Source organism: Pseudomonas sp. GD04091 (genome assembly GCF_029836165.1).
Classification (GTDB): domain Bacteria; phylum Pseudomonadota; class Gammaproteobacteria; order Pseudomonadales; family Pseudomonadaceae; genus Aquipseudomonas.
Genome location: NZ_JAOEBG010000003.1, coordinates 223687 through 339029, shown reverse-complemented (window position 1 = coordinate 339029; position 115343 = coordinate 223687). Strand labels below are relative to the sequence as shown.

Annotated in this window: 98 protein-coding genes, 1 tRNA gene and 1 pseudogene (2 of these 100 only partly in view); 58 read left to right on the top strand and 42 right to left on the bottom strand. The window is 64.8% G+C overall.

Annotated features, from left to right (window positions below; translation table 11 throughout):
* The 7 genes from rpe to N7422_RS06525 form a co-directional block, all read right to left on the bottom strand.
* Positions 1–537, bottom strand: partial view of a ribulose-phosphate 3-epimerase gene (gene rpe, locus N7422_RS06555; protein WP_279805739.1) — the 5' portion only. The gene continues 138 nt to the left of window position 1, outside the view; the window shows 537 of its 675 coding nt (coding positions 1–537); the start codon lies at positions 535–537; its stop codon lies beyond the left edge, outside the window.
* A gap of 234 nt (positions 538–771) precedes the next feature.
* Positions 772–1599, bottom strand: coding sequence for an ABC transporter permease (locus N7422_RS06550; RefSeq protein WP_279805738.1), 828 nt, complete (start codon positions 1597–1599; stop codon positions 772–774).
* A gap of 11 nt (positions 1600–1610) precedes the next feature.
* A complete protein-coding gene (locus N7422_RS06545; RefSeq protein WP_279805737.1) occupies positions 1611–2858 on the bottom strand; it encodes an ABC transporter permease in 1248 nt (415 codons plus the stop codon).
* Positions 2859–3011: 153 nt separating this feature from the next.
* Positions 3012–4046: an ABC transporter substrate-binding protein gene (locus tag N7422_RS06540; RefSeq protein WP_279805736.1), complete on the bottom strand. Its 1035-nt coding sequence runs from the start codon at positions 4044–4046 to the stop codon at positions 3012–3014.
* A gap of 40 nt (positions 4047–4086) precedes the next feature.
* On the bottom strand, positions 4087–5199 hold the full coding sequence (locus N7422_RS06535; RefSeq protein WP_279805735.1) for an ABC transporter ATP-binding protein: 1113 nt from the start codon (positions 5197–5199) through the stop codon (positions 4087–4089).
* Between the two features lie 294 nt (positions 5200–5493).
* A complete protein-coding gene (locus N7422_RS06530) occupies positions 5494–6123 on the bottom strand; it encodes a response regulator transcription factor (protein ID WP_279805734.1) in 630 nt (209 codons plus the stop codon).
* Positions 6120–8522, bottom strand: coding sequence for a transporter substrate-binding domain-containing protein (locus N7422_RS06525; protein ID WP_279805733.1), 2403 nt, complete (start codon positions 8520–8522; stop codon positions 6120–6122). Before N7422_RS06525 ends, N7422_RS06530 begins: the two co-directional genes overlap by 4 nt.
* A 94-nt stretch (positions 8523–8616) precedes the next feature.
* Here N7422_RS06525 and N7422_RS06520 point away from each other — a divergent pair, with 94 nt between their 5' ends.
* Positions 8617–9612, top strand: coding sequence for an alpha/beta hydrolase family protein (locus tag N7422_RS06520; RefSeq protein ID WP_279805732.1), 996 nt, complete (start codon positions 8617–8619; stop codon positions 9610–9612).
* Between the two features lie 62 nt (positions 9613–9674).
* Here N7422_RS06520 and N7422_RS06515 read toward each other — a convergent pair whose 3' ends face one another.
* Genes N7422_RS06515 through N7422_RS06505 form a run of 3 tightly spaced genes read right to left on the bottom strand, consistent with a single transcriptional unit; the run spans position 9675 to position 12128 of the window.
* Positions 9675–10439, bottom strand: a complete 765-nt coding sequence (locus N7422_RS06515) for a TerB family tellurite resistance protein (RefSeq protein ID WP_279805731.1) — start codon at positions 10437–10439, stop codon at positions 9675–9677.
* A 1-nt stretch (position 10440) separates the two neighbouring features.
* Positions 10441–11112: an N-acetylmuramate alpha-1-phosphate uridylyltransferase MurU gene (gene murU / locus N7422_RS06510; protein WP_279805730.1), complete on the bottom strand. Its 672-nt coding sequence runs from the start codon at positions 11110–11112 to the stop codon at positions 10441–10443.
* Entirely contained in the window at positions 11109–12128 is a 1020-nt protein-coding gene (locus N7422_RS06505; RefSeq protein ID WP_279805729.1) for a phosphotransferase, read from the bottom strand. The genes murU and N7422_RS06505 overlap by 4 nt, the downstream gene beginning before the upstream one ends.
* A 132-nt stretch (positions 12129–12260) precedes the next feature.
* On the opposite strand from N7422_RS06505, the gene N7422_RS06500 reads away from it, so the two are divergent.
* The 11 genes from N7422_RS06500 to N7422_RS06450 all read left to right on the top strand — a co-directional run bounded on the left by N7422_RS06500 (position 12261) and on the right by N7422_RS06450 (position 26402).
* Positions 12261–15101 (top strand): LPS-assembly protein LptD, encoded by a 2841-nt coding sequence (locus tag N7422_RS06500; RefSeq protein WP_279805728.1) that lies wholly within the window; start codon positions 12261–12263, stop codon positions 15099–15101.
* The gene (surA, locus tag N7422_RS06495) at positions 15082–16401 is read left to right on the top strand and encodes a peptidylprolyl isomerase SurA (protein WP_279805727.1); all 1320 of its coding nucleotides are present in this window, start codon (positions 15082–15084) and stop codon (positions 16399–16401) included. The genes N7422_RS06500 and surA overlap by 20 nt, the downstream gene beginning before the upstream one ends.
* The gene (pdxA, locus tag N7422_RS06490; RefSeq protein WP_279805726.1) at positions 16398–17387 is read left to right on the top strand and encodes a 4-hydroxythreonine-4-phosphate dehydrogenase PdxA; all 990 of its coding nucleotides are present in this window, start codon (positions 16398–16400) and stop codon (positions 17385–17387) included. The genes surA and pdxA overlap by 4 nt, the downstream gene beginning before the upstream one ends.
* Entirely contained in the window at positions 17384–18184 is an 801-nt protein-coding gene (rsmA, locus tag N7422_RS06485; RefSeq protein ID WP_279805725.1) for a 16S rRNA (adenine(1518)-N(6)/adenine(1519)-N(6))-dimethyltransferase RsmA, read from the top strand. Before pdxA ends, rsmA begins: the two co-directional genes overlap by 4 nt.
* 181 nt (positions 18185–18365) lie before the next feature.
* A complete protein-coding gene (apaG, locus tag N7422_RS06480; protein WP_279805724.1) occupies positions 18366–18746 on the top strand; it encodes a Co2+/Mg2+ efflux protein ApaG in 381 nt (126 codons plus the stop codon).
* Positions 18746–19612 carry a symmetrical bis(5'-nucleosyl)-tetraphosphatase gene (locus tag N7422_RS06475; protein ID WP_279805723.1) on the top strand — a complete coding sequence of 289 codons (867 nt, stop codon included), beginning with the start codon at positions 18746–18748 and terminating at the stop codon, positions 19610–19612. Before apaG ends, N7422_RS06475 begins: the two co-directional genes overlap by 1 nt.
* Positions 19613–19625: 13 nt before the next feature.
* Entirely contained in the window at positions 19626–19955 is a 330-nt protein-coding gene (gene glpE, locus N7422_RS06470) for a thiosulfate sulfurtransferase GlpE (protein ID WP_279805722.1), read from the top strand.
* 281 nt (positions 19956–20236) lie between these two features.
* The gene (locus N7422_RS06465) at positions 20237–22159 is read left to right on the top strand and encodes a PrkA family serine protein kinase (protein ID WP_279805721.1); all 1923 of its coding nucleotides are present in this window, start codon (positions 20237–20239) and stop codon (positions 22157–22159) included.
* Positions 22160–22284: 125 nt separating this feature from the next.
* Positions 22285–23556, top strand: coding sequence for a YeaH/YhbH family protein (locus tag N7422_RS06460; protein ID WP_279805720.1), 1272 nt, complete (start codon positions 22285–22287; stop codon positions 23554–23556).
* Positions 23553–25121: a SpoVR family protein gene (locus N7422_RS06455; protein WP_279805719.1), complete on the top strand. Its 1569-nt coding sequence runs from the start codon at positions 23553–23555 to the stop codon at positions 25119–25121. Before N7422_RS06460 ends, N7422_RS06455 begins: the two co-directional genes overlap by 4 nt.
* A 60-nt stretch (positions 25122–25181) precedes the next feature.
* The gene (locus N7422_RS06450) at positions 25182–26402 is read left to right on the top strand and encodes a multifunctional CCA addition/repair protein (protein WP_279805718.1); all 1221 of its coding nucleotides are present in this window, start codon (positions 25182–25184) and stop codon (positions 26400–26402) included.
* Between the two features lie 61 nt (positions 26403–26463).
* Here N7422_RS06450 and folK read toward each other — a convergent pair whose 3' ends face one another.
* Together folK and folB are read right to left on the bottom strand one after the other, a co-directional pair.
* Positions 26464–26973 (bottom strand): 2-amino-4-hydroxy-6-hydroxymethyldihydropteridine diphosphokinase, encoded by a 510-nt coding sequence (gene folK, locus N7422_RS06445; RefSeq protein WP_279805717.1) that lies wholly within the window; start codon positions 26971–26973, stop codon positions 26464–26466.
* Complete coding sequence (gene folB, locus N7422_RS06440; protein ID WP_279805716.1) at positions 26964–27320, bottom strand: dihydroneopterin aldolase; 357 nt, start codon at positions 27318–27320, stop codon at positions 26964–26966. The genes folK and folB overlap by 10 nt, the downstream gene beginning before the upstream one ends.
* A gap of 74 nt (positions 27321–27394) precedes the next feature.
* On the opposite strand from folB, the gene plsY reads away from it, so the two are divergent.
* Positions 27395–27964, top strand: a complete 570-nt coding sequence (plsY, locus tag N7422_RS06435) for a glycerol-3-phosphate 1-O-acyltransferase PlsY (protein WP_279805715.1) — start codon at positions 27395–27397, stop codon at positions 27962–27964.
* Between the two features lie 25 nt (positions 27965–27989).
* Here plsY and tsaD read toward each other — a convergent pair whose 3' ends face one another.
* Positions 27990–29015 (bottom strand): tRNA (adenosine(37)-N6)-threonylcarbamoyltransferase complex transferase subunit TsaD, encoded by a 1026-nt coding sequence (tsaD, locus tag N7422_RS06430; RefSeq protein ID WP_279805714.1) that lies wholly within the window; start codon positions 29013–29015, stop codon positions 27990–27992.
* Between the two features lie 205 nt (positions 29016–29220).
* Here tsaD and rpsU point away from each other — a divergent pair, with 205 nt between their 5' ends.
* The 9 genes from rpsU (at position 29221) to N7422_RS06385 (ending at position 40200) form a co-directional block, all read left to right on the top strand.
* Positions 29221–29436, top strand: coding sequence for a 30S ribosomal protein S21 (gene rpsU / locus N7422_RS06425; protein WP_003255575.1), 216 nt, complete (start codon positions 29221–29223; stop codon positions 29434–29436).
* Positions 29437–29716: 280 nt separating this feature from the next.
* Complete coding sequence (dnaG, locus tag N7422_RS06420; RefSeq protein ID WP_279805713.1) at positions 29717–31705, top strand: DNA primase; 1989 nt, start codon at positions 29717–29719, stop codon at positions 31703–31705.
* Positions 31706–31772: 67 nt separating this feature from the next.
* Positions 31773–33623, top strand: coding sequence for an RNA polymerase sigma factor RpoD (gene rpoD, locus N7422_RS06415; protein WP_279805712.1), 1851 nt, complete (start codon positions 31773–31775; stop codon positions 33621–33623).
* 120 nt (positions 33624–33743) lie between these two features.
* Positions 33744–37487, top strand: a complete 3744-nt coding sequence (locus N7422_RS06410) for an EAL domain-containing protein (RefSeq protein ID WP_279805711.1) — start codon at positions 33744–33746, stop codon at positions 37485–37487.
* A gap of 17 nt (positions 37488–37504) precedes the next feature.
* Positions 37505–37581: transfer RNA gene (locus N7422_RS06405), tRNA-Ile, on the top strand.
* Between the two features lie 129 nt (positions 37582–37710).
* Positions 37711–38415 carry an F-box domain-containing protein gene (locus N7422_RS06400; protein WP_279805710.1) on the top strand — a complete coding sequence of 235 codons (705 nt, stop codon included), beginning with the start codon at positions 37711–37713 and terminating at the stop codon, positions 38413–38415.
* Complete coding sequence (locus N7422_RS06395) at positions 38412–39047, top strand: hypothetical protein (RefSeq protein WP_279805709.1); 636 nt, start codon at positions 38412–38414, stop codon at positions 39045–39047. The genes N7422_RS06400 and N7422_RS06395 overlap by 4 nt, the downstream gene beginning before the upstream one ends.
* 15 nt (positions 39048–39062) lie before the next feature.
* Positions 39063–39668 carry a hypothetical protein gene (locus N7422_RS06390; RefSeq protein ID WP_279805708.1) on the top strand — a complete coding sequence of 202 codons (606 nt, stop codon included), beginning with the start codon at positions 39063–39065 and terminating at the stop codon, positions 39666–39668.
* A gap of 157 nt (positions 39669–39825) precedes the next feature.
* Complete coding sequence (locus N7422_RS06385) at positions 39826–40200, top strand: hypothetical protein (protein WP_279805707.1); 375 nt, start codon at positions 39826–39828, stop codon at positions 40198–40200.
* Positions 40201–40290: 90 nt separating this feature from the next.
* Here N7422_RS06385 and N7422_RS06380 read toward each other — a convergent pair whose 3' ends face one another.
* Positions 40291–40986, bottom strand: coding sequence for a CatB-related O-acetyltransferase (locus tag N7422_RS06380; protein ID WP_279805706.1), 696 nt, complete (start codon positions 40984–40986; stop codon positions 40291–40293).
* A gap of 146 nt (positions 40987–41132) precedes the next feature.
* Here N7422_RS06380 and N7422_RS06375 point away from each other — a divergent pair, with 146 nt between their 5' ends.
* From N7422_RS06375 to N7422_RS06320, 12 genes and pseudogenes are all read left to right on the top strand, one after another.
* Positions 41133–41594, top strand: a complete 462-nt coding sequence (locus N7422_RS06375; protein ID WP_279805705.1) for an Lrp/AsnC family transcriptional regulator — start codon at positions 41133–41135, stop codon at positions 41592–41594.
* 369 nt (positions 41595–41963) lie between these two features.
* A pseudogene (locus N7422_RS06370) lies at positions 41964–42324 on the top strand (toxin).
* The gene (locus N7422_RS06365; RefSeq protein WP_279805704.1) at positions 42302–42616 is read left to right on the top strand and encodes a transcriptional regulator; all 315 of its coding nucleotides are present in this window, start codon (positions 42302–42304) and stop codon (positions 42614–42616) included. The pseudogene N7422_RS06370 and the gene N7422_RS06365 overlap by 23 nt, the downstream one beginning before the upstream one ends.
* 160 nt (positions 42617–42776) lie before the next feature.
* Positions 42777–44459 carry an NAD(P)/FAD-dependent oxidoreductase gene (locus N7422_RS06360; protein ID WP_279805703.1) on the top strand — a complete coding sequence of 561 codons (1683 nt, stop codon included), beginning with the start codon at positions 42777–42779 and terminating at the stop codon, positions 44457–44459.
* Between the two features lie 16 nt (positions 44460–44475).
* Positions 44476–45258 (top strand): carbon-nitrogen hydrolase family protein, encoded by a 783-nt coding sequence (locus N7422_RS06355; protein ID WP_279805702.1) that lies wholly within the window; start codon positions 44476–44478, stop codon positions 45256–45258.
* A gap of 110 nt (positions 45259–45368) precedes the next feature.
* Entirely contained in the window at positions 45369–47675 is a 2307-nt protein-coding gene (gene pqqF / locus N7422_RS06350) for a pyrroloquinoline quinone biosynthesis protein PqqF (protein ID WP_279805701.1), read from the top strand.
* Positions 47676–47844: 169 nt separating this feature from the next.
* A complete protein-coding gene (pqqA, locus tag N7422_RS06345) occupies positions 47845–47916 on the top strand; it encodes a pyrroloquinoline quinone precursor peptide PqqA (protein ID WP_003243383.1) in 72 nt (23 codons plus the stop codon).
* Positions 47917–47993: 77 nt separating this feature from the next.
* Positions 47994–48905, top strand: coding sequence for a pyrroloquinoline quinone biosynthesis protein PqqB (gene pqqB / locus N7422_RS06340; protein WP_279805700.1), 912 nt, complete (start codon positions 47994–47996; stop codon positions 48903–48905).
* Positions 48906–48932: 27 nt separating this feature from the next.
* Positions 48933–49670 carry a pyrroloquinoline-quinone synthase PqqC gene (pqqC, locus tag N7422_RS06335; RefSeq protein ID WP_279805766.1) on the top strand — a complete coding sequence of 246 codons (738 nt, stop codon included), beginning with the start codon at positions 48933–48935 and terminating at the stop codon, positions 49668–49670.
* Positions 49667–49942: a pyrroloquinoline quinone biosynthesis peptide chaperone PqqD gene (gene pqqD, locus N7422_RS06330; RefSeq protein ID WP_050703489.1), complete on the top strand. Its 276-nt coding sequence runs from the start codon at positions 49667–49669 to the stop codon at positions 49940–49942. The genes pqqC and pqqD overlap by 4 nt, the downstream gene beginning before the upstream one ends.
* Before the next feature lie 7 nt (positions 49943–49949).
* Positions 49950–51104: a pyrroloquinoline quinone biosynthesis protein PqqE gene (gene pqqE, locus N7422_RS06325; RefSeq protein ID WP_279805699.1), complete on the top strand. Its 1155-nt coding sequence runs from the start codon at positions 49950–49952 to the stop codon at positions 51102–51104.
* Positions 51097–52893, top strand: coding sequence for a S9 family peptidase (locus N7422_RS06320; protein ID WP_279805698.1), 1797 nt, complete (start codon positions 51097–51099; stop codon positions 52891–52893). The genes pqqE and N7422_RS06320 overlap by 8 nt, the downstream gene beginning before the upstream one ends.
* A 115-nt stretch (positions 52894–53008) precedes the next feature.
* Here the strand turns inward: N7422_RS06320 and N7422_RS06315 are convergent, their stop codons facing one another.
* Together N7422_RS06315 and N7422_RS06310 are read right to left on the bottom strand one after the other, a co-directional pair.
* Positions 53009–53167, bottom strand: a complete 159-nt coding sequence (locus tag N7422_RS06315) for a YqaE/Pmp3 family membrane protein (RefSeq protein ID WP_009681539.1) — start codon at positions 53165–53167, stop codon at positions 53009–53011.
* A gap of 157 nt (positions 53168–53324) precedes the next feature.
* Entirely contained in the window at positions 53325–54602 is a 1278-nt protein-coding gene (locus tag N7422_RS06310) for an aminotransferase class III-fold pyridoxal phosphate-dependent enzyme (RefSeq protein WP_279805697.1), read from the bottom strand.
* Between the two features lie 209 nt (positions 54603–54811).
* Between N7422_RS06310 and N7422_RS06305 the strand changes: the two genes are divergently transcribed.
* Positions 54812–55735 carry a LysR family transcriptional regulator gene (locus N7422_RS06305; RefSeq protein ID WP_279805696.1) on the top strand — a complete coding sequence of 308 codons (924 nt, stop codon included), beginning with the start codon at positions 54812–54814 and terminating at the stop codon, positions 55733–55735.
* Positions 55736–56090: 355 nt separating this feature from the next.
* On the opposite strand, the gene N7422_RS06300 is transcribed toward N7422_RS06305, so the two are convergent.
* From N7422_RS06300 to bioB, 9 genes are all read right to left on the bottom strand, one after another.
* Entirely contained in the window at positions 56091–57869 is a 1779-nt protein-coding gene (locus N7422_RS06300) for an acyl-CoA dehydrogenase C-terminal domain-containing protein (protein WP_279805695.1), read from the bottom strand.
* Between the two features lie 123 nt (positions 57870–57992).
* On the bottom strand, positions 57993–59276 hold the full coding sequence (locus N7422_RS06295) for a GGDEF domain-containing protein (RefSeq protein ID WP_279805694.1): 1284 nt from the start codon (positions 59274–59276) through the stop codon (positions 57993–57995).
* Positions 59277–59631: 355 nt separating this feature from the next.
* A complete protein-coding gene (locus tag N7422_RS06290) occupies positions 59632–61437 on the bottom strand; it encodes a phenylacyl-CoA dehydrogenase (RefSeq protein ID WP_279805693.1) in 1806 nt (601 codons plus the stop codon).
* A gap of 268 nt (positions 61438–61705) precedes the next feature.
* Complete coding sequence (locus N7422_RS06285; RefSeq protein WP_279805692.1) at positions 61706–62002, bottom strand: pyrroloquinoline quinone biosynthesis protein PqqE; 297 nt, start codon at positions 62000–62002, stop codon at positions 61706–61708.
* A 109-nt stretch (positions 62003–62111) separates the two neighbouring features.
* A complete protein-coding gene (gene bioD / locus N7422_RS06280; protein WP_279805691.1) occupies positions 62112–62792 on the bottom strand; it encodes a dethiobiotin synthase in 681 nt (226 codons plus the stop codon).
* A 1-nt stretch (position 62793) separates the two neighbouring features.
* Complete coding sequence (gene bioC / locus N7422_RS06275) at positions 62794–63618, bottom strand: malonyl-ACP O-methyltransferase BioC (RefSeq protein ID WP_279805690.1); 825 nt, start codon at positions 63616–63618, stop codon at positions 62794–62796.
* On the bottom strand, positions 63611–64342 hold the full coding sequence (locus N7422_RS06270) for an alpha/beta fold hydrolase (protein WP_279805689.1): 732 nt from the start codon (positions 64340–64342) through the stop codon (positions 63611–63613). Before N7422_RS06270 ends, bioC begins: the two co-directional genes overlap by 8 nt.
* Positions 64335–65507, bottom strand: coding sequence for an 8-amino-7-oxononanoate synthase (gene bioF, locus N7422_RS06265; protein ID WP_279805688.1), 1173 nt, complete (start codon positions 65505–65507; stop codon positions 64335–64337). The genes N7422_RS06270 and bioF overlap by 8 nt, the downstream gene beginning before the upstream one ends.
* A gap of 2 nt (positions 65508–65509) precedes the next feature.
* On the bottom strand, positions 65510–66568 hold the full coding sequence (bioB, locus tag N7422_RS06260) for a biotin synthase BioB (RefSeq protein ID WP_279805687.1): 1059 nt from the start codon (positions 66566–66568) through the stop codon (positions 65510–65512).
* Between the two features lie 89 nt (positions 66569–66657).
* On the opposite strand from bioB, the gene N7422_RS06255 reads away from it, so the two are divergent.
* From N7422_RS06255 to rarD, 4 genes are all read left to right on the top strand, one after another.
* Positions 66658–67395: a ComF family protein gene (locus tag N7422_RS06255; RefSeq protein ID WP_279805686.1), complete on the top strand. Its 738-nt coding sequence runs from the start codon at positions 66658–66660 to the stop codon at positions 67393–67395.
* Between the two features lie 58 nt (positions 67396–67453).
* The gene (locus N7422_RS06250; RefSeq protein ID WP_279805685.1) at positions 67454–68218 is read left to right on the top strand and encodes a TOBE domain-containing protein; all 765 of its coding nucleotides are present in this window, start codon (positions 67454–67456) and stop codon (positions 68216–68218) included.
* Positions 68219–68331: 113 nt separating this feature from the next.
* Positions 68332–69306, top strand: a complete 975-nt coding sequence (locus tag N7422_RS06245) for a serine/threonine protein kinase (protein WP_279805684.1) — start codon at positions 68332–68334, stop codon at positions 69304–69306.
* 64 nt (positions 69307–69370) lie between these two features.
* Positions 69371–70258 carry an EamA family transporter RarD gene (rarD, locus tag N7422_RS06240; protein ID WP_279805683.1) on the top strand — a complete coding sequence of 296 codons (888 nt, stop codon included), beginning with the start codon at positions 69371–69373 and terminating at the stop codon, positions 70256–70258.
* A 252-nt stretch (positions 70259–70510) separates the two neighbouring features.
* Here the strand turns inward: rarD and N7422_RS06235 are convergent, their stop codons facing one another.
* Positions 70511–71029, bottom strand: a complete 519-nt coding sequence (locus tag N7422_RS06235) for an ACT domain-containing protein (RefSeq protein ID WP_279805682.1) — start codon at positions 71027–71029, stop codon at positions 70511–70513.
* Between the two features lie 457 nt (positions 71030–71486).
* On the opposite strand from N7422_RS06235, the gene N7422_RS06230 reads away from it, so the two are divergent.
* A complete protein-coding gene (locus tag N7422_RS06230; RefSeq protein WP_279805681.1) occupies positions 71487–73664 on the top strand; it encodes a malate synthase G in 2178 nt (725 codons plus the stop codon).
* 84 nt (positions 73665–73748) lie between these two features.
* Here N7422_RS06230 and N7422_RS06225 read toward each other — a convergent pair whose 3' ends face one another.
* A complete protein-coding gene (locus N7422_RS06225) occupies positions 73749–74204 on the bottom strand; it encodes a response regulator (RefSeq protein ID WP_279805680.1) in 456 nt (151 codons plus the stop codon).
* 204 nt (positions 74205–74408) lie between these two features.
* Between N7422_RS06225 and N7422_RS06220 the strand changes: the two genes are divergently transcribed.
* From N7422_RS06220 to N7422_RS06190, 7 genes are all read left to right on the top strand, one after another.
* Complete coding sequence (locus N7422_RS06220; protein WP_279805679.1) at positions 74409–76346, top strand: putative nucleotidyltransferase substrate binding domain-containing protein; 1938 nt, start codon at positions 74409–74411, stop codon at positions 76344–76346.
* The gene (locus tag N7422_RS06215; protein ID WP_279805678.1) at positions 76343–77053 is read left to right on the top strand and encodes a 3'-5' exonuclease; all 711 of its coding nucleotides are present in this window, start codon (positions 76343–76345) and stop codon (positions 77051–77053) included. The genes N7422_RS06220 and N7422_RS06215 overlap by 4 nt, the downstream gene beginning before the upstream one ends.
* Before the next feature lie 115 nt (positions 77054–77168).
* A complete protein-coding gene (locus tag N7422_RS06210) occupies positions 77169–77687 on the top strand; it encodes an RNA polymerase sigma factor (RefSeq protein WP_279805677.1) in 519 nt (172 codons plus the stop codon).
* Complete coding sequence (locus tag N7422_RS06205; protein WP_279805676.1) at positions 77684–78640, top strand: FecR family protein; 957 nt, start codon at positions 77684–77686, stop codon at positions 78638–78640. Before N7422_RS06210 ends, N7422_RS06205 begins: the two co-directional genes overlap by 4 nt.
* Positions 78641–78843: 203 nt before the next feature.
* Positions 78844–81276 carry a TonB-dependent siderophore receptor gene (locus N7422_RS06200; RefSeq protein WP_279805675.1) on the top strand — a complete coding sequence of 811 codons (2433 nt, stop codon included), beginning with the start codon at positions 78844–78846 and terminating at the stop codon, positions 81274–81276.
* Positions 81277–81430: 154 nt separating this feature from the next.
* Complete coding sequence (locus N7422_RS06195) at positions 81431–82543, top strand: PepSY-associated TM helix domain-containing protein (RefSeq protein WP_279805674.1); 1113 nt, start codon at positions 81431–81433, stop codon at positions 82541–82543.
* On the top strand, positions 82540–82716 hold the full coding sequence (locus tag N7422_RS06190; protein WP_279805673.1) for a hypothetical protein: 177 nt from the start codon (positions 82540–82542) through the stop codon (positions 82714–82716). Before N7422_RS06195 ends, N7422_RS06190 begins: the two co-directional genes overlap by 4 nt.
* Positions 82717–82771: 55 nt before the next feature.
* Here N7422_RS06190 and N7422_RS06185 read toward each other — a convergent pair whose 3' ends face one another.
* The 8 genes from N7422_RS06185 to glnE form a co-directional block, all read right to left on the bottom strand.
* Complete coding sequence (locus N7422_RS06185) at positions 82772–84214, bottom strand: lipopolysaccharide kinase InaA family protein (protein WP_279805672.1); 1443 nt, start codon at positions 84212–84214, stop codon at positions 82772–82774.
* Positions 84214–84966: a lipopolysaccharide kinase InaA family protein gene (locus tag N7422_RS06180; protein WP_279805671.1), complete on the bottom strand. Its 753-nt coding sequence runs from the start codon at positions 84964–84966 to the stop codon at positions 84214–84216. Before N7422_RS06180 ends, N7422_RS06185 begins: the two co-directional genes overlap by 1 nt.
* Positions 84963–85697 (bottom strand): lipopolysaccharide kinase InaA family protein, encoded by a 735-nt coding sequence (locus N7422_RS06175; RefSeq protein WP_279805670.1) that lies wholly within the window; start codon positions 85695–85697, stop codon positions 84963–84965. The genes N7422_RS06180 and N7422_RS06175 overlap by 4 nt, the downstream gene beginning before the upstream one ends.
* Complete coding sequence (gene rfaP, locus N7422_RS06170) at positions 85697–86503, bottom strand: lipopolysaccharide core heptose(I) kinase RfaP (protein WP_279805669.1); 807 nt, start codon at positions 86501–86503, stop codon at positions 85697–85699. Before rfaP ends, N7422_RS06175 begins: the two co-directional genes overlap by 1 nt.
* Positions 86500–87624, bottom strand: coding sequence for a glycosyltransferase family 4 protein (locus N7422_RS06165; protein WP_279805668.1), 1125 nt, complete (start codon positions 87622–87624; stop codon positions 86500–86502). The genes rfaP and N7422_RS06165 overlap by 4 nt, the downstream gene beginning before the upstream one ends.
* Positions 87624–88682 (bottom strand): lipopolysaccharide heptosyltransferase I, encoded by a 1059-nt coding sequence (waaC, locus tag N7422_RS06160; RefSeq protein WP_279805667.1) that lies wholly within the window; start codon positions 88680–88682, stop codon positions 87624–87626. Before waaC ends, N7422_RS06165 begins: the two co-directional genes overlap by 1 nt.
* Positions 88683–89732 (bottom strand): lipopolysaccharide heptosyltransferase II, encoded by a 1050-nt coding sequence (gene waaF / locus N7422_RS06155; protein ID WP_279805666.1) that lies wholly within the window; start codon positions 89730–89732, stop codon positions 88683–88685.
* 234 nt (positions 89733–89966) lie between these two features.
* Positions 89967–92900: a bifunctional [glutamate--ammonia ligase]-adenylyl-L-tyrosine phosphorylase/[glutamate--ammonia-ligase] adenylyltransferase gene (gene glnE, locus N7422_RS06150; RefSeq protein WP_279805665.1), complete on the bottom strand. Its 2934-nt coding sequence runs from the start codon at positions 92898–92900 to the stop codon at positions 89967–89969.
* Between the two features lie 383 nt (positions 92901–93283).
* Here glnE and aceE point away from each other — a divergent pair, with 383 nt between their 5' ends.
* The 5 genes from aceE to N7422_RS06125 all read left to right on the top strand — a co-directional run bounded on the left by aceE (position 93284) and on the right by N7422_RS06125 (position 102059).
* Complete coding sequence (aceE, locus tag N7422_RS06145; protein ID WP_279805664.1) at positions 93284–95929, top strand: pyruvate dehydrogenase (acetyl-transferring), homodimeric type; 2646 nt, start codon at positions 93284–93286, stop codon at positions 95927–95929.
* A gap of 13 nt (positions 95930–95942) precedes the next feature.
* The gene (gene aceF / locus N7422_RS06140; RefSeq protein WP_279805663.1) at positions 95943–97577 is read left to right on the top strand and encodes a dihydrolipoyllysine-residue acetyltransferase; all 1635 of its coding nucleotides are present in this window, start codon (positions 95943–95945) and stop codon (positions 97575–97577) included.
* A 333-nt stretch (positions 97578–97910) separates the two neighbouring features.
* The gene (locus N7422_RS06135) at positions 97911–100604 is read left to right on the top strand and encodes a GGDEF and EAL domain-containing protein (protein ID WP_279805662.1); all 2694 of its coding nucleotides are present in this window, start codon (positions 97911–97913) and stop codon (positions 100602–100604) included.
* Positions 100605–100772: 168 nt separating this feature from the next.
* Positions 100773–101441 carry a peptide-methionine (S)-S-oxide reductase MsrA gene (gene msrA, locus N7422_RS06130; protein WP_279805661.1) on the top strand — a complete coding sequence of 223 codons (669 nt, stop codon included), beginning with the start codon at positions 100773–100775 and terminating at the stop codon, positions 101439–101441.
* 3 nt (positions 101442–101444) lie between these two features.
* The gene (locus N7422_RS06125; protein ID WP_279805660.1) at positions 101445–102059 is read left to right on the top strand and encodes a glutathione S-transferase; all 615 of its coding nucleotides are present in this window, start codon (positions 101445–101447) and stop codon (positions 102057–102059) included.
* Positions 102060–102168: 109 nt separating this feature from the next.
* On the opposite strand, the gene creD is transcribed toward N7422_RS06125, so the two are convergent.
* The 3 genes from creD to hemE form a co-directional block, all read right to left on the bottom strand.
* Positions 102169–103497, bottom strand: a complete 1329-nt coding sequence (gene creD / locus N7422_RS06120) for a cell envelope integrity protein CreD (RefSeq protein WP_279805659.1) — start codon at positions 103495–103497, stop codon at positions 102169–102171.
* 125 nt (positions 103498–103622) lie between these two features.
* On the bottom strand, positions 103623–103970 hold the full coding sequence (locus N7422_RS06115) for a NirD/YgiW/YdeI family stress tolerance protein (RefSeq protein ID WP_279805658.1): 348 nt from the start codon (positions 103968–103970) through the stop codon (positions 103623–103625).
* Positions 103971–104110: 140 nt separating this feature from the next.
* Positions 104111–105175: a uroporphyrinogen decarboxylase gene (gene hemE, locus N7422_RS06110; RefSeq protein WP_279805657.1), complete on the bottom strand. Its 1065-nt coding sequence runs from the start codon at positions 105173–105175 to the stop codon at positions 104111–104113.
* Positions 105176–105500: 325 nt separating this feature from the next.
* Between hemE and ssuE the strand changes: the two genes are divergently transcribed.
* The 6 genes from ssuE to N7422_RS06080 all read left to right on the top strand — a co-directional run bounded on the left by ssuE (position 105501) and on the right by N7422_RS06080 (position 110232).
* Positions 105501–106094 (top strand): NADPH-dependent FMN reductase, encoded by a 594-nt coding sequence (gene ssuE, locus N7422_RS06105; protein ID WP_279805656.1) that lies wholly within the window; start codon positions 105501–105503, stop codon positions 106092–106094.
* Between the two features lie 96 nt (positions 106095–106190).
* Positions 106191–107156, top strand: a complete 966-nt coding sequence (locus N7422_RS06100; RefSeq protein WP_279805655.1) for a sulfonate ABC transporter substrate-binding protein — start codon at positions 106191–106193, stop codon at positions 107154–107156.
* A 60-nt stretch (positions 107157–107216) separates the two neighbouring features.
* Positions 107217–108365, top strand: a complete 1149-nt coding sequence (ssuD, locus tag N7422_RS06095; protein ID WP_279805654.1) for an FMNH2-dependent alkanesulfonate monooxygenase — start codon at positions 107217–107219, stop codon at positions 108363–108365.
* A 10-nt stretch (positions 108366–108375) separates the two neighbouring features.
* Positions 108376–109173 carry an aliphatic sulfonate ABC transporter permease SsuC gene (gene ssuC, locus N7422_RS06090; RefSeq protein ID WP_279805653.1) on the top strand — a complete coding sequence of 266 codons (798 nt, stop codon included), beginning with the start codon at positions 108376–108378 and terminating at the stop codon, positions 109171–109173.
* Positions 109173–109985, top strand: coding sequence for an aliphatic sulfonates ABC transporter ATP-binding protein (gene ssuB / locus N7422_RS06085; protein WP_279805652.1), 813 nt, complete (start codon positions 109173–109175; stop codon positions 109983–109985). The genes ssuC and ssuB overlap by 1 nt, the downstream gene beginning before the upstream one ends.
* A gap of 31 nt (positions 109986–110016) precedes the next feature.
* The gene (locus N7422_RS06080; RefSeq protein ID WP_008095172.1) at positions 110017–110232 is read left to right on the top strand and encodes a molybdopterin-binding protein; all 216 of its coding nucleotides are present in this window, start codon (positions 110017–110019) and stop codon (positions 110230–110232) included.
* A 118-nt stretch (positions 110233–110350) separates the two neighbouring features.
* On the opposite strand, the gene N7422_RS06075 is transcribed toward N7422_RS06080, so the two are convergent.
* From N7422_RS06075 to N7422_RS06060, 4 genes are all read right to left on the bottom strand, one after another.
* A complete protein-coding gene (locus N7422_RS06075; RefSeq protein WP_279805651.1) occupies positions 110351–110983 on the bottom strand; it encodes a TetR/AcrR family transcriptional regulator in 633 nt (210 codons plus the stop codon).
* Positions 110983–112560: a glutamate--cysteine ligase gene (gene gshA / locus N7422_RS06070; protein ID WP_279805650.1), complete on the bottom strand. Its 1578-nt coding sequence runs from the start codon at positions 112558–112560 to the stop codon at positions 110983–110985. The genes N7422_RS06075 and gshA overlap by 1 nt, the downstream gene beginning before the upstream one ends.
* Before the next feature lie 232 nt (positions 112561–112792).
* Entirely contained in the window at positions 112793–113176 is a 384-nt protein-coding gene (locus N7422_RS06065) for a PaaI family thioesterase (protein WP_279805649.1), read from the bottom strand.
* Positions 113176–115343, bottom strand: the 3' portion of a protein-coding gene (locus N7422_RS06060; protein ID WP_279805648.1) for a Tex family protein. 157 nt of this gene lie beyond the right edge of the window; only the last 2168 of its 2325 coding nucleotides appear in the window; the start codon falls outside the window, past its right edge — the gene reads right to left on this strand; its stop codon occupies positions 113176–113178. Before N7422_RS06060 ends, N7422_RS06065 begins: the two co-directional genes overlap by 1 nt.

Here is a 115343-nt window from a genome sequence, read left to right as displayed (position 1 = left end):
GCCGCCGTCGATCTCCAGGCGGATGTCACGGCCGCTGGCGTCGATCAGCGCGCGGGCCTCGCGCAGCTTGTCGAGGGTGCCGGGAATGAACTTCTGCCCGCCGAAGCCTGGGTTTACGCTCATCAGCAGGACCATGTCGATCTTGTCCATCACGTACTTCAGGGCGTCCAGGCCGGTGGCCGGATTGAACACCAGGCCGGCCTTGCAACCCCCGTCACGGATCAACTGCAGCGAACGGTCGATGTGCTGCGAGGCTTCCGGGTGGAAGGTGATGTAGGTGGCGCCGGCCTCGATGAAGTCGCCGATGATACGGTCGACCGGGCTGACCATCAGGTGCACGTCGATCGGCGCGGTCACGCCGTACTTGCGCAGCGCGCTGCAGACCATCGGGCCGATGGTCAGATTGGGCACGTAATGGTTGTCCATGACATCGAAGTGGACGATGTCGGCCCCGGCGGCCAGGACCTTGTCGACGTCCTCGCCCAGGCGGGCGAAATCGGCGGACAGAATGGAGGGGGCAATAGCGTAGGGCTGCATGGCGCACCTGTTGGGCAGAATCACGGTGGCGCGCATTGTAACTCAGGGAAGCGGATCGGGGCTGATTGGTATCAAGGGTGTGAAACGGCCAGTAGGGCAAACAGCCTGGGAGCGGCGATGCGGCGACCCGACTTGCCCCGCGATTGCGACGAGACTTCCACTACCGCTATCGCGAGGCAAGCCCGCGCCCACGCCACCCGCGCCTACCCATTGCCGATCCCGCATGCACTCGGATCAGGCCGGTTGCTGCGTTCTGAGCTTCTCGCTACGCCCGCGCAACCACTCCAGGGTCAGCAACAGAACCACCGAGAACGCGATCAGCAAGGTGGCCGCCGCCGCAATGGTCGGGCTCAGGTTCTCGCGAATGCCGCTGAACATCTGCCGTGGCAGGGTCGCCTGCTCCGGCCCGGCGAGGAACAGCGTCACCACCACCTCGTCGAACGACGTGGCAAAGGCGAACAACGCCCCGGAAATCACCCCGGGGGCGATCAGCGGCAGGGTCACCCGACGGAAGGCCAGCAATGGCGAGGCGCCCAGGCTGGCCGCCGCCCGCACCAGGTTGTAGTTGAACCCCTGCAACGTGGCCGACACGGTGATGATCACGAACGGCACCCCCAGCACCGCATGCACCAGTATCAGCGAGACGAAGCTGTTGCCCATGCCCAGCGGGGCGAAGAACAGATAGCTGGCCACACCGATGATCACCACCGGCACCACCATCGGCGAGATCACCAGCGCCATCACCAGCGACTTGCCGGGGAAATCGCCGCGAGTCAGGCCAATGGCCGCCAGGGTGCCGAAGACCATGGCCAGCACCGTGGCCGCCGGGGCGACGATGATGCTGTTCTTCAAGGCGCGCATCCATTCGGCGGAGGCGAAGAAGTCCTGGTACCAGTGCAGCGAAAAGCCCTGCAGCGGATAGACCAGGAAACTCCCGCTGTTGAACGACAACGGCACGATCACCAGCACTGGCAGCACCAGGAACAGCAGGATCAGGCCGCAGAGGATACGCAGGCTGTAGAACCACACCCGCTCCACGGGCGACATGTAAGGGTTCGGCATGACGAGGCTCCTCAGCTCAGGCGCAGGCGGCTGGCGCCGACCAGCCAGCTATAGATCAGGTACAGCAGCACGGTCGCCAGCAGCAACAGCCCGCCCAGCGCGGTGGCCATGCCCCAGTTGATGCTGGTGTTGGTGTAGAAGGCGACGAAGTAGCTGACCATCTGGTCGTTCGGGCTGCCCAGCAGCGCCGGGGTGATGTAGTAGCCGATCGAAATGATGAACACCAGCAGGCAGCCGGCGCCGACACCGGCATAGGTCTGTGGGAAATACACCCGCCAGAAGCTGGCGAACGGGTGGCAGCCCAGCGAGATCGCCGCACGCATGTAGCTGGGCGAGATGCCCTTCATCACGCTGTACAACGGCAGGATCATGAACGGCAGCAGGATGTGCACCATGGCGATGTACACACCGGTGCGGTTGAACACCAGTTCCAGCGGCTGGTCGATGATGCCCGTGGCCATCAGCGCGCTGTTGATCAGGCCGCCCGACTGCAGTAGCACGATCCACGCCGCCACCCGCACCAGGATCGAAGTCCAGAACGGCAACAGCACCAGGATCATCAGCAGGTTGCTCTGGCGGGTCGGCAGGTTGGCCAGCAGATACGCCAACGGATAGGCCAGCACCAGGCAGATCACGGTGATCACCACGCCCATCCACAGGGTACGGGCGAAGATATCCAGGTAGATGGCCTGGTCCGGCGTGGCCTTGGCCAGTTCACCGAGGTCGTCGATACGGTGGTCAAGGGCCGCCAGCAGGTAGAACGGCGTGACACTGCTGGTGTTGCGGCGAATCGCCTGCCAGTAGGCCGGGTCGCCCCAGCGCTCGTCGAGAGTCTGCAGCGCATCTTTATAGGAAGCGGGCTGCGCCTTGAACGGCAACGCCCGCGCAGTCTTGGCCAGCAGGCTGCGGTAACCGGCCAGCTCCATGTTCAGGCGTTTGGAGAGATCGCCCAGGGTCTGGTTCTTGCGCGACTCGGCCAGGTCCTGGCTCAGGGCCTTGTACACCGCCTCGCCTGGCAGGCTCTTGCCATCCCACTGCGCCACCGCCTCGACGGTGCGCGGCAGCCCGGCGACCACCTCGGGGTTGCCGACGCTCTTGTACAGCAGCGCCGCGATGGGTACCAGGAACACCAGCAACAGGAACAGCACCAGCGGTGCGATCAGCGCCTGGGCCCTCCAGCGGTTGACCCGCTCGGCATGCTTGAGGCGCTGCTTGAGGCTTTTACCCGCGCCTTCGTTGAGGGGCACTGCAATGGCCATGGCGAACTCCGCGATACAGGCTGAAATTAGGGCTGCTGCGCAGCCCATCGCCGGCAAGCCGGCTCCCACAAGTACTGCACTGGTTTCAGGGAGTGTGCGATCCCTGTGGGAACCGGCTTGCCGGCGATGAGCCGCGTAGCGGCTCCAGGTGGTTTACTTCTTCGCCGCCCAGGCGTTGAAGCGTTGCTCCAGCTGTTCGCTGTTGTCGGCCCAGAACGCCACGTCGATCTGCACCTGGTTGGCGATGTTCTCAGGCGTGGTCGGCATGTCCTTCTTCACCGCATCGGCCAGCAGCGGGACAGCCTTGGAGTTGGCCGGGCCGTAGGCGATGTTCTCGGAGTAGGTCTTCTGCTGCTCGGGCTGGACGGTATAGGCGATGAACTTCTTCGCCTCCTCCACATTCTTGGCGCCTTTCGGAATCGCCCAGGCGTCGAAGTCGTAGATGCCGCCGTTCCACACCACCTTGAGATTGCTCTCTTTCTGCACCGCGGCGATGCGGCCGTTGTAGGCCGAGCTCATGACTACATCACCCGAGGCCAGGTACTGCGGCGGCTGGGCGCCGGCTTCCCACCACTGGATGCTCGGCTTGAGCTGGTCGAGTTTCTTGAAGGCGCGGTCCTGGCCTTCCTTGGTGCCGAGCACCTTGTACACCTCTTTCGGCGCGACGCCGTCGGCCATCAGGGCGAATTCGAGGGTGTACTTGGCGCCCTTGCGCAGGCCACGCTTGCCCGGGAATTGCTTGGTGTCCCAGAAGTCGGCCCAGCTGGTGGGAGCGGTCTTGAGCTTGTCGGCGTTGTAGGCCAGCACCGTGGACCAGACGAAGAAACCTACACCACATGGCTGGATGGCACCCGGCACATAGTCGGCCTCGTTGCCGAACAACGCGGGGTCGAGCTCTTCGAACATGCCTTCATCGCAGCCGCGGGCCAGCTCCGGAGACTCCACCTCCACCAGGTTCCAGCTCACGCTCTTGGTATCGACCATGGCTTTGACCTTGGCCATCTCACCGTTGTACTCCCCAGCGACGATCTTGCCCTTGCCGGCCTTCTCCCATGGCTCGTAGAACGCCTTGACCTGGGCGGCCTTGTTGGCACCACCGAAGGAAATCACGGTCAGGTCAGCCGCCATGGCCTGGCCGGCGACGAACAGCCCCAGTGCCAGTGCGGTCAGTTTCAACTGCTTGTGCATTATTGTTCTCTCCACAGTACAGGGTTGGTGCAGCATTCCATCAGTGAGCCTGGGCAATCGGATCGAGCGCGCGGGCGTGCTCCACCGCCCACCCCAGCGGTACCACATCGCCCACGGCCAGGGCCGGGTCGAGCTCGGCGATCGGCTGTTTCACGAAGAAGTCGGCCTTGCCGCAAACCTCCAGGCGAACACGCACGTGATCGCCCAGGTAGATGAACTCGGCCACACGGCCGGAGAAGCGGTTGACGCAGTTCTCGCCATGGCCGTTGAGGCGCACCCGCTCGGGGCGAATCGACAATGTCACCGGCTCGCCAGCCTGGCCGACGTTCACCGCCAGTGCCTCGACCCGCTCGCCACGCGCCAGTTGCACCTGGCAACGCTTGCCGTCCGTGGCCAGCAGGGTGCCGTTGATCCGGTTGTTCTCGCCGATGAAGTTGGCGACGAAGGTGTTGCAGGGCTCCTCGTAGAGCGTGCGCGGATCGGCGATCTGCTGGATCTCGCCCTGGTGGAACACCGCCACGCGGTCGGACATGGTCAACGCCTCGCCCTGGTCGTGGGTCACGTACACCACCGTCACGCCCAGGCGCTGGTGGATGTGCTTGATTTCCATCTGCATGTGTTCGCGCAGTTGCTTGTCCAGCGCACCAAGCGGCTCGTCCATCAGCACCAGCTGCGGTTCGAACACCAGGGCGCGTGCCAAGGCCACGCGCTGCTGCTGGCCGCCGGACAACTGGCCGGGGTAGCGCTGGGCGAAGGCATCGAGCTGGACCATGTTGAGCACGCGCTTGACCCGCTCGCTGATGTCGGTCTTGCTCAGGTTGCGCACGGTCAGCGGGAAGGCCAGGTTCTCGGCCACGGTCATGTGCGGGAACAGCGCGTAATTCTGGAACACCATGCCGATGTCGCGTTTGTGGGGCGGCACGTTGTTGATCGAGCGCCCGGCCAGCTGAATCTCGCCGGCAGTGGGGGTCTCGAAGCCGGCCAGCATCATCAGGCTGGTGGTCTTGCCCGAGCCGGACGGACCGAGCAGGGTGAGGAACTCGCCCTTGCGAATGTCCAGGTTGAGGTCCTTGACGATCAGCGATTCGCCGTCGTAGCTCTTCTGCACACCTCGGAAGCTGACCAGCGTCTCGTTCGAACTCGCCTCGCTCATGCCCTGCACCTTCTTGTTGGAATGACTGCGTGGGCAAAGCGTAGAAGAGACGCGAAATCCCGGAAATCGGGGGCGCTGAGAGAATGGCATCAGCCGGATGGAAGATTTGCCGTAGGGATCGCCCTACAAGGATGGCGGGATTGGAATGCTGCCCACCGGCAGTCGAGCAACCTGTGGGAGCGGGCTTGCCCGCGAATGGCCAGCTCGGCCACCGAGATCAGCAGGTCGGGCCCATTGGCGGGCAAGCCCGCTCCCACAGGGAATGTGGCTACCTTGCCAACCTCCATGTCGCAATCACACCAGCTTGTGCTCCATGGCGTACTTCACCAGCTCGGCCAGCGAGTTGACCTTGAGCTTCTGCATCAGCCGTGCCTTGTGCGTGCTGATGGTCTTGTTCGACAGCGCCAACTGCTGGGCGATGTCGTTGACATTGGCGCCCTGGGCCAGGCGTTCGAACACCGAGAACTCGCGTTCGGACAGCAAGGTATGCAACGGCCGGGTCTCGGTCAGGCCCACTTCGAAGACCATCCGGTCGGCAAGGCTCGGGTCGATGTAGCGTCCGCCCCCGGCGACCCGGCGAATGGCCGTGAGCAACAACGCCGGATCGCTGTCCTTGGTGGCGTAGCCGGCAGCGCCCGCCTTCAGCGCACGCGCGGCCATCTGCGCCTCGTCGTGCATCGACAGCATCAGGATGGCCGGTGGGTTGCTCAAGGCGCGAATCCGTGGAATCGCCTCCAGCCCGTTCACCCCCGGCATGGAAATATCCAGCAGTACCACTTCGCAAGCGGTATGGCGCAGCGCCTCCAGCAACTGCTCGCCATTGCCCGCCTCGCCCACGACCTGCATGTCCCTGGCCAGGCCGATCAACTGCTTGATGCCTTCCCGGACGATGGTATGGTCTTCCGCCACCAGCACTCGAATCACGTTCCCGCCTCCTGTTGCAAAGGAATCACCACACTCAGGCTGGTGCCCTCGCCCGGCTCGCTGTCCAGCACCATGCTGCCGCCCAGCATCAGCACCCGCTCACGGATCCCCACCAGGCCGAAGGAGGTTGGCCGTTGGGCATCGACGACGAAGCCCACACCATCGTCGACGACCGACATGCGCAACTGCCCGGACTCGTGCACCAAGGCAATCTGCACCGTGTGCGCCCGGGCGTGACGCATGACATTGGTCAGCGCCTCCTGAAGAATGCGGAACAGGCCGGTGGCCTTGGCGTCGCTCAACGGCGCCAGCTGCTCCGGCACCTCGACCAGGCAGGGAATCTGTGTCCGGGCCTCGAAACGTCGGGCCTGCCACTCGATCGCCGAGGCGATGCCGGCATCGAGGATCGGCGGGCGCAGGGCGCTGGCAACATCACGCACCAGCTGGAACAACTGGGCGATCAAGCGCTTCATGTTGCCCAGCCGCTCGTTGAGCCCGGCATCCAGCTCGGCGCAGGCCAGCTCGCACATCGACACTTCGAGCTTGAGCACCGTGAGCATCTGCCCGAGCTCGTCATGAACCTCGCGGGCGATGCGCGCCTTTTCCTCCTCGCGCACGCTCTCCAGGTGCGCCGACAATTCACGCAGCTGTTCCTGGGAACTGGCCAGCGCCAGCTCGGCCTGCTTGCCCTGGGTGATGTCCCAGACCACGCCGTCCCAGACCATGCGGCCATTGGCCAGGCGGCGGGTGGTCGCCTTGATGTCGGCCCAGCGCTGCTCGCCCTGGCGCGTGAGGATGCGGCCTTGCCACGACCAGTCCCGATCACTGGCCAGGGCCAGGTCCTGGACCCGGTGATAGTCGGCGCGATCCTCCGGGTGGACCAGGTTGCGCAACCCCATCTGCGGGTGCTGGATCGCTGCCGGGCTGTAGCCGACCAAGGCTTCGCTGCCTTCGCTGATATAGGGAAACTCCGGTTCGCCTTCGGCAGGGTCGCGCTCCAGGCGAAACACCAGGCCGGGCACATTGCCAGCAATCCCCTTGAGCCGCGCCTCGCTTTCGCGCAACGCGGCCAGGGCGCGGCGGCGCTCGGTGACATCGACGAGAAACACCACCAGGTATTCGGCATCGCGAAAACGCAGGAACGACAGCGACAGCTCCACCGGCAGCAAGCTGCCGTCCGCGCGCCGGCACTGGCTTTCGAACGATGGCTCGCCCCCCTCACCGGAGCGCGCGCGCTTCCACAGTTCGAGCCAGCGATCCATGTTCAGGGTAGGGTCGATATCGAGCAGCGGCCGCTCCAGCAGCGCCCCCTCGCCGAACCCGAGCATGCGCTCGGCGGCGTGGTTGGCATAGCGCACGTGGCTGTCCCAGTTGACCCAGAGAATGCCCACGGTGCTCTGGTCGATGGAGAACTGACTGAGGCGCAGTGCCTCTTCGCGTACCTGGCGCTCCACCAGGCTCTCGCGTGCCGCCAAGAGGCTGCGCTCCAGCCCTCGCTGTTGTCGACGCTGCCAGATCAAGGTCGCCAACGCGCCCAGCAGCAACAGGCCGAACAACAAGGCGAGGTTCTGCCAGAAACCGGCGGACTCGGCGAAACGCGGGTACTTCGGTTGCAGCCAGCGCTGGTGGAGCTGTTCGAGCGTCCTGGCCGGCATGGCCTGCAACGCACGCTCGAGCACCTCGGCAAGCAGCGGCCAGTCGCGCCGGGATCCGACCCGCAACAGCTGCGGCAGGCCGATATCGCCCACCACCGCCAGCTCGGCGAATTCGCCTTCGCGCGACAGGCGACTGAGCTGCGCCTCGTCCATCACGGCAAAGCTGACCTGGCCGCCCAGCACCCAGTGCAAGGCTTCGCGCTCGTTGGGCACCCCCTGCAGATTGAGGTGGCTGTAGTTGCCCCGCAGGTAGTCGGCCAGGGTGCTCGGCATGCGCACCGCTACCCGTTCATTGGCAGTCAGCTTCTCCAGATCCACCGCCACCGCGCCGCTGCGCGCGCCCACCACCAGTTGAGGGATTCGCATGTAAGGGTCGCTGAACAGCCACAAGCGCAAGCTGGCTGGCGTCTGGGTCAGCCCGGGAGCGAAGTCGACCTCGCCCGCCTGCAGCGCGTGCTCGAGCGAGGCCTGGTCGGGAAAGCCGCGCCAGGTGAGGTCGAGCCTCAGCGCCTGGGCGATGGCGCCGACCAGCTCGACATTGGCCCCGTAGAACTGCTGCAGGCGCCGGTCGAACTGGGCATATGGCGCCTGCAGCACCAGGCCGACGCGCAGGCTGCGGTGCTCGTCCAACCACTGCTTCAGAGGCGGTTCCAACACCACGCCCGGCGGCGCCTCGGTTCTTGCCAGGGCGATCAAGGGTAGACACAACCAGCCGATAACCCACAGGCAACGCACTCGCTTCATCTATACGCTCGTCTTGGCAATGACGGTCCACGGCGTGGCCGTCGCGGGCAAATACCATTAGGCTGCCGGTATGATTCTGGCCTTGGATTGATCGATGTTCACACTTTATCGCACGACGCTGGCAATGTTCTGCCTGGCTTCGGTCCTGCCCCTCGGCGCTTACGCCGCCGAAACCGAAAAACCGCAGGAAGCCGCCGAGGCGGCCGCTCCCGCCCCTCGCCCGCCGCTGCTCGAGCGCAGCCAGGATGATGCCCTGGCCCTCGAGCGCCAGGTGCCCAAGGCCGAGCAACAGACCTTGCAGGCCAACGGCGAAAACTTCCTGGCATTGTGGAAACCGGCCAACGACAGCGACCCGCAGGGCGTGGTGATCATCGTTCCTGGCGCGGGTGAAAACGCTGACTGGCCGACGACGGTTGGGCCGCTGCGTCGTGGTTTCCCTGACGTCGGCTGGGGCACCCTGAGTGTGAGCCTGCCCGACCTGCTGGCCGAGCGCCCGCAGGCGCGGGTCGAGGCCAAACCCGCTGTCGAACCGAAGCAAGACCAGGGCGAATCGGCACCGGCCAAGGACACTCCAGCCGACGCCAACGCCAACGTGGCCCAGGCCACGGCCCCCGAGGTCGACGCCGCCGAAAGCACCGATGCGGTGGCGGCGGACGACCATGATGATCAGGCGGATGCCGAACGCATCTTCGCTCGGCTCGACGCCGCCGTGGCCTACGCCCAGCAACAGAAGGCCCGCAGCATCGTCCTGCTCGGCAATGGCAGCGGCGCCTATTGGGCCGCACGCTATCTCGGCGAAAAGCAGCCACCCCAGGTACAGAAGCTGGTGATGGTCTCCGCCCAGAGCCCGGCGCGGGTGGAACACGACCTGCAGAGCCTGACCCCGACCCTGAAGGTACCCACCGCCGACATCTATTACGCCGTCCGCACCCAGGACCGGGCGGCAGCTCAGCTGCGCCTGCAGGCGAGCAAGCGACAGAAGGACAGCCAGTACCGCCAGCTGTTGCTGATGGCAATGCCAGGCGACAAGGCGTCAGAGCAGGAACAGCTGCTACGCCGGGTGCGTGGCTGGTTGACGCCCAAGGAGTAATGGAATGCATCGCGGGCCACACGCAGCATCCGTGGGATGCTGGCTGGCCCGCGTTGACGTCGTTACAGCCCCCGCCGCTTGCGGATCATGGCATAGGCCTGGTGCAGCTCGCGGGTGTGCTCGGTCGCCTCGCGCACCCTCGCCTCGCCAGCCCCGCTGCCCACCAGCTTGTCCGGATGGTGCCGGCTGAGCAGACGGCGGTACGCCTGCTTGACCTTCTCCGCTTCGGTATCCGGCTCCACACCCAGCAGCCGCAGTGCCGCGGCATAGGTCATGGCGCCGCCCTCCAGCGCAGACTTGCGCGGCTCGTACTCCAGCGACAACGCCTGCACCTGATTGCGACTGAGCCCCAACTGCTGCCCCCAACCCAGCAGCAGGTCGCGCTCCTGACGCCCCGCCTTGCCGTCAGCCCAGACCATCCGCCAGCAGGCACGCAGGGTGCCCTCGGCGGCATGCGGCTGCAGCTTGATACGGCGCAGGTAGTGCCCCAGACGGTCCTTGCCTGACTTGCCCCGGTTGAACGCGGCAATCGCCCGCATGCGCGCAGGCTCGGCCAGATCCAGGCGGATCATCTCCTGGCGCGCCTGCTGGATATGCCCCTCCACCACCCGCCCGTCGCTCTTGGCCAAACGCCCGAGCAGGACGAACAGCAGTTCTTCATCACGCAACGCCGGGCGTCCGCCCAGTCGCTCGCGCACATCCTCCCATCCCTGCAGACGCAGACGCCGATCCATGGCCTGGCCCAGCAGCGCCCCCAGCAACGCACCGGGGATGCTGGCCACGGCAAAACCGGCACCGGCACCAATCACTGTGCTCGGCCACCACATCTCAGGCGCGCTCGCCGATCAGGCGCTCGACATCGGCCAGGCGTTCGAGGGTGCCGACGTCGATCCAGTGCCCACGATAGTGCTCGCCGCTCACCCGCCCCTCGGCCATGGCCTTGCGCAGCAGCGGTGCCAGCTTGAACGCACCGGGCTGACAACCCTCGAACAGCGCCGGGTGCAGCACCGAGATGCCACTGAAGGTCAGCGTCCCCGGGGCCGTGTCGCCATCGCTCACCTGCCCGTCGATCAGGCGGAAGTCGCCACGATCGTGATGCCCCGGGTTGTCCACCAGCACCAGGTGCGCCAGCCCTTGCAGCGGCTGGCACAGGCGGGAGAAGTCGTAATCGGTCCAGACATCGCCATTGACCAGCAGGAACGGCGCATCGCCCAGCAGGGGCAGCGCCTTGAAGATCCCGCCACCGGTTTCGAGTGGCTCGCCTTCCGCCGAATAGCGGATGCTCAGGCCGAAGCGGCGGCCATCACCGAGGTGGTCCTCGATCTGCTGGCCGAGCCAGGCGTGATTGATGACCACCTCGGTGACGCCGGCCCTGGCCAGCGCTTCGAGGTGGTATTCGATCAGTGGCTTGCCGGCCGCGAGCACCAAGGGCTTTGGTGTATGCAGGGTCAGCGGGCGCATGCGTTCACCCTTGCCTGCCGCCAGGATCATCGCCTTCATGGGCGTGCCTCGCCCTTGAGCTCGGCAATCAGCTGGCCGAGCTCGGCCAGTTCGGGTCGGCGGCTGATCACTTCATCTATATAGGCAAAGAAACGCGGCACGTCGGCGAGGTAGCGCGGCTTGCCGTCACGGTGGCAGATACGGGCGAAGATACCGATGACCTTGAGGTGACGCTGCACCCCCATCAGGTCGCTGGCGCGGTGGAAGTCCTCGAAATCGGGCTGCACCGCAATACCGGCGGTGCGCGCCTTGTCCCAATAACCGCGCAGCCAGCCTTCCACGCGAGGCTGCGGCCAGCTGAGGAAGGCATCCTTGAACAGGCAGGTGATGTCGTAGGTGACCGGGCCGTAGACCGCGTCCTGGAAATCCAGCACGCCCGGGTTGGGCGCGCTGTGCATCAGGTTGCGCGGCATGTAGTCGCGGTGCACCAGCACCTTGGGCTGGGCCAGGGCGCTGTCGATCAGCACCTGGCTGACCCGTTGCCAGGTGGCCTGCTGCGTTTCAGTGAAGCTCAGACCCAGTTCGCGGCCCACGTACCACTCGGGGAACAGCTCGACCTCGCGACGCAGCAGGGCGACATCGTAGCTGGGCAGCGGCGCGTCCATCGGCAGGCGCTGGAGCGCCAGCAGCGCATCGATGGCATCGGCGAACAGGGCATCGGCGTTGTCCTGGTCGATGATGTCCAGGTAGGTCTCACGCCCCAGGTCGCCCAGCAGCAGGAAGCCACGCTCCAGGTCCTGGGCATGGATGACCGGCACGTTCACGCCCGCGCTGGCCAGCAAGTGGTCGATATCGACGAACGGGCGGCAGTTCTCCTGAGGAGGAGGGGCATCCATGACCACGAAGCTGTGGCCGGCACCTTCCCAGCGGAAGTAACGGCGGAAGCTGGCGTCGCTGCTGGCGGCGGTCAGGCTGCCCTCAGGCACGGCGCCCCAGGCGTTGGTACGGAAGAGGTTGTCCAGCTGCCCGGCGAGCCAGGCGGTCAGTTGTTGCAGGCGTACATCGTGATCGGGCATTGCAAGGGTTCTCCGACGGCCCTAGCCGTCAAGCGGGTCATGCTTTATTATCCAGCATCTTTTTCAGACCATCGAGAGGCGTGCGGCCCCCACACGCGGGCAGATGGCACGCAGGAAGCCCGGACTAATAAGATGGCATTGAAATCCCCCGCGTTTCGTAGAAAGTTTCCGTTGCTGGTGACTGGCGGTCTGCTGGCCCTGCAACCTCTGGCCACGTCGTACGTGGTGGCGGCCGAGCAGTTCGACTGCCAAGTGTCCGCCGCCGGTGGTTGGGACTGCAAGCCCAAGACCGCTGCCAACCTGCCGCCTCGCCCGGTCCATTCGGGCGCGGCCGCCGCGAGCTCGGGCGCCGAAGCGCCGGGCGAAGTCGCCGCGACCGAGGCCGAAAAGCCGATGCTGGTCACCGAGGCCAAGGGCCGTGGCCTGAAATCGCGCAGCGAAGACTACAGCCACCTGGACTGGGTCCCGCGCGAGAAGCTCACCGCCGCGCAGCTGGCCGAGACCGGCCCGTACTGCGCCGGTGCCTACATCGAGCCGATCCGCCCAGGCATGGACGACTCCACGCCCAAGGACGAGTCGCCCACCTACATCAACGCCAAGGTCTCCAAGTACCAGCAGGAGCAGCAGATCGCCACCCTCGCCGGTGACGTGGTCATGCGCCAGGGCAGCATGCAGGCCGAGGCCGATGAGGCCAACCTGTACCAGACCGAGAATCGCGGCGAGCTCAAGGGCAACGTCAAGATCCGCGACAACGGCACGCTGGTGGTCGGTGACCAGGCGCAGATCCAGCTCGACACCGGCGAAGCCCGGGTCGACAACGCCGAATATGTGATGCACAAGTCGCGTATCCGCGGCAACGCCCTGTACGCCAAGCGTGCGGAGAACGCCATCATCCGCCTCAAGGACGGTACCTACACCACCTGTGAGCCGGGCAGCAACGCGTGGCAGCTCAAGGGCAACAACATCACCCTGAACCCGGCCACCGGCTTCGGTACCGCAACCAACGTCACCCTGCGGGTCAAGGATTTCCCGGTGTTCTACACACCGTACATCTACTTCCCGATCGACGACCGTCGCCAGTCCGGTTTCCTGCCGCCATCGTTCAGCACCAGCAGCGACACCGGCTTCATGCTGGTCACCCCGTACTACTTCAACCTGGCGCCGAACTACGACGCCACGTTGTACCCGCGCTACATGGCCAAGCGCGGCATGCTGATGGAAGGCGAATTCCGTTACCTGACCAAGTCCAGCGAAGGTCAGTTCGGTGGCGCTTACCTGAGCGACCAGGACGACGACCGCGAGCTGCAGACGGACTACAAGAAAGAACGCTGGATGGTCAACTGGCAGCACAAGGGTGGCCTGGACGAGCGCCTGATGGCCGAGGTGGACTACACCGACATCAGTGACCCGTTCTACTTCCAGGACCTGGAGACCGATCAGATCGGCGTGCAGAGCCGTGACTACATCGACCAGCAGGGCGCGCTCACCTATCGCGGCGATACCTACAGCGCTCGACTGGACCTGCATGCCTACGAGCTGGCGACCATTTCGCAGATCACGCCGTACGACACACTGCCGCGGATCACGCTCAATGGCATACTGCCCTACAAACCGGGCGGTTTCGATTTCGGCTACGAAGCAGAGGCAGTGCGTTTCGATCGAGACCTGAAGAACGATCTCGTGTTTGGCAAAGACGGCCTGCCGGACGACGCCACAGGTGTTGTGCTGGATCCAACCACCGGACAGATCCTTGGCGGACGACGCCTGGACGAAAACATCTTCGGTGTCGCTCGCGCCAATGGTACCCGTCTGAACCTGGCCCCAACCGCCAGCCTCCCGATGGAGGCCAGCTACGGTTACATCACGCCCAGGCTGAAATACGTCTACACGCACTATGATCTGGACCTGGACAGCAAAGGCAAGCAGGACCTGATCGATTTCCCGGAGCGCATCCCGACCTACGGCGACTTCAAGAGCAACCAGAACCGCAACGTTCCGGTGTTCAGCGTCGACAGTGGCCTGTACTTCGACCGCGACACCCAGCTGTTCGGCACCCACTACCGCCAGACCCTCGAACCGCGACTGTTCTACCTCTACGTCCCGTACAAGGACCAGACGGACATCCCGATCTTCGACTCCGGCGAGACCGTGTTCAACTATGCCTCGCTGTTCCGTGACAACCGCTTCGCCGGCCCCGATCGTATCGGCGACGAGAACAAGCTGTCGCTGGGCGTGACCAACCGCTGGATCGAAGACAACGGCTTCCAGCGCCAGCGCTTCAGCATCGGCCAGGCGTTCTACTTCAAGGATCGCAAGGTCCAGCTGCCAGGCATCGACTACCGCACCCGCGAAGACAGCAAGTCGAAGGTCTCACCGTATGCGCTGGAGTACGAATACGCGTTCAACCGCGACTGGCGCTTCAATTCGGACTTCAACTGGGACCCGGACAGCCGAAGCACCCGCTCGGGCAGCGCAATGTTCCAATACCAGCCTGAAGACAACCCGAACAAGATCGTCAACCTTGGCTATCGCTATCGTAACGACATGATCACCTACGACCAGCTGACCGGTACCTGGAAAGTCGGCGGCGGTGACTACGGTACGCCGGGCAACCCGAACTACATCAAGGATTACTACAAGATCCAGCAGCACGACTTCTCGGTCATCTGGCCGATCGTGCCGCAATGGAGCGTGATCGCTCGCTGGCAGCACGACTACAACCGCAACCGCACCCTGGAAGCCATGGGCGGTTTCGAGTACGACAACTGCTGCTGGAAGCTGCGCCTGATCAACCGCTACTGGATCGACTACGACGATTTCAGCCAGGCCGTCCCCAACAACGAGAAGGGTGACCACGGCGTCTTCCTGCAAATCGTGCTCAAGGGCCTCGGCGGCGTCGTCGGCAACAAGGTCGAATCGTTCCTGGACCAAGGCATTCAAGGTTACCGTACACGTGAAGAGCAAGCTTATTGATCGTCTGCGCCCGCTGATGCTGGGCGCCGTATTGCTGAGTGGCGCGGTTCATGCCGCGGTGCAACCTCTCGACCGCGTCGCGGCCATCGTCGATAACGACGTGGTCATGCAGAGCCAGCTGGACCAGCGCGTGCGCGAAGTGCAGCAGACCATCGCCAAGCGTGGCGGTGGTGTGCCGCCAGCCGGCGCGCTGCAGCAGCAGGTGCTGGAGCGGCTTATCGTCGAGAACCTGCAGTTGCAGATCGGCGAGCGCTCCGGCATCCGCATCACCGACGAGGAACTGAACCAGGCCGTCGCCACCATTGCCCAGCGCAATGGCATGTCGCTGGAGCAGTTCCGCGCCGCCCTGGCCCACGATGGCCTGTCCTACGACGATGCCCGCGAGCAGATCAAGCGCGAGATGATCATCAGCCGCGTGCGCCAGCGCCGCGTGGCAGAACGCATCCAGGTCTCCGAGCAGGAAGTGAAGAACTTCCTCAACTCCGACCTCGGCAAGATGCAGATGTCGGAAGAATATCGCCTGGCCAACATTCTCATCCCGACGCCTGAAGGCGCCAACTCGGAAGCCATTCAGGCGGCCGCACGCCAGGTCGGCGACATCTACCAGCAGCTCCGACAGGGCGCCGACTTCGGCCAGATGGCCATCGCCCGCTCCGCCAGCGAAAACGCCCTGGAAGGCGGTGAGATGGGCTGGCGCAAGGCCGGCCAGCTGCCACCGGACTTCGCCAAGCTGCTCAGCGGCATGGCCATCGGTGATATCACCCAGCCGATCCGCATCCCCAACGGTTTCATCATCCTCAAGCTCGAGGAGAAGCGTGGCGGCAGCGAGAGCATCCTGCGCGACGAAGTGCATGTACGCCACATCCTGATCAAGCCGAGCGAGATCCGCAGCGAAGCCGCCACCGAGCAACTGGCCGAGCGTCTGTACGACCGGATCCAGAACGGTGAAGACTTCGCCGAGCTGGCGAAGAGCTTCTCGGAGGACCCAGGTTCCGCGCTCAACGGCGGCGACCTCAACTGGGTCGACCCGAACAGCCTGGTGCCGGAGTTCCGCGAGCAGATGGCCAACGCCCAGCAAGGCATGGTGACCAAGCCGTTCAGGACCCAATACGGCTGGCATGTGCTGGAAGTCCTGGGCCGCCGCGCCACCGACAGCACCGACCAGGCTCGCGAACAGCAAGCGATGAACGTGCTGCGCAACCGCAAGTACGACGAAGAGCTGCAAACCTGGCTGCGCCAGATCCGCGACGAAGCCTACGTTGAAATCAAGCTGCCTGGCGCCGACCAGGCCGCCCAGTGAAGCCGCAGCGCTTCGCAGTCACGCCCGGCGAACCGGCCGGCATAGGTCCCGATCTGTGCCTGCTGCTCGCCGCCGAGACACAGCCCCATCCCCTGATCGCCATCACCAGCCGTGACCTGCTCGCCGAGCGGGCCACGCAGCTGGGGCTGGCCGTCACCCTGCTGCCTGTCACGCCGGACCATCTCCCGACCCAGCCTACCCCCGCAGGCAGCCTGTACGTCTGGGATACTCCCCTGGCTACCCCGGTAGTGGCGGGGCAGCTGGACAAAGCCAACGCCGCGTTCGTCCTGCAGACCCTGACCCGCGCGGGCCAAGGCTGCCTCGACGGGCTGTTCGCCGGGATGATCACGGCCCCCGTGCATAAGGGCGTGATCAACGAAAGCGGTATCGCCTTCTCCGGGCATACCGAGTTCCTTGCCGACCTCACCCACACCACGCAAGTGGTGATGATGCTGGCCACCCACGGGCTACGCGTGGCCCTGGTGACCACTCACCTGCCCCTGCGCGACATCGCCGAGGCGATCACGGCCGAGCGCCTGGAACGCGTCACCCGCATCCTGCACGCAGACATGCGCGACAAGTTCGGCATCGCCAATCCACGCATCCTGGTCTGCGGCCTCAACCCGCACGCCGGTGAAGGCGGCCACCTGGGCCGCGAAGAAATCGACATCATCGAGCCGACCCTGGCGCGCTTGCGCGCCGAAGGCATGGACCTGCGCGGCCCATTGCCGGCCGATACCCTGTTTACCCCCAAATATCTGGAGCACTGCGACGCGGTGCTGGCGATGTACCACGACCAGGGCCTGCCCGTGCTCAAGTACAAGGGCTTTGGCGCCGCGGTCAACGTGACGCTGGGCCTGCCGATCATCCGCACCTCGGTCGACCACGGCACCGCCCTGGACTTGGCCGGCAGCGGCAAGATCGACACCGGCAGCCTGCGCGTCGCCCTGCAAACCGCCTACCAGATGGCCGAGAACCAAGCATGAACGAGCACTACCAACACCGGGCGCGCAAGCGCTTCGGTCAGAACTTCCTGCACGACGCCGGAATCATCGATCGCATCCTGCGGGCGATCAACGCCAAGGCCGGCGAACACCTGCTGGAAATCGGCCCTGGCCAGGGCGCCCTTACCGAGGGCCTGCTGGGCAGCGGCGCGCAACTGGACGTGGTGGAACTAGACAAGGATCTGGTGCCGATCCTGCAGCACAAGTTCGCTGGGCGCGGCAACTTCCGCCTGCACCAGGGCGATGCCCTGAAGTTCGACTTCAACCAGCTGGGCGTGCCGGAGCGCAGCCTCAAGGTGGTCGGCAACCTGCCCTATAACATCTCCACGCCACTGATCTTCCATCTGCTGGATCACGCCCAGCTGATTCGCGACATGCACTTCATGCTGCAGAAGGAAGTGGTCGAGCGCATGGCGGCCGGCCCTGGTGGCGGCGACTGGGGCCGTCTGTCGATCATGGTGCAGTACCACTGCCGCGTGGAGCACCTGTTCAATGTCGGCCCGGGCGCCTTCAACCCGCCACCGAAAGTCGATTCGGCCATCGTGCGTCTGGTGCCCCATGAAGTCCTGCCGCACCCAGCCAAGGACCCGCAACTGCTGGAGCGTGTAGTGCGCGAAGCTTTCAACCAGCGCCGCAAGACCCTGCGCAACACCCTCAAGGGCCTGCTCGACAGCCAGGCCATCGAAGCCGCCGGCGTCGATGGCAGCCTGCGCCCCGAGCAGCTGGACCTGGCCGCCTTCGTGCGCCTGGCCGACAAGCTGGCCGAACAGCAGGGCTGATTCGCCTTCACGGGCAAGCCCGCTTCCCCCAGAAATCGCACAATCTGTGCGGTCCCTGGGGAGCGCGTTTGCCTGCGAAGAGGCCGATGCCGACAACGGAATCCCAGCGCCCACACCGCTGGCCCTCCCCCCTCTCAATGGCCTAGACTGCGTTATTGCGTCAGCTTCCCAAGGCCCTTGCATGTCCGACCCCCGCTACCAGATCGACGTCAGCGTCGTGACCCGCTACCTCAAAGAACAATCCGACCCCGAAAGCAGCCGTTTCGCCTTCGCCTACACCATCACCGTGCACAACAACGGCACGGTCAAAGCCAAGCTGATGTCCCGTCACTGGCTGATCACCAATGGCGATGGCGAAGTCGAGGAAGTGCGCGGCGCCGGCGTGATCGGCCAGCAGCCGCTGATCGAGCCCGGCCAGAGCCATACCTACAGCAGTGGCGCGGTGATCAGTACTCGCGTGGGCACCATGCAGGGTAGTTATCAGATGTTCGCCGAAGATGGTAAGCGCTTCGACGCCGAAATCGCCCCCTTCCGCCTCGCCGTGCCTGGGGCGCTGCACTGATGGCCACCTACGCCGTCGGCGACCTCCAGGGCTGCCTGCAACCCCTCAAGTGCCTGCTCGAGCGCGTACGGTTCGACCCGGCCGTCGACCGTCTGTGGCTGGTGGGCGACCTGGTCAACCGCGGCCCCGAGTCGCTGGAAACCCTGCGCTACCTGTACTCGATCCGCAACGCGCTGGTCTGCGTGCTGGGCAATCACGACCTGCACCTGCTGGCCGCCTGGCATAACGTCGAACGCCTGAAAAAAAGCGACACCCTGCGCGAAATCATCGAGGCCCCGGACGCCGACCAGCTGTTCGACTGGCTGCGCCGGCAGAAGCTGCTGCACTACGATGAGCCCCGGGGCATCGCCATGGTCCACGCTGGCATCCCGCCGCAATGGACCTTGGGCCGCGCCCTGGAACTGGCGGCGGAGGTCGAAGAGGTCCTGCGTGACGACAACCGTCTGCAGCTGTACCTGGACGGCATGTACGGCAACGAGCCGAACAGGTGGAGCAAGAACCTGACCGGCATCGAACGCCTGCGGGTGATCACCAACTACTTCACCCGCATGCGCTTCTGCACCGCCGCCGGCAAGCTCGACCTCAAGAGCAAGGAAGGCGTGGACAGCGCCCCGAAAGGCTACAAGCCCTGGTTCGACCACCCCGACCGCCGTTCGCGCCATGTGAAGATCATCTTCGGCCACTGGGCCGCCCTTGAAGGCCGCGTCGACGTCCCTGGCGTGATCGCCCTGGACACCGGCTGCGTGTGGGGTGGCGCCATGACCCTGTACAACGTCGACAGCGGCGAATACCACCGCTGTGACTGCACCCGCGAGGGCACCCCTCGCCCGCCGGCGCAACCGGCGACATCCAACGATCAGCCCTGAAGGAACCGCACCCATGAGCGAATTCAAGCGCATCTCCCCCGAGCAGGCCCTCGCCCTGCGCGCAGAAGGCGCGGTCGTGGTCGACATTCGCGACCCGCAAGCCTATGCCGCTGGGCACATCACCGGTGCCACTCATCTGGATAATCACTCGGTGGCCGACTTCATCCGCAACGCCGACCTGGACGCGCCTACACTGGTGGTCTGCTACCACGGAAATTCCAGCCAGAGCGCCGCCGCCTACCTGGTCGGCCAAGGCTTCTCCAACGTCTACAGCATCGATGGTGGCTTTGAGCTGTGGCGCGCCACCTACCCGGCAGAGACAGCCCAGGGTAGCGTCGAATAATTTTTCATTTTTGCTGCAGCCCGCGCTCGGCGTGGGCTCGCGCCTGACCTGACGAACGGTATCAGGCGTCTTCTTGGCTCCCCGCCCTTGACCTTGCGTATAACCAACTATCCTTAAGCCCAGGCCATCCAAAAAAGGGGAGAGCCGGTACACCGGCGTGCGGGTCATCGGTAGCGTTCCAAGGTGTTCTGGGGGGTATACAGCAATCGGCGAGCCCGGTTGCATGCCAGCATCAGCTGACTGATCCGGCGTCGTCTCCACGTATCGAGCGAGGTGACGTCATGAGCATTTTTAGCCACTTCCAACAACGTTTCGAGTCAACCCGCCAGGAAGAACTTTCGCTGCAGGAGTACCTCGAGCTGTGCAAAGAGGATCGCAGTGCCTACGCATCGGCGGCTGAACGGCTGTTGCTGGCCATCGGTGAGCCGGAGCTGATCGACACCTCAACCAACTCCAGACTGTCGCGAATCTTCTCCAACAAGGTGATTCGCCGGTATCCGGCCTTTGCCGACTTCCACGGCATGGAAGAGTGCATCGACCAGATCGTTTCGTACTTCCGCCACGCCGCCCAAGGCCTGGAAGAGAAGAAACAGATCCTCTACCTGCTGGGGCCGGTGGGCGGCGGTAAATCGTCGCTGGCCGAGAAACTCAAGCAGCTGATGGAGAAAGTGCCGTTCTACGCCATCAAGGGCTCTCCGGTGTTCGAGTCGCCCCTCGGGCTGTTCAACGCCGCCGAGGATGGCGCCATTCTCGAAGAGGAATACGGCATCTCGCGGCGCTACCTGAACACCATCATGTCGCCCTGGGCCACCAAGCGCCTGCAAGAGTTCGGCGGCGACATCAGCAAGTTCAAGGTGGTCAAGCTCTACCCCTCCATCCTCAATCAGATCGCCATCGCCAAGACCGAACCCGGCGACGAGAACAACCAGGACATCTCCGCCCTGGTCGGCAAGGTGGATATCCGCAAGCTCGAGGAATTCCCGCAGAACGACGCCGACGCCTACAGCTACTCGGGCGCACTGTGCCGGGCCAACCAGGGCCTCATGGAATTCGTCGAGATGTTCAAGGCGCCCATCAAGGTCCTGCATCCGCTGCTGACGGCTACCCAGGAAGGCAACTACAACAGCACCGAAGGCCTCGGCGCGATCCCCTATTCCGGGATCCTGCTGGCCCACTCCAACGAATCGGAGTGGCACACCTTCCGCAACAACAAGAACAACGAGGCGTTCATCGACCGGATCTACATCGTCAAGGTGCCGTACTGCCTGCGCGTCAGCGACGAGATCAAGATCTACGACAAGCTGCTGGTCAACAGCTCGCTGGCCAAGGCCCATTGCGCCCCTGACACCTTGAAGATGCTCGCCCAGTTCACCGTGCTTTCGCGCCTGAAGGAGCCGGAGAACTCCAACATCTACTCGAAGATGCGCGTGTATGACGGCGAGAACCTCAAGGACACCGACCCGAAAGCCAAGTCGATCCAGGAGTACCGCGACTCCGCGGGCGTGGACGAAGGCATGAACGGCCTGTCGACCCGCTTCGCCTTCAAGATCCTCTCCAAGGTGTTCAACTTCGACCCGCACGAAGTGGCGGCCAACCCGGTGCATCTGCTCTACGTGCTGGAACAGCAGATCGAACAGGAGCAGTTCCCCGCCGAAGTGCGCGAGCGCTACCTGCGCTACCTGAAAGAGTACCTGGCGCCACGCTACATCGAGTTCATCGGCAAGGAGATCCAGACCGCCTACCTGGAGTCCTACAGCGAGTACGGCCAGAACATCTTCGACCGCTACGTGCTGTACGCCGACTTCTGGATCCAGGACCAGGAATACCGCGACCCGGAAACCGGCGAGATCCTCAACCGCATCGCCCTCAACGAGGAGCTGGAGAAGATCGAAAAACCGGCCGGCATCAGCAATCCGAAGGACTTCCGCAACGAAATCGTCAACTTCGTGCTGCGCGCCAGGGCCAACAACAATGGCAAGAACCCCAGCTGGCTCAGCTACGAGAAGCTGCGGGTGGTCATCGAGAAGAAGATGTTCTCCAACACCGAGGACCTGCTGCCGGTCATCAGCTTCAACGCCAAGGCCAGCAAGGAAGACCAACAGAAGCACAACGACTTCGTCACCCGGATGGTGGAGCGTGGCTACACCGACAAACAGGTACGCCTGCTGTCGGAATGGTACCTGCGGGTCAGGAAGTCGCAGTAAAGGCGGCACGTCACGGAACGTTCGCGGTGTGCTTCGGCGCACCGCGCGCCCGTGGCGGCGGCGACTGCTTTTACTTGCAGCTCGTAGCTTGAAGCTTGCAGCTGTACCCAGCTACCGGAGGGCCCATGAGCTACGTTATCGACCGACGCCTGAACGGCAAGAACAAGAGCACGGTCAACCGCCAGCGCTTCCTGCGGCGGTACCGTGAGCACATCAAGAAAGCCGTCGAAGAGGCCGTGAGCCGTCGCTCCATCATGGACATGGAGCATGGCGAACAGATCAGCATCCCGGGACGTGACATCGACGAACCGGTGCTGCACCACGGTCGCGGCGGCAAGCAGACCATCGTCCACCCCGGCAACAAGGAGTTCACCGCGGGCGAGCACATCGCCCGGCCACAAGGTGGCGGCGGTGGCGGCGGCCGTGGCAAGGCCGGCAACTCCGGCGAAGGCATGGACGATTTCGTCTTCCAGATCACCCAGGAAGAGTTCCTCGAGTTCATGTTCGAAGACCTCGAGCTGCCCAATCTGGTCAAACGCCACCTGACCGGCACCGACACCTTCAAGACCGTGCGCGCCGGCATCGCCAACGAAGGCAACCCCTCTCGCATCAATATCGTGCGGACCCTGCGCTCGGCCCACGCCCGGCGCATCGCCCTGACCGGCAGCAGCCGCGCCCTGCTGCGCGAAGCGCAGAAGGAACTGGCCCGACTGAAGGTCGAGGAGCCAGACAACTTCACCGACATCCAGGAGACCGAAGCCGAGATCGAGCGACTCAAGGCGCGCATCAATCGCCTGCCGTTCCTCGACACCTTCGACCTCAAGTACAACCTGCTGATCAAGCAGCCCAACCCCAGTTCCAAGGCGGTGATGTTCTGCCTGATGGACGTCTCCGGCTCCATGACCCAGGCCACCAAGGACATCGCCAAGCGCTTCTTCATCCTCCTGTACCTGTTCCTCAAGCGGAACTACGACCGCATCGAGGTGGTATTCATTCGCCACCACACCAGCGCCCGCGAAGTGGACGAGGAAGAGTTCTTCTATTCCCGCGAGACCGGCGGCACCATCGTCTCCAGCGCTCTCAAGCTGATGCAGGAGATCATGGCCGAACGCTACCCGGCCAGCGACTGGAACATCTACGCCGCCCAGGCCTCGGACGGTGACAACTGGAACGACGATTCGCCGATCTGCCGCGACATCCTCGCCAACCAGATCATGCCGCACGTGCAGTACTACACTTACGTCGAGATCACCCCACGCGAACACCAGGCGCTGTGGTACGAATACGAGCGCATCGGCGAAGCCTTCCCCGACACCTTCGCCCAGCAGCAGTTGGTATCGGCCGGCGATATCTACCCGGTCTTCCGTGAACTCTTCCAGCGCAGGTTAGCCACATGAGCGCCAGAGAACAGAGACGCCAACCCATTTCCACCGGTTCCGAGTGGACGTTCGAGCTGATCCAGACGTACGACCGCGAGATCAGTCGCCTGGCCGCCCGCTACGCCCTGGACACCTACCCCAACCAGATCGAGGTCATCACCGCCGAGCAGATGATGGACGCCTACGCATCGGTGGGCATGCCGCTGGGCTATCACCACTGGTCCTACGGCAAGCAGTTCCTCAGCACGGAGAAATCCTACAGCCGCGGCCAGATGGGCCTGGCCTACGAAATCGTGATCAACTCCGATCCGTGCATCGCCTACCTGATGGAAGAAAACACCATGTGCATGCAGGCACTGGTGATTGCCCACGCCTGCTACGGCCACAACAGTTTCTTCAAGGGCAACTACCTGTTCCGCACCTGGACCGACGCCAGCTCGATCATCGATTACCTGGTATTCGCCAAGCAGTACATCGCCCAGTGCGAGGAGCGCCATGGCATCGATGCGGTGGAAGACCTGATCGACTCCTGCCATGCCTTGATGAACTATGGCGTGGACCGCTACAAGCGGCCGTACCCCATCTCCGCCGAAGAAGAGCGCCGCCGCCAGAAGGAGCGCGAGGAACACCTGCAGAAGCAGATCAACGACCTGTGGCGCACCATTCCCAAGGGCGCCGAAAAAGGTGGCGAGAAAGACGACGCGCGCTTCCCCGCCGAACCACAGGAAAACATCCTCTACTTCATCGAGAAACACGCCCCGCTGCTTGAACCCTGGCAGCGCGAAGTGGTGCGTATCGTGCGCAAGATCGCGCAGTACTTCTACCCACAGCGCCAGACCCAGGTGATGAACGAAGGCTGGGCGACCTTCTGGCACTACACCCTGATGAACGACCTGTACGACGAGGGGCTCATCACCGAAGGCTTCATGATGGAGTTCCTGCAGTCGCACACCAGCGTGGTGTTCCAGCCAGGCTTCGACAGCCCCTATTACAGTGGCATCAACCCCTACGCCCTGGGCTTTGCCATGTACACCGACATCCGCCGTATGTGCGAGCACCCGACGGAAGAGGATCGCCGCTGGTTCCCGGACATCGCCGGCAGCGACTGGCTGTCGACGATCAAGTTCGCCATGAGCAGCTTCAAGGATGAGAGCTTCATCCTCCAGTACCTCTCACCCAAGGTGATGCGCGACCTCAAGCTGTTCAGCATTCTCGACGACGATCAGCGCGATGACCTGCTGGTTCCGGCGATCCATGACGAAGACGGCTATCGCACCATCCGCGAGCAACTGGCCGCCCAGTACAATCTGGGCAATCGCGAGCCCAACGTACAGATCTGGAGCATCGACCGCCGCGGTGACCGCTCCCTGACCCTGCGTCACCAGCAACACAACCGGAAACCGCTGGGCGACTCCACCGAGGAAGTCCTCAAGCACCTGCATCGCCTGTGGGGCTTCGACATCCACCTGGAGACCGTTCAGGGCGACCAGATCATGAAAACCCACCATATGCCGCCACGCGGCGAGCACAGTGACGCCGGCGACTACGGGCGCATGGATCTCGCGGTGGTTCATCACCTCTAGCCGTGCGCCACCTCCATTGCCGTCGACAAGGTATCCTGTCGCCAGCAATGGAGGTTTCACATGCAGATCTACAAAGTTGGCGGCGCCGTGCGCGACCGCCTGCTCGGCCTGCCGGTCAGCGACATCGACAGACTGGTGGTCGGCGCCACGGTCGAACAGATGCAGGCGCTGGGATATCGTCCGGTCGGCGCCGATTTCCCGGTATTCATCCACCCCAGGACCGGCGAGGAGTACGCCCTGGCCCGCACCGAGCGCAAGAGCGGTCGCGGCTACGGTGGATTCACCTTTCACGCCAGTCCCGAGGTCACCCTCGAGGAAGACCTGATTCGTCGCGACCTGACCATCAACGCGATGGCCGAGGACGACCACGGCAACCTGTACGATCCCTACCACGGCAAGGCAGATCTCGAACGGCGCATTTTGCGTCACGTTTCGCCGGCATTCGCCGAAGATCCATTACGTATCCTGCGCGTCGCCCGCTTCGCCGCCCGCTTTGCCCCACTGGGTTTTCGCGTGGCCGATGAAACCCTGGAGCTGATGCGCCATATCAGTGCCTCAGGCGAATTGCAGGCATTGACGGCCGAGCGTAGCTGGAAGGAGATCGAACGGGCGCTGATGGAAGAGCAGCCCCAGGTGTTCATCGAGGTGTTGCGCGCCTGCGGCGCCCTGAAGGAACTGATGCCCGAGATCGACGCCTTGTTCGGCGTGCCGCAGCCTGCAGCGCACCACCCCGAGATCGACAGCGGCGTACATACCTTGTCGGTGTTGCAGCAGGCCGCCTTGCATCAGCAACCGCTGGCTGTGCGCTGGGCCTGCCTGCTGCACGACCTGGGCAAGGGCACCACGCCGGAGGACGAGTGGCCACGGCATATCGCTCACGAGGTGCGCGGCCTCAAGTTGATCAAGGCGGTCAACCAGCGCTTCAAGGCTCCCCGTGAGTGCCAGGAGCTGGCGATGCTGGTCGGCGAGTTCCACACCCACTGCCACCGCGCCCTCGAGCTGCGGCCTTCGACCCTGCTCGAGCTGCTGCAGAAGTTCGATGTATACCGTCGCCCGCAACGTTTCGAGGACTTCATCGCCGCCTGCGAGATGGACGCCCGGGGCAGGCTGGGGCTGGAGAACCGAGATTATCCACAAGCCGCGTACCTGCGTGGCGCGGCAGCGGCAGCCAGAGAGGTGGATGTGAAGCCGCTGGTCGAGCGAGGGCTGTCCGGGCAAGCACTGGGAGAAGCGCTGAAAGAAGAACGGCTCCAGGCGCTCAAAGCTTACAAGGGCCGTTGATCGAGCGGACAAGTCCGCTCCTGCGTGGGAGCGGGCTTGCCCCGCGATGGAAGTGCGCGACTCAAGGTTGCGTGAGCTGCAACCCCCGCCATTCGAACGGCACCGGTGCCAGCACCTGGTCGATGTTCGCCTCGCGCCACAGCTGCGCCATGCTTTTTCCAACACCCGGGTGCATCAGCTCCGGCGCCAGCAGTGACAGCGGCCACAGCACGAAGGCATTCTTCAGGATTTCCGCCCGTGGCAGCACCAGCCCGTTGAACGTGCCGTGCAAGCCGTCATACATCAGCACGTCGATATCCAGCGGCAAGCCCTTGCGATCAGGGGCATAGCGACCATTGTCGGCCTCGATGAACTTGAGCCGGCGATCGAGCTCCAGCAACGGCAGCCCGGTCTGCCCACGCACCACCAGGTTGTAGAAAGGCCCGCTCTTGATGCCGACCGCCTGGCTTTCGAACACCGTCGAGCATTGCATTCCCGTCAACAGCCCCGCGAGCGCGTCGAGGCCGGCGCACAGGTGCCGCTCACGCTCGACATTGCTGCCCAGCCCCAGGTAAACCGTGCTCAGAGACATCCGCGCTCGATCTCCACGCCAACACCACCGCGGGCCGCCGGCACCGCGCCCGGCTTGGTCAGTTTCAAGCGCACCCAGGGAATGTTGAACTCCGTCATCAACACCGCCACCAGGCGCTCGGCGAAAGTCTCGACCAGTTCGAAGCGGGCCTGCTCGGCGAAGGCCTGGACCCGCGCCGATACACTGGCGTAGTCCAGTGCCAGCGACAGGTCGTCACCGGCGGCGGCCGGGCGGTTGTCCCAGGCGAAACTCAGATCCAGGCGCAGACACTGGCGAATATCCCGCTCCCAGTCATAGGCACCGATGACGGTATCGACTTCCAGGCCTTCGATGAACACTCTGTCCAAGCACTTCTCTCCACAGCACGACAAGGGCGACGGGCGCCGTTAGAATCAGGGCGTCCTCGCCCGGAATAGTTAGCATGTTTTGGTCACTGGCGCTGCTTGCCTACCTGCTCGGCTCCCTGTCCTTCGCTATCGTCCTGAGCCGCCTCAGCGGCAGCCCCGACCCGCGCTCCAGCGGCTCGGGCAATGCCGGCGCGACCAACATGCTGCGCCTGGCCGGGCGCAAGCTGGCGATCCTGACGCTGCTCGGCGACCTGTGCAAGGGCATGTTGCCCGTGCTGCTGGCTCGCCTGGCCGGACTGGACCAGCAGGAACAGGCCTGGATCGGCATCTGCGCGGTACTGGGCCACCTATTTCCGGTGTACTTCCGCTTTCAGGGCGGCAAAGGCGTGGCCACCGCCGCCGGCATGCTCATGGCGCTGTACTTTCCGGCGGCCCTGCTGGCCATCGGCGCCTGGCTGCTGACCTTCTATCTCACCCGCACCAGCTCGCTGGCAGCGTTGATCGCCACACCGCTGACGTTGCCGCTGCTGGCGTGGCGCGAACCTGAAGCGCTGCTGCCGATGACCGTACTGACGGTATTGATCGTCTGGCGCCACCGCAGCAATCTACGCGACCTGTTCGCCGGGCGCGAACGCCATTTCTGATGCAGCGGCAGGCGCCCGGCTCAATTCATACCGCGGGCAACTGCTCCATCGGCCAGCGCGCCTGCACGCTGATCGCCAAGTCCTGGCGCTGCCCGGCCAACAGGCGCTGGCAACCGGCATAGGCGATCATCGCGCCATTGTCGGTGCAGAACCGAGGGCGTGCGTAATAGACGTTGCCCTTGATGCCTGCCAGCATCTCTTCCAGCGAAACGCGAAGGGCCTTGTTGGCACTCACCCCGCCAGCGATGACCAGCCGCTTGAGACCGGTCTGCTTGAGGGCTCGCTTGCACTTGATGGTCAGAGTCTCCACCACGGCCTGCTGGAAGGCCAGCGACACGTCGCAACGGGTTTGCTCGTTGTCGTCCCCGGCATCGCGGCATTGCTGCCAGGTATTCAAGGCGAAGGTCTTGAGACCGCTGAAGCTGAATTGCAGCCCCGGGCGGTCGGTCATCGGTCGTGGGAACACGAAGCGTCCCGGCGTACCCTGCTCGGCCAGGCGGGCGATCTCGGGGCCACCCGGGTAGTTGAGGCCGATCAGCTTGGCGGTCTTGTCAAAAGCCTCGCCGGCGGCGTCGTCCAGGCTCTCGCCCAGCAGCTCGTATCGGCCGATGCCGTCGACCCGTACCAGCTGGGTATGACCGCCAGACACCAACAAAGCGACGAACGGAAACTCCGGCGGCTGCTCCTCGAGCATCGGCGCCAGCAGGTGGCCTTCCATGTGGTGCACGCCGATCGCCGGGATATCCCAGGCGAAAGCCAGGGCCTGGGCGCAGGAGGCGCCGACCAGCAGCGCGCCGACCAGGCCAGGGCCAGCGGTATAGGCGATGGCATCGATCTCGGTGGCCACGCAGCCGGCTTCCTGCAGCACCTGGCGGATCAGCGGCAGCATGCGCTTGACGTGGTCGCGCGAGGCGAGCTCGGGCACCACGCCGCCGTAGACGCGGTGCAGGTCGATCTGGCTGAACAGTGCGTCGGCCAGCAGGCCGCGTTCACTGTCGTATAATGCGACGCCAGTTTCGTCGCAGGATGTTTCCAATCCCAGTACTAGCATGGGTCCGTGCCTTGTCGAGGCTGAATTCGAAGGCGCGCATGATAGTCCCCGTGCCGTGTGCCGACCAGCGGTTTTCGATCAGAGGCTTTGCATTCCGGCCAGCTAAGGGTTAACATCCGCAACCCTTGAAAACCGACGTTCTCCAGCACACCTTATGTTTTGCCAGGAGCACGTCTACCCCGGTAATGAATTAAGGTAGCCCTGGATGCCAGCCGTCAAAGTTAAAGAGAACGAACCCTTCGACGTAGCTCTGCGTCGTTTCAAGCGCTCCTGCGAAAAAGCCGGTGTACTGGCTGAAGTTCGTAGCCGCGAGTTTTACGAGAAGCCGACCGCCGAGCGTAAGCGCAAAGCCGCTGCCGCTGTAAAGCGTCACGCCAAGAAGGTCCAGCGCGAACAGCGCCGCGCCGTTCGTCTGTACTAAGTACAGCCGTTCTACGCAAAGCTTCTGCCATGCCCGGCCTCGTGTCGGGCTGATGGCAGTGGTCGCTTCAAGCCCTTGGCCATGCGCCTGGGGTGCCCCGGCAAAAGCCATGGGCAACCTGCCTCAACGCGTCAGAACTGGTCCTTGACCAGGCGTGCACGTCCTTTCTGACGAGCCCTTCCACGGGCTGGTGACGAGCACACACCTCTTCCTGCGATACCCCACGCCAAACTCGCGCACAAGCGTTTAGACTTGCCAGTTGCCAGATGACGAGACTGCCATGGCCGGGCTGATTCCCCAGAGCTTCATCGATGACCTTCTCAACCGCACCGACATCGTCGATGTGGTGAGTTCGCGCGTCCAGCTGAAGAAGACCGGCAAGAACCTGTCTGCCTGCTGCCCGTTCCACAAGGAAAAGAGCCCCTCCTTCACCGTCAGCCCTGACAAGCAGTTCTACTACTGCTTCGGCTGCGGCGCCGGTGGCAACGCCCTCGGCTTCGTCATGGACCACGACAACCTGGACTTCCCCCAGGCGGTCGAGGAGCTGGCCCGCGCAGCCGGCATGGAAGTCCCCCGGGAAGAAGGACGACGCGGACAGAAACCGCGCCAGCCGACCGACTCGCCGCTGTACCCGCTGCTCGAAGCCGCCGCCGAATTCTATCGCCAGGCCTTGCGTGGCCATGCCACCCGCAAGGCGGCGGTGGACTACCTCAAGGGGCGTGGGCTGTCCGGTGAGGTCGCCCGCGATTTCGGCCTGGGCTTCGCCCCGCCGGGCTGGGACAACCTGCTCAAGCACCTGGGTGCCGACTCACTGCAGCAAAAGGTGATGATCGACGCCGGATTGCTGATCGAGAACGCTGAAAGCGGCAAGCGCTACGACCGCTTCCGCGACCGGGTGATGTTCCCCATCCGCGACAGCCGCGGCCGGGTCATCGCCTTCGGCGGACGGGTACTGGGCGACGACAAGCCCAAGTACCTCAACTCCCCGGAAACCCCGGTGTTCCACAAAGGCCAGGAGCTGTATGGCCTGTACGAGGCACGCAAGCACAACCGCAACCTCGACGAGATCATCGTGGTCGAGGGCTACATGGACGTCATCGCCCTGGCCCAGCAAGGCCTGCGCAACGCCGTGGCGACCCTCGGCACGTCCACCAGCGAGGAACACCTCAAGCGCCTGTTCCGCGTGGTGCCCAGCGTTCTGTTCTGCTTCGACGGCGACCAGGCCGGCCGCAAGGCCGCCTGGCGAGCCCTGGAGTCGACGCTGTCGAGCCTGCAGGACGGCCGTCGCGCACGCTTCCTGTTCCTGCCCGAAGGCGAGGATCCGGACAGCCTGGTACGCGCCGAAGGCACCGATGCCTTCCAGGCCCGCATCAATCAGCACGCCCAACCGCTGGCCGACTACTTCTTCGAACAGCTGAGCAACGAGGCCGACCCACGCTCACTGGAAGGCAAGGCGCACATGGTCACCCTGGCCGCGCCGCTGATCGAGAAGGTCCCGGGCGCCAACTTGCGCCAACTGATGCGCAACCGCCTGAAAGACATCACCGGCCTCGACCCGCAGCAGATGGAGCAACTGGCGCAGAGCGCACCCGCGCCCAGCGTGCCGGATTACGACCCAGGCTACGACTACGACGCGATGGCCAGCTACGCGCCGGACCATGGTGACCTGCAGTACCAGCCCGACTACATGCCGCAGCAGCAGGAGCAACGCCCCTGGACGCCGAACAAGGGCGCAGGCAAGAAGCAGTGGGACGGCAAGCCCTGGGACAAGAAAGGCGGCAAGCCCTGGCAGCGTGATGGCCAGCGCGGCGAGGCCCCGCCGCGGGTGCCGGCGCCGGTCGAGCCACCGACGCTCTCGGCCCTGCGCACCCTGCTGCACCACCCGCTGCTGGCCGGCAAAGTCGAGGACGCCAGCCACTTCGCCGACGAGGAGCAACTGTACAGCCAGCTGCTGGTGGCCCTGATCGAGGCCGCACAGAAGAATCCTAAGCTAAGCTCTATGCAGCTGATCGCACGCTGGCACGGCACAGAGCAGGGCCGCCTGCTGCGGGCCCTGGCCGAAAAGGAATGGTTGATCGATGCCGACAACCTTGAACAACAGTTTTTCGACACTATAACTAGCTTGTCCGCTCGCCAGCGCGAGCGCAGCCTGGAACATCTGCTCAGGAAAGCACGTCAAAGCGAGTTGAATGCAGAGGAAAAATCTCAGCTGCTCGCCCTGCTAAGCCGGAATGTTCCCGCACAAACCCCGACCTCATCTGGCGCGTGAGGTCCATGCTCGGGTATAATCCTCGGCTTGTTTTTTGCCCGCCAAGACCTTCAGTGGATAGGGTGTTATGTCCGGAAAAGCGCAACAGCAATCTCGTATCAAAGAGTTGATCACCCGCGGTCGTGAGCAGGGCTACCTGACTTACGCGGAGGTCAACGACCACCTGCCAGAGGATATTTCAGATCCGGAGCAGGTGGAAGACATCATCCGCATGATCAACGACATGGGGATCAACGTATTCGAGAGTGCTCCGGATGCGGATGCCCTGTTGTTGGCGGAAGCCGACACCGACGAAGCCGCAGCCGAAGAGGCCGCCGCAGCGTTGGCGGCAGTAGAGACCGATATCGGCCGCACGACCGACCCGGTGCGCATGTACATGCGTGAAATGGGTACCGTCGAGCTGCTGACCCGCGAAGGCGAGATCGAAATCGCCAAGCGCATCGAGGAAGGCATCCGTGAAGTCATGGGCGCCATCGCTCACTTCCCGGGTACCGTCGACTACATCCTCAGCGAATACGATCGCGTCACCACCGAAGGTGGCCGTCTGTCCGATGTTCTCAGCGGTTACATCGACCCTGACGACAACATCGCCGCACCGACCGAAGAAGTACCGATTCCTGGTGCCAAGGCCGCTGCCGCGAAGGAAGAAGAAGACGAAGACGACGAAAACGCCGAAAGCAGCGACGACGAGGAAGAGGCCGAAAGCGGCCCGGATCCGGTGGTTGCCGCACAGCGTTTCGGTGCCGTCAACGATCAGTTGGTCATCACCCTCAAGGTGCTGAAGAAGCACGGCCGCGCTCACGCCGAAAGCATTGGCGCCATGCAGGCCCTGGCCGATCTGTTCATGCCGATCAAGCTGGTGCCCAAGCAGTTCGACGCCCTTGTGGAGCGTGTACGTGGCGCCCTTGACCGCCTGCGCCAACAGGAACGCGCCATCATGCAGCTGTGCGTGCGTGATGCCCGCATGCCGCGCGCCGACTTCCTGCGCCTGTTCCCGAGCAACGAGACCGACCAGACCTGGTCCGGCGACCTGGCCAAGCGCAACACCAAGTGGGCCGCGGCCCTGGGTGAGAAGGACGCCGCGATCGTCGCCTGCCAGCAAAAGCTGATCGACCTCGAGACCGAGACCGGCCTGACCGTCGCCGAGATCAAGGAAATCAACCGTCGCATGTCCATCGGCGAGGCCAAGGCCCGCCGCGCCAAGAAGGAAATGGTCGAGGCGAACCTGCGTCTGGTGATCTCCATCGCCAAGAAGTACACCAACCGTGGCCTGCAGTTCCTCGACCTGATCCAGGAAGGCAACATCGGCCTGATGAAGGCAGTGGACAAGTTCGAATACCGTCGCGGCTACAAGTTCTCGACCTACGCCACCTGGTGGATTCGCCAGGCGATCACCCGCTCGATCGCCGACCAGGCGCGCACCATCCGTATTCCGGTGCACATGATCGAGACGATCAACAAGCTCAACCGTATTTCCCGCCAGATGCTGCAGGAAATGGGTCGCGAACCGACCCCGGAAGAGCTCGGCGAGCGCATGGAGATGCCTGAGGACAAGATCCGCAAGGTATTGAAGATCGCCAAGGAGCCGATCTCCATGGAGACGCCGATCGGTGACGATGAAGACTCCCACCTGGGCGACTTCATCGAGGACTCCACCATGCAGTCCCCGATCGACGTGGCCACGGTCGAAAGCCTCAAGGAAGCGACCCGTGACGTGCTCTCGGGCCTGACCGCACGCGAAGCCAAGGTGCTGCGCATGCGTTTCGGCATCGACATGAACACCGACCACACCCTCGAAGAAGTCGGCAAGCAGTTCGACGTGACCCGCGAGCGGATCCGTCAGATCGAAGCCAAGGCGCTGCGCAAGCTGCGCCACCCGACGCGAAGCGAGCACCTGCGCTCCTTCCTCGACGAGTAAAGAATCAACCCCGGCCCAGGCCGGGGTTTTTCTTATGTGACAAAAGGTCGTGGGCGGCGCCCTACCACGGGCAGGATGCCCGTCTACACTCGAATCAGTCCCCCTGATCGAGAGGCCGCTATGCCCCTGATGCCGGCCCTCCTGTTGCTGCTCCTGTTCACCTGGAACACAACGGCCGGCGCCCTGACCCTGACCGACGAGGAACATGCCTGGCTCAGCGCCCACCCACAGCTGCACCTGGGCGTCGACGCTTCATGGCCGCCGTTCGAGTTCCGCGACCAGGAGGGTCGCTACCAGGGATTGGCCGCCGATTACATCGCCCTGATCCAGGACAGGCTGGGTGTCACGCTCAAGCCGGTCGAGCCCAGCACCTGGACCGAAGTGCTCGAGCAAGCCCGCAACAGTCGCATCGACCTGCTGCCGGGCATCATGTCCACCCCCGAGCGCCAGAACTACCTCGCCTTCACCCGCCCCTACCTGGACTTCCCGATCGTCATACTGGCCCACTCCGGTGGCGCGCAACCGCGCAACCTCAAGGACCTCTACGGCCTGAAAGTCGCCGTGGTGGAAAACTATGCCCCCCACGAACTGCTGCGCACCCATCACCCGGACCTCAACCTGGTGGCCCTGCCCAACGTCAGCTCCGCGTTGCAGGCCCTGGCGACCGATGAGGTGGATGCGGTGGTGGGCGACCTTGCCTCGAGCATCTGGAGCCTGCGCCAGCTCAAGCTCGATGGCCTGTACGTCAGCGGCGAGACGCCCTACCGCTACCAGCTGGCCATGGCCGTGCCACGCAGCCAGAAGATGCTCGTCGGCATCCTCGACAAGGCCATGGCCGACATGAGTAGTAGCGAAATCAGTCACATCCAGCAGCGCTGGGTCGGTAATGTCGTCGATCAGCGGACCTTCTGGCACGATGTGCTGCTGTACGGCCTGCCTGCGGTCCTGGTGCTGATGGCCATCCTCGCGGTCGTGATCCGCATCAACCGCCGCCTGAGTTCGGAGATCTCGCGCCGCATCGCCCTGGAGCAGGAGCTGCGCAGCAGCGAGTACCACTACCGAGGCCTGGTCGAAAGCCTTTCGGCAGTCGCCTGGGAGGCCGACGCCAACGACTTCACCTTCAGCTATGTCTCCCCCCACGCCGAGGATCTGCTCGGCTACCCCATGGGCGAATGGCTCAAACCGGGTTTCTGGCGCAGCATCTTGCACCCGGAGGACGCCCTGTGGGCGCAGGCCTACTGCGACAGCGAAACGGCGGCAGGGCGTGATCACAGCCTCGACTACCGCGTGATCCACGCCGATGGTCACACCCTGTGGGTGCGCAACATCGTCAGCATGATCGAGCACGGCCACAAGCCGCTGATGCGCGGGCTGATGATCGACATCAGCGAAACCAAGCACACCGAAGATGCCTTGCGCCTGTCGGAGCAGAAATTCGCCTCGGTGTTCCAGCAGTGCCCGGACATCCTGATCATCGCCAGGCACAGTGACGGCTGCCTGCTGGAGGTCAACGAAGCCTTCGAAGAGCTGATCGGCCTGAGCCCTGCGCAAGTGATCGGCCGCACCGCCACCGAGCTGGGCCTGTGGGGCGTAGCCGGCACGGGTCCAGCGTTGCTCGAACGCCTTCATCGCGGCGGGGTGCGCAATCTGGAGATGACCTTCCGTCGCAACAATGGGCAGTTGTTCACCGGCCTGACCTCGGCCGAGACCTTCGACCTGGACAGCACGCCAGCGCTGGTGGTGGCCATCCGCGACATCAGCCAGCTCAAGGAGACCCAGCAGCAGCTGCAGACTTCCGAGGAGAAGTTCGCCAAAGCTTTCCATGCCTCGCCCGACGGTCTTTTGCTGTCGCGCCAGAGTGATGGGTTGCTGCTGGAGGTCAACGAAGGTTTCTGCCGACTGACCGGCTACGACATCAACCCGAACGCCGAGCAGACCTCGCTGGACTTGGGCATCTGGGTCGACCTCAACGAACGCCAGCGCATGGTCGAGCAGCTCCAGCGCGATGGGTTCGTCCGCGATTTCACCAGCCATATCCGCCGCAGCGACGGGCAGATCCGCCTGTGCGAGCTGTCCGCGCGGCCACTGCCGATCGGCGGCATCGATTGCATGCTGACCATCGCCCGGGACATCACCGAACGCCACCTGATGCAGGAGAAACTGCAACTGGCCGCCACGGTCTTCGAGAACACCGCCGAGGGCGTACTGATCACCGATACCGACCAGCGCATCAGCGCGGTCAACCGCGCATTCAGCGAGATTACCGGCTACAGCGAGATCGAAGCCCTCGGGCAGACCCCGCGCCTGCTCGCCTCCGGCCAGCACGACAGCGCCTTCTACATCGCCATGTGGCATCAGCTGACCGCCGAGGGGCACTGGCAGGGCGAGATCTACAACAAGCGCAAGAATGGCGAGATCTACCCAGGCTGGCTGACCATCAGCGCCGTGCGCAACCACGAACGCGAGATTACTCACTTCGTCGCCGTGTTCGCCGACATCTCCAGCCTCAAGCACGTCCAGGCCAAGCTCGACTACCAGGCCCATCACGACCCGCTGACCGGCCTGCCCAATCGCGCGTTGTTCGAGAGCCGCCTGCAGTCCACGCTGAACTGCGCCCAGATATCCAATCGCCAGGGCGCGGTACTGTTTCTTGACCTCGACCGCTTCAAGCACATCAACGACAGCCTCGGCCACCCGGTCGGCGACTTGCTGCTCAAAGGTATTGCCCAACGCCTCAAGGAACAGGTACGTGACGTGGATACCGTCGCGCGCCTGGGCGGCGACGAGTTCATCATTCTCCTGCCCGGCCTGCACAAACCCAGCGACGCCAGTGCCATCGCCAACAAGCTGCTGGCCGGGTTCCACGCCCCGTTCCAGGCCGGTGAGCACGAGTTTTTCACCAGTGCCAGCATCGGCATCAGCCTGTTCCCCCAGGACGGCACCGACGTCGCCACGCTGATCCGCAACGCCGATGCCGCCATGTACCGCTCCAAGGCCAAGGGCCGCAACCGCGTCGAGGCCTACACCCGCGACCTCACGGCCCAGGCCAGCGAGCGCATCGCCCTTGAGCACGAACTGCGCCGCGCCATCGAACGCAACGAACTGAGCCTGTGCTACCAACCCAAGTTCAGCCTCAAGACCCAGAGCCTGGTAGGCGCCGAAGCCCTGGTGCGCTGGACCCATCCGACCTTCGGCGAAGTCCCGCCCGAGCAATTCATTCACATCGCCGAGGAGAACGGCACCATCCTCCAGCTCGGCGATTGGGTGCTGGAGCAGGCCTGCCGGCAGATGCACAGCTGGAAGAAGGCCTACCAGGCCTTCGGCCCGCTCTCGATCAACCTGGCCGGCGCCCAGCTGCGCCAGCCCAACCTGGCCAGGCGCATCGAACAGTTGCTGCGCACCTACCAGCTCAAGGCCGGCGACCTGCAGCTGGAGATCACCGAGAACTTCATCATGAGCCAGGCCGAGGAGGCCCTGAGCGTGCTGCACCAGCTCAAGCAACTGGGCGTGCAGCTGGCCATCGACGACTTCGGCACGGGGTATTCCTCGCTCAGCTACCTCAAGCGCCTGCCGCTGGACATCCTCAAGATCGACCAGTCGTTCATCCGCGGCCTGCCCGACGACCCGCATGACGCGGCGATTGCCCGCGCCATCATCGCCCTGGGGCGCAGCATGCAGTTGACGATCATTGCCGAGGGCGTGGAAAACCAGGCGCAGCAATGCTTCCTCGCCGCCGAGGGCTGCGAACAGATCCAGGGCTACATCGTCAGCCTGCCCCTGCCAGCCGAGGAGTTCGCCGCAACGTTTCTTCGCATAGCACAAACGGATCTTTCGGATGGCACGGTATCGAAACCCTCGTTATAATCCGGCGCTCCTGCTGAGGGCCTATAGCTCAGTCGGTTAGAGCAGAGGACTCATAATCCTTTGGTCCACGGTTCGAGTCCGTGTGGGCCCACCAGATATCAAAAGCCGCGCTATTGCGCGGCTTTTTCGTTTCTTGCGCCCAAAAGATGGCCATTGCGCATCACACACCTGGCCCTGTTGGGTTATGGTTGTTGGCCACGCATGCCACATACAGGGAGTCGTCATGCTGAATGCCATCATGGCCGGCAAGAAACGCGGCACCGGCCTGCAAGGCGAAGCCTTCAGCCCCGAAGAGGCCGAAGGCGCCGAAGATGTGATCACCGCCACTGTTTTCGAACGCCTGGCCTACCTGCCGGATGAGCAGTTCTGCGCCGTGATGCATGACCTGCTCGGCGAGAGTTTCGGGCCGCTGCAAGAGATCCAGTACTGGCCATCCTGGAAGTCCAGGGACAACACCAAGGTCGAACCTGACCTGGTGCTGCATGACGGGCGCCGCACCGTGGTGGTCGAAGCCAAGCGCCTTGACCATCGAGACCAGCAAAGCCCTGCCCAACTCGCCAAAGAACTGCTGGCAGGCTGGCACGGCAACCAGCTCGAGGGCGGCTGCATCCTGCTCGCTCTTGGCGGACTTGGCGACCCGATCAACAGGGCCCGCCTGCGGCTGGAAGAGGCCTTGCAGCAAACACTGGCTGACCACCAAGCTTCCCCGTACCGACTGGTCTGTCAGAGCTGGCAGGGCCTCTTTCAGATCCTGCAGCAGCATATCCGCCCCGACGGCCCCACCAGTTGTCAGCGCCTGTTCGACGATATCGCCTCCTGCTACGCCTGGCACGACCTGCGCACTCATGATCGACGCTGGCTGAAAGACTTGCGCGATCGGCAGATCGCAAGCCACCCCGATGCCTTTGCACCATGGAGAATGAAATGACAGGGAATCTGGAACACGCGTTGCTGGACGTCCGCCGCGCCTATCGGCTGCTAGCCGACTACCAACAGAGTCTCTTCGAATTGCTGGGGTATATCCGTGAACGCCTGGGCGCCGTGAACTACTACCACGAATATGTCTACTCGCAGCCCAAAGGGTTGTCCGGGCTGGACAAGCGCAATGACAGCGGCCTGCGCTACTTGCCGTTCTACGACCTGGCCGCCATCTGGCTCAGGTTCCCGGGCGAACAGTCGGAGCACTGGGACAATCACCTGGCCGGAGATCTGATGTTCGGCGCCTGGGTGCGCAGCGATACCGGCTTCAACAAGCGTGACGGCAGCTTCCGCTCCGAGGCCGTCGAAGACACCCGCAGCGAGCTGGTGCTTTCGGTCGTGGTCTGTGAAGAGGATGGCACGGGCATCAACTGGTACCACAACGTCTGGGTGGCGATCAAATATCCCGGCGACGGACAGGTCAACGCTACCGACAAGCCAGGCTATCGGTGCTTCGCCAAGGCCATCCCTCTCGCAGAGCTGGCGGACAAGGCATCGATCGATGCGGCCTTGCGCACGTGGTGCGCAGACGCCACGGCAAAGCTCGGCACTTCGATTGACTTCCACCCACAGCACCTTTGAGTACATTCGATCGCCATGGACAAGCAAAAAGTCATAGAGCAATTCCAAACGGCACACGACGCTTACTTCAAGCTGCTGCTGGAAACCTATCCGACCAAGCATCCCATCACCGACCATTCGAAACTTGGCGATCCCCGGTCATGCGCCTTGGCGGTACAGGTGCAGAGCTGCCTGATCGCGCTTGGCCCCACGGCCCAGCAGCGCATGCTGCGCCTGGGGTTCGACCTGCTCTACCCGTTCAACAACATCGTCGATCAGTACAACTGGCGTGCCAGCATCATCGAGCAGAACACCAACTTCACCACCTTTGCCTCGATCGCCATTCGCATCGACGCGGAACTTCGACTGATCAAGAACGTTCTCACGCTCAGCGACTACGGCAACTACGAAGGCATAGCGAGCGACTTGTTCGCGCAATCCAAGACACGCTATACCTCGAGCGCTGAAACGCCGGAGCAAGAAAAAAATGAGGTCCTTCCGCCTGATGGCGATCCCAGGCGGATCAAGCAAGAGGTGGACAACGAGGCCGTGGAGAACATCCCGAAGCTCGAGCGCAATACCAACATTGCCTCCAACATCGCCAACGTTCTCTCCGCCTGCAAGACACTGCTTGGCCTCTGAGTGCAGCGAGCGGTGTTCTCATTCGAGCTTGCCCACCAGCCAGAACGGGCAAAGTGCCTTTAGCACACCCGTTCTATTTCGCCATCAACCCCACGTTCCTAGAATCTCTCCATCGCTTCGGCACCGGGTCGGAGCCCAGTGATCGAGGGAACGTCACATGAACATCCAAGGAACGCTTGGGGCCCTGCTGGTCGTGCCGATGCTGGCGACGCTCGCCGGTTGCGTGGCACCGGGTTCACAAGGCCAGGGACTGCAGGGCAGCCAGATGGCCAGCGGCAACGCCCCTTGCACGCCCAGCACCACCGACAACCTGATCTCCACCGGTCGCAGCCTGCTCAGCATCGCCAACTCCGTGCTCGAAACCAAGAACAGCTTCAATGGCGACACGGCCACTTATGACCAGCGCATGCAACTGGCCGAGAACGCCCAGAAGGTCAACAAGGGCAACCAGATGCTCGACAACGTCGAGAGCATGACCGCCGGCCTGAAGTCGCCTTGCGCCACCGCGACGCAAACCAGCGCAGCACGTTGATCGCATCGGCTACCGGCTGAACTGAACGAGGCAAGCCCGCACCCACAGGACATATGCGAGTCCAGTGAGTGAGGGCTTGCTCGTGGCGATTCAAGCAGACGCCAGCACCTTGCCCCCGCGCCGTGAGATCTCGATTCGCGAATAACGTGCCTCAGCCAGCCCGGCGATCCGGTCAAGGCAGGCGGCAGGGTCGTGCAGCGGCAGCGCCAGCAACTGCTGGGTATCGCGCTCCCACCAACGCGATGCCAGCAAGCGCTCGATCATCGGCTCGGGATAGCGATAGCGCACGACCTTCGCCGGGAAGCCCGCGACCACGGCGTAGGGCGGCACGTCCCGGGTGACCAGAGCGCGGGTGGCGATGATCGCCCCGGTGCCGACATCGACCCCTTCCATGATCATCGCGCCCTCGCCGATCCACACGTCATGACCTATGCGCGCCGGCGTGCTCGGCGGCTCGTAGTGCCACTGGGTGCCCGTGAACTGGAAGGGGTGGCTGCTCAGCCAGTCGGTGGGGTGGGCGTATTTTTCCTGGCCGATGACCACGGAACTGCCAATGGAGCAGTAGCGCCCGATCGACTCGACCACCTGCAACGAGCCGCCGCTGCGGATATAGGTATGAGCCCCGATCGAGACATCGAGAGTGGCGGCGCTGATCGTGACATCGCCGATGCGCACTTCGTCCTCGAGCGCCAGCCTGGCGCGCTTGCCGAATCTGGAAAGGCCCGTGCTCACCTTGCAACCGTGTTGGCGAATCCATCGCCGCCAGTACCAGTCCTTGAACTTCATGGGTCAATCACTCCTGCCATGGTCCTGGCTGCCGGATGGCAGCGGCCCGCTATCGTACCGCCTTGCCGACGTAATGCCAGTGCTGGGCGCCTTGCGCGAACCGGTCGCGCATGCATAGGCTAGCAGCTCGACAACAGAGACCTACCATGCCGGCCACCTCCTCCATCGCCCTCGACGCCATCGATCGCCAGCTGATCGCCCTGCTGCAGATCAATGCCCGGGAAAGCGTCGCCACCCTCGCTCGCCAACTGGGGATCGCCCGCACCACGGTGAACTCGCGCCTCGAACGCCTGGAGCGCAACAAAGTCATCACCGGCTATGGCGTGCGCCTGGGCCAGCGCCTGCTGGGCGGTGGCCTGCAAGCGTATGTCGGGATCAAGGCGCAACCGCGCTCGGGCAAGGACATCGTGCGCCACCTGAGCGCCATGGGCCAGGTCCAGCAGCTGTGCGCGGTCAGTGGCGAATTCGATTATGTGGCGTGGCTGCTCAGCGATTCGCCGGAGCAGCTGGACCAGCTGCTCGACCAGATCGGCAGCCTCGACGGGGTGGAGAAGACCACCACGTCGATCATCCTCAGCAGCAAGGTCGACCGCGGCCAGCCAAACTAGCGCCCTGCACTACCGGCTCAAGGAGGCCACCACGCAACCTTCTCACAGGAATGGGTGGCAGCATGCCTCCAAGTAGATCGCCGGGTTCTCACGCCCGATCACCGAATGTGCAGTGACCGGCAAAAACTACCGCGAAGGTTTACCCGCACAGCCAGACCAGAGCGATAGGGCGAGCAGGATAGATCTCGATGAATGTGCCGCCTGCAGGGAATGGCCTGATAAGCAGCGACCCACCCGCCTCCCAATGACATATCCGGCAACCCTCCCCCGCCACGTCCCTTTCAATCCACGGTTAGGCTGACGGCAAACCGCCCCTATTGACGCATCGGCGGCCTCATCACAAACTATACGCGGATCACGTATAAAAGCATGGATGCTCTGCTTGTTGAACTACCCGCCTTCGAGCGCTTTCGCAGCCAGTATCTGGACGATGAGGACTTTCGCGCTGCAACGCCTGCTGCTCCTGCATCCCCATGCTGGCGATGTCATCAAGGGTACGGGCGGCCTCAGGAAGATGCGCTTCGCCGATGTGCTGCGCCACAAAGGCAAGCGCGGTGGCACTCGGATCATCTACTACTGGTGGTCCGCCGGGCAGCAATTCTGGCTTTTCACGCTCTACGGCAAGGAAGTCCAGGATGATCTGACGCCACAGCAACGCCAGGCCCTGAAAAACCTGCTGGAACGCGAGTACCTGACGAGGACGACCAATGCCACGCAACATCTTCACTGAACTCACCGAAGGCTTCGACGCCCTCGCCGATGAGCGCACCGGCAAACTGACCCTGCGTTCACACAAAGTGACCTTCGAGGAACTGGCCCCCCTGGCCCCCAACGAGCTGACCGAGCTGCGCCAGCGCCTCAACATGTCGCGTGCGGTGTTCGCCGCCTACCTGCGTACCAACGCCCGAACCCTGGAAAGCTGGGAGCAGGGCCGCTCCAGACCCAACGCCCAGGCCGTGGCGTTGATCCGGCTGGTACAGAAGTATCCGGAGACCGTCGAGCATCTGGCGTCCTTGAGCTGATTCGTCACTAATCAATAAACAGAAGACATTCAGACGAAATAAATTACATAACGACGCCACTCTGTATCTTAATTACGAACCCATCACTTCATAAAATGGCCACCAGGCATTCTCTATACTCAGGCTCCGCCCCCTGCGCAGCCCCTGGCAAGGTCATTACATGAACAAGAACAACCGCCACCCCGCCGACGGCAAGAAACCCATCACCATCTTCGGCCCGGACTTCCCCTTCGCCTTCGACGACTGGCTGGAGCACCCGGCCGGCCTGGGCAGCATTCCCAAGGAGCGCCATGGTGAAGAGGTGGCGATCGTCGGTGGCGGTATCGCCGGCCTGGTGGCGGCCTACGAGCTGATGAAGCTGGGCCTCAAGCCCGTGGTTTACGAGGCCTCCAAACTCGGTGGCCGGCTGCGCTCGCAGGCGTTCAACGGCACCGATGGCATCGTCGCCGAACTTGGCGGCATGCGCTTCCCGGTGTCGTCCACGGCGTTCTATCACTACGTCGACAAGCTCGGCCTGGAGACCAAGCCCTTCCCCAACCCGCTGACCCCTGCCTCGGGTAGCACGGTGATCGACCTGGAAGGCCAGACCTACTACGCCGAAAAAGCGGCCGATCTGCCGCCGCTGTTCCACGAAGTGGCCGACGCCTGGGCCGATGCCCTGGAGAGCGGCGCGCAGTTCGGCGATATCCAGCAGGCCATCCGCGACCGCGATGTACCGCGCCTGAAAGACCTGTGGAACAAGCTGGTGCCACTCTGGGACGACCGCACCTTCTATGACTTCGTCGCCACCTCCCGCTCGTTCGCCAAGCTGAGCTTCCAGCACCGCGAAGTGTTCGGCCAGGTGGGCTTCGGCACCGGCGGCTGGGACTCGGACTTCCCCAACTCGATGCTGGAAATCTTCCGCGTGGTGATGACCAACTGCGACGATCACCAGCACCTGGTGGTCGGCGGCGTCGAGCAGGTGCCGCAGGGCATCTGGCGCCATGTGCCGGAGCGTTGCGCCCACTGGCCTGCCGGTACCAGCCTCAGCGGCCTGCACAGCGGCGCGCCGCGCACCGGGGTCAAGCGCATCGCCCGCGCCGCCGATGGCCGCCTGGCGGTCACCGACAACTACGGCGACGTGCGCCACTACGCGGCGGTGCTCACCACCTGCCAGAGCTGGCTGCTGACCACCCAGATCGACTGCGAGGAGTCGCTGTTCTCGCAGAAGATGTGGATGGCCCTGGACCGCACCCGCTACATGCAGTCGTCGAAGACCTTCGTCATGGTCGACCGGCCGTTCTGGAAGGACAAGGACCCGCAGACCGGCCGCGATCTGATGAGCATGACCCTCACCGATCGCCTGACCCGCGGCACCTACCTGTTCGACAACGGCGACGACAAGCCGGGGGTGATCTGCCTGTCCTACGCCTGGATGAGCGATGCCCTGAAGATGCTGCCGCACCCGACCGAGAAACGTGTGCAACTGGCCCTCGACGCACTGAAGAAGATCTACCCCAAGACCGATATCGCCGGGCATATCATCGGCGACCCGATCACCATCTCGTGGGAAGCCGACCCGCACTTCCTCGGCGCCTTCAAGGGCGCGCTGCCAGGCCACTACCGCTACAACCAGCGCATGTACGCGCACTTCATGCAACAGGACATGCCCATCGAACAGCGCGGCATCTTCATCGCGGGTGACGACGTGTCCTGGACCCCCGCCTGGGTGGAAGGCGCGGTGCAGACTTCGCTCAATGCGGTGTGGGGTATCATGAACCACTTCGGTGGCCAGACCCACCCGGACAACCCAGGCCCAGGCGATGTGTTCCACGAGATTGGCCCGATCGCCCTGGCCGACTGAGCGTAGGAGTAGCGCCATGCGCATCGCCCTGTTCCAGGGCACGCCCAAGCCACTGGACGTGCCCGGCAACCTCGAGCGCCTGCAGCACCAGGCCCACCTGGCCGCCGCCCGCGGCGCGCAGTTGCTGGTATGCCCGGAGATGTTCCTCAGCGGCTACAACATCGGCCTGGACCAGGTGGAACGCCTGGCCGAGGCCGAGGACGGCCCCTCGGCGATGAGCGTTGTCGAGATCGCCCAGGCGCACCGCATCGCCATCGTCTATGGCTACCCGGAGCGGGCCGAGGATGGGGCGATCTACAACAGCGTGCAACTGATCGACGCCCATGGCCGCAGCCTGGGCAACTACCGCAAGACCCACCTGTTCGGCGAGCTGGATCGCTCGATGTTCAGCCCAGGCACCGACCACTTTCCGGTGGTCGAGCTGGACGGCTGGAAGGTCGGAATGCTGATCTGCTATGACATCGAGTTTCCGGAGAACGCCCGGCGCCTGGCGCTGAACGGTGCCGAGCTGATCCTGGTGCCGACGGCGAACATGACGCCCTACGACTTCGTCTGCCAGGTGACCGTGCGCTCGCGGGCGCAGGAGAACCAGTGCTACCTGGTGTACGCCAACTATTGCGGCAACGAGGGCGAAATCCAGTATTGCGGGCAGAGCAGTATCGTCGGGCCGGATGGCAGCCTGCTGGCGATGGCCGGGCACGACGAAGGGCTTTTGCTGGCGGAACTGGAGCGCGAACGGGTGCTGCGTGGGCGTGAAGCGTTTCCCTATCTGCAGGATCTGCGGTTGGATCTGCACTGATTGGCGCCGCGTTGCCGCCCATCGCCGGCAAGCCAGCTCCCACAGAGCGTGGGTCTGTCCGCGACAGCGGCAGAACAGACAACCTCACCATTGCGCGCTAGCATGGCGTCATGTCCGACGCCACACGTCACCTCACCCTCGCCAACGGCCTGCACCTGACCCTGCGCCACGCGCCGCGCCTCAAGCGCGCCGCCGCGGCACTGCGGGTTCACGCCGGCAGCCATGACGCCCCCGCACGATGGCCGGGGCTGGCGCACTTCCTCGAACACCTGTTCTTCCTCGGCACCGCGCGCTTCCCCTTGGAAGACGGCCTGATGCGCTACGTCCAGGGCCTGGGCGGCCAGGTCAACGCCAGCACCCGCGAACGCACCACCGATTTCTTCTTTGAAGTCCCGCCAGATGGGCTGGCCGGTGGCCTGGAGCGCCTGTGCCAGATGCTTGCCGAGCCCGACCTCGGTATCGAACGCCAACGTCGCGAGCGCGAGGTGATCCACGCTGAGTTCATCGCCTGGTCGCGCTACCGCGAAGCCCAACGGCAGTTCGCCTTGCTGCAATCGGTGTCGGCGCGCCACCCGCTTAGCGGCTTCCACGCGGGAAACCGCTACAGCTTGCCTCTGCAAGACCGCGACTTCCAGCAAGGGTTGAAGGCATTTCACCAGCGCTTCTACCAAGGTGGGCAGATCACCCTGAGCCTGACCGGACCGCAATCCCTGGATGAGCTGGAACGATCGGGCAAGCGATTCGGCACGCTGTTCGGCACAGGGCAACGCATCGCCCAGAAACCACCTCCTGAACTGCTCGCGGGGCCGCTACGCCAGCCAACCGCCAGTGGCACGGATCACGACCTGCTGTTCGCCCACGAAGGACTGCCAGCCGATGCCGAACAGGCGCTGGAATTGCTGTTGAGCGTACTCACCGACAACCGCCCCGGTGGATGGCTGGCCGAGCTGGACAGTCGCGGTTGGCTGCAAGACTGCAACGCCCAGCTGCTCCACGCCCATGCGGGCCAGATGCTCTGGCAAATCCGCTTGCAGCTGACAGCGCCTGCCTGCATTGCGCAATCCCGGGACCTGCTGCACGGCTGGTTGAGCGACTTGAGGCAGCAGGATCGCCAGCGGTTGAACAGCGCCTTCAGCCAGCTGCAGCAACGCCGCGAACAGGCCGCCAGCGCGCTGGAACTGGCTCGACGCGACAGTGCCGGCCTGCCGTACCAGGGACTTGGCGCCCGAGGCCTGGCCGCTCTCGATGCGCTGCTGGCCAGTTTCCCGAGCAACACCCTGGGCCAATGGCATCTGCCGGGCGACGATCCCTTGCTGGCTGCCTCACTGCCCAAAACACACGCGCCGATCCCCGCAGGCCTGTCCGTCAGCAACTGCCTGCCACCCTCGCGCCAGTTCGCCGCGCTCTATCTGCACTGGCACGTCCCTTCGCCTCTGCGCCGACGCTGGCTGCCCGTCCTAGAACGCAGTCTGCAGTCGCTGCGCCAGCGTGCCGGGCGTGCCTCGCTGCAACTGGACTTCACCGCCAGTGGCGAATACTGGCAGTTGCGCGCCGCCGGACATCCACTGGCGGTGATCGCGCTTGTGGAGGAAGCACTCCCCCTGCTACGCGCACCTGCTGCGCAGCACTGGGGCGCGCCCATACCGGTCGAACCTGCACTGATCCCGATCCGCATGCTGCTCAAGGTGCTGCCGGACGAACTGCTGACAGATGAAACACCCTCGCCGCCGGACGAACCACCGATGCCCGACGCCCTTTGGCAGAACGCCCGCTGGCAAGGCCTGGCGGCCGGGTTCGACGACGCACAGCAAGGCGCATTGGGGGCGGCACTGCACGGCATCATGGGCCAGCCCGGTGAACGCTCATCCGGGCACCGGCTCGAAGGCCGCCACTGGCGGCAGATCAGCACGGCGGGCAACGAACCGGCCCTGCTGCTGTTCTGCCCTTTGCCCGAGCCTCTCCAGGCACCCGGCCGTCTGCTCGCCCAGCGCCTGCAGGGACCGGTCTACCAACGGCTGCGTGTCGAACTGCAACTGGGCTATGCCGTATTCAGCGCCTTCCGTCAGATCGAGGGCCATGCCGGGCTGTTGTTCGGTGTGCAATCTCCGCATGCCAGCCATAGCGAGATCCTCGATCATCTGACGACGCTGCTGAAAGAAGGTGTGAGTCTTGATCGTGCAAGCCGTCAGTGCCTGGCGAATCAATTCAACGAAACCGCCATGACCAATGCCGATGTCGTGGAATGGGCGTGGCAGGCACATATGGCGAAACAAAATTCAGACCTTTCCCACATGAGCAGGTCTATTCTCTCTGTCGAGCAATGCGATCTGGACGCGGTACTGCGGCAGCTGATCGATGCCGAGCACGGTTGGTTATGCTTGGCCAATGCCGCAGCGCCAGATTCCCAGTGGCATTGAAGAACGATGGATTGTTACCGGAAGTGCAACGACGCTTTTCGAAGAATTAACCTTTCGGTACAAATTTTTCTTGTAAGATAGCGCAATCTCAGTCAATGGAACCTCCTGCCACAGGGGGAGCCAAACACAGTGGCTGATCACCTCAACCCTATCCGGAAGGAGCAAACCCATGTGGACCAAACCTGCATACACCGACCTGCGTATCGGCTTCGAAGTCACCATGTACTTCGCCAACCGCTAAGCAGCAGTGCGACTCGACGCCTCGGCCAGCCGGGGCGTTGTCGTTTTTCGCACCCGGTTTTCCAGTAGAGAGTGACCATGTACATCCAGATTCTCGGCTCGGCCGCCGGTGGCGGTTTCCCCCAATGGAACTGCAACTGCGTCAACTGCAAGGGCTTTCGTGACGGCACCCTGCGTGCGACGGCGCGCACCCAGTCGTCCATCGCCCTGTCCGACGATGGCGAGCACTGGATCCTGTGCAACGCCTCGCCGGACATCCGTGCCCAACTCCAGGCTTTCGCGCCGATGCAACCGGCCCGGGCCCTGCGCGACAGCGGCATCGATGCCATCGTCCTGCTCGACAGCCAGATAGACCACACCACCGGCCTGCTCAGCCTGCGCGAAGGCTGCCCGCACCAGGTGTGGTGCACCGACATGGTCCACCAGGACCTGACCACCGGCTTTCCGCTGTTCAACATGCTCAGCCACTGGAACGGCGGCCTGGCGTGGAACCGCATCGAGCTCGAAGGCAGCTTCGTCATCGACGCCTGCCCGAACCTGCGCTTCACCCCCTTCCCGCTGCGCAGCGCCGCGCCACCCTACTCGCCGCACCGCTTCGACCCGCACCCGGGCGATAACCTCGGGCTACTGGTAGAGGACACCCGCACCGGCGGCAAGCTGTTCTACGCGCCGGGCCTGGGACAGGTCGATGCCAAGCTGCTGGAGATGATGCACGGCGCCGACTGCCTGCTGGTAGACGGCACCCTGTGGGAGGATGATGAGATGCAGCGCCGCGGCGTCGGCACCCGCACCGGCCGCGAGATGGGCCACCTGGCGCAGAACGGCGCGGGCGGCATGCTCGAGGTGCTGGACGGCTTCCCGCGTCAGCGCAAGGTGCTTGTCCACATCAACAACACCAACCCGATCCTCGACGAAGACTCGCCGGAACGCGCCGAAGTGCAGCGCCGGGGCGTGGAAGTCGCCTTCGATGGCATGAGCATCGAGCTGTAAGGAGGCCCTGTGAGCGACGCAACGCCGATGTCCCCTGCCGAGTTCGAGCAGGCCCTGCGCGCCAAGGGCGCCTACTACCACATCCATCACCCCTACCATGTGGCGATGTATGAGGGCCGCGCCAGCCGCGAGCAGATCCAGGGCTGGGTGGCCAACCGCTTCTACTATCAGGTCAACATCCCGATGAAGGATGCGGCGATCCTGGCCAACTGCCCGGACCGCGAAATACGCCGTGAGTGGATCCAGCGCCTGCTCGACCACGATGGCGCGCCCGGTGAGGACGGCGGCATCGAAGCCTGGCTGCGCCTGGGCCAGGCTGTGGGCCTGGACCCGGACCAGCTGCGCAGCCAGGAGCTGGTACTGCCCGGCGTGCGCTTCGCCGTCGACGCCTACGTCAACTTCGCCCGCCGCGCCAGCTGGCAGGAAGCCGCCAGCAGTTCGCTGACCGAGCTGTTCGCCCCGCAGATCCACCAGTCGCGCCTGGACAGCTGGCCGCAGCACTATCCGTGGATCGACCCGGCCGGCTACGAATACTTCCGCACCCGCCTGGGCCAGGCCCGACGCGATGTGGAGCACGGCCTGGCGATCACCCTGCAGCACTACACCACCCGCGAAGGCCAGGAGCGCATGTTGCAGATCCTGCAGTTCAAGCTGGATATCCTGTGGAGCATGCTCGACGCCATGAGCATGGCCTATGAATTGAACCGCCCGCCGTATCACAGCGTCACAAGCGAGCGGGTCTGGCACAAGGGGATCGCCCTATGAGTTTCGACCGTCAACAGGTGCCCGCCTGGCGCCCCGGCTACCGTTTCCAGTACGAGCCGGCGCAGAAGGGCCATGTGCTGCTGTATCCCGAAGGAATGATCAAGCTCAACGACAGCGCCGGGCTGATCGGCGGGCTCATCGATGGTCAGCGCGATGTCGCGGCGATCATCGCCGAACTCGAGCGGCAGTTCCCCGGTGTGCCCGAAGTCGCCGACGACATCGAGCAATTCATGGAGGTGGCCCGTGCCGAACACTGGATCACCCTCGCCTGAGAAGGTGATGGCAACCGCTGGCGAGGGTGCGGGCTTGCCCCGCGATGGGATCGGCCTGCCGCTGTGGCTGCTGGCCGAACTCACCTACCGCTGCCCGCTGCAGTGCCCGTACTGCTCCAACCCGCTGGATTTCGCCGAGCAGGGCAAGGAGCTGACGACCGCGCAGTGGTTCAAGGTGATGGCCCAAGCCCGCGAAATGGGCGCCGCACAGATCGGTTTCTCCGGCGGCGAGCCGCTGGTGCGCCAGGACCTGACCGAGCTGATCGGCGAGGCCCGGCGCTTGGGCTACTACACCAACCTGATCACCTCCGGCATCGGCCTGACCGAGCAGAAGATCGCCGCGTTCAAGCAGGCCGGGCTGGACCACATCCAGATCAGCTTCCAGGCCAGCGACGAGCAGGTCAACAACCTGCTGGCCGGCTCGAAGAAAGCCTTTGCGCAGAAGCTGGAGATGGCCCGGGCGGTGAAAGCCCATGGCTACCCGATGGTGCTCAACTTCGTCACCCATCGGCACAATATCGACAAGATCGACCGCATCATCGAGCTGTGCCTTGCCCTGGAAGCAGACTTCGTCGAGTTGGCCACCTGCCAGTTCTACGGCTGGGCGCACCTCAACCGCCTTGGCCTGCTGCCGACCCGCACCCAGCTGGAGCGGGCCGAGCGCATCACCAACGAGTATCGGGAGAAACTCAAAGCCGAAGGCAAGCCGTGCAAGCTGATCTTCGTCACCCCGGACTACTACGAAGAGCGCCCCAAGGCCTGCATGAACGGCTGGGGCAGCCTGTTCCTGACCATCACCCCCGACGGCACCGCGCTGCCTTGCCATGGCGCGCGCCAGCTGCCGGTGCAGTTCCCCAATGTCCGCGACCACGACCTGCGGCATATCTGGTACGACTCATTCGGTTTCAACCGCTTCCGCGGCTATGACTGGATGCCCGAACCGTGCCGTTCGTGCGATGAAAAGGAAAAGGACTTCGGTGGCTGCCGCTGCCAGGCCTTCATGCTCACCGGCGATGCCAGCAAGGCCGACCCGGTGTGCGGCAAGTCACCGGATCACGGCATCATCCTCAAGGCGCGCGAGGAAGCCGAGCACGCCACGCTGGAGATCGAACAGATGACCTTCCGCAACGAACGCAATTCCCGAGTCATCGCCCGTGGCTGAGTTCAGCGCCGCCCAGGCGGTGGCCGCTGGCACTGACTTCGCCGAGCTGAAGGTCGGCGAGCAAGGGGTGTTCTGGAACGAGTTCCGCCCCGCCGATGGCGCCTGCCGTATCTGGCACTGGCACGACCATCAGGCCCGCTGCCTGACCCCGGACGGCTTCAGCGTGCGCAGCCGGGTCTACGAATACGGCGGTGGTAGTTTCTGCCTGGGCGGTGACGGCCTGGTGTTCGTCAACGAGAAGGACCAGCAGGTGTATACCCAAGCGCTGGACGGCGCCGCGCCACGCCCGCTCACCGCTTGCAGCGACTGCCGGTATGGCGATGTGCAGTGGCACGCCGCGCAAGTGCTGGCCATCGAGGAACGGCATGGCGAACAGGTCGAGCATCGACTGGTCAGCCTGGGTGCAGGGCAGCGGGAAATCCTTGCCGAAGGCGCCGACTTCTATGCCACGCCGGCCTTGAGCGAGGATGGGCAGCGCCTGGCGTGGATCGAATGGGACCGTCCGGCGCAACCGTGGAGCGTCACTCGGCTGATGTGCCGCGACCGCGACCCATCCGGGGCCTGGGGGCCGACACGCTGTGTCGCCGGCCAGGACGAGTCGCTTCAGCAGCCGCGTTTCGACAGCGAAGGGCGCTTGTATTGTCTGTCCGACCGGGATGGGTTCTGGCAACCCTGGGGCGAAGTCGAGGGCCAGTGGCGACGCCTGCCCGCCGCGGCGGCCGATCATGCCGCCGCCCCCTGGCAACTGGGCGCCAGCACCTGGCTGGCACTCGGGCCCGCCCGCTATCTGGCCAGCTGGTTCGAAGACGGTTTCGGGCAACTGGGGCTGCTTGACGGCGAGGGCCAAACGCAGCGCTACGCCAGTGCCTACACCCGCTTTCGCAGCCTGGCCCTGGATGCCGAGCGCATCTATGCGATTGCCGCCTCGCCGATCAGCCCGCCTTCGGTCATCGCCATCGACCGGCGCAGCCACGAAGTGCAGGTACTGGCCGGCGGCGCCGAAGTGCTGCCCGCCGACCAGATCAGTCATCCGCAGTCGATCCGCTATGCCAGTGGCGACGGCGTTGCCCATGGATTCTTCTACCCGGCGATGAACAGCACCGGGCCGTCACCATTGCTGCTGTTCATCCACGGTGGCCCGACTTCGGCCTGCTACCCGGTGCTCGACCCACGCATCCAGTACTGGACCCAACGCGGCTTTGCCGTCGCCGATCTCAACTATCGGGGCAGCAGTGGCTATGGCCGGGCCTACCGCCAGGCACTGCACCTGCGCTGGGGCGAAAGCGATGTGCAGGACGCCTGCGCGGCGGTTGCCTATCTCGCCGGGCAGGGTCTGGTCGATCCGCGCCAGGCATTCATCCGTGGCGGCAGCGCTGGCGGCTACACCACGCTATGCGCACTGGCTTTCCAGGATGTGTTCCGTGCAGGGGCCAGCCTGTATGGGGTCAGTGATCCACTGGCACTGGCACGCGCGACTCACAAGTTCGAGGGAGACTACCTCGACTGGCTGATCGGCGACCCGGTGCAGGATGCGCAGCGCTACCGCCAGCGCACGCCGCTCCTGCATGCCGGCCAGATCAAGGTGCCGGTGATTTTCTTCCAGGGCGAGCTGGACGCGGTGGTGGTGCCTGAGCAGACCCGCAGCATGCTTGAAGCGCTCAAGGCCAATGGCATCGAGGCCGAGGGGCATTTCTACGCGGGCGAGCGGCATGGCTTTCGCCAGGCGGCGAATCTGGCGCATGCGCTGGAGGAGGAGTGGAAGTTCTACTGCCGGTTGCTTGGCCGGTAACTCACCCGGGGCTGCTGCGCAGCCCTATCGCCGGCAGCCGGCTCCCACAATGATGATCGCCTATTCCTGTGGGAGCCGGCTTGCCGGCGAATGGGCCGCATCGCGGCCCCAGTCCTCAGCGCTTGGCGATGATGTATACCGCGTGCACGATCCCGGGGATGTAGCCCAGCAAGGTCAGCAGGATGTTCAGCCAGAACGCCCCACCGAACCCCACCTGGAGGAATACGCCCAGCGGCGGCAGGATGATGGCGATGATGATGCGGATGAAGTCCATGTGCTGCGCTCCTTGAGGGTGTATCCACACAGACTAGCCGCGCCTGGCAGAGGTTCCACCGGGCAAAAAAAACGCCCCTGGCCATGTATTTCAGGCCAGGGGCGATGCGCAGGAACGCCAGACGGTTCGTTGAAATTCTGTACGCCAGGGCGGCCGGTCAGGCCGACACCTCGCGGCGGTTGTGCTGCTGGGCGTGCAGCCGGGAAAAGGCACGGGCCAGGCGCAGGAGCATCTCGTCGATGTTGCCCTTGCTCACCGTCAGCGCCGGCGAGAAGCGCACCACGTCGGCCTGCGGCGCGTTGAGCAGCAAACCTTCGTGCAGCGCGGCCTCGACCAGCTGCGTGGCCGTGTCTTCGCACAACTGCAGGGCCCACAGCAGCCCCTGGCCGCGCACCTCGCCCTGGCCATAACGACCCGCCAGGCGGCTGAGGCCATCGCGCAGATGACGCCCACTGTCCATCACCTGTTCGAAAAAGCCCACTTCCAGCACGGTCTGCAACACCGCAAGCCCGGCCGCACTCACCAGTGCATTGCCATGGTGGCTGCCCTCCAGCTCGCCCGGCTCGGCGCAACAGGCGGTACCACGCGCCAGTAGCGCCGCCAGCGGCACGCCGCCGCCCAGGCCCTTGCCGAGGGTGAGGATATCGGCACGTACACCGTAGGTTTCCTCCGCCAGCAACGCTCCACAACGCCCTACGCCGGTCTGCACCTCATCGAGGATCAGCAGGATGCCCAGTTCGCGGCACAGTCGCTCGACGCCCTTGAGGTATTCACGGGTCGCCGGAACCACCCCTGCCTCGCCCTGGATCGGCTCGAGCATGATCGCCACGGTGCGTGAGTCGACCGCGGCATGCAGCGCCGCCAGATCATTGAAGGGCACCTTGCTGAAACCTGGCAGGCCGGGCTCGCAGCGGTTGCACGGCAACGGATCGGACGCCGACAGCGCGCCCAGGCTGCGGCCATGGCAAGCCTGGCTGGCGGTGATGATGTGATAGGCGCCGTTGCGGTGCAGCTGACCCCACTTGCGCGCCAGCTTGATCGCCCCTTCGCAGGCTTCGGCGCCGCTGTTGAGCAGGTAGGCCTGATCGCTGCCGGTGCTTCGGCACAGCAGCTCGACCAGGCTCAGCAGGCCGCGGCTGTGGTATCCAGCCCCCGGATTGATCAGGGCCTGGGCCTGATTGCCCAGCGCCTTGACCAGCACGCCGGGGCTGTGGCCCAGGCTGTTGACCGCGCAGCCCTGGGTGAAGTCCAGGTAGGCATGCCCTTCGCTGTCCCACAGCCAGGAACCCTGGCCTCGCACGAACACCTGTGGCGCACGCTCGACGCCGGGCATCAGCCGCTGGCGGGAAAGCTGCGCGTTGGCCGGCTCGATCACCGGAGCACGCTTGGGCTCGGCGACGGCAGGTGCCGATCGGCGCAGGTTGAACAGGTTCATCGAGGCTCCAGCCAATCACGGTGGTGGCGGTCAAGGTGCCAGTCGTACGCCGGCGATAGATATTTTGCCTTGCCTATCAAAAGTGTTTTTCATCCTCGGTAACAATCGCCTCATCAAGCGCTGTAACCCTTTGGAATACGGCGATAGACTAGGCCTCGAGCCGGTCCGCGGCCATTTCGTTTTTCCAGCTTTTTTGATAAGTACAGCTTATGGATTTTCGCCAACTGCGTTACTTCGTCGCGGTCTATGAAGAGGGCCACGTGGGCCGGGCCGCCGAACGCCTGTCGCTGTCCCAGCCGGCCCTGTCGCAGCAGATCCGCCAACTGGAACACAGCCTCGACCTGAGCCTGTTCGAACGCAGCAACAAGCGCCTGCTGCCGACGCTCGCCGCCCACACCCTGTACAACCACGCCGTGCCCTTGCTCGACGGCCTGCAACGGGCCCACGAGGCCATGGGCAACTTCAAGGGACAGTCGCTGCGCACCCTCGCCATCGGCGTGCTGCAGACCGTACGGCCGAGCCTGGTGCCGCAATTGCTGGAACGGGTACGCAAGGCACAGCCGCACCTCGTGGTGCAGATCTATGAGCTGTCGGGATCGGAGATCGAGCGGCGCCTGCTCAACGGCAGCCTGGATATCGGCATCAGCTACCTGCCGCCGCGCCAGCCAGGATTGCATGGCCTGCTGCTGTACGAGGATGAGCTGCAACTGGTCATCCCCGATACCCACCCCCTGAAGGACTTCAAGAAGGTCTCGATCCGCCAGGCGGCGGAGTTGCCGATGCTGATGCTCGGCGAGGAATTCCAGATTCGCCAGATCTGGAAGGCGCAATTGGCCAGCCAGGGCCGCAGGCCGCAGGTGCAGGCGGAGATGAACAACATGGCGGGGATTCTCGACAGCCTGGCACATACCGCCCTGGCGACCATCCTGCCGGGCCGCGCCAAGGATGCCGCGCAGGACGATCAGCGACTGTTGTGGAAGCCCTTGAGCGAACCTCGGGTGCCACTGAAGATCGGCCTGGTGTTTCGCGACGCGCAGCGCCAGCAGGCCTCGGTCGAACTGCTGCGCACCCTGCTGGAGGAAGAGACCGATATGCGCCAGTTGGGCATCTCGCCGCTGGACGCGCTCAGCTGAAACACGCACACAAAGAAAACCCCGCCGAAGCGGGGTTTCCTAGACTGTTTCCCTTTGACATCCCTATCACCCCGCCTCCCTGGCAGGCATTCCTTGCGTGTCCCTGTTCTGTCCATTGCGCGTCCTGCGCTACGTCCATGTAAGAAAGAGTAACCGTGGATCCAATCTTAGGAAAGAGGAGAAAAGTCACCACGTCGTGTAAGCCAAAGCTTACAAGGCAGGCTTGATCGCAAACTTATCGCCTCAAGATGCGACAAGGCCGCCTCTACATAAGGTCCACGCAAGACGATGCCTCGCGCAGCCCCTGCAGGAGCGGCCTTGTGCCAAGAAGGGCTGCGCAACAGCCCCTGAAGTGTCAGAACTGGGTAGCGTCCAGCAGATACAGCGACTCGCTCCCCGCCTTCACCGAAGCCACCAGCGAATGCACCCGTGGCAGCAGGCGTGCGAAATAGAAGCGCGCGGTACCCAGCTTGGCGCCATAGAAGTCGGCATCGCCCTCACCAGCCTTGGCAGCCCGTGCCATCAGTGCCCACATGTAGGCGTAGGCGACATAGCCGAACGCGTGCAGGTACTCGACCGATGCCGCGCCGATCTCGTTGGGGTTGCCCTTGGCCTGATCCAGCACCCAGGCGGTCAGTTCGTCGAGCTGGTCCAGGGATGCAGCCAATGGCCTGGTGAATTCACCCAGGTCGCCCTCGGCAGCGGCGATGAACTGGCGGATCTCGTCGGCGAACAGCTTGTAGTAAGCGCCACCGCTGGCCACCACCTTGCGCCCCATCAGGTCCAGGGCCTGGATGCCGTTGGTGCCTTCGTAGATCTGGGTAATGCGGACATCGCGCACCAGCTGCTCCTGGCCCCACTCGCGAATGTAACCGTGGCCACCGAAGACCTGCTGGCCATGTACCGTGCACTCGAGGCCCAGGTCGGTGAGGAAAGCCTTGGCCACCGGGGTCAGCAGTGCCACCAACTCCTCGCTGCGCTTGCGGGTCGCGGCGTCTTCGCTGTACTTGGCCGAGTCGAGTTGCATCGCCACGTAGGTCGAGAAGGCGCGCCCACCCTCGATCAGCGCCTTCATGGTCAGCAGCATGCGGCGCACGTCCGGGTGGACGATGATCGGATCGGCGACCTTGTCCTTGGCTTGCGGACCGGTCGGGGCGCGGCTCTGCAGGCGATCGCGGGCGTACTCCACGGCGTTCTGGTAGGAGCGCTCGGCCGAGGCCAGGCCCTGGATACCCACGCCCAGGCGTTCGTAGTTCATCATGGTGAACATCGCCGCCAGGCCTTTGTTCGGCTCGCCGACGATATAGCCGACGGCTTCGTCGAAGTTCATCACACAGGTGGCGGAGCCCTGGATGCCCATCTTGTGTTCGATCGAACCGCAGCTGGCCGGGTTGCGTGCACCGAGGCTGCCGTCTTCGTTGACCAGGAACTTGGGCACCAGGAACAGCGAGATGCCTTTCGGGCCGGCCGGGGCGTCCGGCAGCTTGGCCAGGACCAGGTGGATGATGTTCTCGGTAAGGTCGTGCTCGCCGCCGGTGATGAAAATCTTGGTGCCACTGACCTTGTAGCTGCCGTCGGCCTGAGGCTCGGCCTTGGTGCGGATGATCCCCAGGTCGGTGCCGGCATGCGGCTCGGTCAGGCACATGGACCCGGCCCAGACGCCGGCATACATGTTCGGCAGGTACTGCTCCTTCAACGCTTCGCTGGCGTGGGCGTTGATCGACAGGCAGGCGCCCGCGGTCAGCATCGGGTACAGGCCGAAGGCCAGGCTCGAGGCGTTGACCATTTCCTCGACCTGCGCCGAGATGGCCTTGGGCATGCCCATGCCACCGAATTGTGGATCACCGCCCACACCGACCCAGCCACCTTCGGCGAAGGTCTGGTAGGCCTCGATGAAACCGGCCGGGGTACGCACCGCGCCATTGTCCCAGTGACAGCCCTCTTCGTCGGCGGCGCGGCTCAGCGGGGCGATGGACTTGCCGGTGACCTTGCCGGCTTCCTCCAGCACGGCCATGGCGGTGTCCGCATCGACCGCCTCGGCCAGAGCGGGCAGCTGTGACCAGAGTGTGGCCACGTCGAAGACTTCATTGAGAACGAAGCGCATGTCGCGCAGGGGCGCTTTATATTCAGCCATGACAACCTCTCGCTATCGGGGGCGGGGCGGCCCGTCGGGACCGCTGCACTGGGATGACCGCAGTGTAACCGAACAACTTTTACGAGACATAGGGTCATCATGCGACCGATTAGTCGATAATGGTCACACCATGCGTACTGCCCCACGCTGCGACTGCTGACCGAATGTCATCACGCAGTTGCGCCCCGCCCCCTTGGCGCCATACAGCGCCTGGTCGGCCGACTTGAGCACTTCTTCCGGGTTGCGATGCTCGGCCTGGCGCTCGGCAACGCCGATGCTGATAGTCACCGAGACGGTGCTGCTGGCGCTGCCCCCGCGCCGCTGCCGCCCGGTGGAATCGTCCTGCGGGCGATTGCTCTGGTCGCGAAGCTGGATCGCGTAGTTGGCGATCATCTCGCGCACCGCCTCCAGGTGCGGCAGGCATTCCTCGGCCGTCTTGCCCGCGAACACCAGTGCGAATTCCTCGCCACCATAGCGGTAGGCACGTCCACCGCCGGTGACCTTGGACAGGCGGCTGGCGACCAGGCGCAACACCTGGTCGCCGACATCGTGACCGTGGGTATCGTTGAATTTCTTGAAATGGTCGACGTCGGTCATGGCGATCACGTAATTACGCCCCAACCGCTGCATGCGCTCGTTCAGGGCGCGCCGGCCCGGCAGTCCGGTCAGCTCGTCGCGAAAGGCCATCTGGTAGGCCTCGTGGGACACCGCGGCGGCAATCATCAGCATCACCTGGCTGCACATGATGTTCAGGGTGAACGGCAGGATGAAGGTCTTCGGCAGCATCCAGAAGATGCCGATCAGGCCGATGATCTGCGCGGCATGCAAAGGCCTGGGCTCACGCAGGTACTGCACCACCAGCAGGATGAACACGGCAAGGAACAGCGGGTAGGCGAGCTGGATCAGGCTCATCCACTGGCCATGCAGCGACGGCCAGCGGATTTCCGCCAGCCAGCCCAGCAATGCCTCGGGAAAGCTCTGCTCCAGCGCCACCGCGACACTGCCCACGGCGAACAGCACGGCGAAGCGGGCGAGCATGTCCTGGGCCAGGTGCGTGCGCTCCTGCCAGGCCGCGTACAAGCCGAACAGCGCCGGCAGCAGCAGGCAGACGAGATGGAAGATCACCGCCGCATCTTCGCGGACCCGGCCGTTGTCACGGTAGAAGTCGGTCTGGGTGTCGAGCAGGAAATAGGCGATGTACACCGTGACCATCAGGAACAGTTCGCGCTGGCGGCGATACACCGCGCAGTAGGCGCCGCCCAGCAACAGGACCAAGGTGGGCAAGACATTGAACAGCGATGTGAAGAAGACGCTGAGGTCCCTCACATAAGCCGCGGCGAGCCCCGCCAGCAGAAGAATCAGCGATGGCAGGAAGTGGCTCGCACGTACAGCGGATAGACGAAACAAGGGTAATCTCCGACCCGGCAGATCAATAATGGCATTGTGCCCTTACTTCATCGGCAGCGCACATGAATAGATGAATACACGGGACGTTTAACGGCAGCTGTCAGACTCGGCTTGAGACGTTCTCGTTACTGGATGCGACACCCGACAGGATTTTTCCTGCCTACACGATCCCTGTGGGAGCGGCCTTGGGTCGCGAAAGGGCCGCAAAGCGGCCCCGGCTACCTTTGCTTCAACGCTGAATCCTGGGGCCGCTGCATAGCCCTTTCGCGACCCAAGGCCGCTCCCACAACTTACGCCCAGGCGAAAAAAAACCGCCTGCCGGTAAGGGCAGGCGGTTTTCGTGCAACCGTCGGGCTTAGATGGACAGACCGAAGTCTTCTTCCTTCATCGCCATCAGGTTGTTGGCGCCGGACAGGATGGCTGCCACGTGCGAGCGGGTACGCGGCAGGATGCGCTGGAAGTAGAAGCGCGCGGTCTGCAGCTTGGCGTTGTAGAACGCCTCTTCGCTGGTGCCGGCAGCCAGCTTCTCGGCGGCCAGGCGGGCGATGTCGGCCCAGAAGTAGGCCAGGCACGCGTAGCCGGAATACATCAGGTAGTCCACCGAAGCGGCGCCGACTTCCTCGCGGTCCTTCATCGCGGCCATGCCGATCTTCATGGTCAGCTCGCCCCATTCCTTGTTGATCGCGGCGAGCGGCTCGACGAATTCCCGGGTGGCTTCGTTGCCTTCCTGACCCTGGCAGAACTTGTGGACGATCTTGGTGAAGCCCTTGAGCGCCTCGCCCTGGGTCATCAGCACCTTGCGGCCGAGCAGGTCGAGGGCCTGGATGCCGGTGGTGCCTTCGTACAGCATGGAGATGCGGCTGTCGCGCACGTTCTGCTCCATGCCCCATTCGGCGATGAAGCCGTGGCCACCGTAGATCTGCACACCATGGTTGGCCGCTTCGAAGCCGACTTCGGTCATGAATGCCTTGGCGATCGGCGTGAGGAAGGCCAGCAGGGCGTCAGCCTTCTTGCGCTCTTCCTCGTCCTGGCTGTACTTGACGATGTCCACCTGCTTGGCGGTGAAGTACACCATCGCACGGTTGCCTTCGGCGAAGGCTTTCATGGTCAGCAGCATGCGACGCACGTCCGGGTGGACGATGATCGGGTCGGCGGCCTTGTCCGGCGCTTTCGGGCCGGTCAGGGAGCGCATCTGCAGGCGGTCACGGGCGTACTTCAGGCCGCCCTGGAACGCCACTTCGGCGTGGGCCAGGCCTTGCAGCGCGGTACCCAGGCGAGCGGTGTTCATGAAGGTGAACATGCAGTTCAGGCCCTTGTTGGCCGGGCCGATCAGGTAGCCGGTGGCGCCGTCGAAGTTCATCACGCAGGTGGCGTTGCCGTGGATGCCCATCTTGTGCTCGAGGGAGCCGCAGCTCACGCCGTTGCGCTCGCCCACGCCGCCTTCGGCGGTGGGCAGGAACTTCGGCACGATGAACAGCGAGATGCCTTTGGTGCCAGCCGGCGCGTCGGGCAGGCGAGCCAGGACGATATGGACGATGTTGTCGGCCATGTCGTGTTCACCGGCCGAGATGAAGATCTTGGTGCCGGACACCTTGTAGCTGCCGTCGGCCTGAGGTTCGGCCTTGGTGCGCAGCATGCCTAGGTCGGTACCGCAGTGCGGTTCGGTCAGGCACATGGTGCCGGTCCACTCGCCGGACACCAGCTTGGTCAGGTAGGTGTGCTGCTGCTCGGGGGTGCCGTGGGCGGAGATGGTGTTCATCGCGCCGTGGGACAGGCCCGGGTACATGCCCCACGACCAGTTCGACTCACCCACCATCTCGCTCAGGGCCAGGCCCAGGGACTCAGGCAGGCCCTGGCCGCCATGGTCGACGTCGTGCGCCAGGCTAGGCCAGCCGCCTTCGACGAATTGCTTGTAGGCTTCCTTGAAGCCGGTCGGGGTCTTAACGCCCGATTCGCTCCAGGTGCAGCCTTCCAGGTCGCCGACACGGTTCAGCGGTGCCAGGACCTCTTCACAGAATTTCGCGCCTTCTTCCAGGATCGCGTCGACCATGTCGGGGGTGGCGTCCTGGCAGCCCGGCAGGCTCTGATAGTGCGCCTCATAGCCGAGCAGCTCGTCGCGAACGAAGCGGATATCACGCAAGGGGGCTTTGTAATCAGGCATTGCGATGAACCTCTGTGATGAGTTCGGTGGGGAGACCGCTGATACCGACCAGCTCTTGGCGGCTTTCGGTCAAACAGTTGTTTGAAACTTACGTTTAGGTGGTCCCAATGTCAAGAAGGACGAGTAGTGCCATTTGCGCCGCCGAACACGACATTTATGCCATTCCTTTCCAAACGCATCGCGGGGCAAGCCCGCTCCCACGCAACGTCACTGGACGGGGCGTGGGAGCGGGCTTGCCCCGCGATGGTTCGCCGGACGGGCCGGCGACTCAGACGTAGGTGTCGATGAACCGCCCGAGCATTTCGTCCGAAGCCTTGGCAACCTTGGCGCCAAGTTCGACTTCATGCTTGCCCAGGGCCAGTTGCACGGTGCTGGTGGCCAGGTCCATCTGCTGGCTACGGTCGACGCCGCGCAGACGCTCGGCCTGATAGTCGGTGGACTGCCCGCTGGTACCGCGCTCGACCGCACCACTGGCAATCTGCTGGGCGGCCTGGTCGACGCGGTTCTGGCCGTTCTGGATGGCGCCAAGGCCCGCGTAGAAAGCGGAGCTCGCATTGATTTCCATGTCAGGACTCCGTGACGCTGGGTGATGAACAGGCCTTATTAAAGCAGCAGACTGGGAAAAAGGCCCGTTTAAATCCCTAATAGCCTAGTGCCAGCCGATAGACAGAGACCTAGTCCAGCAGATCCAGTTGCAAATGCTCAGCCACCGCATCCGCGCCGGCCTGCTTCAACCATGGCACCCTCCCCAGACATGGCGCCGGCAACCGCTCGGCCAGGCTGGCCAGGTTCTCTTCCAGGCGCGATGTGCGCGGATCGACGATGTTCGCTACCCATCCAGCCAGTTGCAGGCCGTCCCGGGCAATGGCCTCGGCACTGAGCAAGGCGTGGTTGATGCAGCCCAGACGCACCCCCACCACCAGGATCACCGGCAGCTTCAGGGCAATGGCCAGGTCCGACAGATTGGCATGGTCCGACAGCGGGACGCGCCAGCCGCCGGCACCTTCGATCAAGGTGAAGTCGGCCTGCTGCGCCAGCACGTGCCGCATGGCATCACGCAGCGTCGGCACGCTCAACGCCACCCCGGCCTCGCGCGCCGCCACGTGCGGGGCGATGGCCGGCTCGAAGGCGTAAGGATTGATCGCCTCGTAGGGCAGCTTCACCGAGCTTTCATCGATCAGCGCCAGGGCATCGCTGTTGCGCAGCCCTTTTGCCGTTACCGTGCACCCGGACGCCACCGGCTTGGCCGCCAGCGTGCTCAACCCCAGTTGCCGTGCCGCATGCAGCAGGCCTGCGGCGATGGTGGTCTTGCCGACATCGGTGTCGGTTCCGGCGATGAAGTAGGCCTGGCTCATGTCACTGCTCCCCCGCCAGTGGCTTGCGCAACACACCATAGACCACCTGATAGGTGGCTGGCAGGCCTTGCGGCTGGCGGAACTGCTCGTAAGCCTGCAAAAGACCCTGCATCCGCGCGCGCCCGGTGAGCCCCGATGGACGCCCCGGATTGAGGTTGTGCGCTCCCAGCGCCTTGAGCTCGTGGGTCAGGCTGCGCACGTCGGGGTAGTGCAGCACGTGAGGGCGTCGTTCCAGTTCGATCAGGCGCAGGCCGCTCTCGGCGCACAGCCGTTGGTAGTCCTCGAAATGCCGGAAACGATTGACGTGCACCATGCCATCGACGGCCTGCCAGCTGGCGCGCAGCTCATCGAGAGTGCCCACGCAGAGGCTGCTGAACCCCAGAACACCACCTGGACTCAACACCCGCCGCGCCTCGCCCAGCACGCTGGCGAACTGGCCACACCACTGCACCGCGAGGCTGCTGAACAGCAGGTCGACGCTACCATCGCGCAAGGGCAGGCGCTCGGCATCGCCAGCCACGTGATACTGCGCGCCGCCCTGGGCGCGGGCATGGCGCAGCATGCCTTCGGCGATGTCCACCGCCACGCCGCTGGCACCCGTGAAACGCTCGGCCAGCATCCGGCTGAAATGGCCAGTGCCGCTGCCCATGTCCAGCCAGCGCGCAGGCGCTGGCCCAGCGGGCAGTTTCTCCAGCAACGCCATGCCCACCGCACGCTGCAGGGCCGCAACGCTGTCGTAGCTGGCCGCCGCGCGGGAGAACGAAGCCGCCACCTGGCGCTTGTCCGGCAAGGCACCGGGCAGGGTGGGGTGGGAAAGGTCAGTCATCGCCACTCTCATGCAGGAAACTCTTGATGCCCGCCGCCAGCTCCTGGGGATACTCCAGCAGGAAGGCGTGGGAACTGTCTTCGACCAGGCCGACTTCCACGTCGGGCAGCAGGTCGCTCAGGGCCTTGGCCGCTTCCACCGGTACCAGCGCGTCACTGCCGGCGAACAGGTGCAGCTGCGGGCCGCCGTATTGCTCCAGGGCGGTACGTGTATCGAGACTGGCCAGTACCTCCAGCCCGGTGGCCAGGTACAACGGATCGGTGTCGGGCACCCCCACACCCAGTTGACGCAGCAGGGTGCGCGGTTGCTGCGCGCCCTCGCTGCACAGGGTGCGGAAGCGTTTGAGGGTGACCTGGGTGTGGCTGCGGCAGCCGTCGAGGAAGGTACCGAAGGTGTCCTCGGGCATGCCATGGGGCCAATCCGGACGGACGACGAAACTGGGATTGCTGGCCAGCGTGAGCAACCCGCAGCAGTGGTCGCCACGTTTTTGCGCCAGCGCGCTGGCCAGCATGCCGCCCAACGACCAGCCACCCAGCCATACATCGGTCGGCAGCTTGCGGTCCAGGTAATCGACCCAGGCCTGCGCATTGTTGTCAGCCAGTTCAGGCAAGGGCATCAGCTCAACCTGCAGGCGTGGATCCTGGGCCCGCAGGCTGGCGGCGAGCGGCTCCAGTGAAGCGGTACCCAGCCCCCAGCCGGGCAGAAGGATCAGTCGGTTACGCATCGGCGGACTCCAGCTGTGGATAACACTCGGCCAATGCATTCAACAATAGCTGGACCTGCGCCTGGCTGTGCGCGGCGCTGAGCGTCACGCGCAAGCGCGCGCTCCCGGCAGGCACGGTGGGCGGTCGGATCGCCGTGACCAGCAGCCCGCGTTCGCGCAGCCGACGGGACAGTTCGAGCGCCTTCGCGGCGTCGCCGATCAAGATCGGCTGAATCGCCGTCTGGCTGTCCATCAAGGTCAGGCCGATCTGGCCCGCACCTTCACGGAACTGTTTGATCAAGGCGGCCAGATGCTCGCGACGCCAGGACTCGCGACGCAGCAGTTGCAGCGCCTTGAGGGTGGCGCAGGCCAGCGCTGGCGGCTGGCTGGTGGTGTAGATGTAGGGCCGGGCGAACTGCACCAGCGCCTCGATCAGAGCCTCGCTGCCGGCGACGAAGGCGCCGGAGGTACCGCACGCCTTGCCCAGTGTGCCGATCAACACCGGCACGTCCTCGAGGCCCAGGCCACAGTGCTCGAGCAGGCCGCCGCCGTTGGTACCCAGGGTACCGAAGCCATGGGCATCGTCGACCATCAGCCAGGCGCCATGGGCCCGGGCCACCTTGGCCAGGGCCGGCAGGTCCGCGCAATCGCCATCCATGCTGAACACGCCATCGGTGACTACCAGCGTGTTGCCAGTGGCCCTGTCCAGGCGGTTGGCCAGGCTGGCCGGATCGTTGTGCAGGTAGCGGCTGAACCGAGCTCCGCTGAGCAGCCCACCGTCAAGCAGGGACGCGTGGTTGAGGCGGTCTTGCAGGACCGTGTCGCCCTGCCCCACCAGCGCAGTGATCGCACCGAGGTTGGCCATGTAGCCTGTGGAGAACAACAATGCGCGCGGGCGCCCGGTCAGTTCGGCCAACGCCTGCTCCACCTCGTGGTGGGGCGTGCTGTGGCCGATCACCAGGTGCGAGGCGCCACCGCCGACACCCCAGCGCTTGGCACCCTCGCGCCAGGCCTTGATGACCTCGGGATGGTTGGCAAGGCCCAGGTAGTCATTGCTGCAAAAGGCCAGCAGAGGCTGGCCATCGACCACGACCTGCGGCCCCTGCGGGCTCTCCAGCAACGGTCGTTGGCGATAGAGGTCCGCGGCACGCCGTTCGGCCAGCCGCGCGGCGAGATCGAAGGCCATGTTCAGGCCGAGGCTGCGTCGTAGAACAGTTCGCTGCTGCGCTGCTCGACCAGCGCCTGCTCGATGGCGGCCTGATGCACTTCATCGGCATGTTCTTCGCGGGCCTCGGGCTGGATACCGAGGCGGGCGAACAGTTGCATGTCCTTGTCGGCCTGCGGGTTGGCGGTGGTCAGCAGTTTTTCGCCGTAGAAGATCGAGTTGGCGCCGGCCATGAACGCCAGTGCCTGCATCTGTTCGTTCATCTGCTCGCGACCGGCCGACAGACGCACATGCGACTTCGGCATCAGGATGCGAGCCACCGCCAGCATGCGGATGAAGTCGAACGGATCGACGTCCTCTTCTTCGGCCAGCGGCGTGCCAGCGACCTTGACCAGCATGTTGATCGGCACCGACTCGGGGTGCTCGGGCAAGTTGGCCAGCTGGATCAGCAGGCCAGCGCGGTCGTCCAGCGACTCGCCCATGCCGAGGATGCCGCCGGAGCAGATCTTCATGCCGGCATCACGCACGTAGGCCAGGGTCTGCAGGCGTTCGCCGTAGGTGCGGGTGGTGATGATGCTGCCGTAGAACTCCGGCGAGGTGTCGAGGTTGTGGTTGTAGTAGTCCAGGCCGGCCTGGGCCAGGGCGCGGGTCTGCTCCTGATCGAGCTTGCCGAGGGTCATGCAGGTTTCCAGGCCCATGGCCTTGACCCCTTTGACCATCTCCAGCACGTAGGGCATGTCCTTGGCCGAGGGGTGCTTCCACGCCGCGCCCATGCAGAAACGGGTCGAGCCGATGGCCTTGGCCCGGGCAGCTTCCTCCAGCACCTTCTGCACTTCCATCAGCTTCTGTTTTTCCAGGCCGGTGTTGTAGTGGCCGGACTGTGGACAATATTTGCAATCTTCCGGGCAGGCGCCGGTCTTGATCGACAGCAGCGTGGAAACCTGCACCCGATTGGGGTCGAAGTGCGCACGGTGCACGGTCTGGGCCTGGAACAGCAGGTCGTTGAACGGCTGCTGGAACAGTGCCTTGACCTCGGCCAGAGACCAGTCGTGACGTGTGGTTGCAATTGTGCTGGCGCTCATCGGCGTTTCCTTATCTAGGGTCTGACTGACGCCGGGAGAAGAAAGCCCGCCAGCGCATCACGGATAGCTCGCATAGTCACGGAAGGCCCATGAACTGTCAACCAAACACAAAACACCAGGTTTACATCTGTACAAATATTAATCACACCTGTTTGCTCTGCGATGAACCGGCCGAGCAGCCCTATCCGCTCTGCATGGCCTGCGAGCGCGAGCTGCCCTGGCTGGACGAGCAATGCCGTCGCTGCGCCCTGCCAATGGCGCTGGACGGGCTCGTCTGCAGTACCTGCAGCCGCCAGCCACCGGCGTTCGGGCAGGTGATCGCGCCCTGGCACTACGGCTTTCCCATCGACACCCTGGTCAGCCGCTTCAAGCACAACCGGCAATGGCCATTGGGCCGGCTGATGGCGCAATTGCTCGGACATGCCTTGGCGCATCGCTATGGCGAAGGCCTGCCACGCCCCGACCGGCTGTTGCCCGTGCCGCTGTCCAGGCGTCGACTGTGCCAGCGGGGTTTCAATCAGGCGGCAATGCTCGCCCACTGGCTGGCCAGGCAGTTGCAACTGCCCTGCGACGAACGCCTGGTCGAGCGCAGCATTGACACGCCGACCCAGCAGGGGCTTGGCGCCAGGGCGCGCAGACGCAACCTGCGCCAGGCCTTCGCGCTCCCGCCGGAAAGCCGGCTCGATGGCCTGCACCTGGCGGTGGTCGACGATGTCCTGACCACCGGGGCGACCGCCCAGGCGATTGCCCGGCTGCTGCTTGGCGCCGGCGCCCGACGCGTCGACATCTATTGCCTGGCGCGCACGCCCAGGCCGGGTCAGGCTTGACTTGACCCGATGACGGCGGCAACGTCGCGGGACCTACACAACCCCCGAATGCCAGCCCATGTCCTTGCCTGCCCTGCTCACCCAGCACATCGCCCGCCGTCCACAGCGCATCGCCCTGCTGCAGCATGTCGCCGAGCAGGGCTCGATCACCCGCGCCGCCAAGGCTGCCGGGATCAGCTACAAAGCAGCCTGGGACGCCATCGACGAGCTCAACAACCTGGCCGCGCAACCACTGGTCGAGCGCAGCACCGGGGGACGGGGTGGTGGTGGGGCCCGGTTGTCCACCGAAGGCGAACGGGTATTGCGTCTGTATCAACGTCTGCAGGCATTGCAGGCGCAGATACTCGAGTCCGCCGAGGACAGCAGCGACCTCGACCTGCTCGGGCGCCTGATGATGCGCACCAGTGCGCGCAATCAATTGCAAGGACGGATAAGCGGGCTACGCCGCGAGGGCCGCCATGACCGCATCAGCCTGGCCCTGGGCGGGGGGCTGGAGATCGAGGCGTTGATCACCCGGGGCAGTACCGAGCGCCTGGAACTGGCGCTGGGCGGTACCGTGGTGGCGCTCTTGAAGGCGGGCTGGGTACAGTTGCTGGGCGATGACGAGCAGGCGGAAGCAGGCAGCAACTGCCTGAAGGCGAAGGTCGAGGAAATCCTCAGCGAGGAGGACGGGCCAGGCGAGGTACGCCTGGCATTGGGTAACGGCCAGACCCTGTGCGCCATCGCCGAGGCGGCCTGGCTGGCGCAACACCGGGTCCAGCCGGGAAGCGCGTTGCGCGTGCAGTTCCATCCGTCGTTCGTGTTGCTGGGGGTGCCAGTCTAGCCTGGCCGTGCGCCGCGCGATCGCATCGCGGGGCAAGCCCGCTTCTGCAAGGACGGCCCGCCCTGCGATTGGGGTAACATGCACCCTCGCAGTCCCAGCGACCGGAGCCTTTCATGTCCCACCCCTTCGATACCCTCACCCCCGATCTCGTGCTGGATGCCGTGGAAAGCCTCGGCTTTCTCAGTGATGCGCGGGTCCTGGCGCTCAACAGTTACGAGAACCGCGTCTACCAGGTGGGCATCGAGGACGCACAGCCGCTGATCGCCAAGTTCTACCGTCCCGGACGCTGGAGCGATGCGGCGATTCTCGAGGAACACGCCTTCAGCGCCGAACTGGCCGAATGCGAGGTGCCGGTGGTAGCGCCACTTCAGTACGAAGGCCGCTCGCTGTTCGAGCACCAGGGTTTTCGCTTCACCCTGTTCCCACGCCGCGGTGGCCACGCACCGGAACCCGGCAATCTCGACCAGCTGTACCGCCTCGGCCAGTTGCTCGGCCGCCTGCATGCCGTAGGCGCCAGCCGGCCCTTCCAACATCGCGAGCAACTGGCTGTGGACAACTTCGGCCATGCTTCGCTGCAAACCTTGCTGGACGGTGGCTTCGTACCACGGGAGCTGCTGCCGGCGTTCGAATCCGTGGCCCGGGACCTGCTCAAACGGGTCGAAGACATCTACGCCCGCACCCCACACCAGCTGATCCGCCTGCACGGCGACCTGCACCCCGGCAACCTCATGCACCGTGACGAGATCTACCACGTGGTCGACCTCGACGACTGCCGCATGGGGCCGGCGGTCCAGGACCTGTGGATGATGCTCGCCGGCAGCCGCGAAGAGCGCCTGGGCCAGTTGGCCGAGCTGATCGATGGCTACAACGAGTTCCACGACTTCGATCCGCGCGAACTGGCCCTGATCGAGCCGCTGCGCGCCCTGCGCCAGCTGCACTACAGCGCCTGGCTGGCACGGCGCTGGGATGACCCGGCGTTCCCGCCGAGCTTCCCCTGGTTCGGCCAGCCGCGTTACTGGGGCGACCAGATTCTCGCCCTGCGCGAGCAGCTCGCGGCACTGGATGAAGAACCGCTGAAATTGTTCTAGCTGCGCGCCGTGCTCTGTCTACAATAGGCGGCGCTTTATTTAGCTACCTAAGCAAGGATTCTGCATGCACGCCGCCAACCCGCGCCGCGGGTTTATCCTGGGTCTTACCGCCTACGTCATCTGGGGCCTGTTCCCACTGTATTTCAAAGCCATCCAGAGCGTCCCCGCAGTGGAGATCATCGTCCACCGGGTGCTCTGGTCGGCGCTGTTCGGCTCCCTGTTGCTGTTGGTATGGAAACACCCCGGCTGGTGGCGCGAACTGCGCGACAACCCGCGGCGCCTGGCAACCCTGGCACTCAGTGGCGCGCTGATCGCCAGCAACTGGCTGACTTACGTGTGGGCGGTGAACAACGGCCGCATGCTCGAAGCCAGCCTGGGCTATTACATCAATCCGCTGATCAACGTGCTGCTGGGCATGCTCCTGCTCGGCGAGCGCCTGCGCCGCCTGCAATGGCTGGCGGTGGGGCTGGCGGCCTTGGGCGTGGCCCAGCAGGTGTGGCAGGTCGGCAGCCTGCCGTGGGTGTCGCTGACGCTGGCGCTGTCGTTCGGCTTCTACGGATTGATCCGCAAGCAGGCGCCGGTGGCCGCCCTGCCCGGGCTGGTGGCCGAGACCTGGATGCTGGTGCCGCTCGCCATCGGCTGGTTGCTGCTGCACCCGGCCGCCAGCAGTGCCAATGCGAGCTTCTTCAGCAGCAGCGAAGCGCTGTGGTTGATCGCCGCCGGCCCGGTGACCCTGGTGCCGCTGGTGTGCTTCAACGCCGCTGCCCGGCACCTGCCCTACACCACGCTGGGCTTCCTCCAGTACCTGGCACCGACGCTGGTGCTGCTGCAGGCGGTGTGGCTGTTCGATGAGCGCCTATCGCCCAGCACGTTGATGGCCTTCGCTTGCATCTGGGCAGGCCTGGCCGTCTACAGCATCGATGCCTGGCTGAGCCTGCGTAAACGCGCCTGATCAATTAGTGATCAAATCTATGCAGGCCACGTAGCACGCGGCCTACAGCAAGATCTCCAGAGGTTATCCACACCCTCGTCCCCGTGGTTTGTGCACAAGCCACTGATTAGTGGACGTTTTTTGCTCAAACACCGACAAACCCCGCCACTCCTGGGCTACAGCATGGAGCCCCCAGGTTATCCACAAGGGCTTCCCCGTTAAATCGGGATAACCGCCAGGGGCCGCCGCGCGCGCCATCGCGACGGTCGCGACTCAATCCTCCGGCCGCAGTTTCAACTCCACCATCAGGTCATCCGCCAGGCTCTCCAATCGTCGCTGCAGATCGTCCAGCGACAGGGTCAACGGCAGCGCCAGCAACGCATCGGCACGGAACAGCGGCTCGCTGCTCATCGGCGCCGGCCGCACCTCGGTGGTGAAGCGCTCCAGATTCACCCCTTGCTCTGCCAGCAGCCGGGTGATATCACGGACGATACCGGGCCGGTCGTTGCCCACCAGTTCCATGGCGATTGGCTTCCAGGTACAGGACGGCTCGATGCCGCTTTCGGCGATGAGCACGCGGATGTCATGGCTGGCCAGGTTCTGCAGTGACTCGACCAGTTCGGCGTAGCTTTCCGCCGGCACCGCCACCCGCAGGATCCCGGCGAACTGCCCGGCCATGCGGGACATGCGGCTCTCCAGCCAGTTGCCATTGTGATCGGCGATGCACTGGGCGATACGTTCGACCTGCCCTGCCTTGTCGGGGGCGATCACGGTGAGTACGAGATGGTCCACGGGCCACTCCTTTCGGTTCGCTCAGGGCCGCGACAGCAGGCCGCGCAATGGGGATCGAATCAGTATAGGCAAGGCGCGGCAACCTGCCGCAGGACAGTCAGAACGAGCAATCGTGTACTGTTTCAAGATTTATCTGGAACAATCCACCTGTTTTTTGCGAACATACCGTCTCCCAGCGTGACCCTACGCGACCAAGTGGTCGCAGAGCGACGCTTTCAGTCCGATGTTCACCTGCCTGCTGCTTCATGTAGTATGCGTCGACGCGGACTACAAAACGTCGTTTCGATGTCTGCCAAGGCGCCTGTGAAAATACGCCAACCGCCCGCCAGCCTGTCTGGCGAGCCGCACCCAGCCGCCCCGGAGCACGCGGGCACGCACTGGTGCCGTGTTTAGAGAAGCGCTACAGGCTTAATACGATGCGCGAAAGCGAAATAGCTGAGCAGAGGTGAGGCAAGCAATGACTGGATACGTTCAAGTCGGTGGCCTTCAGGTCGCCAAGGTCCTGTACGACTTCGTCAACAACGAAGCGATCCCTGGAGCCGGCATCAAGGCCGACGCGTTCTGGGCCGGGGCGGAAAAGATCATCAACGACCTCGCTCCCAAGAACAAAGCCCTGCTCGCCAAGCGCGACGAGCTGCAAGCCAAGATCGACACCTGGCACCAGGCACGCAAGGGCCAGGCCCATGACGCCGTGGCCTACAAGGCATTCCTCGAGGAAATCGGCTACCTGCTGCCACAGGTCGAGGATTTCCAGGCCACCACGCAAAACGTCGACGAAGAAATCGCCCACATGGCCGGCCCGCAGCTGGTGGTGCCGGTGATGAACGCCCGCTTCGCCCTGAACGCCGCCAACGCCCGCTGGGGTTCGCTGTATGACGCCCTGTACGGCACCGATGCCATCAGCGATGCCGGCGGCGCCGAGAAAGGCCAGGGGTACAACAAGGTGCGCGGCGACAAGGTCATCGCCTTCGGCCGTGCCTTCCTCGACGAAGCCGCGCCTCTGGCCGCCGGCTCGCACGTCGACTCCACCGGCTACCGCATCGAAGGCGGCAAGCTGGTCGTCGCCCTCAAGGGCGGCAGCAACAGCGGCCTGCGTGACGACGCCCAGCTGATCGGTTTCCATGGCGATGCCAAGGCCCCGACCGCCGTGCTGCTCAAGCACAACGGCCTGCACTTCGAGATCCAGGTCGACGCCAGCACCCCGGTCGGCAGCACCGACGCCGCCGGCGTGAAGGACATCCTGATGGAGTCGGCGCTGACCACCATCATGGACTGCGAGGACTCGGTCGCCGCCGTCGACGCCGACGACAAGGTGATCGTCTACCGCAACTGGCTGGGCCTGATGAAAGGCGACCTGGCCGAAAGCGTGAGCAAGGGTGGCAAGACCTTCACCCGCACCATGAACCCCGACCGCGAATACGCCGCCCCCAACGGTGGCAGCGTGACCTTGCACGGTCGCTCGCTGCTGTTCGTGCGCAACGTCGGTCACCTGATGACCAACCCGGCAATCCTCGACGCCCAGGGCAACGAGATTCCCGAGGGCATCCAGGACGGCCTGTTCACCAACCTGATCGCCCTGCACAACCTCAACGGCAACACCAGCCGCAAGAACACCCGCAGCGGCAGCGTGTACATCGTCAAGCCGAAGATGCACGGCCCTGAGGAAGTGGCCTTCGCCGCCGAGATCTTCAGCCGTGTCGAAGACCTGCTGGGCATGAAGCGCAACACCGTCAAGGTCGGCATCATGGACGAGGAGCGCCGCACCACGGTCAACCTCAAGGCCTGCATCAAGTCGGCCGCCGAGCGCGTGGTGTTCATCAACACCGGTTTCCTCGACCGCACCGGTGATGAAATCCATACCTCCATGGAGGCTGGCGCCGTGGTGCGCAAGGGCGCCATGAAGAACGAGAAATGGATCGGCGCCTACGAGAACAACAACGTCGACGTCGGCCTGGCCACCGGCCTGCAAGGCCGCGCGCAGATCGGCAAGGGCATGTGGGCCATGCCCGACCTGATGGCCGCGATGCTCGAGCAGAAGATCGCCCACCCGCTGGCCGGCGCCAACACCGCCTGGGTGCCGTCGCCGACCGCCGCCACCCTGCACGCCCTGCACTACCACAAGGTCGACGTGCAGGCCCGCCAGCGCGAACTGGCCAACCGTGCCCCGGCCTCGGTGGACGACATCCTGACCATCCCGCTGGCTGCCGACACCAACTGGTCGGCCGACGAGATCCGCAACGAACTGGACAACAATGCCCAGGGCATCCTCGGCTACGTGGTGCGCTGGATCGACCAGGGCGTGGGTTGCTCGAAGGTGCCGGACATCAACGATGTCGGCCTGATGGAAGACCGCGCCACCCTGCGTATCTCGGCCCAGCTGCTGGCCAACTGGCTGCGCCACGGCGTGGTCACCCAGGAGCAGGTGCTGGAAAGCCTCAAGCGCATGGCCGCGGTGGTCGACAAGCAGAACGCCGGTGACGCCCTGTACCGTCCGATGGCGCCGAACTTCGATGACAACATCGCGTTCCAGGCCGCCGTGGAGCTGGTGGTGGAAGGCGCCAAGCAACCGAATGGCTATACCGAGCCAGTGCTGCACCGTCGTCGTCGCGAGTTCAAGGCGCGCAACGGGCTGTAAGCCGCCAGCAACACATCGCGGGTCAAGCCCGCTCCCGCGCCGATTGTCACTCGGCGCGGGAGCGGGCTTGACCCGCGATCGCTTTCAGCCCTGATCCATTCTCAATTCACGTCGCACCAGCTCCAGGAGCTTCTCCAGGTCCACCGGCTTGAGCAGGAAATCCACCACGCCCAAATGCATCACGTCCACCGCCTCCTTCACATCGGTGTCACCTGACACCACGATGATCGACAGCGCCGCCCGCTCCGACTCGCGCACCTGGCGGATCAGCTCCAGGCCATCCTTCGGCTCCATGCGCAGGTCGGTGATCATCAGCGCGATCCTGGGTTCGTAATGCAGCTTCAACATGGCTTCCTGCGCCCCATCGGCTGTCATGCACGTGATGCCGCGGCTCCTCAGGTACAGGCTCAGCGCCTCGCTGTTCACCGGGTTGTCGTCCACCACCAGCACCACGGGCTTGGGCGCAACGGGGGCACTCGCCACGGCCAACGCCTCACGTTCGGCGTCACTCAGGATGTCGTCATGCTCAGCCATGGTCATCTCGTCAAAAAAATCTCGCTCAACCCTTGAGACCGTAAACCCGCCCAACCCGGTTCGCCTTTCGTCGGGGCGTCCCGGCGGTGCCTCTAGACTTACGTCCAATGGGCACCACAAGGCGGCCAGCCGACCATGGAGGCCGAGAACAACAAAGCCGACCCCTATAGATAGATATATATAGTTCGGCATAGCGATACGGTCAGCTTCATGAGCAAAAAGGACGCCTACCACCTGGCGGGCAGGACAGCAGTGCTGCAAAACATCCAGGGCACCCTGCAGTTTCTGCAGCGTTTCCCGCCGTTCAACCAGATGGCGCACAACCACCTGGCCTTTCTGGTGGAACAGTGCCAGCTGCGCTTCTATGCGAGCGGCGAAAGCATCATCAAACCCGCCGACGGCCCGGTCGAGCATTTCTACATCGTCAAACAGGGGCGGGTGGTCGGCGAACGCCACCACGTGACCAGGCCGGGCACCGAGACCACTTTCGAGATCGCCAGCGGCGAGTGCTTCCCGCTGGCCGCGCTGCTGGGCGAACGCGCCACCCGCACGGAGCATCTGGCCGGCGAGGACACGTTCTGCCTGCAATTGAACAAGGCGGCGTTCATCCGCGTGTTCTCGATGTCCGAAGCCTTCCGCGATTTCGCCTTGCGCGGCGTGAGCAGCCTGCTCGACCAGGTCAACCAGCAGGTGCGCCAGCGCGCCGTGGAAACCCTGGGCACCCAGTACTCGCTGAATACGCCGCTGGGCGAGCTGGCGTTGCGTCACCCGGTGGTCTGCACGGCGGACACGCCCTTGCGCGACGCCGTACGGCTGATGCATGAGCAGCAGGTCGGCAGCATCGTCATCATCGATGAGCGGCGCCATCCCATCGGCATCTTCACCCTGCGCGACCTGCGCCAGGTGGTGGCCGACGCCAGCGCCGAGCTGACCGCACCGGTCAAACGCCACATGACCGTCCGGCCCTTCCACCTGAGCCCTCAGGCCAGCGCCTTCGATGCCGCCATGGCGATGACCGAGCGGCACATCGCCCACGTCTGCCTGGTGGAAAACCAGCGTCTGTGCGGAGTGATCTCCGAGCGCGACCTGTTTTCCCTGCAACGCGTCGACCTGGTGCACCTGGCGCGAACCATTCGCCATGCGCCGCGACTGGACACGCTGGTCGCGTTGCGCGGCGAGATCGGCCAGCTGGTCGAGCGCATGCTCGCCCACGGCGCCTCCTCGACCCAGATCACCCAGATCATCACCCTGCTCAACGACCACACCGTGTGCCGGGTGATCGAGCTGGCCATGGCCGAGCGCGGCGACCCGGGCGTGCCGTTCAGCTGGCTGTGCTTCGGCAGCGAAGGCCGCCGCGAACAGACCCTGCACACCGACCAGGACAACGGCATTCTCTTCGAAGCCCGCGACAGCGCCGAAGCCGATGCCATCCGCGCGAAACTGCTGCCACTGGCGCAATACATCAACCACAACCTCGCCCAGTGCGGCTTCACCCTGTGCAAAGGCAACGTGATGGCCGGCAACCCCGAGCTGTGCCTGTCGCGCAGCGAATGGGCACGGCGCTTCGCCGGTTTCGTGCGCGAAGCCAGCCCGGAGAACCTGCTGGGTTCGAGCATCTACTTCGACCTGCGCGTGGTCTGGGGCGATGAACAGGGCTGCGAGCAACTGCGCCAGGCCCTGCTCGAACAGGTGGCCGACAACCGCATCTTCCAGCGCATGCTGGCCGACAACGCCCTGCGCCAGCGCCCGCCGGTGGGACGCCTGCGCGACTTCGTACTGACCCGCCAGGGTGATGACAAGGCCGCCACCCTCGACCTCAAGGTGCAGGGGCTGACCCCGTTCGTCGACGGCGCCCGGCTGCTGGCCCTGGCCAACGGCATCAAGGCCTGCAACACCCTGGAGCGGCTGCGTCAGCTGGTGGACAAGGGGGTCATCGAAGCGCTGGACGGCGCCGCCTACGAAGAGGCCTACCACTTCATTCAGCAGACGCGCATGCAGCAGCACCAGCGCCAGACCCGCGACCACCTGCCCTACTCCAACCGGCTCGACCCCGACAGCCTCAACCACCTGGACCGGCGCATCCTGCGTGAGTCCCTGCGTCAGGCCCAGCGCCTGCAGAGCAGCCTGGCCCTGCGGTATCAGCTATGAACCTGCTCGCCTGGCTGCGGCCCGCGACTCCCGAACTGGGCGACGGCCTGCGCCAGCGCCTGGCCGCGTTGCCTGGGCCGGCGCCCCTGGGAGTCTGTACCTTGCGCGAACAGCGCTGGGTGGTGCTGGACCTGGAAACCAGCGGCCTGAACCTCAACCGTGACCAGGTGCTGTCGATCGGCGCGGTGGCCATCGAGGACGGCGCCATCGACCTGGGTCGACCGTTCGAGCGCACCTTGCATCGCCCCGAGCAGAAGACCAATGCCAGCGTGCTGATCCACGGCCTGGGCCCCAGCGCCCTGGCCGCCGGCAGCGATCCGGCCGAAGCGCTGCTCGACCTGATGGCGTTCATCGGCGACAGCCCGGTGCTGGCGTTCCATGCCCCGTTCGACCAGCGCATGCTGGCCCGGGCACTCAAGGACAGCCTGGGGCTGCGCCTGCAGCATGGGTTTCTCGATGTGGCGGAGTTGGCGCCAATGCTCAACCCCGACACGGTGCTGCGCGAAGCCGGGCTGGACGACTGGATCGCCCGCTTCGGCCTTGAGGTCCAGGCCCGCCACCATGCCAGCGCCGATGCCCAGGTGACCGCCGAGCTGGCTCTGATCCTGTTCAGCCAGGCCCGCCGCCAACGGCTGGACAGCCCACTGCAGCTGGAGCAGGGGCTGCGCCAATGGCGGCGGCGCAAGGCCCATCACCACGGCTTCTGATAGCAACCCGTTCCTGATGGCAATCCGATAAGCGTCAATTGCGCCCCTACCCCCGCCTCTGCCACAATCGCGAATAATTATCGTTAGTTAACGCATTCTTCCCGGGGGAAGCCCTTTGACGCCTGTGCACAGCCCACACACCGAGCTGGTCGGAGCGCTGTACCGCGACCATCGCGGCTGGCTGCTCGCCTGGCTGCAGCGCAGCACCGCCTGCCGCCAGAGGGCCGAGGACCTGAGCCAGGACACCTTCGTGCGCCTGCTCGGTCGAGAGCGCCTGGACGTCCCCCGCGAACCCCGCGCCTTCCTGGTGGCGGTGGCCAAGGGCCTGCTGTTCGATCACTTCCGTCGCGCCGCCCTCGAACAGGCCTACCTGACGGAACTGGCCCTGCTGCCCGAGACCGAACACCCCTCCCCGCAAGTGCAGCACCTGATCCTCGAGGACCTCAAGGCCATCGACCGCCTGCTCGGCAAGCTGTCGAGCAAGGCTCGCGCGGCCTTCCTGCACAACCGCCTGGATGGCCTGGGCCACGCCGAGATCGCCGAGCGCCTGGGTGTCTCGGTGTCACGCGTGCGCCAGTACATCGCCCAGGGCATGCGCCAGTGCTACATCGCCCTGTACGGGCAGCCGACATGAACAACGGCCCGGTGTCCAGCAAAGTGCTGGAAGCGGCCATCGCCTGGAAACTGTGCCTGGACGAAGGCAGCGGCACGCCGGACGAACGCAGCGCCTTCATGCGCTGGCACGCCGCCCACGAGGAGCACGCCCGCGCCTGGCGGCAACTCGGCGTGCTGGACCAGCGCGTCAGCACCGTGGCAGGCCCGGTGCGCCATACCCTGTTGCAGTCCCGGGCCGGGATGCGTCAGCGCCTGGGTGGGCTGGGTGGCGGCGTGGCCGGGCTGTTGCTGGTCGGCTGCCTGCTGGCCTGGGCCGGCGTGCCGACCCTGTCGCCGGACTACTGGCTGGCCGACCAGCGCACCGGCACCGGCGAAATGCGTACCCTGCGCCTGGAAGACGGCACCTTGCTGAGCCTGAACACGAAGACCGCCGTGGATATCGATTTCCAGGGCGAACAACGGTTGATCGTCCTGCACCAGGGCGAAATTTCAGTGGAAACCGGTCATGACGACAGTCGCCCACTGCTGGTACGCACCGAAGAGGGCCGCCTGAGGCCGCTGGGTACGCGTTTCCTGGTCAAGCGCGAGGATGACGGGACGCGCCTCGAGGTCCTGCAGTCGTCCGTGGCCGCCAGGCCGCAGAACAGCGGCGACGAGCAGGTCCTGCGCGAAGGCGAACAGGTGTTGATGAGCGCCGATGGCCTGGGTCGGGTCAGCCCGGTGGCGGTCGGCAGCGATGCCTGGACCCGCGGCATGCTGGTGGTGGACAACGTGCGCCTGGCCGACCTGCTCGCCACCCTTGGCCAGTACCGCAGCGGCCACCTGAGCGCCAGCGACGAGGTGGCCAACCTGCGCGTGAGCGGCAGCTTCCCGCTGAACGACACCGACCTGGCCCTGGCGTCGCTGCTGCCGGCACTGCCGGTGAAGATCGAACGGCATACGTCGTGGTGGGTGACCGTCTCCGCCAGATGAACGTCGTCTGCCGCTATTCGCGGGTAAACCCGTTCCCACAGGGAATGCGCCATGCCTGTGGGAGCGGGTTTACCCGCGAAGAAGCCGAAGCGATTCAGCGCTGAGCGCCAGCCCTCGCAGATATTTTTTCCAAAGACCCTGTCACTTTCCCAATCTCGCTCGGCAAGGAAGCAGTCAGCACTATTTCGTCGAGGAGCCGCTGAATGTCCCGTGCCGTTGATGCTTTGCTTCGCCCCAGCCTGATGGCCCTGGCCATCGGCCTGGCCGCCCCGTTGGCCAGCCCCGCCCTGTTCGCCGCCGAACAGTCCGCCATACGTACCTACGATCTGCCCAGCGCACCGCTGGCCAGTACCCTGAACCAGATCGCCAGCCAGGCCGGCATCGCCCTGGCGCTGGATCCGGCATTGGTCAGCGGACGCAACTCGGCACCGCTCAGTGGCCAGTACGACGCTGTCGGCGCCCTGCAGGCCGCCCTGCGCGGTACCGGTCTGCAGCTGCAGCAGAGCAGCGCCGGCAGCTACAGCCTGGTAGCCACGGCCGAGGGCAGCCTCGCGCTGCCGGAAACCAACATCAACGCCAACAGCAGTTACGAAAGCGCCTGGGGACCGGTCGAGGGCTACACCGCCAAGCGCACAGCCGCCGGCACCAAGACCGACACCGCGCTGGTCGAGGTCCCACGCTCCATTTCCGTCGCCACCCGCCAGCAGATGAGCGACCGCGGCGTGCAAAGCCTGGATGACGCGGTGAAGTACATGCCAGGCATCGTCTCGGCCAGTTTCGGCAGCGACACCCGCTACGACTGGATGCGCGTGCGCGGCTTCGAGCCGACTCAGTTTCTAGACGGCCTGCCCCTGCCCCGCGGTGTGTATGCCAACCCGAAAGCCGAAACCTGGAACCTCGACCGCCTCGCGCTGCTGCGTGGGCCGGCCTCGTCGGTGTATGGGCAGACACCACCCGGCGGCCTGCTGGATATGGTCAGCCGCCGGCCCCAGGCTGAAAGCACTCATGAGATCCAGCTGCAGTACGGCAGCGACAACCACCGTCAGATCAACTTCGCCAGCACCGGCAAGATCGATGAGCAGGGCCAGTTCCTCTATGGCGTCAGCGGCGTGGTGCGCGACAGTGGCACGCAGATCGACCACATGGACAACAAGCGCTACAACATCGCCCCGAGCCTGACCTGGAACATCGACGAAGACACCTCGCTGACCTTCCTCAGCCAGTTCACTCGGGACGACACCGGTGCCACCAGCCAGTTCTACCCGATACAAGGCACCAAGATCGACATGCCGTTCGGCAAGGTCTCCCGCCACAAGAACCTGGGCGACCCGGATTACGAGTACTACGACCGCACCTATTACGCGCTGGGTTATGCCTTTGAACATCGTTTCAACGATGTCTGGCAGTTCCGCCAGAACCTGCGCTACACCAAGAGCGAGTTGTCATTCCAGACGCTCACGGTCGGCAGCTACTACCAACCTGATGGCCCTGTGGATAACCAGGGCAACGCCAGCCGCATGTCCACCAACGTCGATGAAGACATCAGCCAGTTCGCGCTCGACAACAACTTCCAGGCCGATTTCACCACAGGCGATATCAGCCATACCGTGCTGATCGGCCTGGACCACCAGCGCACCGACTCCGACTTCCTCTCCATCTACGGCTTCAACGTGCCGCCCACCAACGTCAACAACCCGGTGTATGGCTTGCCGATCACCCGTCCGGACCGCGCTTCGGCCTATCTGGACTACAACCAGAAAACCGTCCAGACCGGGCTCTACATCCAGGACCAGATGGCGCTCGACAAATGGCGCCTGACCCTGGGCGGGCGTGAAGACTGGGTGCATACCGGCACCACGTTCCTCAACAAGGGCAATGCCACCAACACCCAGCGTGACAAGCAGTTCAGCGGCAATGCGGCGCTCAGCTACGTGTTCGACTCGGGCTTTGTACCGTACCTGTCCTACGCCGAGTCCTTCCAGCCAAGCAGCGGTTCGAGCGCTGACATCGAGAAATCGTTCAAGCCAACCGAAGGCCAGCAATGGGAGCTGGGGGTCAAGTATCAACCGCCTGGCTCCAACACCCTGCTGTCGGCGGCAGTGTACGACCTCAAGCAGAAGAACGTGCCCGTCACCAACAATGTGGGTGGGGTGCCCGTCTCCAGCCAGACCGGCGAGGTCAAGGTCCACGGCCTGGAGCTGGAAGCCGTCTCCGATGTCACCGACAACCTGAAAGTGATCGCCGCCTACACCCTGGCCAAGTCCGAAGTGCAGAAAGGGCAGTACAAAGGCAACCGCCTGCAACAGATGCCCAACCAGCAGGCCTCTTTGTGGGCCGACTACACCTGGCATACCGGAGTGCTTGACGGCTTCGGCATTGGCCTGGGCGCACGTTACACCGGCAACCGCTACGGTGACGAAGCCAACACCTGGCTCGGCAAGAGCAAGGCCTACACTGTGTTCGATGCCGCCGTGCACTACGACCTCGGCCGCCTGGACAACAGCCTCAAGGGCGCCTCGGTGGCGGTCAACGCCAGCAACCTGCTGAACAAGGACTACCTGTCCACCTGCGACGGGTATTACTGCTACTACGGGGACCAACGCAGCGTCGTCGCCAGCGCCACCTACAAGTTCTGAGTGACGGGGCCGCCTTGCGGCCCATTCGCGGGCAAGCCCGCTCCCACGGGAAATGCGCATACCCTGAGATCGGCGCGTTCCCTGTGGGAGCGGGCTTGCCCGCGAATGGGCTGCACAGCAGCCCCTCGATCCTTCAGGCAAAGACGGAACCGTGATGAAAAGCCAAACCATCCGCCGCTGGTCAGCGATCCACACCTGGAGCAGCCTCGTCTGCACGCTGTTCCTGTTGCTGCTCGCCCTCACCGGCCTGCCGCTGATCTTCCACCACGAACTGGAGCACCTGCTGGGCGATGCGCCGGAACTGCGCGAGATGCCCGCCGACACCCCGCACCTGGACCTGCAGCAGCTGGTGCTCAAGGCCGAACAGCACCGCCCCGGCGAGGTGATGCAGTACTTCGGCTATGAAGACGACGAGCCCAACGGCGTGGTCGCGATCATGGCCGCCTCCGCCGGCACCCACCCCGACGATTCGCACACCTTCATGCTCGATGCGCGCACCGGCGAAGCGGTGGCCATGCCGGCGGCCAACGGCGGTTTCATGATGCTGATGCTGCGCCTGCACGTCGACATGTTCGCCGGGCTGCCCGGCAAGCTGCTGCTGGCGTTCATGGGGGTGCTATTCATTGTCGCCATCGTCTCCGGCACCGTGCTGTATGCCCCGTTCATGCGCCGCCTGCGCTTCGCCACCGTGCGTCACGACAAGTCCAGGCGCCTGCGCTGGCTCGACCTGCACAACCTGATCGGCGCGGTCACCCTGACCTGGGCCCTGGTGGTCGGCGTCACCGGCGTGATCAGCGCCCTGTCCGACCTGGTGATCGCCGCCTGGCGCAACGACAGCCTGGCGGCCATGGTCGCGCCCTACCGAGACGCACCGCCGCTCACCGAGCGCGCCCCGGCCACCGAGCTGCTGCGCATCGCCGAGCAGGCGGCACCGGGCATGCGCCCGGACTTCATCGCCTTCCCCGGCACGCGCTTCTCCAGCGAGCACCACTATGCGGTGTTCATGAATGGCGCCACGCACCTGACTTCGCACCTGTTCACCCCGGTACTGATCGACGCGCGCACCCTGGAGGTGACGGCCGTGGGCGAGCGCCCCTGGTACATGGATGCCATGGGCCTGTCGCAGCCCCTGCATTTCGGAGACTACGGCGGCCGGCCAATGCAGATTCTCTGGGCCTTGCTCGATGTGTTGACCATCATCGTGCTCGGCAGTGGCCTGTACCTGTGGTGGGGCAAGCAGCGCAAGTCGCGGGAGGTACCGGCATGAGCCACAAGTCGCAAAGCACCCGCAGGATCTTCGCCTGGCCGGCGCTGATCGCCGTGCTCAGTGCGGTCGGGCTGTTTGCCGCACTGCTTGGGGATGGGGTCTGGGATGTGCTGGCCTGGGTGGGGCTGGGGGCTTCGGCCGGCCTGGGCCTGAGTGGGTTCTGGCGGCGCTAGGCTGTTGCAGGAGCGGTCTTGTGCCGCTCCTGCTGGGGTCGCGTAAGTCGATCACTCAAACAGCCAGCCGCGGCAGCACCTCGTCCAGCCGCCGATGCAGCGCGCTGCCGCTCGGCCAGTTGCGCAGCAACCGCGCCCGGTCACGGGCAAAGGCGGGCGCGAAGCTGAGCTGGGTGGCATGCTGGCACATGGCATCCAGGTCGATCAGCGACCATTCGCCGTTCTGCCAGAACAGGTTGTGGCCCTTGAAATCACCATGGCTGATGCGCTCGCGAATCAGCTGCTGCATCACCCGCGCCAGCGCCTCGACCTGCTCGTCAGGCGCCTCGCCGCTTTCCACGAAAGGCGCGAAGCACTCGATCAGGTCTGGCCCGTCAGCGTACTCGGTCACCAGGTAGGCCGTGCTGCGCAAGCCCATTACCCGTTGCTCCAGCACCGCCAGCGGCCGTGGCGTGGCGATATCGAGGAACTCCAGGCGGTGCCCCTCGATCCACGAATGCCAGGCCCGGCTCGGACGCCAGAAGCGCTTGAACCAGTGGGCGGTGTTCTTGATGTTGTAGCGTTTGAGCACCAGCCGGCGCCCGCCGACCTCGATGCGCGCCACGCTGGCCGCGCCGCCAGTCTTGTACAGGTGCCCCTGGTCGATCAGCGCATCGGCCTGCTCGAGCACCGGCAGCAGCGCCTCGACCTCGTCGCGGCGAATCGCCCGCAGCCCGGAGAGATCGCGTTCGACGCTGAACAGCGTGCATTCGCGCCCGGCCTTGTCCAGATAGTCCTTCAGGCGCCAGGCCCGCACCTTGTCCACCTGTTTCTGCAGCGCCTCCAGTGGCAGCGCATGCTCGGCGTTGGCCAGCACGTAGTGCACCAGCGCCTCCTCGATGAAAGGTTCCAGGCGCTTGGGCAACTGGGCGAAAAACACCCCGAGGTTTTCCAGCACGCGTTGGCGCGACAGCTGCTGGCCGGGGGTCTCGGCCTTGATGCCGGCGCCGTCGATCAGGTACAGCTTGCCGTCCTGACGCAGCAGGTTGTCCAGGTGCAGGTCCTCCTGCCACAGGCCCTTGGCGTGCATCTGCGCCACCGCGGTCAGCGCCTCGCCCAGCACCAGGTGCTGCTCGTCCGCGAGCATCGGCAGGTGCTCTACCCTGGCCCAGGCATTGCCCAGGCTTTCGGCGTGATCGAGGTATTCGAACAACAGCCAGCCGCCCTCGCCTTCCTTCAGGCCATCGGCCAGCAGACGAGGGGTGGTCAGGCCCTGCTCGGCCATCAGGCGGGCACCGTTCAGTTCACGCTGGAAGTGGCGGGCGGCATTGCCGCCGACCAGCAGCTTGGCCAGCACCCGGGTGCCGCGCCAGATACCAGCACCGACGTAACGCTGCCCCGGCAGCACGCGCAGCAGGCTGAGCAGCTGCAGGTCGGCGGTGCCGGCGGCATCGGCGAGGGTAACGGTCAGTGGCAATGCCGGGCTGCGCCCGGCGTCCTTGAGTTCAGACAGGCGCATCAGCGGGCCTCTTTGTGACGACGGCGTTGCGTCAGGCGTTGCAACCAGGTGGACACCAGCGCGCTGTCGGCCGGCTGCTCCAGATAGGCTCCGAGCAGCACGCGCACATCCGCTTCGCTCCAGGCCCGGGCCCGGCGCAGCAATGGCTCCAGGTCCTTGACCCGGTCACGCACGCCGAACAGCAGCGGGCGGGTCTTCTCCAGGTCGATCAGCTGGGCCTGCCAGCCCTCGCGGCGCTCGCGCAGGAAAATGTGCTTGGGGTAGAAGCAGCCATGCATCTGCCCGGCAGCGTGCAGGGTCTGCGCCAGCCGACCGCAGGCCTGGAGGATGCCCTGGCGCTGCTCGGCAGACAGCTGCGGCCAGCGGCTCAGCCATTGCTCCAGGTCGGACCACTCGTCCAACGCCCGGGTCATGAGGATCGCCCGGTGCTGGCCACCCTGCTTGCGCTCGCCGTAGAACACTGCCTGCAGGGCCGGAATGTCGAGCTTCTGGTAGCGGCTGATATTGCGAAACTCACGGGCGAACGTCGGCTCGCCGAACGGCCGGTGCAGGCTGCGGGTGAAATAGTCGCTCTGGCGCTTGAGGTAGTAGCCCTTGCCCTCGAGCTCCAGGCGGAACACGCTGCTCCAGCCACCGCGACCGGTGTTGGGTTCGTCGACGGCATCCAGCTGCAGGGCCCAGAGCGCTTCGAAGTCGCCCAGGCCATGGCGTTGCAGCAGCGCCAGGTCGGTGCTGGCCAGGTAATCGGTCATTCCCTTCCCTCGAAAAAGCTCAGCACCTGGCGAATGCGCTTCTTGTCACGCGCGTTCAACCGCGCATGCCCGCGATAGCGCAGGTAGAAGCGCAGGCGCTGGGTCGCCGACAGGTGATACTTGGCGACCTTGTCCAGGCACGCCAGGTCCTTGATCAGCCGGTGGCGCAGCATGAAGCCGCGCCAGAAGTCGCCGGTCGGGCAGTCGATGAAGAATAGCGTGCCCTGGTCGTCCACCAGCAGGTTGCGCCACTTCAGGTCGTTGTGGGCGAAGTGGTGATCGTGCATCGCCCGGGTATGCCGGGCCAGCTGGCGGCTGACATGGTCGACCCAGGCGGCATCGCGCAGGCGCGGGTCGTTGCGCTCGGCCAAGGCCGACAGGTCTTCGGTACGCGGCAACTCACGGGTGATCATCGCCCCGCGACCAAAGGCCAGGCCCTGGCGCTCGAGGCCCCAGGCGACCACATCGGCGGTGGGAATGCCCCACTTGGCGAACTGCTTGAGGTTCTGCCATTCGGCCTTGACCCGCGGCCGGCCCAGGTAGCGGCGCATGTGCTTGCCTGCGCCGGTGTAGCGTTTGACGTAGTAATTGACACCGTCCCGCTCGATGCGGATGACTTCGCTCAGAGGGTCGCGGGTCAGGCGTTCGCCCTTGATGGCGAACACGGCGTCGAGGCTACCGAAGTCGGCCGCGAGGTGCGCGTACTCCGGCGCCAGGTTCCAGCTCGCCATCAGAGTGCGTCCCCGTAACGTTGCTTGCGGTCGTAGAGCTTCTGCGCCTTGCGCTCCAACCAGGCGAGCAGCGCGGCCTCGTCCTTGAGCACCTGGCGCAGCGGGCGCTGGAAGTAGACGCGCAGGAAGCGCAGCTTGTCGCGGCGGGTCAGGCCGATGTCCAGGGCCGAGAAATACAGGGCGGCCAGGTCCTTGTCGCGCCAACGGCGGCTGATGCGGGTTCGGGTCTGGGCGCGGTGCAGGTCGATCACCGATAGCCTGAAGTCGTCCGCCGTCACCGGGCGGTCGGTGTGCAGCAGGAAATGGCAGATGTAGCAGTCGCGGTGGTTGACCCCGGCGCGGTGCATGCCACCGGTCATCTTCGCCACCTCGGCGATCAGCGCGCGTTTGAGGCGCGGCTGCGGCGGCTGTTTCACCCAGTCGAGGCTGAAGTCCTCCAGGCTGATGGTCGGCGCCAGTTCCTCGGTGATGATGAACGAATGCTGCGCGGCCGGGTTGCCGCCACGCTCGCCGTAGGCCACCGCAGTCATGGTCGGCACGCCGACTTCATGCAGGCGCTGGATGGCCTGCCATTCCTGGCCGGCGCCGAGCACCGGCAGCTTGGCGCTGAACAGGTTCTTGAAGATCTCGCCCCAGCCGATGCCGCGGTGGATCTTGACGAAGAAACCCGCGCCATCGACCTCGGTGCGCAACGTGCGGCGGCCTTCGAGCTCGCGGTAGACCTCACCCTGCAGGCCCTCGACGGCTTCGAAGGGATCACGCCCGGCCCACAGGCGCTTGAACGGTTCGGCCAGTATCAGCTTCATGCGGTCTCCTGACCGAGGATCACGTCGGCGGCATGCTGCGGCATGCTGTACAGATCGGCGCTGTCGGCAAAGGCCACGCCGTTGCGCGACCAGGCCTCACGGGCCCCGGCGTCTTCGAGCATGCGTTGCAGATAGTCGTTGAGCTGGTCCTGCTCGAATGGTTCGTCCAGCACCAGGCCGCTGTCGGCCTCGGCGATGTAGTGGGCGTAGCCGCAGACCTTGGACACCAGCACCGGCAGGCCGGCGACCAGCGCCTCGAGCAGCACGGTCCCGGTGTTCTCGTTGTACGCCGGGTGGATCAGCAGGTCGGCGCCGAGCAGGAAGCGCGGAATGTCGCTGCGCCCCTTGAGGAACTGCACCTGCTCGCCCAGCCCCAGCGCCGTGCTCTGCACCTGGAACAGCTTGGGGTCGTCCTGGCCGATGACCATCAGCCTGGTGCGCTTGCGCAGCGCCGACGGCAGCGCGGCGAGGGCCTTGAGGCTGCGGTCCACGCCCTTGGTCTTGAAGCCCGAACCGATCTGCACCAGCAGCAGCTCGTCGTTGGACAGGCCGAACTCCCTGCGGAAATCGGCACGAATGGCTTCGGCGTCGGCGGGGCGGCGGCGATCCTGGGAGATGCCCGGCGGCAGCAGGTGGAAACGTGCCTCGGGGGTGCCGTAATGCTTGATGAACAACGGCTGCTGCACTTCGGAGATCATCAGGATCTCGGTGTGTGCATCCCTGGCGAACACCGCCCGCTCGTACTCGGCGAAATGGCGGTAGCGGCCCCAGCGACGGTACAGGCCGCCGCGCAGGGTCTGGGCCTTGTCCTCGAAACAGCCGTCGGCGGCGTAGTAGACATCGAGGCCAGGCATCTTGTTGAAACCGATCAGGCGATCGACCGGGCGCTTGGCCAGGTCGGCTTCCATCCAGGCACTGAGCTTTTCGTTGCGACGGTGATTGAACAGCGCCTTGACCGGCGCCACCAGCACTTCGAAGCCCGGCGGGATGTCACCTTCCCAGATCAGCGTGTACACGCGGATCTGGTGCCCGCGTTTCTGGCACTCGAGGGCGATGCGCATGAAGTCGCGCTGCAGCCCGCCAAAGGGGAAATACTTGTAGAGCACAAAAGCCAGTTGCATCAACGAACATCCTCAGCCAGCAGCAGCGCGCTCAAGCGGCCCGCCACATGCTCGGGATTCAGGCGAGTGAAGCACAGCGGCCACTCGCGTTTGAGATCGAACCGGCGCAGGTCCTCGGCGCTCGGTTTGTAGGTGCACTTCTTCTGCAGGCACGGGGCGCAGGGGAAGTCGCTCGCCTGGTGGATCTGGGCGCGTCCGTAGGCACCGGTCAGACCAGGGTTGGTGGGGCCGAACAGCGAGATGGTCGGCACATCCAGGGCCGCGGCCAGGTGACCCAGGCCGGTGTCCACCGCGACGCAGGCCTTGGCGGCCGCAAGCACGCGGGCGACGCCTGCCAGGTTCAACTTGGGGAGCACCTGGCAGTTGTTCAAGCCTTGGGCGATGCGCTCGGCGCGCGCCTTCTCCGCCGGATTGCCCCATGGCAGCATCACCTGCAGCTTGCGCCGGCCCATGCGCTCGGCCAGCTCGCGCCAGTAGGCTTCGGGCCAGTGCTTGGTGGCCCAGGTGGTGCCGTGCAGGAACACCACGTAGGGCGCGGCGGGCGGCAGTTGCAGGCGGTTCAGGTCGAGGCCGTAGTTGCCCAGCCCCTCCGGCAGGTCGTAGGCCAGCGCCATGGCGAACAGCTGGCGCACGCGCTCCACGGCATGCTGGCCGACGGCGACCGACAGGCGCCGGTCATAGAAGCGACTGGCCAGGCCTTCGCGCGCCGAATAGCGATCAAGGCCGGCCACCGGCGCCTTCACGTAGCGGGTCAGCCAGGCCGACTTGACCAGGCCCTGGGCGTCGATCACCAGGTCGTACTTGTGCTCGCGCAGGCGCTGCTTGAAGGCCTTCCACTCGCCGCTCTTGATGGTCTGCCAGAGGTTCTTGCGCCAGCGGCGGATCGCCACCGGAATCACCTGGTCGACCGCCGGATGCCAGCTTGGGATCTCGGCGAAACCCTCTTCCACCACCCAGTCGAAACGGATCCCGGGGATGGCGTGGGCGGCGTCGGTCAGCGCCGGCAGGGTGTGGATGACGTCGCCCAGGGACGACGTCTTGATGATCAGTACCCGCACTCAGTCGACCTCGGCCACGGTATCGATCAGGTTCGGCCCGCCCAGGCTGTGCAGGGCGGCGATGACTTTTTCCGGCTCCAGCAGGCGCAGGCAGTTGTAGTGGCCGAAACGGCAGGTGCGCTCGAAGCACGGGCTGCATTCGATACCGGTGCGCACCACTTCCACCTGCTCGGCCAACGGCGGGGTGAAGCCAGGCGAGGTCGAACCGTACACCGCCACCAGCGGGCGATTGAGCGCGGCGGCCACGTGCATCAGCCCCGAATCGTTAGACACCACGGCACTGGCGCAGGACATCAGGTCGATGGCCTCGGCCAGCGAAGTCTCGCCGGCCAGGTTGCACGACTCTTCACGCAGGCCCGGGATCAGGCGGTCGCGGATCTGCTCGCCGACCGGGTGATCGTTCTTCGAGCCGAACAGCCAGACCTGCCAGCCCTGGCGGATCATCGCATCGGCCACTTCGGCGTAATGCTCGGCCGGCCAGCGCTTGGCCTCGCCGAACTCGGCGCCGGGGCACAGGGCGAGTACCGGACGGTCCAGCTCGAGGCCGAACTTGGCCAAGGCGGCATCACGGCTCGCAGCTTCGATCTGCAGGCTCGGGCGCGGATAAGGCTTGGGCAGTTCGGTGCCCGGCGCGTAGGCCAGGGCCATGAAGCGCTCGATCATCAGCGGGTAGCGGGCCTTGTCCAGCTTGCGTACGTCGTTGAGCAGCAGGTAGCGCATCTCGCCACGCCAGCCGGTGCGCTTGGGAATGCCGGCGAAGTACGGCACCAGGGCCGACTTGAGCGAGTTGGGCAGCAGGATCGCCTGGTCGTACTGGCCGGCCAGCGACTTGCCGATGCGCCGGCGCGTGGCCAGTTCCAGCGCGCCGTGGCCGAGCGGGAAGCTCAAGGCCTGGCGTACCTCGGGCATGCGCTCGAGGATCGGCCGGCTCCACTCGGGCGCCAGCACGTCGATCACGCAGTCGGGGTGCTGCTGTTTGAGGCACTGGAACAGGGTCTGCGCCATCACCATGTCGCCGACCCAGCTGGGGCCAATGATCAGTATTCTCATGCGTTATCCAGAAACATTCGGGGAGGCTGCAGGCTGCGCTACAACCCGGCCTCCCCTCTTTATATTCAGGCTATGTGGCGGACAGTGTACCACCGGTGGTGAGGCATGAGCCTTTGGGGCTGCTTTGCCGCCCTTTCGCGACACAAGGCCGCTCCCACAAAGGCACTGCATACGCCGGCCAATTGTAGGAGCGGCCTTGTGTCGCGAAAGGGCCGCACAGCGGCCCCAACAATCTCAGGTCAGACCCAGTTCACCCCAGATCCGCCGCACCTCACGACGCTCATCGACAAACTGCGCCGCATCGATCACCCCAGCCTGCTTCTGCAGGGCCTGGCGGTGAGAGGCCGAACGAAACGCCTTGTACACCTCGCGCAGCAGCACGGCGTCGGCGGCGGGCATCAGCCCGGCCTGCTCCAGTTCTTCGAGGATGCGGATATTGTCGGTCCAGCGCAGGATGGCCGGATGGTCATGGGACCAGGCCAAAGCGGCGTATTGCACCATAAATTCGATATCCACGATACCGCCGGCATCCTGCTTGATATCGAACGGCTGACCGGCCTCGAAGGCGTTGCCCGCGGTACCGGCGGCAGTGACCTTGGTACCCAGGTTGTCGCGCATCTTGGCGCGCATCTCGCTCACTTCGACGCGCAGCTTGGCGAGGTCGCGGGGCTGGCCGAGGACCTTCGCCCGTACCGCTTCGAACGCCGTCGCCACCTGATTGCAACCCACCAGCACGCGGGCCCGCACCAGCGCCTGGTGTTCCCAGGTCCAGGCCTCGTTCTGCTGGTAGCGTTCGAAGGCGCCCAGCGAGCTCACCAGCAGGCCCGAGGCACCGGAGGGACGCAGGCGCATGTCCACGTCGTACAGTTGGCCAGAGTTGGTCTGGGTGGTCAGCAGGTGGATGATGCGCTGGCCCAGCCGGGTGAAGAACTGCGCGCCATCGATGGGCTTGGCGCCATCGGTTTCGGCGTTCGGATCGCCGTCGTGGATGAACACCAGGTCGAGGTCGGAGCCATGCCCCAGCTCGATGCCGCCGACCTTGCCGTAGCCGACGATGATGAAGCCCGGGTCGCACAGGCTGCCGTCGCTTCTTTTAGGTTGGCCATGACGCGCCACGGTCTGGCGCCAGGCCAGGGCCAGCACCTGGTCGAGAATGGCCTCGGCCAGCCAGGTCAGGTAGTCGCTGACCTTCATCAACGGCAGGTTGCCGCTGATCTCCGAAGCGGCCACCCGCAGGCTGTGGGCCAGCTTGAAGTGGCGCAGGGCCTCCATCTGCTGCTCCAGATCGTCCTCGGGGATGCGCGTCAGGCGCTCGCGCAGCTCGGCGGCCAGCTCCGGCGCCAACGGCGGACTGAACAGCCGGCCTTCGTTGAGCAGCTCGTCGAGCAGCAGCGGGTAACGGGCGATCTGCTCGGCGATCCACGGGCTGGCGGCGCACAGGGTCAGCAGCCGACGCAGGGCGCCTGGGTTCTCGGTGAGCAGCACGAGGTAGGCCGAGCGCCGGGCCACGGCCTCGACCAGCGGCAGCACGCGCTCCAGCACCAGGTCCGGGTTGTCGTGTTCCACCGCCTGGGCCAGCAGGCGCGGGATGAAGGCGTCCAGCCGCTCACGACCGATACGCTGCATCGATCGCAGGGTCGGGCTGACGCGCAGCGCATTGAGCCGGCGCAGGGCCTCAGCTGGCTGACGGAAACCGGCCTCTTCCAGCTGACGCCCTGCGGCTTCTTCGTCCTGGGCCTGTTCCCACAGCGGCGACCATTCGCCACCGACCACCAGCTCGCCCTCGGCCTCGTCTTCGTCCGGATCGGCGATCACCTGGCGGAAGTGCCAGTCGATACGCCCACGCCACTGCATGAGCTGGTCGTGGAAGGCGTTCCAGTCGGCGTAGCCGAGCATGTAGGCGATGCGCGCGCGATCGGTCTCGTCATCCGGCAGCATCTGCGTCTGGCGGTCGGCGATGGCCTGGATGGCGTGTTCGGTGTAGCGCAGGAACTCATAGCCCTCGCGCAGCTCGGACACCACGGCCGGAGGCAGGTAGCCCTGCCCCTCCAGGGTTGCCAGCACCTTCAGCAGGGGGCGCTGCTGCAGGCTCAGGTCGCGCCCGCCGTGGATCAGCTGGAAGGCCTGGGCGATGAATTCCACCTCGCGAATGCCGCCAGCGCCAAGCTTGATGTTGTCGGCCATGCCCTTGCGCCGGACTTCCTGCTGGATCAGCTGCTTCATGGTGCGCAGCGCCTCGATGGCGGAGAAGTCCAGGTAACGGCGGTAGACGAACGGCCGCAGCATCTCCTGCAACTGCGCGCCGGCAGCCTGGTCGCCGGCCACCACCCGCGCCTTGATCATCGCGTAGCGCTCCCAGTCGCGACCCTGATCCTGATAGTACTGTTCCAGGGCATTGAAGCTGAGCACCAGCGCGCCAGCCGAACCATAGGGACGCAGGCGCATGTCGACGCGGAACACGAAACCGTCGACGGTGACCGGGTCGAGGGCCTTGATCAGGCGCTGGCCCAGGCGGGTGAAGAACTCCTGGTTGTCCAGCGAGCGCTTCACACCCTCGGTCTCGCCGCCTTCGGGGAAGGCGAAGATCAGGTCGATGTCGGACGACAGGTTCAACTCCACCGCGCCGAGCTTGCCCATGCCCAGCACCACCATGTGCTGAGGCTGGCCGCTGCGGTTGCCGATGGGTGTGCCGAACTGTTGGCAATGGCGCGGATACAGCCATTGATAAGCCTCGTCGATGCTGGCGTCGGCCAGGTCGGACAGGTCGCGGCAGGTCTCGGCCAGCGCCGCCTGGCGGGTGATGTCGCGCCAGATGATGCGCAACTGCTGGCGATTGCGCTCGCGACGCAGGTTGCGCGCCAGCTCGTCCTCGCTCTGGGCGGCCTGGGCGGCGGCATGGATGTGCGCGCGCAACTGCCCCGGCGCGTAGGCGCGATCCATCGCTGCGCAGCTCAGCAGGTCGAACAGCATCGTCGGGTCGCGCTGGGCCTGCGCCAGGACGAAGTCGCTGGCGGCGGCGACCTGGCCGAACTGGCGCCGGTGGTCTGCGCTCAGCGTGTCGAAATCCAGATGAGGATGGCCGGCCAGGGCATCACGCAGGAACTGTTCGTTGCGGGCGACCAGTGGTTGGAGGGCGACGGGCAGATCGAACGGCAAAGGCAGGCGCATGGTCTATCCTTGATCGGCGTGAAAGAGAGCGGTTGAGGGGACAAAATAGGGGCTGGAACACGGTTGGACTGTCGTACAAAAGTTGGAAATAGCTGAAATAGACGAAAGATTGGCAAAACTCATCAAGATTCACCCGCTCGCAACATGCTTCCAACCAACATGAACGTTTTTCCTCACAACCCGGGATGCGACCAAACGTCGCATTTGTGTAGTTTTACTACTACTCCTGATGCGCCAAAGCATGAAATGCGAAAGCATTTGTAGTAAAACTACACCGCGCCGGATGACTGTCCGGTAATCCAAGAATTCACGACGTCTGCCCATAAGGCCAGTCGCAAACTCAGGCCATCGATTCTGGTGGCCTTTCCGCCCTGGAGCAAGCCATGCAAGACCTCGATCCAATCGAAACCCAGGAATGGCTGGATGCCCTGGAGTCGGTCCTCGACAAAGAAGGCGAAGACCGCGCTCATTACCTGATGACCCGCATGGGCGAGCTGGCCACCCGCAGTGGCTCCCAGCTGCCGTACGCAATCACCACGCCATACCGCAACACCATCCCTGTCACCCACGAAGCACGCATGCCTGGCGACCTGTTCATGGAACGCCGCATTCGCTCGATGGTGCGTTGGAACGCCCTGGCCATGGTCATGCGCACCAACCTGAAAGACTCGGACCTGGGCGGACACATCTCCAGCTTCGCCTCCAGCGCCACCCTGTACGACATCGGCTTCAACTACTTCTTCCAGGCCCCGACCGAAGAACACGGCGGCGACCTGATCTTCTTCCAGGGCCACGCCTCGCCAGGCGTCTACGCCCGCGCCTTCATGGAAGGCCGCATCAACGAAGAGCAGATGAACAACTTCCGCCAGGAAGTGGACGGCAAAGGCCTGTCTTCGTACCCGCACCCGTGGTTGATGCCTGACTTCTGGCAGTTCCCGACCGTGTCGATGGGCCTGGGCCCGATCCAGGCGATCTACCAGGCACGCTTCATGAAGTACCTGGAAGCCCGTGGCTTCATCCCGGCCGGCAAGCAGAAGGTCTGGTGCTTCATGGGCGACGGCGAGTGCGACGAGCCGGAATCCCTGGGCGCGATCGCCCTGGCCGGCCGCGAGAAGCTGGACAACCTGATCTTCGTCATCAACTGCAACCTGCAGCGCCTCGACGGCCCGGTTCGCGGCAACGGCAAGATCATCCAGGAACTCGAAGGCGTGTTCCGTGGCGGTGGCTGGAACGTCAACAAGGTGGTCTGGGGCCGTTTCTGGGACCCACTGCTGGCCAAGGACACCAACGGCGCCCTGCAGCGTCGCATGGACGAAGTCATCGACGGCGAGTACCAGAACTACAAAGCCAAAGACGGCGCGTACGTCCGTGAGAACTTCTTCAACACCCCGGAACTCAAGGCCATGGTCGAAGACCTGTCCGACGAAGAGATCTGGAAGCTCAACCGTGGCGGCCACGACCCGTACAAGGTCTATGCGGCGTACCACCAGGCTGTGAACCACAAGGAGCAGCCGACCGTCATCCTGGCCAAGACCATCAAGGGTTACGGTACCGGTGCCGGCGAAGCCAAGAACACCGCGCACAACACCAAGAAGGTCGACGTCGACAGCCTGCGTCACTTCCGTGACCGCTTCGACATCCCGGTCAAGGATGCCGACCTTGAGAACCTGCCGTTCTTCAAGCCGGAAGAAGGCTCCGCCGAAGCCAAGTACCTGGCCGAGCGTCGCGCCGCCCTGGGTGGCTTCGTGCCGCAGCGTCGCGCCAAGAGCTTCAGCGTGCCGACCCCGCCACTGGAAACCCTCAAGGCAATCCTGGACGGCTCGGGCGACCGCGAAATCTCCACCACCATGGCCTTCGTGCGCATCCTCGCGCAGCTGGTCAAGGACAAGGACATCGGCCAGCGCATCGTCCCGATCATCCCGGACGAAGCCCGTACTTTCGGCATGGAAGGCATGTTCCGCCAGTTGGGCATCTACTCGTCGGTCGGCCAGCTCTACGAGCCAGTCGATAAAGACCAGGTGATGTTCTACCGCGAGGACAAGAAGGGCCAGATCCTCGAGGAAGGCATCAACGAAGCCGGCGCCATGTCGTCGTTCATCGCCGCCGGTACCTCGTACAGCTGCCACAACCAGCCGATGCTGCCGTTCTACATCTTCTACTCGATGTTCGGCTTCCAGCGTATCGGCGACCTGGCCTGGGCCGCTGGCGACAGCCGCACCCGTGGTTTCCTGATCGGCGGTACCGCCGGCCGTACCACCCTCAACGGTGAAGGCCTGCAGCACGAAGACGGTCACAGCCACATGATGGCGGGCACCATCCCGAACTGCCGCACCTACGATCCAACCTACGGCTACGAGCTGGCGGTGATCATCCAGGACGGCATGAAGAAGATGACCGAAGAGCAACAGGACATCTTCTACTACATCACCGTGATGAACGAATCCTACCAGCAGCCCGCCATGCCGGCCGGCGTCGAGGAAGGCATCATCAAGGGCATGTACCTGCTCGAAGAAGACACCCGCGAAGCCGCGCACCACGTACAGCTGATGGGCTCCGGCACCATCCTGCGCGAAGTCCGCGAGGCGGCGAAGATCCTGCGTGAAGAGTTCAACGTCGGCGCCGACGTGTGGAGCGTCACCAGCTTCAACGAACTGCGTCGCGACGGCCTGGCCGTGGAACGCGCCAACCGCCTCAAGCCTGGCCAGAAGCCTCAGCAGACTTACGTCGAAGAGTGCCTGGCTGGTCGCAAGGGCCCGGTCATCGCCTCCACCGACTACATGAAGCTGTTCGCCGAGCAGATTCGCCAGTGGGTGCCGAGCAAAGAGTTCAAGGTCCTGGGTACCGATGGCTACGGTCGCAGCGACAGCCGCAAGAAGCTGCGTCACTTCTTCGAAGTCGACCGCCACTTCGTGGTGCTGGCTGCCCTGGAAGCCCTGGCTGACCGTGGCGAGATCGAACCGAAGGTTGTCGCTGACGCCATCGTCAAGTTCGGCATCGATCCGGACAAGCGCAACCCACTGGACTGCTGAGGAGTATTTTTAAGTGAGCGAACTCATTCGCGTACCTGACATCGGCAGCGGTGAAGGTGAAATCATCGAGCTGTTCGTCAAGGTCGGTGACCGTATCGAGGCCGACCAGAGCCTGCTGACCCTGGAGTCCGACAAGGCCTCCATGGAGATCCCCGCGCCGAAGGCCGGTGTGGTCAAGGAACTGAAGGTCAAGCTGGGCGACCGCCTGAAAGAAGGCGACGAGCTGCTGGTTCTGGAAGTCGAGGGTGCCGCCGCGGCGCCCGAGGCTCCGGCCGCTGCCGCCCCGGCTCCAGCTGCTGCCCCGGCACCGGCTGCCGAAGCGGCCCCTGCTCCTGCCGCAGCCCCGGCAGCCGCCAGCGTGCAGGACATCCACGTGCCGGATATCGGTTCGTCGGGCAAGGCCAAGATCATCGAAGTGCTGGTCAAGGCCGGCGACACCGTCGAAGCCGACCAGTCGCTGATCACCCTGGAGTCCGACAAGGCCTCCATGGAGATCCCGTCGCCCGCCGCTGGCGTGGTGAAGGAAGTGATCGCCAAACTGGACGACGAAGTCGGTACCGGTGACCTGATCCTCAAGCTCGAAGTCGCAGGCGCCGCTCCGGCTGCCGCCCCGGCTCCGGCCGCGGCTCCAGCACCTGCCAAGGCCGAGGCTGCTCCAGCGGCCGCGCCTGCCGCCGCCGCCCCGGCCGCCGCGCCAGCTCCGGTCGCCACCGCGCCGGCCGCCGGCAGCAACGCCAAGGTCCACGCCGGCCCGGCCGTGCGCATGCTGGCCCGTGAATTCGGCGTCGACCTGGGCGCGGTCAGCGCGACCGGCCCGCACGGCCGCATCCTCAAGGAAGACGTGCAGGTCTACGTCAAGGCCATGATGCAGAAGGCCAAGGAAGCCCCGGCCGCCGGTGCTACCGGTGGTGCCGGCATCCCGCCGATCCCGGCCGTGGACTTCAGCAAGTTCGGTGAAGTGGAAGAGGTCGCCCTGACCCGCCTGATGCAGGTCGGCGCCGCCAACCTGCACCGCAGCTGGCTGAACGTGCCGCACGTGACCCAGTTCGACTCCGCCGACATCACCGAGCTGGAAGCCTTCCGCGTCGCGCAGAAGGCCGTGGCCGAGAAAGCCGGCGTCAAGCTGACCGTGCTGCCGCTGCTGCTCAAGGCCTGCGCCTTCCTGCTCAAGGAACTGCCGGACTTCAACAGCTCGCTGGCGCCAAGCGGCAAGGCGATCATCCGCAAGAAATACGTGCACATCGGCTTCGCCGTGGACACCCCGGATGGCCTGCTGGTCCCGGTGATCAAGAACGTCGACCAGAAGAGCCTGCTGCAACTGGCTGCCGAAGCCGCTTCGCTGGCCGAAAAAGCCCGCACCAAGAAGCTGTCGGCCGACGAGATGCAGGGCGCCTGCTTCACCATCTCCAGCCTCGGCCACATTGGCGGCACCGGCTTCACGCCGATCGTCAACGCGCCGGAGGTGGCGATCCTCGGTGTGTCCAAGGCGACCATGCAGCCGGTCTGGGACGGCAAGGCCTTCCAGCCGAAGCTGATGCTGCCGCTGTCGCTGTCCTACGATCACCGCGTGATCAACGGCGCCGCCGCCGCGCGCTTCACCAAGCGCCTGGGCGACGTGTTGGGCGATATCCGCACCATGCTGCTGTAACACGCAGCCAGCCTGCCTCCCTTCGTGGAGGCAGGTACCCTTTTCGAGCTGCCACGCTCGTACCTCAACCCCGTCAATTTGGCGGGGCTTTTTTTTGCCTGTCAGGGCCCTTCGCCGGCAAGCCGGCTCCCACCGGGATTGGTCCAGCCCTTGTGGGAGCCGGCTGGCCGGTGAAAGGGCCGCAAAGCGACGCCCGGTCCTACAGATTCCCCCCTGCCAGCCGACAACCTGTTCACAGCATCTCCCACGGCCGCTTGCCAGCCCCAGGGACATGATGCAACCTTGCCCGATGCGCCGCGCCCAAGGCCGCGCCCCTGTTCAAGCGAGTCTTCGATGAAAAGCCAACCCGATGCCGCCAGCCGTGTGGCGGCCGAGGTCGTCACGCAGCTTCCCGTGCCCTCGCGGCTCGGCATGCTGCGTTTCGAACGGCTGAACGAGGCCAGCTGGGCGATGCTCTACCTCGACCCCGCCTGCGACCGGCAGTTCGGCCTGCCCGCCGCCGAACTCTGCGCCCTGATCGGCTCGCCCTATGCCAGCCTGATGGAGCCCGAGGCGCGCTACAAACTGCACGACGAAATCCAGCTGCAGCTGGCCCAGCGTGGTTACTACCGGGTGCGCTACACCCTGCACGCCAGCCCGATGCCACTGCGCCTGCTGGAAGTCGGCGAAAGCTACAAGCAGCACAACCGCCAGCTGCTGCGCGGCTACCTGACCGTCATGGACGACCAGGCGGACGATACCGCCAACCTCGACGCCGACGATCTTGAATCGCGCAACAGCCGCTTGCAGCTGGCCTTGCAGTTGAACCAGCGCGCGCAACAGGAACAGCTCGGCCATCTGGAACGGGTGCGTGCCCAGCAGGACCTGATCCTGCGCCTGGCGCGCCAGCGCTACAGCATCGGCAACTCGCTGCTCGAAGCCGCCGAACTGATCACCCGCAGCGCCTGCGAGATCTACAAGGTCGACTGCGCCAGCATCTGGTACCTGAACGACCAGCGCCTGGAGCCGATCAGCGCCTGGTATCACCGCGAGCAGCAACACCGCATGCCCGAAGCGATCGATGCCAGCCGCTTCCCCGACTACCTCGAGGCCCTGCACGCCAGCCGCGCCATCGATGCGCACAATGCCAGCCACGACCCACGCACCCGGGTGATGGCCGAATCGCTGTACAGCACCGACGACAACGCCATGCTCGATGCCAGCATCCGCATCGATGGGCAGGTGGTCGGTGTGCTGTGCCTGGAGCAGACCGGCCAGCCTCGGGCCTGGCAGTCGGATGAAATCGCCTTTGCCGGCGAACTGGCCGACCAGTTCGCCCAGGTCATCAACAACCACAACCGGCGCACCGCCGCCAGCGCCCTGCACCTGTTCCAGCGGGCGGTGGAGCAGAGCGCCAGCGCCTTCCTGCTGGTCAACTGCGACGGCGTGGTGGAGTACGTCAACCCAAGCTTCACCGCGATCACCCAGTACAGCACCGAGGAAGTCCAGGGCCATCACCTGGCCGAGTTGCCGGCCCTGGAGAACCTCAGCGAGCTGCTGTTCGAATCGCCGTCGAGCCTGGCCATGGGCAACAGCTGGCAGGGCGAGTTCAAGAGCCGGCGCAAGAACCTCGAACCTTACTGGGGCCAGCTGTCGATCTCCAAGGTGTATGGCGACAATCGCGAGCTCACCCACTACATCGGCATCTACGAAGACGTCACCCAGAGCAAGCTGGCCCAGCAACGCATCGAGCGCCTGGCCTACACCGACAACCTGACCAACCTGGGCAACCGCCCGGCGTTCATCCGCAACCTCGACGAACGCTTCGCCCGCGACGGCAACAGCCCCATCTGCCTGCTGCTGGTGGACATCGACAACTTCAAGCGGATCAACGACAGCCTTGGCCACCAGACGGGCGACAAGCTGCTGATCAGCCTGGCTCGGCGCCTGCGCAACAGCCTGAGCAACGGCGGCAGCCTGGCGCGCTTCGCCAGCAACGAGTTCGCCGTGCTGCTCGACGACACCGCCCTCGAAGACGGCCAGGGCGTCGCCCACCAGTTGCTGCGCACCCTCGACAAGCCGATGTTCGTCGACAACCAGCTGATCAATGTCACGGCCTCCGTGGGCCTGGCCTGCGCGCCGCTGCACGGCAGCGATCCGGCGACGCTGATGAAGAACGCCGGCCTGGCCCTGCACAAGGCCAAGGCCAACGGCAAGCACCAGGTCCAGGTGTTCACCGAGGTGCTCAACGCCGAAGCCAGCTACAAGCTGTTCGTCGAGAACAACCTGCGCCGCGCGCTGACCCAGAACGAACTGGAGGTGTTCTACCAGCCCAAGCTGTGCCTGCGCAGCGGCCGGCTGCTCGGGCTGGAGGCGCTGCTGCGCTGGAACCACCCCGAACGCGGCATGATCCGCCCCGACCAGTTCATCAGCGTGGCCGAGGAAACCGGCCTGATCATCCCCATCGGCAAATGGGTGGTGCGCCAGGCCTGCCGCATGAGCCAGCAGCTGCGCGAAGCCGGCTTCGGCAACCTGCACGTGGCCATCAACCTGTCGCCCAAGCAGTTCTCCGACCCGGAGCTGGTCAGCTCGATCGGCAGCATCCTCAAGGAAGAAGCCCTGCCACCGCACCTGCTGGAGCTGGAGTTGACCGAAGGCCTGCTGCTGGAAGCCACCGAAGACACCCACCGCCAGCTCGACGAGCTCAAGGCCCTGGGCCTGACCCTGGCCATGGACGACTTCGGCACCGGCTATTCGTCGCTGAGCTACCTGAAGAAGTTTCCGATCGATATCATCAAGATCGACCGCAGCTTCATCAACGAGATCCCCGACAACCAGGACGACATGGAAATCACCTCGGCGGTGGTGGCCATGGCCCACAACCTCAAGCTCAAGGTGGTCGCCGAGGGAATCGAGACGCCCGAACAACTGGCGTTCCTGCGTCGGCATCGCTGCGACGTCGGCCAGGGCTACCTGTTCGACCGGCCGATTCCGGGGCGCGAGCTGAACGAGAAACTGCGCCGCTATCCGCGCGGCCCGGTGGACTGACAGCGGCCCAAACCTCGGGCACTATAGGAACCATTCGGGCCTCTTCGCGGGCGAGCCCGCTCCCACGGCAACAGCGCAGACCTCGAAGGCTGTGATTCTCCTGTGGGAGCGGGCTTGCCCGCGAAGGGGCCAGCACCCATCCCACTGCACAGACACAGAGGAACGGCCATGGTCCTGCGTTCGGAAATCCTGGTGAACAAAAACGTCATGCCCACCGCGGAACAGGCCCTGCCTGGCCGCGAAACCCCAATGTCCCTGCCTGAATTCCACTACGTGTTCGAAGGCACCCCGCTGCTTGGCCCGTTCTTCGAAGGCGACATCGATTTCGCCATCTTCGGCCTGGGCTGCTTCTGGGGCGCCGAGCGCCGCTTCTGGCAGCGCGAGGGCGTGGTCAGCACCGTGGTCGGCTATGCCGGCGGCTTTACCCCCAACCCCACCTACGAGGAAGTCTGCTCGGGCCTGACCGGCCACACCGAGGTGGTGCTGGTGGTGTTCGACAAGAACCGGGTCAGCTACCGCGAACTGCTGACGCTGTTCTGGGAGTTGCACAACCCGACCCAGGGCATGCGCCAAGGCAACGACATCGGCACCCAGTACCGCTCGGCGATCTACTGCACCTCGCCGCAACAGCTCGAAGAGGCCGAGGCCAGCCGCGACGCGTTCCAGGCCGAGCTGACCAAGGCCGGCTTCGGCGCGATCACCACCGAGATCGCCCAGGCGCCGACCGTCTATTTCGCCGAGGCCTACCACCAGCAGTACCTGGCCAAGAACCCGGACGGTTACTGCGGCATCGGCGGTACCGGCGTCTGCCTGCCACCCAGCCTGCAAGGCAACTGAGCCATGATCCTGTTCCATTCGCCGCTGTCGCCGTTCGTGCGCAAGGTGATGATCGTGCTGCACGAGACCGGTCAGTTGGACCGGGTGAAGCTGCAGGGCGTGAACATCAGCCCGGTCAACGGCGACGAGCAGCTCAACCGGGACAACCCGATCGGCAAGATTCCGGCCCTGCGCCTGGAAGACGGCAGCGTGCTGCATGACAGCCGGGTGATCTGCGAGTACCTCGACACCCAGCATGTCGGCCTGCCCCTGATCCCCCGCGAAGGCTCGCCACGCTGGCGGCGGCTGACCCTGGCGGCACAGGCCGACGCGATCATGGACGCGGCGGTGGCCACGCGCTACGAGACCTTCCTGCGCCCGGTGGACAAGCAGTGGGATGGCTGGGTGAACGCGCAGGGCGAGAAGATCCGCCGCAGCCTGGCCAACCTCGAGCGCGAGCATCTGGCGGAAATCATCTCCGGGTTCGATATCGCCTCGATCGGCGTGGCTTGTGCGCTGGGTTACCTGGATCTGCGCCAGCCTGAGTTCGACTGGCGCGGGCAGTGTCCGGGGCTGGCGGCGTGGTATGCCGCAGTGAGCCAGCGAGATTCGATGCTGGCTACCGTGCCGATGGTCTGACCGGGACCTATCGCGGGGCGGCTTGCCCCGCGATTGCCTTACTTCGATGCCACAGGAAACAACTGGCCGATCTTCACCGCCAACCACCGCCCGATCTCTCTGTCCTCCCTCATGCCGACCTCCCCACCCGCGACCAGTCCAGCCGCCGGGTCAGCACCATGAACACGCCAAGCAGCCCGAAGCACAGCAGCGAGCCCATCAGCAGCGCATAGTCCTCGGCGCTCAACAGCCCGTAGAGCAGCGCGTACAACGCCGCCAGCCCCGCCGCAAAACCCACTCCACGCCCCAGGCTGCGCAGCACATGGGCAAGATAGAAGCCGATCAGCAGCACACAGGCCGAGGCCGACAGCCCGTACGCCAGGGCAAAACCCAGGTGCTCCGACAGCGACAGCAGCAGCAGGTAGAAGAACGCCAGAGCCACGCCCACCAGGATGTACTGCACCGGGTGCACGCTCAGGTTCTTCAGCACCTCGAACAGGAAGAAGCCGGCAAAGGTCAGGGCAATGAACAGCAGCGCGTACTTAATCGCCCGCTCGCTCTTGAGGTACTGGTCCACCGGATCGATGAAGCTGACACCGAAGGTCGGGCCGGTGAAGTCCGCGCACTGTTGCGTGCTCACGCACTGGCGCAGGGCATCCTCCAGATTGGTGGCGAAGAACGAGGTCTGCCAGTGGGCACTGAAGCCCTTTTCGTCGATGGCGCGGCGGCTGGGCAGGTAGCTGCCGATGAAGCTCGGGTGCGGCCAGTTGGCCCGCATGTCCACCGTGCTGCTGCGACCTACAGGCAGCACATGCAGCTGGCCCGTGCCCTGCAAGGCGAGGTCGAACGCGTAGCCGAACTCGCGGGCGCGCTGGCCGTCCAGCTGCGGCAGAGCGACATGCACGCCACCGCGCAGCCAGTCCAGGCCGGTCCCCGCCTCGAACGGCAGGCGCTGCTCGTCGAAGGTCAGCTCGAGGCCGTTCTCGATACCACGGATGTCGCTGACGCCCACCACCAGGAACGGCTTGTCGAAGCGGTAGTCGTCGTAGTCCTTGTCGATGCCCCAGCGCTCGGGAAGCTTGAAACGCCCGCTGATCCGGCTCTTGGCGTGGAACAGCCGGGCCTGGTAGATGCCGCGCGAGCGCAGTTCGGTATCCACGGCGATATCGGCGTCGAAGGTCTCGGGTAGAAAGTACAGGTTGCCGCTGAGGGTACTGGTCTGCTGGACGCTCTTGCCGTCCTTGTCGATCCAGCGTCGTTCGTACTTGCGGTACGGCACCACCAGCAACGGGCCGCTGAGCTGCTGGTCGAAGCTCGAGCTCTGGGCGATATCGCGCAACACGTCGTCACGCAGGTTCTGCCGCTCGTCGATCAACCCGCCAATCATCAGCAGGGGAATGAGCAGCAGCAGGATCAGCACGACGATCAGGCCGAGCTTGAAACCTAGGGTCTTGTTCATCAGGTAGGGCTCCGTTTGCGATGGCGGCAGTGTCTGCCTGCCATGTGGAGCCGATGGGGAGGGAGTGTGGAGATTGCGTGGAGAATGCCACTTGCCCCGCGTGGACGGGGCAAGTGGCGATCAGGTCAGTTGATGATTTCGACGATATCGACATCCACTTCGCGGCTCATCAGGTGCTTCTCCACCTCACCGGTCAGCTTGACCTTGGTCTTGTCGTTGAACGGCGTTGGCGGCAGGTCTTCATCGTCGATCTCGACGGTGATGGTGCCGGTGTTGTCCTTGAACTCGTACTTGTCGTCGTTGTTGATCTTCTTGGTCACGTAGCCCTGCAGCACCACCGGGGTGTCGTCGGCGGCATCGTTGGCGGCGGCGACGGTGGTCACGGCCTGGGCGCCGGGGCCGGTGTAGCCGGCAGCCAGGGCGGCGGTGCTGAACAGCGGGGCGAGGATCAGGGGCAGGTAGCGGGCTTTCATGGTGATCGGGTCCTGTTTGGGTTTCGATAGGGCCAGATTACCGACGATCGCTGAATTGAAGCTTAATCCAGAAAATCGCGGGGCAAGCCCGCTCCCACCGCACAAGTGGGAGCGGGCTTGCCCCGCGATAGGTCTGACGCTTACTGGTGATACTGCGCCGACAGCTCATGCACGGCGTTGATGAACACGCCGGCGTGCTCTGGATCGACCTCGGGAGTGATGCCGTGCCCCAGGTTGAACACATGGCCACTGCCCTTGCCGTAGCTGGCGAGGATGCGTGCCACTTCCTTGCGGATGGCCTCAGGCCTTGCGTACAGCACGGTCGGGTCCATGTTGCCTTGCAACGCCACCTTGTCACCCACGCGACGGCGGGCGTCGCCGATCTCGCAGGTCCAGTCCAGGCCCAGGGCATCGGCGCCGGCCTCGGCGATGCTTTCCAGCCACAGGCCGCCGTTCTTGGTGAACAGGATGACCGGCACCTTGCGCCCCTCGTGCTCGCGGATCAGCCCGCTGACGATCTTGCGCATATAGGCCAGGGAGAACTCCTGGTAGGCCGCCGCCGACAGGTTGCCGCCCCAGGTGTCGAAGATCTGCACGGCCTGGGCGCCCGCGAGGATCTGGCCGTTGAGGTAGCTGGTGACCGACTGGGCCAGCTTGTCCAGCAACAGGTGCAGGGCCTCGGGGTTGTCATAGGCCATGGCCTTGGTCTTGCGGAAGTCCTTGGACGAGCCGCCTTCGACCATGTAGGTGGCCAGGGTCCACGGGCTGCCGGAGAAGCCTATCAGCGGTACGCGGCCATTGAGCTCGCGGCGGATGGTGCTGACCGCGTCCATCACATAGCCCAGGTCCTTCTGCGGATCGGGGATCGGCAGTGCCTCGATGTCGGCCAGGGTGCTGACGACCTTCTTGAAACGCGGGCCTTCGCCGGTCTCGAAATACAGGCCCTGGCCCATGGCGTCGGGGATGGTAAGGATGTCCGAGAAGAGAATCGCCGCGTCCAGCGGGTAACGGTCCAGCGGCTGGAGCGTCACCTCGCAGGCGAACTGCGGGTTCATGCACAGGCTCATGAAGTCGCCGGCCTTGGTACGGCTGGCGCGGTACTCCGGCAGGTAACGGCCAGCCTGGCGCATCATCCAGACCGGGGTGACGTCTACGGGTTGCTTGAGCAGTGCACGCAGGAAACGATCGTTCTTCAGGGCAGTCATGTCGGCATCCGGAAAAAAAGTGCGGGCATTTTCTCAGACACGGGCACAAAAGGCACGGCCATGGCCATTCGTTTTGTCTATCGGCTGCCATGGATCAAGCATTTTTGTATACAAAAATATGTAACCTGACAGGACCTGGGCCCGCTTTGCGGCCCTTTCGCGACACAAGGCCGCTCCTACAGAGATAAACTTAAATATTTCTTTATGGAATAAACAAATGAAAAAATATGATTTATGGGTATATGTGACGAGCTGTTAATGTCACTTCCATCCAGCGGGGCCAACCCCTCGCGGCCCTGTAATCGAATCGAAGGAAGCGCTTTCAATGCTGGTTGTTTCTGTCGGTGGCAGCCCCAGTCTTCGTTCACGCTCCGGCGTGCTGCTAGAACGCTCGCGCGACTGGCTGCAGGAGCGCGGCGTCGAGGTGGTGAGCTTCCAGGTGCGGGAATTTCCCGCCGAGGACCTGCTTCACGCGCGCTTCGACAGCCCGCAGGTGCGTCACTTCAACGAACTGGTGGCCCAGGCCGACGGCCTGGTGGTCGCCACCCCGGTGTACAAGGCATCGTTCGCCGGCGCCCTGAAGACCTTGCTCGACCTGCTGCCTGAACGCGCCCTGGAGCACAAGATCGTGCTGCCGATCGCCACCGGCGGCAGCATCGCCCACATGCTGGCCGTGGACTACGCGCTCAAGCCGGTGCTGTCGGCCCTCAAGGCGCAGGAGACCCTGCAAGGGATCTTCGCCGACGATGGCCAGATCGCCTACGGCGAAGGCGGCAAGCCCGCGCAATTGGCGCCGGCGCTGGAGCAGCGCCTGCAGGATTCGCTGGAAACGTTCCACGGCGCCCTGGCGCGACGGCCCCGACCGGTCGCCCCGGGCCTGCTCAACGACCGCCTGCTCAGTGCCCGCTGGAGCATCTGAGCCAGACCGCTACCGCTTCATCGCTGTTCCCACCTTACTCGCCCGCCAACGAGGCAAGCAGGTGCAACCCGAACCCAACTCGCACAGGAGAGCGCCATGCGCACCGTCTTCTTGCGTCGTGGTCTGGTCGCCCTGTTCGCGGCGGCTGTGTCCTTCGGCGCCATCAGCCAGGCCCAAGCAGAAAGCTTGCGCATCGGTTACCAGAAATACGGCACCCTAGTGCTGCTCAAGGCCAAGGGCACGCTGGAGAAGCGCCTGGCCGAGCAGGGAATCCAGGTGCAATGGACCGAGTTCCCAGGCGGTCCGCAACTGCTCGAAGGGCTCAATGTCGGCTCCATCGACTTTGGCGTGACCGGTGAAACGCCGCCGGTGTTCGCCCAGGCCGCGGGCGCCGACCTGCTGTACGTCGCCTACGAGCCGCCTGCGCCGCACAGCGAGGCGATCCTCGTGCCGAAGGGTTCGCCGATTCAGTCGGTCAAGGAGCTGAAAGGCAAGAAGGTCGCCTTCAACAAGGGCTCCAACGTGCATTACCTGCTGGTCCGCGCCCTCCAGGACGCCGGCCTCACTTATGCCGATATCCAGCCGGTCTACCTGCCCCCCTCCGATGCCCGCGCCGCTTTCGAGCGTGGCAGCGTCGATGCCTGGGTGATCTGGGATCCCTACCAGGCCGCCGCCGAACAACAGCTGCAGGCCCGCACCCTGCGTGACGGCAAGGGCCTGGTCGACAACCACCAGTTCTACCTCGCCACCCGCAACTACGCGACCCAGCACCCGGCAGTGATCACCACCCTGGTCGAGGAAGTGCGCGCTGTTGGCGAGTGGTCCCAGGCCAACCCGCAGCAGGTCACCGAGCAGGTCGCCCCGCTGCTCGGCCTGCCCGCCGACATCACCCTGACCTCGGTGAAACGCCAGGGCTACGGTGCCGCGCCGCTGACGCCCGAAGTGGTCGCCGCGCAGCAGAAGATCGCCGACACCTTCCAGGCCCTGAAGCTGATTCCCAAACCCTTGAGCATCAAGGACGTGATCTGGACACCCCCGGCCAAGGTCGCCAGCGCGCCTTGAACGATTCGCCCGTGCCGGGGCGTCGCTCCGGCTTGAGCCACCCTTGAGGAGACAACTCCAATGAGCCTGAACATCTTCTGGTTCCTCCCTACCCACGGTGACGGCAAGTACCTGGGCACCACCGAGGGCGCCCGCGCCGTCGACCACGGCTACCTGGCGCAGATCGCCCAGGCCGCCGACCGCCTTGGTTTCGGCGGCGTGCTGATTCCCACCGGACGTTCCTGCGAGGATTCCTGGCTGGTGGCTGCCTCGCTGATCCCGGTGACCGAGCGTCTGAAGTTCCTGGTGGCGCTGCGCCCGGGGATCATCTCGCCGACCGTCGCCGCGCGCCAGGCCGCCACCCTGGATCGTCTGTCCAACGGCCGGGCACTGTTCAACCTGGTGACCGGCGGTGATCCGGACGAACTGGCCGGCGATGGCCTGCACCTGAACCACCAGGAGCGCTACGAAGCCTCGGTGGAGTTCACCCGCATCTGGCGCAAGGTGCTCGAAGGCGAAGTGGTCGATTACGACGGCAAGCACATCCAGGTGAAGGGCGCCAAGCTGCTCTACCCGCCGATCCAGCAGCCACGTCCGCCACTGTATTTCGGCGGCTCGTCCGACGCCGCCCAGGACCTGGCCGCCGAGCAGGTCGAGCTGTACCTGACCTGGGGCGAGCCGCCGGCCGCCGTGGCCGAGAAGATCGCCCAGGTGCGCGAGAAAGCCGCCGCCCAGGGACGAGAAGTGCGCTTCGGCATCCGCCTGCACGTGATCGTGCGGGAAACCAATGAAGAGGCCTGGGCCGCCGCCGACAAGCTGATCTCGCACCTGGACGACGAGACCATCGCCCGTGCCCAGGCGTCGCTGGCGCGTTTCGACTCGGTAGGTCAGCAGCGCATGGCCGCCCTGCACGGCGGCAAGCGCGACAAGCTGGAAGTCGCCCCCAACCTGTGGGCCGGCGTCGGCCTGGTGCGCGGCGGTGCCGGCACCGCGCTGGTGGGCGATGGCCCGACGGTCGCGGCACGGGTCAAGGAATACGCGGACCTGGGCATCGACACCTTCATCTTTTCCGGCTATCCACACCTGGAAGAGTCGTACCGGGTCGCCGAGCTGCTGTTCCCGCACCTGGACGTGCAACGCCCGGACCAGCCGAAGAGCGGCGGCTACGTGAGCCCGTTCGGCGAAATGGTCGCCAACGACATCCTGCCCAAGTCCGTGTCGCAGAGCTGAGGGCTGGAGCATGAGTCGTGCATCCTCGACCACCTGGCCGCAGCGCCTGGCGCCCTGGGCCCTGCCGCTGCTGCTGCTGGCGGTTTGGCAGCTGGCGGTCAGCACCGGCTGGCTGTCGACCCGCATCCTGCCGGCACCGAGCGCGGTGTTGAGTGCCGGCGTCGAGCTGGTACGCAGCGGCGAGATCTGGACCCACCTGGCCATCAGTGGCTGGCGCGCCGGCCTGGGCTTTCTCATCGGTGGCAGCCTCGGCCTGCTGCTGGGCTTCATCACCGGTCTGTCGAGCTGGGGCGAGCGCCTGCTCGACAGTTCGGTGCAGATGATTCGCAACGTGCCGCACCTGGCGCTGATCCCGCTGGTGATCCTGTGGTTCGGCATCGACGAGTCGGCGAAGGTCTTCCTGGTGGCGCTGGGGACGCTGTTCCCCATTTACCTCAACACCTACCACGGCATCCGCAACGTCGACCCGGCCCTGGTGGAGATGGCGCGCAGTTACGGCCTGTCGGGCTTCGCCCTGTTCCGTCAGGTGATCCTGCCGGGGGCGCTGCCGTCGATCCTGGTCGGTGTGCGCTTCGCCCTGGGCTTCATGTGGCTGACGCTGATCGTCGCCGAGACCATTTCGGCCAACTCCGGCATCGGCTACCTGGCGATGAATGCCCGTGAGTTCCTGCAGACCGACGTGGTGGTACTGGCCATCGTCCTGTACGCGGTGCTCGGCAAGCTTGCCGACCTGGCCGCCCGTGGCCTGGAGCGTGTATGGCTGCGCTGGCACCCGGCGTACCAGGTGGCGAAGAAGGAGGGTGTGTGATGACCGTGCTCAAGGAACAGCCGCCGCGCCTGCTGCGTGGCATCCCGCTCGCCGCCAACGACCTGCGCCGTACCTTCGGCCAGCGCGAGGTGCTGCGCGGTATCGACCTGCATATCCCGGCCGGCCAGTTCGTCGCCATCGTCGGCCGTAGCGGCTGCGGCAAGAGCACCTTGCTGCGCCTGCTGGCCGGGCTCGACCAGCCCAGCGCCGGTGAGCTGCTGGCAGGCGCCGCGCCGCTGGCCGAAGCCCGCGACGATACCCGTCTGATGTTCCAGGATGCGCGCTTGCTGCCCTGGAAGAAGGTGATCGACAACGTCGGCCTGGGCTTGTCCGGCAACTGGCGCCCGCGCGCCCTGCAAGCCCTGGAGGCGGTCGGCCTGGCCGAGCGCGCCAACGAATGGCCGGCGGCGCTGTCCGGCGGCCAGAAGCAGCGGGTGGCCCTGGCCCGGGCGTTGATCCACCAGCCGCGCCTGCTGCTGCTGGATGAACCGCTAGGTGCGCTGGATGCCCTGACCCGCATCGAGATGCAGCAACTGATCGAGCGCCTGTGGCGCCAGCACGGTTTCACCGTGCTGCTGGTCACCCACGACGTCAGCGAAGCCGTCGCCGTGGCCGACCGGGTGATCCTGATCGAAGACGGCGCCGTCGGCCTGGACCTGGTGGTCGACCTGCCAAGGCCCAGGGTGCGTGGTTCGCACCGCCTGGCGGCGCTGGAAAGCGAAGTGCTCGACCGTGTCCTCTGCGTTCCGGGCATCCCGCCCGAGCCGGAGCCTGTAGCCCCTTTGCCCACGCACTTGCGTTGGGCCCACTGAACCCCCGAAGCCCGAAAAAGGAAATCACGCCATGACCATCAAAGCCATCAACGTTCGCAACCAGTTCAAAGGCACCGTGAAGGAAATCCTCGAAGGCCCGGTGCTGTCGGAAATCGACGTGCAGACCGCCTCCGGCATCGTCACTTCGGTGATCACCACCCGTTCCGTGAAGGAGCTGGAGTTGCAGGTGGGCAGCGAAGTGATCGCTTTCGTGAAATCGACCGAGGTGTCCATCGCCAAGTTGTGATGGTATCGGGGGGCGCTTTGCGCCCCAATCGCGACACAAGGCCGCTCCCACAGGAGAACGCGACTTCTGTGGGAGCGGCCTTGTGTCGCGATTGGGCCGCGCAGCGGCCCCAAGGATCTCAAACCGAACGCTTGGCCAGATAAGGCGGCAGATACAGTCCCAGATACGCCTCGAACACCCGCATCCCCTCTTCAGCCATGCGCGGGGTGATCTGCTCGTGCAGCTGCATCGAGCGGGCATACACCCGGTCGCTCAGTTCCATCGCCAGGGCGAACACATCCACATCCTTCGGCATCGCCGGTAGTTGGAAATGCCGGTCGAACAGCCTGTGCATCAGCTCGCCCAGCTCCAGGTCGTGCTGACGATCGGCCTGCACCACTTCACTCAGCCCATGCTGGGCCAGGATCAGCTGGCGCGCCGCGGCGTCCTCGTTGTAGATGTCGAGCATGCGTTGCTCGATCAGCCGCGACAGGCCGTGCCAGGTGCTGAACGCCGCGCTGTCGATCGGCGCGCTCAAGGCCTCGCGAAAGGCCCGGTGCACGTCGGCGGTCAAGGCTTCGAGCAGTGCCGGGACGCTGGCGAAGAAGTGATACACGGACGACGGCGGAATCTGCGCCCGTTCCGCGACGCTGTAGATCGACAGCGCCGCCACGCCCTGGCCGGCCAGCAGCTCGCGTGCCGCGGCCAGGATCGCCTCGATCCTGGCCTGGCTGCTGGCGCGTGGCTTGCGTGGCGTGGCGGCGCGGCTCATCAGTTGCTGATCGCCAGGATGCTGGCCTGATAGGCGCCGACGAACAGGTCGAAGTCACCGACTTCCTGCTGCTCCAGGCGCGACTGCTCGGCCAGGGACTCGCGGGCGAGCGTCTCGAAGGCCTGCTGGCGCTCGGCGGGCAACGGCTGCTCGCGGAAGTTCTCGGCGTGCAGGCGGCTCTGGCGCAAGGAGAACTGGACGAAGGTCTCGTCGTGTTCGGTCATGCGTGCCAGCACCTGGGCCGACGGGGTCAGCTCAGGATCGTCGACCTTGGCCTGCTGCGCTTCCAGTGCCTTGGCGTGCTCGTTGCCACCCTGGGCGCGGTCAAGCAGCCCGGCCAGTTGTCCAATGCACTCGATCAGCTCGGTGGCCCACGTCTTCAGTGCGACCGGCTGGCCGTTGCGGCTCAGTTCCAGCCCCGGACGACGGCCCTCCTTGACCACGGTGAGGAAGTTGTCGGTGCACTGGCCGCACTCGCCGTTGTCCAGTTGCGGGCTTTCTTCCAGCGCGCAGAACAGCAGGAAGGCGTCGAGGAAGCGCGCTTCGGTCAGGTCGATCCCCACCGGCAGGAACGGGTTGATGTCCAGGCAGCGTACTTCCACGTACTGCACGCCACGGGCGGTCAGGGCCTGGATCGGCCGCTCACCGGTATAGGTGACGCGCTTGGGACGGATGTTCGAGTAGTACTCGTTCTCGATCTGCAGGATGTTGGTGTTCAGCTGCACCCACTCGCCATCCTTGTGCGTGCCGATCTCGACATAGGGCGGGTAGGGTGTGCCCACCGCCTTGCGCAGGCTGTCGGTGTAGCTGGCCAGGTTGTTGTAGCAGGGCGTGAGGCCTGCCTGGGCGTTGCTCTGGTAACCCAGGTCGCTCATGCGCAGGCTGGTGGCGTAGGGCAGGTAGAGCGTGTCGGCGTCGAGTTCTTCGAGCTGGTGCGGGCGGCCGCGCAGGAAGCCTTTGTCCAGGACCGGCGAGGCGCCGAACAGGTACATCAGCAGCCAGCTGTAGCGGCGGAAGTTGCGGATCAGCGCGATATAGGCCGAGGACTGGTAGTCGCGGTCGTTCTCCTCGCCGCCTTCGGCTTCACGCAGCAGCGGCCACAGCGCCTCGGGCAGGGAGAAGTTGTAGTGAATACCGGCGATGCACTGCATGGTGTGGCCGTAGCGCAGGGCCAGGCCCTTGCGGTAGACGTGCTTGAGCTTGCCGATGTTCGAGGTGCCGTACTCGGCGATCGGGATGTCCTCCTCGGCCGGCAGCGCGCAGGGCATCGACGGGCTCCACAGGTATTCGTCGCCGAGCTTGGTGTAGACGAAGCGGTGGATCTGCTCGAGGTTCTCGAGCACCTTGGCCGGATCGGCCAGTGCCGGGGTGATGAACTCCAGCAGCGACTCGGAATAGTCGGTGGTGATCTGTTCGTTGGTCAGCGCCGAGCCCAGGGCCTCCGGGTGCGGGGTCTGGGCCAGGCGACCTTGGTCGGTCACGCGCAGGCATTCGCGCTCAATACCGTGCAGGCACTGCTCGAGCAGAGGGAGATTGGCGCCGAGCAGGCTCAGGCGGCGGTTGAGGAGGTCGCTCAAGATGGATTCCTTCACGCGTCAGTCGCCCCAATATGGGGGTGGAGATAACGGTCTACAAGGGTAGTTGGGAAAGGAACTGGCGTGGTCGCCTGGTTTTGGCCCGCTTCGCGCCCCATCGCCGGCAAGCCGGCCCCCACGGAGTGTGCATTCCCTGTGGGAGCCGGCTTGCCGGCGATGGGGCGCGAAGCGGCCCTGAGTGCTGTCGAAAATACCGCAGATGTAGCTACGTCAGCTAGAGAACCGCGAAGGTTCCCTGCGCCTTGGCCACCCGCTTGTCGTCCTGGAGCACGTCAGCGTCGACCACCAGCGTGCGTCGTCCTGCATGCAATACCCGGGCGACACACAGCACTTCGCCTTCGCTGACCGCACGCATGTAGTTGATCTTGCATTCGATGGTCACGCTCTGCTGGTCGAAGCCATGGCTGGCCGAGCAGGCCAGGCCCATGGCGATGTCCACCAGGCTGAAGATCGCCCCGCCGTGCAGCTTGTGGCCACGGTTGCGCAGGTGCGGCTCGAGCGCCAGGGCCACCTCGGCAACGCCTGTGTCCAGGCGTTGCAGGCGGCAGCCCAGGAGCTGGCTGAAGGCGCTTTCGACGTATTCCTGCGCGATGTCCATCACTTCTTCTTCAGCTGCTTGGCGTTGGCGAACAGCGCGGCCATGGCGTTGTTCGTCGGTGCGGCGCTGGTGGTCTCACGCTGGCGTGGTGCCTGCTGCTGGCGGTTGCCGCCATTGCCACGATTGCCGCCACGGTTGCCCTCGACCTTCTCGCCCGGGGTGTCGCTCATGCGCATGGACAGGCCGACACGCTTGCGCGGGATGTCCACCTCCATGACCTTGACCTTGACCACGTCGCCGGCCTTGACCGCTTCACGCGGGTCCTTGACGAACTTCTCCGACAGCGCCGAGATGTGTACCAGGCCGTCCTGGTGCACGCCGATGTCGACGAAGGCACCGAAGTTGGTGACGTTGGTCACCACGCCTTCGAGGATCATGCCCGGCTCCAGGTCCTTGAGGTCCTCGACGCCGTCCTGGAAGGTGGCGGTCTTGAACTCGGGGCGTGGGTCGCGGCCCGGTTTGTCCAGCTCTTGCAGGATGTCGGTGACGGTCGGCAGGCCGAAGGTCTCGTCGGTGAACTTCTTCGGGTCGAGGCGCTTGAGGAAGCCGCTGTCGCCGATCAGCGAGCGGATGTCGCGGTCGGTGTCGGCGGCGATGCGCTGCACCAGGGGGTAGGCTTCCGGGTGCACCGCCGAGGCGTCCAGCGGGTTAGCGCCGTTCATCACGCGCAGGAAGCCGGCCGCCTGCTCGAAGGTCTTCTCGCCCAGGCGGCTGACTTTTTTCAGCGACGCGCGGGTGGCGAACGGACCGTTGGCGTCGCGGTGGGCGACGATGTTCTGCGCCAGGGTGGCGTTGAGGCCGGAGATACGCGTCAGCAGCGCCACCGAGGCAGTGTTGACGTCCACGCCCACGGCGTTCACGCAGTCCTCGACCACGGCGTCCAGGCCACGGGCCAGCTTCACCTGCGACACGTCGTGCTGGTACTGGCCGACGCCGATGGATTTCGGGTCGATCTTCACCAGCTCGGCCAGCGGGTCCTGCAGGCGACGGGCGATGGACACGGCGCCACGGATCGACACGTCCAGGTCGGGGAACTCGCGGGCGGCCAGTTCCGAGGCCGAGTACACCGAGGCACCGGCCTCGGAGACCATGATCTTGGTGATCTTCAGCGCGGGATACTTCTTGACCAGCTCGGCCACCAGCTTGTCGCTCTCGCGGCTGGCGGTGCCGTTGCCGATGGCGATCAGCTCCACCGAGTGCTTGGCGCACAGCGCGGCCATGATGGAAATGGTGCGGTCCCAGTCGTTCTTCGGCGCGTGCGGGTAGACCGTGGTGTGGTCGAGCAGCTTGCCGGTGGCATCGACCACGGCGATCTTGCAGCCGGTGCGCAGGCCCGGGTCGAAGCCCAGGGTGGCGCGCGGGCCGGCCGGGGCGGCAAGCAGCAGGTCGTGCAGGTTGTGGGCGAAGACGTTGATCGCCTCGCCCTCGGCGTTGTCGCGCAGCTCGCCGAACAGGTCGGTCTCCAGGTGGGTGTACAGCTTGACCTTCCAGGTCCAGCGCACCACTTCGCCCAGCCACTTGTCGGCCGGGCGGTTGCGGTTTTCGATGCCGACATGGTTGCCGATCATCAGTTCGCACGGGTGCAGGGTGCCCGGCAGTTCTTCGCCGACTTTCAGCGAGGCGCTCAGCACGCCTTCGTTGCGCCCGCGGAAGATCGCCAGGGCGCGGTGGGACGGCGCGGTGCGCAGCAGTTCATCATGGGCGAAGTAGTCGCGGAACTTGGCGCCTTCCTCTTCTTTGCCGGCAACCACGCGGGCGGTCAGCACGGCTTCCTGCTTGAGGAAGTTGCGCAGCTTGTCGAGCAGGGCGGCGTCTTCGGCGAAGCGCTCCATGAGGATGTACTTGGCGCCTTCCAGGGCGGCCTTGACGTCGGCCACGCCTTTTTCGGCGTCGACGAAGCGCGCGGCTTCGGTCTCCGGGGTCAGCTGCGGGTCGTCGAACAGGCCGTCGGCCAGCTCGCCGAGGCCGGCTTCCAGGGCGATCTGGCCCTTGGTGCGGCGTTTCTGCTTGTACGGCAGGTAGAGGTCTTCGAGGCGGGTCTTGGTGTCGGCCAGCTTGATCTCGCGGGCCAGTTCCGGGGTCAGCTTGCCCTGTTCCTCGATGCTGGACAGGATGCTGGCGCGGCGCTCGTCGAGTTCGCGCAGGTAGCGCAGGCGCTCTTCCAGGT

Excerpts from the sequence above, each read along its gene's own strand:
- N7422_RS06290 (WP_279805693.1), bottom strand. The coding sequence starts at position 61,437 with ATGCCTGATTACAAAGCCCCCTTGCGTGATATCCGCTTCGTTCGCGAC.
- N7422_RS06525 (WP_279805733.1), bottom strand. The coding sequence starts at position 8,522 with ATGAAGCGAGTGCGTTGCCTGTGGGTTATCGGCTGGTTGTGTCTACCC.
- N7422_RS06065 (WP_279805649.1), bottom strand. The coding sequence starts at position 113,176 with ATGGACATCGCGCAGGAATACGTCGAAAGCGCCTTCAGCCAGCTCCTG.
- N7422_RS06450 (WP_279805718.1), top strand. The coding sequence starts at position 25,182 with ATGCAGATCTACAAAGTTGGCGGCGCCGTGCGCGACCGCCTGCTCGGC.
- N7422_RS06215 (WP_279805678.1), top strand. The coding sequence starts at position 76,343 with ATGAACCTGCTCGCCTGGCTGCGGCCCGCGACTCCCGAACTGGGCGAC.
- N7422_RS06395 (WP_279805709.1), top strand. The coding sequence starts at position 38,412 with ATGACAGGGAATCTGGAACACGCGTTGCTGGACGTCCGCCGCGCCTAT.
- N7422_RS06185 (WP_279805672.1), bottom strand. The coding sequence starts at position 84,214 with ATGCGCCTGTCTGAACTCAAGGACGCCGGGCGCAGCCCGGCATTGCCA.
- pqqC (WP_279805766.1), top strand. The coding sequence starts at position 48,933 with ATGTCCCCTGCCGAGTTCGAGCAGGCCCTGCGCGCCAAGGGCGCCTAC.
- N7422_RS06255 (WP_279805686.1), top strand. The coding sequence starts at position 66,658 with ATGAACTGTCAACCAAACACAAAACACCAGGTTTACATCTGTACAAAT.
- N7422_RS06080 (WP_008095172.1), top strand. The coding sequence starts at position 110,017 with ATGACCATCAAAGCCATCAACGTTCGCAACCAGTTCAAAGGCACCGTG.
- creD (WP_279805659.1), bottom strand. The coding sequence starts at position 103,497 with ATGAACAAGACCCTAGGTTTCAAGCTCGGCCTGATCGTCGTGCTGATC.
- N7422_RS06200 (WP_279805675.1), top strand. The coding sequence starts at position 78,844 with ATGTCCCGTGCCGTTGATGCTTTGCTTCGCCCCAGCCTGATGGCCCTG.
- N7422_RS06465 (WP_279805721.1), top strand. The coding sequence starts at position 20,237 with ATGAGCATTTTTAGCCACTTCCAACAACGTTTCGAGTCAACCCGCCAG.
- N7422_RS06270 (WP_279805689.1), bottom strand. The coding sequence starts at position 64,342 with ATGCGTAACCGACTGATCCTTCTGCCCGGCTGGGGGCTGGGTACCGCT.
- aceE (WP_279805664.1), top strand. The coding sequence starts at position 93,284 with ATGCAAGACCTCGATCCAATCGAAACCCAGGAATGGCTGGATGCCCTG.
- N7422_RS06220 (WP_279805679.1), top strand. The coding sequence starts at position 74,409 with ATGAGCAAAAAGGACGCCTACCACCTGGCGGGCAGGACAGCAGTGCTG.
- pqqB (WP_279805700.1), top strand. The coding sequence starts at position 47,994 with ATGTACATCCAGATTCTCGGCTCGGCCGCCGGTGGCGGTTTCCCCCAA.
- N7422_RS06500 (WP_279805728.1), top strand. The coding sequence starts at position 12,261 with ATGGCATTGAAATCCCCCGCGTTTCGTAGAAAGTTTCCGTTGCTGGTG.
- N7422_RS06515 (WP_279805731.1), bottom strand. The coding sequence starts at position 10,439 with ATGTGGTGGCCGAGCACAGTGATTGGTGCCGGTGCCGGTTTTGCCGTG.
- N7422_RS06245 (WP_279805684.1), top strand. The coding sequence starts at position 68,332 with ATGTCCCACCCCTTCGATACCCTCACCCCCGATCTCGTGCTGGATGCC.
- N7422_RS06475 (WP_279805723.1), top strand. The coding sequence starts at position 18,746 with ATGGCCACCTACGCCGTCGGCGACCTCCAGGGCTGCCTGCAACCCCTC.
- N7422_RS06225 (WP_279805680.1), bottom strand. The coding sequence starts at position 74,204 with ATGACCATGGCTGAGCATGACGACATCCTGAGTGACGCCGAACGTGAG.
- pqqF (WP_279805701.1), top strand. The coding sequence starts at position 45,369 with ATGTCCGACGCCACACGTCACCTCACCCTCGCCAACGGCCTGCACCTG.
- N7422_RS06205 (WP_279805676.1), top strand. The coding sequence starts at position 77,684 with ATGAACAACGGCCCGGTGTCCAGCAAAGTGCTGGAAGCGGCCATCGCC.
- plsY (WP_279805715.1), top strand. The coding sequence starts at position 27,395 with ATGTTTTGGTCACTGGCGCTGCTTGCCTACCTGCTCGGCTCCCTGTCC.
- folK (WP_279805717.1), bottom strand. The coding sequence starts at position 26,973 with ATGTCTCTGAGCACGGTTTACCTGGGGCTGGGCAGCAATGTCGAGCGT.
- rfaP (WP_279805669.1), bottom strand. The coding sequence starts at position 86,503 with ATGAAGCTGATACTGGCCGAACCGTTCAAGCGCCTGTGGGCCGGGCGT.
- N7422_RS06540 (WP_279805736.1), bottom strand. The coding sequence starts at position 4,046 with ATGCACAAGCAGTTGAAACTGACCGCACTGGCACTGGGGCTGTTCGTC.
- N7422_RS06310 (WP_279805697.1), bottom strand. The coding sequence starts at position 54,602 with ATGAACCTGTTCAACCTGCGCCGATCGGCACCTGCCGTCGCCGAGCCC.
- bioC (WP_279805690.1), bottom strand. The coding sequence starts at position 63,618 with ATGACTGACCTTTCCCACCCCACCCTGCCCGGTGCCTTGCCGGACAAG.
- N7422_RS06100 (WP_279805655.1), top strand. The coding sequence starts at position 106,191 with ATGCGCACCGTCTTCTTGCGTCGTGGTCTGGTCGCCCTGTTCGCGGCG.
- N7422_RS06545 (WP_279805737.1), bottom strand. The coding sequence starts at position 2,858 with ATGGCCATTGCAGTGCCCCTCAACGAAGGCGCGGGTAAAAGCCTCAAG.
- bioF (WP_279805688.1), bottom strand. The coding sequence starts at position 65,507 with ATGGCCTTCGATCTCGCCGCGCGGCTGGCCGAACGGCGTGCCGCGGAC.
- ssuC (WP_279805653.1), top strand. The coding sequence starts at position 108,376 with ATGAGTCGTGCATCCTCGACCACCTGGCCGCAGCGCCTGGCGCCCTGG.
- N7422_RS06360 (WP_279805703.1), top strand. The coding sequence starts at position 42,777 with ATGAACAAGAACAACCGCCACCCCGCCGACGGCAAGAAACCCATCACC.
- N7422_RS06410 (WP_279805711.1), top strand. The coding sequence starts at position 33,744 with ATGCCCCTGATGCCGGCCCTCCTGTTGCTGCTCCTGTTCACCTGGAAC.
- N7422_RS06355 (WP_279805702.1), top strand. The coding sequence starts at position 44,476 with ATGCGCATCGCCCTGTTCCAGGGCACGCCCAAGCCACTGGACGTGCCC.
- N7422_RS06250 (WP_279805685.1), top strand. The coding sequence starts at position 67,454 with ATGTCCTTGCCTGCCCTGCTCACCCAGCACATCGCCCGCCGTCCACAG.
- waaF (WP_279805666.1), bottom strand. The coding sequence starts at position 89,732 with ATGAGAATACTGATCATTGGCCCCAGCTGGGTCGGCGACATGGTGATG.
- N7422_RS06115 (WP_279805658.1), bottom strand. The coding sequence starts at position 103,970 with ATGAAAGCCCGCTACCTGCCCCTGATCCTCGCCCCGCTGTTCAGCACC.
- N7422_RS06125 (WP_279805660.1), top strand. The coding sequence starts at position 101,445 with ATGATCCTGTTCCATTCGCCGCTGTCGCCGTTCGTGCGCAAGGTGATG.
- N7422_RS06400 (WP_279805710.1), top strand. The coding sequence starts at position 37,711 with ATGCTGAATGCCATCATGGCCGGCAAGAAACGCGGCACCGGCCTGCAA.
- N7422_RS06505 (WP_279805729.1), bottom strand. The coding sequence starts at position 12,128 with ATGCCCGATCACGATGTACGCCTGCAACAACTGACCGCCTGGCTCGCC.
- N7422_RS06300 (WP_279805695.1), bottom strand. The coding sequence starts at position 57,869 with ATGGCTGAATATAAAGCGCCCCTGCGCGACATGCGCTTCGTTCTCAAT.
- tsaD (WP_279805714.1), bottom strand. The coding sequence starts at position 29,015 with ATGCTAGTACTGGGATTGGAAACATCCTGCGACGAAACTGGCGTCGCA.
- N7422_RS06460 (WP_279805720.1), top strand. The coding sequence starts at position 22,285 with ATGAGCTACGTTATCGACCGACGCCTGAACGGCAAGAACAAGAGCACG.
- N7422_RS06135 (WP_279805662.1), top strand. The coding sequence starts at position 97,911 with ATGAAAAGCCAACCCGATGCCGCCAGCCGTGTGGCGGCCGAGGTCGTC.
- N7422_RS06305 (WP_279805696.1), top strand. The coding sequence starts at position 54,812 with ATGGATTTTCGCCAACTGCGTTACTTCGTCGCGGTCTATGAAGAGGGC.
- N7422_RS06535 (WP_279805735.1), bottom strand. The coding sequence starts at position 5,199 with ATGAGCGAGGCGAGTTCGAACGAGACGCTGGTCAGCTTCCGAGGTGTG.
- N7422_RS06455 (WP_279805719.1), top strand. The coding sequence starts at position 23,553 with ATGAGCGCCAGAGAACAGAGACGCCAACCCATTTCCACCGGTTCCGAG.
- ssuD (WP_279805654.1), top strand. The coding sequence starts at position 107,217 with ATGAGCCTGAACATCTTCTGGTTCCTCCCTACCCACGGTGACGGCAAG.
- N7422_RS06075 (WP_279805651.1), bottom strand. The coding sequence starts at position 110,983 with ATGAGCCGCGCCGCCACGCCACGCAAGCCACGCGCCAGCAGCCAGGCC.
- bioB (WP_279805687.1), bottom strand. The coding sequence starts at position 66,568 with ATGAGCGCCAGCACAATTGCAACCACACGTCACGACTGGTCTCTGGCC.
- glnE (WP_279805665.1), bottom strand. The coding sequence starts at position 92,900 with ATGCGCCTGCCTTTGCCGTTCGATCTGCCCGTCGCCCTCCAACCACTG.
- rarD (WP_279805683.1), top strand. The coding sequence starts at position 69,371 with ATGCACGCCGCCAACCCGCGCCGCGGGTTTATCCTGGGTCTTACCGCC.
- N7422_RS06195 (WP_279805674.1), top strand. The coding sequence starts at position 81,431 with ATGAAAAGCCAAACCATCCGCCGCTGGTCAGCGATCCACACCTGGAGC.
- rpoD (WP_279805712.1), top strand. The coding sequence starts at position 31,773 with ATGTCCGGAAAAGCGCAACAGCAATCTCGTATCAAAGAGTTGATCACC.
- N7422_RS06315 (WP_009681539.1), bottom strand. The coding sequence starts at position 53,167 with ATGGACTTCATCCGCATCATCATCGCCATCATCCTGCCGCCGCTGGGC.
- N7422_RS06165 (WP_279805668.1), bottom strand. The coding sequence starts at position 87,624 with ATGCAACTGGCTTTTGTGCTCTACAAGTATTTCCCCTTTGGCGGGCTG.
- rsmA (WP_279805725.1), top strand. The coding sequence starts at position 17,384 with ATGAACGAGCACTACCAACACCGGGCGCGCAAGCGCTTCGGTCAGAAC.
- N7422_RS06180 (WP_279805671.1), bottom strand. The coding sequence starts at position 84,966 with ATGACCGATTACCTGGCCAGCACCGACCTGGCGCTGCTGCAACGCCAT.
- N7422_RS06380 (WP_279805706.1), bottom strand. The coding sequence starts at position 40,986 with ATGAAGTTCAAGGACTGGTACTGGCGGCGATGGATTCGCCAACACGGT.
- N7422_RS06550 (WP_279805738.1), bottom strand. The coding sequence starts at position 1,599 with ATGCCGAACCCTTACATGTCGCCCGTGGAGCGGGTGTGGTTCTACAGC.
- N7422_RS06365 (WP_279805704.1), top strand. The coding sequence starts at position 42,302 with ATGCCACGCAACATCTTCACTGAACTCACCGAAGGCTTCGACGCCCTC.
- murU (WP_279805730.1), bottom strand. The coding sequence starts at position 11,112 with ATGAAGGCGATGATCCTGGCGGCAGGCAAGGGTGAACGCATGCGCCCG.
- N7422_RS06230 (WP_279805681.1), top strand. The coding sequence starts at position 71,487 with ATGACTGGATACGTTCAAGTCGGTGGCCTTCAGGTCGCCAAGGTCCTG.
- apaG (WP_279805724.1), top strand. The coding sequence starts at position 18,366 with ATGTCCGACCCCCGCTACCAGATCGACGTCAGCGTCGTGACCCGCTAC.
- N7422_RS06375 (WP_279805705.1), top strand. The coding sequence starts at position 41,133 with ATGCCGGCCACCTCCTCCATCGCCCTCGACGCCATCGATCGCCAGCTG.
- ssuB (WP_279805652.1), top strand. The coding sequence starts at position 109,173 with ATGACCGTGCTCAAGGAACAGCCGCCGCGCCTGCTGCGTGGCATCCCG.
- glpE (WP_279805722.1), top strand. The coding sequence starts at position 19,626 with ATGAGCGAATTCAAGCGCATCTCCCCCGAGCAGGCCCTCGCCCTGCGC.
- msrA (WP_279805661.1), top strand. The coding sequence starts at position 100,773 with ATGGTCCTGCGTTCGGAAATCCTGGTGAACAAAAACGTCATGCCCACC.
- rpsU (WP_003255575.1), top strand. The coding sequence starts at position 29,221 with ATGCCAGCCGTCAAAGTTAAAGAGAACGAACCCTTCGACGTAGCTCTG.
- N7422_RS06285 (WP_279805692.1), bottom strand. The coding sequence starts at position 62,002 with ATGGAAATCAATGCGAGCTCCGCTTTCTACGCGGGCCTTGGCGCCATC.
- dnaG (WP_279805713.1), top strand. The coding sequence starts at position 29,717 with ATGGCCGGGCTGATTCCCCAGAGCTTCATCGATGACCTTCTCAACCGC.
- hemE (WP_279805657.1), bottom strand. The coding sequence starts at position 105,175 with ATGACTGCCCTGAAGAACGATCGTTTCCTGCGTGCACTGCTCAAGCAA.
- N7422_RS06175 (WP_279805670.1), bottom strand. The coding sequence starts at position 85,697 with ATGGCGAGCTGGAACCTGGCGCCGGAGTACGCGCACCTCGCGGCCGAC.
- bioD (WP_279805691.1), bottom strand. The coding sequence starts at position 62,792 with ATGAGCCAGGCCTACTTCATCGCCGGAACCGACACCGATGTCGGCAAG.
- N7422_RS06385 (WP_279805707.1), top strand. The coding sequence starts at position 39,826 with ATGAACATCCAAGGAACGCTTGGGGCCCTGCTGGTCGTGCCGATGCTG.
- pqqD (WP_050703489.1), top strand. The coding sequence starts at position 49,667 with ATGAGTTTCGACCGTCAACAGGTGCCCGCCTGGCGCCCCGGCTACCGT.
- N7422_RS06190 (WP_279805673.1), top strand. The coding sequence starts at position 82,540 with ATGAGCCACAAGTCGCAAAGCACCCGCAGGATCTTCGCCTGGCCGGCG.
- N7422_RS06390 (WP_279805708.1), top strand. The coding sequence starts at position 39,063 with ATGGACAAGCAAAAAGTCATAGAGCAATTCCAAACGGCACACGACGCT.
- N7422_RS06520 (WP_279805732.1), top strand. The coding sequence starts at position 8,617 with ATGTTCACACTTTATCGCACGACGCTGGCAATGTTCTGCCTGGCTTCG.
- pqqE (WP_279805699.1), top strand. The coding sequence starts at position 49,950 with ATGGCAACCGCTGGCGAGGGTGCGGGCTTGCCCCGCGATGGGATCGGC.
- ssuE (WP_279805656.1), top strand. The coding sequence starts at position 105,501 with ATGCTGGTTGTTTCTGTCGGTGGCAGCCCCAGTCTTCGTTCACGCTCC.